This is a genomic window from Pseudomonas sp. Pseusp21 (genome assembly GCF_059492145.1).
In genome coordinates this window covers 4,680,915-4,794,055 of the sequence record NZ_CP168520.1, presented here as the reverse complement: position 1 = coordinate 4,794,055, position 113,141 = coordinate 4,680,915, and the positions used below count along the sequence as shown (strand labels likewise).

111 protein-coding genes and 2 pseudogenes (2 of these 113 cut by a window edge) are annotated in these 113,141 nt (G+C 60.5%); 48 read left to right on the top strand and 65 right to left on the bottom strand.

The window, feature by feature from the left end; translation table 11 throughout:
• On the top strand, positions 1-281 hold the 3' portion of the coding sequence (locus ACEN93_RS21675; RefSeq protein WP_039769411.1) for a DUF2165 family protein. Its footprint begins 229 nt before the window's first position; 281 of the gene's 510 nt are visible here — the last part of the coding sequence; the start codon falls outside the window, past its left edge; its stop codon occupies positions 279-281.
• 28 nt (positions 282-309) lie between these two features.
• Here the strand turns inward: ACEN93_RS21675 and ACEN93_RS21670 are convergent, their stop codons facing one another.
• Positions 310-1,212 carry a DMT family transporter gene (locus ACEN93_RS21670; RefSeq protein WP_103385692.1) on the bottom strand — a complete coding sequence of 301 codons (903 nt, stop codon included), beginning with the start codon at positions 1,210-1,212 and terminating at the stop codon, positions 310-312.
• Positions 1,213-1,351: 139 nt separating this feature from the next.
• Between ACEN93_RS21670 and ACEN93_RS21665 the strand changes: the two genes are divergently transcribed.
• Entirely contained in the window at positions 1,352-2,227 is an 876-nt protein-coding gene (locus ACEN93_RS21665) for a helix-turn-helix domain-containing protein (protein ID WP_039769408.1), read from the top strand.
• Here the strand turns inward: ACEN93_RS21665 and ACEN93_RS21660 are convergent, their stop codons facing one another.
• From ACEN93_RS21660 to ACEN93_RS21635, 6 genes are all read right to left on the bottom strand, one after another.
• The gene (locus ACEN93_RS21660) at positions 2,228-4,657 is read right to left on the bottom strand and encodes a TonB-dependent siderophore receptor (RefSeq protein WP_495610483.1); all 2,430 of its coding nucleotides are present in this window, start codon (positions 4,655-4,657) and stop codon (positions 2,228-2,230) included.
• Positions 4,658-4,761: 104 nt separating this feature from the next.
• Positions 4,762-5,751 (bottom strand): FecR family protein, encoded by a 990-nt coding sequence (locus tag ACEN93_RS21655; RefSeq protein WP_495610482.1) that lies wholly within the window; start codon positions 5,749-5,751, stop codon positions 4,762-4,764.
• Positions 5,748-6,314 carry an RNA polymerase sigma factor gene (locus tag ACEN93_RS21650; protein WP_074691725.1) on the bottom strand — a complete coding sequence of 189 codons (567 nt, stop codon included), beginning with the start codon at positions 6,312-6,314 and terminating at the stop codon, positions 5,748-5,750. The genes ACEN93_RS21655 and ACEN93_RS21650 overlap by 4 nt, the downstream gene beginning before the upstream one ends.
• Before the next feature lies 1 nt (position 6,315).
• Positions 6,316-6,642: a DUF3325 domain-containing protein gene (locus ACEN93_RS21645; RefSeq protein ID WP_074691728.1), complete on the bottom strand. Its 327-nt coding sequence runs from the start codon at positions 6,640-6,642 to the stop codon at positions 6,316-6,318.
• Positions 6,643-8,232 (bottom strand): PepSY-associated TM helix domain-containing protein, encoded by a 1,590-nt coding sequence (locus ACEN93_RS21640; RefSeq protein WP_495610481.1) that lies wholly within the window; start codon positions 8,230-8,232, stop codon positions 6,643-6,645.
• Positions 8,229-8,534 (bottom strand): DUF3649 domain-containing protein, encoded by a 306-nt coding sequence (locus ACEN93_RS21635; RefSeq protein ID WP_039769401.1) that lies wholly within the window; start codon positions 8,532-8,534, stop codon positions 8,229-8,231. Before ACEN93_RS21635 ends, ACEN93_RS21640 begins: the two co-directional genes overlap by 4 nt.
• A 175-nt stretch (positions 8,535-8,709) precedes the next feature.
• On the opposite strand from ACEN93_RS21635, the gene ACEN93_RS21630 reads away from it, so the two are divergent.
• From ACEN93_RS21630 to fecA, 3 genes are all read left to right on the top strand, one after another.
• Positions 8,710-9,198: a sigma-70 family RNA polymerase sigma factor gene (locus tag ACEN93_RS21630; protein ID WP_495611563.1), complete on the top strand. Its 489-nt coding sequence runs from the start codon at positions 8,710-8,712 to the stop codon at positions 9,196-9,198.
• Between the two features lie 8 nt (positions 9,199-9,206).
• A complete protein-coding gene (locus ACEN93_RS21625; RefSeq protein ID WP_414860286.1) occupies positions 9,207-10,124 on the top strand; it encodes a DUF4880 domain-containing protein in 918 nt (305 codons plus the stop codon).
• A gap of 90 nt (positions 10,125-10,214) precedes the next feature.
• Positions 10,215-12,548, top strand: coding sequence for a TonB-dependent Fe(3+) dicitrate receptor FecA (fecA, locus tag ACEN93_RS21620; RefSeq protein WP_495610480.1), 2,334 nt, complete (start codon positions 10,215-10,217; stop codon positions 12,546-12,548).
• Between the two features lie 71 nt (positions 12,549-12,619).
• On the opposite strand, the gene ACEN93_RS21615 is transcribed toward fecA, so the two are convergent.
• Positions 12,620-13,027: an HPF/RaiA family ribosome-associated protein gene (locus ACEN93_RS21615; protein WP_011332524.1), complete on the bottom strand. Its 408-nt coding sequence runs from the start codon at positions 13,025-13,027 to the stop codon at positions 12,620-12,622.
• Positions 13,028-13,227: 200 nt separating this feature from the next.
• A complete protein-coding gene (locus ACEN93_RS21610) occupies positions 13,228-14,175 on the bottom strand; it encodes a LysR substrate-binding domain-containing protein (protein ID WP_011332523.1) in 948 nt (315 codons plus the stop codon).
• Positions 14,176-14,310: 135 nt separating this feature from the next.
• Between ACEN93_RS21610 and ACEN93_RS21605 the strand changes: the two genes are divergently transcribed.
• From ACEN93_RS21605 to ACEN93_RS21595, 3 genes are all read left to right on the top strand, one after another.
• On the top strand, positions 14,311-15,687 hold the full coding sequence (locus ACEN93_RS21605) for an L-serine ammonia-lyase (RefSeq protein ID WP_039769396.1): 1,377 nt from the start codon (positions 14,311-14,313) through the stop codon (positions 15,685-15,687).
• 63 nt (positions 15,688-15,750) lie between these two features.
• A complete protein-coding gene (locus ACEN93_RS21600; RefSeq protein WP_074691742.1) occupies positions 15,751-17,052 on the top strand; it encodes an HAAAP family serine/threonine permease in 1,302 nt (433 codons plus the stop codon).
• A gap of 199 nt (positions 17,053-17,251) precedes the next feature.
• Positions 17,252-17,569 carry a DUF3509 domain-containing protein gene (locus ACEN93_RS21595; protein WP_064382489.1) on the top strand — a complete coding sequence of 106 codons (318 nt, stop codon included), beginning with the start codon at positions 17,252-17,254 and terminating at the stop codon, positions 17,567-17,569.
• Here the strand turns inward: ACEN93_RS21595 and ACEN93_RS21590 are convergent.
• Positions 17,566-18,066: a phosphate-starvation-inducible protein PsiE gene (locus ACEN93_RS21590; RefSeq protein WP_007957255.1), complete on the bottom strand. Its 501-nt coding sequence runs from the start codon at positions 18,064-18,066 to the stop codon at positions 17,566-17,568. The genes ACEN93_RS21595 and ACEN93_RS21590 overlap by 4 nt on opposite strands.
• Before the next feature lie 293 nt (positions 18,067-18,359).
• On the opposite strand from ACEN93_RS21590, the pseudogene ACEN93_RS21585 reads away from it, so the two are divergent.
• Positions 18,360-18,617: pseudogene (locus ACEN93_RS21585) on the top strand (YebG family protein); the annotation flags it as partial.
• Positions 18,618-18,784: 167 nt separating this feature from the next.
• On the opposite strand, the gene ACEN93_RS21580 reads toward ACEN93_RS21585, so the two are convergent.
• A complete protein-coding gene (locus ACEN93_RS21580; protein ID WP_011332519.1) occupies positions 18,785-19,804 on the bottom strand; it encodes a Glu/Leu/Phe/Val dehydrogenase family protein in 1,020 nt (339 codons plus the stop codon).
• A 184-nt stretch (positions 19,805-19,988) separates the two neighbouring features.
• Here ACEN93_RS21580 and ACEN93_RS21575 point away from each other — a divergent pair, with 184 nt between their 5' ends.
• Positions 19,989-20,792 (top strand): SirB1 family protein, encoded by an 804-nt coding sequence (locus ACEN93_RS21575; RefSeq protein WP_134334051.1) that lies wholly within the window; start codon positions 19,989-19,991, stop codon positions 20,790-20,792.
• On the opposite strand, the gene ACEN93_RS21570 is transcribed toward ACEN93_RS21575, so the two are convergent.
• From ACEN93_RS21570 to hmgA, 4 genes are all read right to left on the bottom strand, one after another.
• On the bottom strand, positions 20,716-22,113 hold the full coding sequence (locus ACEN93_RS21570; RefSeq protein WP_414882219.1) for an MFS transporter: 1,398 nt from the start codon (positions 22,111-22,113) through the stop codon (positions 20,716-20,718). The genes ACEN93_RS21575 and ACEN93_RS21570 overlap by 77 nt on opposite strands.
• Before the next feature lie 159 nt (positions 22,114-22,272).
• The gene (gene maiA, locus ACEN93_RS21565) at positions 22,273-22,911 is read right to left on the bottom strand and encodes a maleylacetoacetate isomerase (protein ID WP_039769384.1); all 639 of its coding nucleotides are present in this window, start codon (positions 22,909-22,911) and stop codon (positions 22,273-22,275) included.
• A gap of 12 nt (positions 22,912-22,923) precedes the next feature.
• Positions 22,924-24,228 carry a fumarylacetoacetase gene (gene fahA / locus ACEN93_RS21560; RefSeq protein ID WP_495610479.1) on the bottom strand — a complete coding sequence of 435 codons (1,305 nt, stop codon included), beginning with the start codon at positions 24,226-24,228 and terminating at the stop codon, positions 22,924-22,926.
• Positions 24,229-24,231: 3 nt separating this feature from the next.
• Positions 24,232-25,527 carry a homogentisate 1,2-dioxygenase gene (gene hmgA / locus ACEN93_RS21555; protein ID WP_495610478.1) on the bottom strand — a complete coding sequence of 432 codons (1,296 nt, stop codon included), beginning with the start codon at positions 25,525-25,527 and terminating at the stop codon, positions 24,232-24,234.
• Positions 25,528-25,690: 163 nt separating this feature from the next.
• On the opposite strand from hmgA, the gene ACEN93_RS21550 reads away from it, so the two are divergent.
• Positions 25,691-26,473, top strand: coding sequence for an IclR family transcriptional regulator (locus tag ACEN93_RS21550; RefSeq protein ID WP_074691761.1), 783 nt, complete (start codon positions 25,691-25,693; stop codon positions 26,471-26,473).
• 12 nt (positions 26,474-26,485) lie between these two features.
• Here ACEN93_RS21550 and ACEN93_RS21545 read toward each other — a convergent pair whose 3' ends face one another.
• The 4 genes from ACEN93_RS21545 to ACEN93_RS21530 all read right to left on the bottom strand — a co-directional run bounded on the left by ACEN93_RS21545 (position 26,486) and on the right by ACEN93_RS21530 (position 35,963).
• Positions 26,486-29,935, bottom strand: a complete 3,450-nt coding sequence (locus ACEN93_RS21545; protein ID WP_495610477.1) for a dermonecrotic toxin domain-containing protein — start codon at positions 29,933-29,935, stop codon at positions 26,486-26,488.
• Positions 29,936-30,095: 160 nt separating this feature from the next.
• Complete coding sequence (locus tag ACEN93_RS21540) at positions 30,096-32,639, bottom strand: LuxR C-terminal-related transcriptional regulator (RefSeq protein WP_495610476.1); 2,544 nt, start codon at positions 32,637-32,639, stop codon at positions 30,096-30,098.
• Positions 32,640-32,778: 139 nt separating this feature from the next.
• On the bottom strand, positions 32,779-34,146 hold the full coding sequence (locus ACEN93_RS21535) for a DUF1329 domain-containing protein (protein ID WP_495610475.1): 1,368 nt from the start codon (positions 34,144-34,146) through the stop codon (positions 32,779-32,781).
• A gap of 23 nt (positions 34,147-34,169) precedes the next feature.
• Positions 34,170-35,963, bottom strand: coding sequence for a DUF1302 domain-containing protein (locus ACEN93_RS21530; protein WP_074691771.1), 1,794 nt, complete (start codon positions 35,961-35,963; stop codon positions 34,170-34,172).
• A 655-nt stretch (positions 35,964-36,618) separates the two neighbouring features.
• Between ACEN93_RS21530 and ACEN93_RS21525 the strand changes: the two genes are divergently transcribed.
• Both ACEN93_RS21525 and ACEN93_RS21520 read left to right on the top strand, forming a co-directional pair.
• Entirely contained in the window at positions 36,619-38,760 is a 2,142-nt protein-coding gene (locus ACEN93_RS21525) for an S-type pyocin domain-containing protein (RefSeq protein ID WP_495610474.1), read from the top strand.
• Positions 38,757-39,014, top strand: a complete 258-nt coding sequence (locus tag ACEN93_RS21520; protein ID WP_248743935.1) for a hypothetical protein — start codon at positions 38,757-38,759, stop codon at positions 39,012-39,014. Before ACEN93_RS21525 ends, ACEN93_RS21520 begins: the two co-directional genes overlap by 4 nt.
• Before the next feature lie 44 nt (positions 39,015-39,058).
• Here ACEN93_RS21520 and ACEN93_RS21515 read toward each other — a convergent pair whose 3' ends face one another.
• The 5 genes from ACEN93_RS21515 to ACEN93_RS21495 form a co-directional block, all read right to left on the bottom strand.
• Positions 39,059-39,970 carry an SDR family oxidoreductase gene (locus ACEN93_RS21515; protein ID WP_103385676.1) on the bottom strand — a complete coding sequence of 304 codons (912 nt, stop codon included), beginning with the start codon at positions 39,968-39,970 and terminating at the stop codon, positions 39,059-39,061.
• A 151-nt stretch (positions 39,971-40,121) separates the two neighbouring features.
• Positions 40,122-41,024, bottom strand: a complete 903-nt coding sequence (locus ACEN93_RS21510; RefSeq protein WP_495610473.1) for an alpha/beta fold hydrolase — start codon at positions 41,022-41,024, stop codon at positions 40,122-40,124.
• Positions 41,024-41,806 carry a class II aldolase/adducin family protein gene (locus ACEN93_RS21505; RefSeq protein ID WP_103385674.1) on the bottom strand — a complete coding sequence of 261 codons (783 nt, stop codon included), beginning with the start codon at positions 41,804-41,806 and terminating at the stop codon, positions 41,024-41,026. Before ACEN93_RS21505 ends, ACEN93_RS21510 begins: the two co-directional genes overlap by 1 nt.
• A 132-nt stretch (positions 41,807-41,938) precedes the next feature.
• The gene (locus ACEN93_RS21500) at positions 41,939-42,625 is read right to left on the bottom strand and encodes an LrgB family protein (protein WP_039769357.1); all 687 of its coding nucleotides are present in this window, start codon (positions 42,623-42,625) and stop codon (positions 41,939-41,941) included.
• Entirely contained in the window at positions 42,615-43,001 is a 387-nt protein-coding gene (locus ACEN93_RS21495; RefSeq protein WP_103385673.1) for a CidA/LrgA family protein, read from the bottom strand. Before ACEN93_RS21495 ends, ACEN93_RS21500 begins: the two co-directional genes overlap by 11 nt.
• Positions 43,002-43,096: 95 nt before the next feature.
• Here ACEN93_RS21495 and ACEN93_RS21490 point away from each other — a divergent pair, with 95 nt between their 5' ends.
• Positions 43,097-43,984 carry a LysR family transcriptional regulator gene (locus tag ACEN93_RS21490; protein WP_495610472.1) on the top strand — a complete coding sequence of 296 codons (888 nt, stop codon included), beginning with the start codon at positions 43,097-43,099 and terminating at the stop codon, positions 43,982-43,984.
• Here the strand turns inward: ACEN93_RS21490 and ACEN93_RS21485 are convergent.
• A complete protein-coding gene (locus ACEN93_RS21485) occupies positions 43,974-44,429 on the bottom strand; it encodes a flavodoxin (RefSeq protein ID WP_414882211.1) in 456 nt (151 codons plus the stop codon). The two genes, ACEN93_RS21490 and ACEN93_RS21485, sit on opposite strands and share 11 nt — an antisense overlap.
• Positions 44,430-44,581: 152 nt before the next feature.
• Between ACEN93_RS21485 and ACEN93_RS21480 the strand changes: the two genes are divergently transcribed.
• Both ACEN93_RS21480 and ACEN93_RS21475 read left to right on the top strand, forming a co-directional pair.
• Positions 44,582-45,058, top strand: a complete 477-nt coding sequence (locus ACEN93_RS21480) for a PAS domain-containing protein (protein ID WP_039769349.1) — start codon at positions 44,582-44,584, stop codon at positions 45,056-45,058.
• 54 nt (positions 45,059-45,112) lie between these two features.
• Complete coding sequence (locus tag ACEN93_RS21475; RefSeq protein ID WP_039769347.1) at positions 45,113-45,718, top strand: hypothetical protein; 606 nt, start codon at positions 45,113-45,115, stop codon at positions 45,716-45,718.
• 3 nt (positions 45,719-45,721) lie between these two features.
• On the opposite strand, the gene ACEN93_RS21470 is transcribed toward ACEN93_RS21475, so the two are convergent.
• Positions 45,722-46,681: a MerR family transcriptional regulator gene (locus ACEN93_RS21470; RefSeq protein WP_074691783.1), complete on the bottom strand. Its 960-nt coding sequence runs from the start codon at positions 46,679-46,681 to the stop codon at positions 45,722-45,724.
• Positions 46,682-46,892: 211 nt separating this feature from the next.
• Here ACEN93_RS21470 and ACEN93_RS21465 point away from each other — a divergent pair, with 211 nt between their 5' ends.
• The 7 genes from ACEN93_RS21465 (at position 46,893) to ACEN93_RS21435 (ending at position 51,251) form a co-directional block, all read left to right on the top strand.
• Positions 46,893-47,462, top strand: coding sequence for an antibiotic biosynthesis monooxygenase (locus ACEN93_RS21465; protein WP_011332499.1), 570 nt, complete (start codon positions 46,893-46,895; stop codon positions 47,460-47,462).
• A gap of 56 nt (positions 47,463-47,518) precedes the next feature.
• Positions 47,519-48,229, top strand: a complete 711-nt coding sequence (gene folM / locus ACEN93_RS21460; RefSeq protein WP_039769343.1) for a dihydromonapterin reductase — start codon at positions 47,519-47,521, stop codon at positions 48,227-48,229.
• Positions 48,230-48,252: 23 nt separating this feature from the next.
• On the top strand, positions 48,253-48,813 hold the full coding sequence (gene folE / locus ACEN93_RS21455; protein WP_039769341.1) for a GTP cyclohydrolase I FolE: 561 nt from the start codon (positions 48,253-48,255) through the stop codon (positions 48,811-48,813).
• Entirely contained in the window at positions 48,814-49,185 is a 372-nt protein-coding gene (folX, locus tag ACEN93_RS21450; protein WP_007957207.1) for a dihydroneopterin triphosphate 2'-epimerase, read from the top strand.
• A 100-nt stretch (positions 49,186-49,285) separates the two neighbouring features.
• Complete coding sequence (locus tag ACEN93_RS21445) at positions 49,286-49,582, top strand: DUF1244 domain-containing protein (protein WP_007957206.1); 297 nt, start codon at positions 49,286-49,288, stop codon at positions 49,580-49,582.
• On the top strand, positions 49,575-49,913 hold the full coding sequence (locus ACEN93_RS21440; RefSeq protein WP_039769338.1) for a HopJ type III effector protein: 339 nt from the start codon (positions 49,575-49,577) through the stop codon (positions 49,911-49,913). The genes ACEN93_RS21445 and ACEN93_RS21440 overlap by 8 nt, the downstream gene beginning before the upstream one ends.
• Positions 49,914-50,025: 112 nt before the next feature.
• Positions 50,026-51,251 (top strand): IS3 family transposase gene (locus ACEN93_RS21435; protein WP_428997874.1). Its coding sequence is split into 2 segments (ribosomal slippage): positions 50,026-50,377 and positions 50,377-51,251, totalling 1,227 coding nucleotides; the frame shifts between segments, so codons are not numbered across the junction.
• Between the two features lie 156 nt (positions 51,252-51,407).
• On the opposite strand, the gene trxB is transcribed toward ACEN93_RS21435, so the two are convergent.
• Entirely contained in the window at positions 51,408-52,370 is a 963-nt protein-coding gene (gene trxB / locus ACEN93_RS21430; protein ID WP_039769336.1) for a thioredoxin-disulfide reductase, read from the bottom strand.
• Between the two features lie 310 nt (positions 52,371-52,680).
• Here trxB and cysZ point away from each other — a divergent pair, with 310 nt between their 5' ends.
• Complete coding sequence (cysZ, locus tag ACEN93_RS21425) at positions 52,681-53,436, top strand: sulfate transporter CysZ (protein ID WP_039769335.1); 756 nt, start codon at positions 52,681-52,683, stop codon at positions 53,434-53,436.
• Between the two features lie 24 nt (positions 53,437-53,460).
• Here the strand turns inward: cysZ and ACEN93_RS21420 are convergent, their stop codons facing one another.
• Positions 53,461-54,036 carry a hypothetical protein gene (locus ACEN93_RS21420; protein WP_039769333.1) on the bottom strand — a complete coding sequence of 192 codons (576 nt, stop codon included), beginning with the start codon at positions 54,034-54,036 and terminating at the stop codon, positions 53,461-53,463.
• 113 nt (positions 54,037-54,149) lie between these two features.
• On the opposite strand from ACEN93_RS21420, the gene ACEN93_RS21415 reads away from it, so the two are divergent.
• Positions 54,150-55,370, top strand: coding sequence for a glycosyltransferase family 4 protein (locus ACEN93_RS21415; RefSeq protein WP_495610471.1), 1,221 nt, complete (start codon positions 54,150-54,152; stop codon positions 55,368-55,370).
• Here the strand turns inward: ACEN93_RS21415 and ACEN93_RS21410 are convergent.
• From ACEN93_RS21410 to ACEN93_RS21400, 3 genes are all read right to left on the bottom strand, one after another.
• Positions 55,339-56,442: an NADH:flavin oxidoreductase gene (locus ACEN93_RS21410; RefSeq protein WP_074691792.1), complete on the bottom strand. Its 1,104-nt coding sequence runs from the start codon at positions 56,440-56,442 to the stop codon at positions 55,339-55,341. The genes ACEN93_RS21415 and ACEN93_RS21410 overlap by 32 nt on opposite strands.
• 157 nt (positions 56,443-56,599) lie before the next feature.
• Positions 56,600-57,082: a glutathione peroxidase gene (locus ACEN93_RS21405; protein ID WP_007959082.1), complete on the bottom strand. Its 483-nt coding sequence runs from the start codon at positions 57,080-57,082 to the stop codon at positions 56,600-56,602.
• A gap of 123 nt (positions 57,083-57,205) precedes the next feature.
• Positions 57,206-57,691: an FKBP-type peptidyl-prolyl cis-trans isomerase gene (locus tag ACEN93_RS21400; RefSeq protein ID WP_007959084.1), complete on the bottom strand. Its 486-nt coding sequence runs from the start codon at positions 57,689-57,691 to the stop codon at positions 57,206-57,208.
• Between ACEN93_RS21400 and ACEN93_RS21395 the strand changes: the two genes are divergently transcribed.
• From ACEN93_RS21395 to yihG, 3 genes are read left to right on the top strand one after another with little or no spacing between them, the layout of a single operon-like run.
• Positions 57,660-57,998 carry a DUF3565 domain-containing protein gene (locus ACEN93_RS21395; protein WP_039769326.1) on the top strand — a complete coding sequence of 113 codons (339 nt, stop codon included), beginning with the start codon at positions 57,660-57,662 and terminating at the stop codon, positions 57,996-57,998. The genes ACEN93_RS21400 and ACEN93_RS21395 overlap by 32 nt on opposite strands.
• A 60-nt stretch (positions 57,999-58,058) precedes the next feature.
• Positions 58,059-60,158, top strand: a complete 2,100-nt coding sequence (pta, locus tag ACEN93_RS21390) for a phosphate acetyltransferase (protein ID WP_039769324.1) — start codon at positions 58,059-58,061, stop codon at positions 60,156-60,158.
• A 4-nt stretch (positions 60,159-60,162) separates the two neighbouring features.
• The gene (yihG, locus tag ACEN93_RS21385; RefSeq protein ID WP_414882209.1) at positions 60,163-61,068 is read left to right on the top strand and encodes a 1-acylglycerol-3-phosphate O-acyltransferase, YihG family; all 906 of its coding nucleotides are present in this window, start codon (positions 60,163-60,165) and stop codon (positions 61,066-61,068) included.
• A gap of 164 nt (positions 61,069-61,232) precedes the next feature.
• Here yihG and cysN read toward each other — a convergent pair whose 3' ends face one another.
• From cysN to ACEN93_RS21365, 4 genes are all read right to left on the bottom strand, one after another.
• Positions 61,233-63,131 (bottom strand): sulfate adenylyltransferase subunit CysN, encoded by a 1,899-nt coding sequence (cysN, locus tag ACEN93_RS21380; RefSeq protein ID WP_085666894.1) that lies wholly within the window; start codon positions 63,129-63,131, stop codon positions 61,233-61,235.
• 53 nt (positions 63,132-63,184) lie between these two features.
• On the bottom strand, positions 63,185-63,526 hold the full coding sequence (locus tag ACEN93_RS21375) for a four helix bundle protein (RefSeq protein WP_039769318.1): 342 nt from the start codon (positions 63,524-63,526) through the stop codon (positions 63,185-63,187).
• Positions 63,527-63,630: 104 nt separating this feature from the next.
• Positions 63,631-64,548, bottom strand: a complete 918-nt coding sequence (cysD, locus tag ACEN93_RS21370) for a sulfate adenylyltransferase subunit CysD (protein ID WP_007912374.1) — start codon at positions 64,546-64,548, stop codon at positions 63,631-63,633.
• 135 nt (positions 64,549-64,683) lie between these two features.
• Positions 64,684-65,442, bottom strand: a complete 759-nt coding sequence (locus ACEN93_RS21365) for a Nif3-like dinuclear metal center hexameric protein (RefSeq protein ID WP_011332485.1) — start codon at positions 65,440-65,442, stop codon at positions 64,684-64,686.
• 103 nt (positions 65,443-65,545) lie between these two features.
• Between ACEN93_RS21365 and algW the strand changes: the two genes are divergently transcribed.
• Positions 65,546-66,703: a Do family serine endopeptidase AlgW gene (gene algW / locus ACEN93_RS21360; protein WP_039769316.1), complete on the top strand. Its 1,158-nt coding sequence runs from the start codon at positions 65,546-65,548 to the stop codon at positions 66,701-66,703.
• Positions 66,704-67,469: 766 nt separating this feature from the next.
• On the opposite strand, the pseudogene ACEN93_RS21355 reads toward algW, so the two are convergent.
• Positions 67,470-67,574 (bottom strand): annotated as a pseudogene (locus ACEN93_RS21355) (hypothetical protein); the annotation flags it as partial.
• A gap of 153 nt (positions 67,575-67,727) precedes the next feature.
• Here ACEN93_RS21355 and ACEN93_RS21350 point away from each other — a divergent pair.
• Positions 67,728-68,108 carry a hypothetical protein gene (locus ACEN93_RS21350; protein WP_103385664.1) on the top strand — a complete coding sequence of 127 codons (381 nt, stop codon included), beginning with the start codon at positions 67,728-67,730 and terminating at the stop codon, positions 68,106-68,108.
• 168 nt (positions 68,109-68,276) lie between these two features.
• On the opposite strand, the gene hisC is transcribed toward ACEN93_RS21350, so the two are convergent.
• The 10 genes from hisC to ACEN93_RS21300 form a co-directional block, all read right to left on the bottom strand.
• Entirely contained in the window at positions 68,277-69,329 is a 1,053-nt protein-coding gene (hisC, locus tag ACEN93_RS21345) for a histidinol-phosphate transaminase (protein ID WP_495610470.1), read from the bottom strand.
• A gap of 2 nt (positions 69,330-69,331) precedes the next feature.
• Positions 69,332-70,657 (bottom strand): histidinol dehydrogenase, encoded by a 1,326-nt coding sequence (hisD, locus tag ACEN93_RS21340; RefSeq protein WP_039769310.1) that lies wholly within the window; start codon positions 70,655-70,657, stop codon positions 69,332-69,334.
• A 125-nt stretch (positions 70,658-70,782) separates the two neighbouring features.
• The gene (gene hisG / locus ACEN93_RS21335; protein ID WP_039769308.1) at positions 70,783-71,418 is read right to left on the bottom strand and encodes an ATP phosphoribosyltransferase; all 636 of its coding nucleotides are present in this window, start codon (positions 71,416-71,418) and stop codon (positions 70,783-70,785) included.
• 127 nt (positions 71,419-71,545) lie between these two features.
• On the bottom strand, positions 71,546-72,811 hold the full coding sequence (gene murA, locus ACEN93_RS21330) for a UDP-N-acetylglucosamine 1-carboxyvinyltransferase (RefSeq protein WP_074691804.1): 1,266 nt from the start codon (positions 72,809-72,811) through the stop codon (positions 71,546-71,548).
• 22 nt (positions 72,812-72,833) lie between these two features.
• Positions 72,834-73,073, bottom strand: a complete 240-nt coding sequence (locus ACEN93_RS21325) for a BolA family protein (RefSeq protein ID WP_039769303.1) — start codon at positions 73,071-73,073, stop codon at positions 72,834-72,836.
• A 115-nt stretch (positions 73,074-73,188) separates the two neighbouring features.
• On the bottom strand, positions 73,189-73,494 hold the full coding sequence (locus tag ACEN93_RS21320; RefSeq protein ID WP_039769302.1) for an STAS domain-containing protein: 306 nt from the start codon (positions 73,492-73,494) through the stop codon (positions 73,189-73,191).
• On the bottom strand, positions 73,491-74,141 hold the full coding sequence (locus ACEN93_RS21315) for an MlaC/ttg2D family ABC transporter substrate-binding protein (protein WP_039769300.1): 651 nt from the start codon (positions 74,139-74,141) through the stop codon (positions 73,491-73,493). The genes ACEN93_RS21320 and ACEN93_RS21315 overlap by 4 nt, the downstream gene beginning before the upstream one ends.
• Before the next feature lie 11 nt (positions 74,142-74,152).
• Positions 74,153-74,620, bottom strand: a complete 468-nt coding sequence (gene mlaD / locus ACEN93_RS21310) for an outer membrane lipid asymmetry maintenance protein MlaD (protein ID WP_007953559.1) — start codon at positions 74,618-74,620, stop codon at positions 74,153-74,155.
• A complete protein-coding gene (gene mlaE, locus ACEN93_RS21305) occupies positions 74,620-75,417 on the bottom strand; it encodes a lipid asymmetry maintenance ABC transporter permease subunit MlaE (RefSeq protein WP_007953561.1) in 798 nt (265 codons plus the stop codon). The genes mlaD and mlaE overlap by 1 nt, the downstream gene beginning before the upstream one ends.
• Positions 75,417-76,229, bottom strand: a complete 813-nt coding sequence (locus tag ACEN93_RS21300; protein WP_039769298.1) for an ATP-binding cassette domain-containing protein — start codon at positions 76,227-76,229, stop codon at positions 75,417-75,419. The genes mlaE and ACEN93_RS21300 overlap by 1 nt, the downstream gene beginning before the upstream one ends.
• Before the next feature lie 275 nt (positions 76,230-76,504).
• Between ACEN93_RS21300 and ACEN93_RS21295 the strand changes: the two genes are divergently transcribed.
• The 10 genes from ACEN93_RS21295 to ACEN93_RS21250 all read left to right on the top strand — a co-directional run bounded on the left by ACEN93_RS21295 (position 76,505) and on the right by ACEN93_RS21250 (position 83,532).
• Positions 76,505-77,479: a KpsF/GutQ family sugar-phosphate isomerase gene (locus ACEN93_RS21295; RefSeq protein ID WP_011332477.1), complete on the top strand. Its 975-nt coding sequence runs from the start codon at positions 76,505-76,507 to the stop codon at positions 77,477-77,479.
• Positions 77,480-78,004, top strand: a complete 525-nt coding sequence (locus tag ACEN93_RS21290; RefSeq protein WP_074691813.1) for a KdsC family phosphatase — start codon at positions 77,480-77,482, stop codon at positions 78,002-78,004. It abuts the gene before it with no gap.
• An 8-nt stretch (positions 78,005-78,012) separates the two neighbouring features.
• Positions 78,013-78,585, top strand: a complete 573-nt coding sequence (gene lptC / locus ACEN93_RS21285; protein ID WP_007953568.1) for an LPS export ABC transporter periplasmic protein LptC — start codon at positions 78,013-78,015, stop codon at positions 78,583-78,585.
• Entirely contained in the window at positions 78,572-79,117 is a 546-nt protein-coding gene (lptA, locus tag ACEN93_RS21280) for a lipopolysaccharide transport periplasmic protein LptA (protein ID WP_007953570.1), read from the top strand. The genes lptC and lptA overlap by 14 nt, the downstream gene beginning before the upstream one ends.
• A complete protein-coding gene (gene lptB / locus ACEN93_RS21275; protein ID WP_007953572.1) occupies positions 79,117-79,842 on the top strand; it encodes an LPS export ABC transporter ATP-binding protein in 726 nt (241 codons plus the stop codon). Before lptA ends, lptB begins: the two co-directional genes overlap by 1 nt.
• Before the next feature lie 187 nt (positions 79,843-80,029).
• Complete coding sequence (locus ACEN93_RS21270) at positions 80,030-81,523, top strand: RNA polymerase factor sigma-54 (RefSeq protein WP_011332472.1); 1,494 nt, start codon at positions 80,030-80,032, stop codon at positions 81,521-81,523.
• Between the two features lie 73 nt (positions 81,524-81,596).
• Positions 81,597-81,905, top strand: a complete 309-nt coding sequence (gene hpf / locus ACEN93_RS21265) for a ribosome hibernation-promoting factor, HPF/YfiA family (protein ID WP_011332471.1) — start codon at positions 81,597-81,599, stop codon at positions 81,903-81,905.
• 11 nt (positions 81,906-81,916) lie between these two features.
• Positions 81,917-82,381, top strand: a complete 465-nt coding sequence (gene ptsN / locus ACEN93_RS21260; protein WP_007953580.1) for a PTS IIA-like nitrogen regulatory protein PtsN — start codon at positions 81,917-81,919, stop codon at positions 82,379-82,381.
• Positions 82,382-82,383: 2 nt separating this feature from the next.
• Positions 82,384-83,241 (top strand): RNase adapter RapZ, encoded by an 858-nt coding sequence (gene rapZ, locus ACEN93_RS21255; RefSeq protein ID WP_039769291.1) that lies wholly within the window; start codon positions 82,384-82,386, stop codon positions 83,239-83,241.
• Between the two features lie 15 nt (positions 83,242-83,256).
• A complete protein-coding gene (locus tag ACEN93_RS21250) occupies positions 83,257-83,532 on the top strand; it encodes an HPr family phosphocarrier protein (protein WP_039769289.1) in 276 nt (91 codons plus the stop codon).
• Between the two features lie 37 nt (positions 83,533-83,569).
• Here the strand turns inward: ACEN93_RS21250 and ACEN93_RS21245 are convergent, their stop codons facing one another.
• The 6 genes from ACEN93_RS21245 to pmbA form a co-directional block, all read right to left on the bottom strand.
• The gene (locus ACEN93_RS21245; protein ID WP_074691820.1) at positions 83,570-84,463 is read right to left on the bottom strand and encodes a ZIP family metal transporter; all 894 of its coding nucleotides are present in this window, start codon (positions 84,461-84,463) and stop codon (positions 83,570-83,572) included.
• A 29-nt stretch (positions 84,464-84,492) separates the two neighbouring features.
• The gene (locus ACEN93_RS21240) at positions 84,493-85,104 is read right to left on the bottom strand and encodes a superoxide dismutase (protein WP_039769285.1); all 612 of its coding nucleotides are present in this window, start codon (positions 85,102-85,104) and stop codon (positions 84,493-84,495) included.
• A 1-nt stretch (position 85,105) separates the two neighbouring features.
• A complete protein-coding gene (locus ACEN93_RS21235; RefSeq protein WP_039769283.1) occupies positions 85,106-85,546 on the bottom strand; it encodes a DUF2753 family protein in 441 nt (146 codons plus the stop codon).
• Positions 85,547-85,573: 27 nt separating this feature from the next.
• On the bottom strand, positions 85,574-86,950 hold the full coding sequence (locus ACEN93_RS21230; protein ID WP_103385660.1) for a class II fumarate hydratase: 1,377 nt from the start codon (positions 86,948-86,950) through the stop codon (positions 85,574-85,576).
• Entirely contained in the window at positions 86,931-87,338 is a 408-nt protein-coding gene (locus ACEN93_RS21225; RefSeq protein ID WP_039769279.1) for a hypothetical protein, read from the bottom strand. Before ACEN93_RS21225 ends, ACEN93_RS21230 begins: the two co-directional genes overlap by 20 nt.
• Positions 87,339-87,498: 160 nt before the next feature.
• Entirely contained in the window at positions 87,499-88,845 is a 1,347-nt protein-coding gene (gene pmbA / locus ACEN93_RS21220) for a metalloprotease PmbA (protein ID WP_039769277.1), read from the bottom strand.
• A 108-nt stretch (positions 88,846-88,953) separates the two neighbouring features.
• Here pmbA and yjgA point away from each other — a divergent pair, with 108 nt between their 5' ends.
• A complete protein-coding gene (gene yjgA, locus ACEN93_RS21215) occupies positions 88,954-89,478 on the top strand; it encodes a ribosome biogenesis factor YjgA (RefSeq protein WP_007953598.1) in 525 nt (174 codons plus the stop codon).
• A gap of 51 nt (positions 89,479-89,529) precedes the next feature.
• On the opposite strand, the gene tldD is transcribed toward yjgA, so the two are convergent.
• From tldD to mreB, 8 genes are all read right to left on the bottom strand, one after another.
• A complete protein-coding gene (gene tldD / locus ACEN93_RS21210; protein ID WP_007953601.1) occupies positions 89,530-90,972 on the bottom strand; it encodes a metalloprotease TldD in 1,443 nt (480 codons plus the stop codon).
• Between the two features lie 5 nt (positions 90,973-90,977).
• Positions 90,978-91,838: a carbon-nitrogen hydrolase family protein gene (locus tag ACEN93_RS21205; RefSeq protein ID WP_490843172.1), complete on the bottom strand. Its 861-nt coding sequence runs from the start codon at positions 91,836-91,838 to the stop codon at positions 90,978-90,980.
• 58 nt (positions 91,839-91,896) lie between these two features.
• The gene (locus tag ACEN93_RS21200; protein WP_495610469.1) at positions 91,897-95,700 is read right to left on the bottom strand and encodes a YhdP family protein; all 3,804 of its coding nucleotides are present in this window, start codon (positions 95,698-95,700) and stop codon (positions 91,897-91,899) included.
• 75 nt (positions 95,701-95,775) lie between these two features.
• Positions 95,776-97,233, bottom strand: a complete 1,458-nt coding sequence (gene rng / locus ACEN93_RS21195; protein ID WP_007953605.1) for a ribonuclease G — start codon at positions 97,231-97,233, stop codon at positions 95,776-95,778.
• 57 nt (positions 97,234-97,290) lie between these two features.
• The gene (locus tag ACEN93_RS21190) at positions 97,291-97,887 is read right to left on the bottom strand and encodes a Maf family protein (RefSeq protein ID WP_103385657.1); all 597 of its coding nucleotides are present in this window, start codon (positions 97,885-97,887) and stop codon (positions 97,291-97,293) included.
• A 63-nt stretch (positions 97,888-97,950) separates the two neighbouring features.
• Entirely contained in the window at positions 97,951-98,442 is a 492-nt protein-coding gene (mreD, locus tag ACEN93_RS21185) for a rod shape-determining protein MreD (RefSeq protein ID WP_039769270.1), read from the bottom strand.
• A complete protein-coding gene (gene mreC / locus ACEN93_RS21180; RefSeq protein WP_074691838.1) occupies positions 98,442-99,572 on the bottom strand; it encodes a rod shape-determining protein MreC in 1,131 nt (376 codons plus the stop codon). The genes mreD and mreC overlap by 1 nt, the downstream gene beginning before the upstream one ends.
• A 141-nt stretch (positions 99,573-99,713) precedes the next feature.
• The gene (mreB, locus tag ACEN93_RS21175; protein WP_002555108.1) at positions 99,714-100,751 is read right to left on the bottom strand and encodes a rod shape-determining protein MreB; all 1,038 of its coding nucleotides are present in this window, start codon (positions 100,749-100,751) and stop codon (positions 99,714-99,716) included.
• Positions 100,752-100,962: 211 nt separating this feature from the next.
• Between mreB and gatC the strand changes: the two genes are divergently transcribed.
• The 6 genes from gatC (at position 100,963) to ACEN93_RS21145 (ending at position 106,179) form a co-directional block, all read left to right on the top strand.
• Positions 100,963-101,250 carry an Asp-tRNA(Asn)/Glu-tRNA(Gln) amidotransferase subunit GatC gene (gene gatC / locus ACEN93_RS21170; protein ID WP_007953612.1) on the top strand — a complete coding sequence of 96 codons (288 nt, stop codon included), beginning with the start codon at positions 100,963-100,965 and terminating at the stop codon, positions 101,248-101,250.
• A 16-nt stretch (positions 101,251-101,266) separates the two neighbouring features.
• The gene (gene gatA, locus ACEN93_RS21165; RefSeq protein WP_163974033.1) at positions 101,267-102,718 is read left to right on the top strand and encodes an Asp-tRNA(Asn)/Glu-tRNA(Gln) amidotransferase subunit GatA; all 1,452 of its coding nucleotides are present in this window, start codon (positions 101,267-101,269) and stop codon (positions 102,716-102,718) included.
• Positions 102,719-102,728: 10 nt separating this feature from the next.
• Positions 102,729-104,174, top strand: coding sequence for an Asp-tRNA(Asn)/Glu-tRNA(Gln) amidotransferase subunit GatB (gene gatB / locus ACEN93_RS21160; protein ID WP_039769265.1), 1,446 nt, complete (start codon positions 102,729-102,731; stop codon positions 104,172-104,174).
• Between the two features lie 145 nt (positions 104,175-104,319).
• Positions 104,320-104,694: a septal ring lytic transglycosylase RlpA family protein gene (locus tag ACEN93_RS21155; protein ID WP_039769262.1), complete on the top strand. Its 375-nt coding sequence runs from the start codon at positions 104,320-104,322 to the stop codon at positions 104,692-104,694.
• A gap of 46 nt (positions 104,695-104,740) precedes the next feature.
• Positions 104,741-105,802 carry a calcium/sodium antiporter gene (locus ACEN93_RS21150; RefSeq protein ID WP_039769703.1) on the top strand — a complete coding sequence of 354 codons (1,062 nt, stop codon included), beginning with the start codon at positions 104,741-104,743 and terminating at the stop codon, positions 105,800-105,802.
• Entirely contained in the window at positions 105,799-106,179 is a 381-nt protein-coding gene (locus ACEN93_RS21145) for a carboxymuconolactone decarboxylase family protein (protein ID WP_039769260.1), read from the top strand. Before ACEN93_RS21150 ends, ACEN93_RS21145 begins: the two co-directional genes overlap by 4 nt.
• 9 nt (positions 106,180-106,188) lie before the next feature.
• Here the strand turns inward: ACEN93_RS21145 and ACEN93_RS21140 are convergent, their stop codons facing one another.
• The 5 genes from ACEN93_RS21140 to kdgD form a co-directional block, all read right to left on the bottom strand.
• A complete protein-coding gene (locus tag ACEN93_RS21140) occupies positions 106,189-107,130 on the bottom strand; it encodes an AEC family transporter (protein WP_007953620.1) in 942 nt (313 codons plus the stop codon).
• Positions 107,131-107,314: 184 nt separating this feature from the next.
• Entirely contained in the window at positions 107,315-108,868 is a 1,554-nt protein-coding gene (garD, locus tag ACEN93_RS21135) for a galactarate dehydratase (protein ID WP_085711803.1), read from the bottom strand.
• An 11-nt stretch (positions 108,869-108,879) separates the two neighbouring features.
• Complete coding sequence (locus ACEN93_RS21130) at positions 108,880-110,244, bottom strand: MFS transporter (protein ID WP_039769701.1); 1,365 nt, start codon at positions 110,242-110,244, stop codon at positions 108,880-108,882.
• 99 nt (positions 110,245-110,343) lie between these two features.
• Entirely contained in the window at positions 110,344-111,783 is a 1,440-nt protein-coding gene (locus ACEN93_RS21125) for an aldehyde dehydrogenase family protein (RefSeq protein WP_495610468.1), read from the bottom strand.
• A 61-nt stretch (positions 111,784-111,844) separates the two neighbouring features.
• Complete coding sequence (gene kdgD, locus ACEN93_RS21120) at positions 111,845-112,756, bottom strand: 5-dehydro-4-deoxyglucarate dehydratase (protein WP_007953624.1); 912 nt, start codon at positions 112,754-112,756, stop codon at positions 111,845-111,847.
• A gap of 233 nt (positions 112,757-112,989) precedes the next feature.
• Here kdgD and ACEN93_RS21115 point away from each other — a divergent pair, with 233 nt between their 5' ends.
• Positions 112,990-113,141, top strand: partial view of a phospholipase gene (locus tag ACEN93_RS21115; protein ID WP_495610467.1) — the 5' end (the start) only. It continues 1,147 nt past the right edge of the window; 152 of the gene's 1,299 nt are visible here — the first part of the coding sequence; the start codon lies at positions 112,990-112,992; its stop codon lies off the right edge, out of view.

The window sequence follows — 113,141 nt, the reverse complement described above, 5'->3', positions numbered from 1 at the left end:
TCACGACGGAAGCGATCTACACCGCCTATTGCCTGCTCGGCACTTATTATCTCTATCGCAAAGTCAATGAATCTGCGGCTGTATTTCACGAGGCAAAAAGGTTCTCGATCATTGGCTTGCTGATCGCAATCTTCACCTATTACGTTTGCCTGCAAACCATCGGTGTTGAATGGTTCGACATGGACACTTCACAAGTATGGAATGCGAAAGACTGGGCACGACATATTGTCGACTTCATATTGCCTGTACTGATTTTCATAACATTGAAAAACGAGCGCTGAATAGACAGCGCTCAAAGCCAAATCGATCTCAGGCCAACTTTCCATGCGTGGAAACAACTGCAACTGCGGGTTTACGAAACACCAGCACATTCCCCAGCATCACCAATACCAGCCCCGCCAATGCGGGTGCCGTCCATTGATAGCCTTCGGCAAAGGCCGAAACGTTCAAAGCCACCACCGGGAACAGCACCGTGCAATAGGCGGCGCGCTCCGGCCCCATGCGACCGACCAGCGTCAGGTACGCCGTGAAACCGATCACCGAACCCGGTATCACCAGGTACAGCAGCGCGCCGATGTAGCGCGACGTCCATTCCATCTCGAACGGAATGCCTTTGACCAGACACCACACCGAGAGCATCGCCGCGCCGTAGGCCATGCCCCAGGCATTGGTCGTCAGCGGCTTGAGGCCGGCCTTCTGTTGCAGGCTCGAGAGCATGTTGCCCGCCGAGAAACACAGCGTGCCGCAGAGCGCCAGGCCAAGACCGAGCAAGGTTTGCGGACTGGCGTGATGCCCGGCCAGCTCCGGCCAGAACAACAGGCCCAGGCCCGACAGCCCCAGCGCCCCGCCCATCAGCACATTGCGCGCGATGCGTTGGCCGAAGAACACCCGCGCATTCAGCGCGTTCCACAACGTTGCGGTAGAAAACACCACCGCCACCAGACCGCTGGGGATCCATTGGCTGGCAGTCAGGAAACACATGAAGTTGACGCAGAACAGGCACAACCCCTGCGCCACACAGATCAGATGCCCGCGCCGATTCATCGGTTGCAGGCGACGGCTGAGCAGCAACAGCGCGAACAACACCAGCGCCGCGAGACCGAAGCGATAGACGATCGACACCGGAATCGCCACCACGCCCAGTTGCCATTTAAGGGCAATCCAGGTGGTGCCCCAGATCAGCACAGTTAACAAATACAACGACAGGTTCATGGCAGACACTCCTCGATTGGGTTTCAGTGTCCGCCTGCGCCTTCACCCCTCGCTTGCATAAACTTGCGCTTTTGTCGGCGTGCAGGCTGGCAGCGCAACCTCTACGGAGTAGGATGCAAGGCGTTGAAGAGAACCGACCATGGCCGCCATCGATACCCTGCAAGTCTTTCAAGCCTTGAACAGCTCGCCCAACGCATGCCTTGTGCGCAGCGCCGAGCTGGGGGACGGCCTGTCCGCAGCCTTGTGGACCAACCACCACGACGCCCGCGACTATGACGCGCCGAGCCATCACACGCTCTCCTGCTACATCGCTGGCGGCACCGGCACGTTCCGCCGTGGCGCCCCCGGAAACAAAGGCAGTCCGGACAAGTTGTGCATCCTGCCAGCCGACCACGAGTCGGGGTGGGTGATCAATGGCGACATTCGCCTGGCCCACCTGTATTTCAGCGCCGAACAATTTGCCTTGGGTTGCGTCACGCTGCTGGATCGCGAGCCCCGGGAAATGCAGCTGCGCGAACAGACTTTTCTGGAAGATCCGCAACAGGCCCGACGGTTTCGCCAGTTACTCACTCTCAACTGGAACGAGCCTGGCGAGCGTCTGCTGACCAGCAGCCTGGCCCACGAACTGATCAGCCAAACCTTGTTGAGCCAGGTCGGCGTACGCCACGGCTTGCGTCTCAAGGGCGGGCTGGCGTCGCATCAACGTCGGCAACTGGTGGAGTTCATCGACAGCCAACTGGCCGAGCCGATCAGCCTCGGGCAACTGGCGGGGTTGTGTGCGTTGTCGGAATACCACTTCGCGCGGATGTTCCGGGTGAGCTTCGGACTGCCGCCACATCAGTATGTGCTGGCGCGGCGTTTGAGTCGGGCGCGGGAGTTGTTGCGGGGCACGGCGTTGCCGCTGGGGGAGATTGCCCTGGCGTGCGGATTTGCCAGTGCCAGCCACTTCACCAACCGCTTTCGCCAGGTGCTGGGTGGAACGCCCGGCGAGTATCGCCAGGCGTTTTTGCGCTGATCAGAACTCCAGCGTGCTCGACAACGAAATCTGCCGCGAATCGCCCATCGACACGAAGAAACGGCTCGCCGCCGAGGTGTAGTAGGTACGATCGAACAGGTTCTTCACGTTGAGCTGGAACTTGACCTTCTGCCCCTCGACCCGAGTGTCGTACGTGGCGAACGCATCGGCCACGGTGTAGCTCGGCAGATCGAAATCGTTGACCGCGTTACCCGCTCGTTCGCCGACATACCGCGCACCGGCGCCGACCCGAAGTTGATCACCACCGATCACACTGCCGAAGTCGTAGACCGCCGACAGCGAGCCGGTATTCTTCGCCACGTTTTGCAGCCTGTTGCCTTTGTAGTCCGGATCTTCCGTGACCTCGGCGTCGGTGTAGGCGTAGCTGCCGATCATGCTCCAGCGGTCGCTGAGCTGGCCGGTCAGGTCCACTTCCAGGCCCCGGGAACGCACTTCGCCGGCGGCGCTGTAAATCGTCGTCGGGCCTTCGGAATTGGCCACCAGCACGTTGCGTTTCTTGATATCGAACAGGGCGATGTTGCCGGTAACGCGTCCCGGCATCTCCAGACGTGCGCCCAGCTCCCAGGACTTGGCTTCTTCCGGCGCGATGCTGCCGTCGAGCACGGTGCTGCTGCCGCTGAGCGGGGCGATGGTCGAGTTCGGTTTGAACGACTCGGTGTAGCTGCCGTAGAACGACAACGCGTCGGTGTAGCGATACACCAGACCTGCGCGCGGCACCCACTTCTGACCGTTGCTGTCGGTGTTGGCCTTGAACGGCACGCCTTTGCCGGCGTACTGGTCGTATTCCTGGAAACGCCCGCCGGCCACCAGAATCCACTGGTCGTTGAGGTGGATCGAGTCCTGCAGGAACACCGAATCGCTGCGCAGTTCGTCGGTCTGCGCACTGTCCGCCGGGCTGACGGTGGTGCCTTCGACTTCGCGGCCGTAGACCGGGTTGACGTAGCTGAAGGTGCTCAGGCTTTTCTGGCGGATCAGGTCGGCACGGTAGATCTTGCGGTACTCGTCGTCGACGCCGAACACCAGGTCATGCTGCATGCCCAGCACGTTGACCTTGCCTTCAAGGCTGGCGGTGGTGAAACGGTCGGTGCTGATCGCGCCTTGCGTGCCATCCATGCTGCGGGTCAGGGTGCCTTTTTTGGTGTCGATCGCGGTTACGCGGACTTGGCTGGCGTCGTAGGTTTCGCGGTTCCAGCTGTAGCCGAAATGGGCTTTCCAGTCGTCGTTGAGTTCGTGGTCGGCCTCGAAGTGATAGAGGTCCGAGCGGCCTTCCATGTCGTTGAATTTCTCGTCGAGACGCTCGTTGCGCGAGATGTCCAGCGGATGGTTGGTGCGCGGATCGATCAGGGTTCCACGATCGAACGGGGTCAGGAATTCGCGGTGCTCATAAGCGAACAGCAACTTGGTGCGCTCGCCATACCAGGCCAGCGACGGCGCGATCAGGGTTTCACGGTGGGTGCCGAAATTGCGCCAGTAATCCTCGTCTTCGTGGTCCAGCACCATGCGATACGCGAGGCCGGAATCCCCCAGCGCACCGGTGCTGTCGAACGAGCCGCCGCTGCCATTCTTGCCGTCGCCGTAGGTCGAGCCACGCAGGGTCAGCGCGTTGTACTGGGTCAGTTCAGGCTTCTTGCTGACCATGTTGACCACGCCGCCCGGGTCCTGAATCCCGTAGAGCAGCGAGGCCGGGCCCTTGAGCACTTCGACGCGATCCACGGTGGCGTTCATGCCACGGCCCTGCACCAGCGGCATGCCGTCGCGCATGATCGAGCCGTTGCGGTTGTCGCCGAAACCGCGGGTCATCACCGAATCCTGGGTGCTGCCCAAGGTGTTGCCCTGGGTGATGCCGCTGACGTTGGCCAGTGCATCATCGAGATTGCGCGGTGCCTGATCACGAATGACCTGGGCCGCAATCACGTTGACCGTCTGGGGGATTTCCTGAAGCGAAGCGGAAGAGCGCATCACCGAACTGGTTTCCGGTGGCTGGTAACTCATCGGTTGATCGATGACCGAGGTGATGTTCGTCGCGCCGAGGTTCAACGCGCCTGCGGTCGGTTGCGGTTCGAGCGCCAGGGTATGGCTGTCGGTGCGGCGGAAGGTCAGGCCGGAGCCGGTGAGCAGACGTTGCAGCGCCTGTTCGGCACTCATCTGGCCGTTGATCGCTGGAGCGGTGAGGCCATACGGGGCTTCATCGGTGTAGACCACGCTCTGCCCGGTGACGCGGCTGAAATCGCTCAGTGCCTGAGGCAACGGCTTGGCGGCCAGGGAAAAACTGAACTGCATTTGTGGCTGACTGCTGACGGATTCAGCGGCCAGCGACACGCTCATCGGCAACAGGGCCAATGCCGAAAAACTCAAGGCCGAAACGCCTACCCACTGTTTGACCGAACCCGATTTTGCCCTGGACTTCATTGCTCATGACCTGTGTAGAACCGCAACGGATGCGAATGACTCGCACTTTCTGTCACTACACGAATGGCGTCCGGGTTTACCTCACCACAAAGTTGAAAATATTTTCAGCGCAGGATGATCAGCTTGCCCAACACCTGATGCTGCTCGAATCCCAACACCCCTTGCAGCGAGTTCAGCACCGCTTGCGGATCCTTGCTCGGAAAGCTGCCGCTGACCTTGCGCGCACCCAGTTCGTCGTTGAGCAACACGATCCGTCCGGGGTAATAACGCCGCAGATCCTGCACCACATCGGCCAGTGTCGACTTGTAGTAAGTCAGCCAACCCTGGCGCCAGGCCAGTTGAGCTTCGCTGTCCACCGCGTGGAGTTTTTCTGCAGTGCCGGCGCCGTACGCCACTTGCTGGCCGGCGGTGAGAATCTGCTGCTCGGCATCACGCGCCGCCGTCACGCCGACGCGCCCTGAAAGCACAGTGACTTGTGCGCCATGAGGTTGCAGGCGCACTTCGAACTGCGTGCCCAACACTCGCGCCTGGCCTTTCTCGGCCTCGACCACAAAGGGATCACCCGTGTGAGTCACGCTGAAGAATCCGGCCCCTCGGCGCAATTGCACATGCCGCTCGCCGTGACTGAAATCCACGGCGATGGCGCTGTCGGTGTCCAGTGTCACCTGAGATTGATCGGCGAGTGTCACGGTGCGGATCTCGCCCGGAGCCGACACGTAATCGGCGCCCAGATCATCGATCCAGCGCTGCGGCTGCCAACCGCTGCCGAGGCTGATCATCAGCAGCAGACAGGCCGCCATCGCCAGCGCGCCGGCCCAACGCCGGACCTGCGGACGACGCGGCCGGTCCATCGCATTGAGCAACCCCTGCAACGCCAGCGCGTCTTCATCGGCCAGAGTGCGCGCCGGCCCTTCGCTCAATTCCCACACCACTTGCGCCTGGGCATAGGCCTCGGCGTGGGCCGGATCGGCATGCAGCCATTGACTGAAGGTCAGTTGATCACCGGTGCTCGGGCGGTCATGCAGCAGGCTCAGCCAGGCGAAAGCGGCCTGTTCCTGAGCGGGCGTCGGGATGACGCGGTCGGTGTTGTTCACGGTGCTTTCCCTGGCAGGCGTGGCGCGGGTTCGCGCAGGCTGGCCTTGCAGGCCTCGAGGGCGCGCATCATATGTTTTTCCACGGCGCTTTGGGACAGGCCCATGGCTTTGGCGATCTCGGCGTACTTGCGCCCGTGGATGCGATTGAGCAAAAAGATCTGCCGCGTGCGCTCGGGCAACGCGCGCAACGCCGCTTCGACATGGCGCAAATCGTTGCCCGCTTCGAGCGCCGCTTGCGGTTCGCTGGCGCTGCTGTCCGGCTCGTCCGGTTGCCAGCCTTCGTTGACCCGCACCCGCGCGCCTTCGCTGCGCAAATGATCGATGGCGATATTGCCGGCGCAGCGCAACAGATAAGTGCTGAGTTCTTCGACCTGCACCAGCGGTCGACGCCAGAAACGCAGGAACAGATCCTGCACCAGATCCGCTGCCGTCGCCCGGCAACCGACGCGCCGGCTCACCAGCGCTTCCATCTGCGAACGCTGGGACAGGAACACCTGAAGAAAATGCGCACGGGCGCCGTGGGGTTCGTCGTCGCGGTGCTCGGGAGGATGGCCGATCAGCATGTCAGTTCAAGGCCCATGCAGCGACCGGGCTGGCGAGCAGGCTCAGTCCGGCCATGGTCAAGGCCAGGCGTGGGCGATAGGGCAACAACAGCACCAACGTCAGCGCACTGAGCATCAACACCGCGCACCAGTCGACCAGACCAAAACTCCAGCCCTTCATGGCAACCGCCGCCCACAGCGACAGCCCCAGCAACAGCCAGCCTGCGAGTTTCAAACCTTGCCGACGGCGAGTCGAAGGTTTGTGGCCCAGCAGTTCTTCATGATGCCGAGGCATCGCCAGGCACAGCGCCGTGAATGCGCAATAACAGAGCAACAGCGCCAGCAGCATTCAGTTCGCCCCCTGCTCAACGGTGAGCGACCGGGCGTTTTGGCGGGCTGGCTTTTGCACGCTGACGGTGTGTCCGGCGCGCTGCATTTTCCGGGCGGCCCAGGCGAGAAAGAGGCCGCCGCCCAGACACGTCAGGTCGAAACCGGCCAAAACCCAGTCGCCTTCAGGCACTGTCACGCCGAGGTGATACGGGGAGGTCAAACCGTTAAGAAGCGGAACCGCGATAAACAGTGCAGCCCCCAGCGACAGCTGTTCGACCCAGGCCTTGCGCCCCGGCCGCAACATCGCGTGCACCACGCTCAAGCCCCAGGCGATGAAAAACGCGTTCACTTCCCAATCGGCACGCCCGGCCAGACTCACCGGCAGCACACGATTGGCCCAGAAGAACACGGCGACCGCCGCCACCAGCCCGGCCATGCTGGCAATGTTCAGCACTTGCACCAGCCGCAACTCGAAGGGCATCACACCGGTCCTGGCGTGTTTGAGCTGACGCTTGCCGAGCCAGATCACCAGCCCGGTGCCAATCATCGCCGTGCCCGCCAGACCGCAGATGAAATACAGCCAACGCAACACCGGCCCGGCAAAGTGGCCCATGTGCAAACCGTAGAAACTGCCGGCAACCGCCATCGCCATTGGCTGATCGGGCGTTGTGCCAATGACTTCTCCGCTGACCCCGCTGAAGGTCACGGCGCTGCCGGAAACATTTACCACACGGTCGGAGCCCGCGCGGGATATCACCACCGAGGCATTGGCATCGCCCGGATTGTTCACGCTGATACGCCCGACATGTCCACCCGACCATTGCTCGCTGGCCGCCAGCAACAGGGGCGCCAGCGGTGCCAGTGTCGCCGGTTGATTGGCCCGTTCGGGAATGCTGGATTCGGGAAAAACCTCGTCGTAAAACGCTCGAACGTTGTTGCCGTACGAAGCCAGAATGCTCGCCGGCATCACCATCGACATGAAGATCACTAGACTGCTGTAGGTGATCATCAGATGAAACGGCAACACCAGCACACCCACCGCGTTGTGCCCGTCGAGCCACGAACGCTGGCCCTTGCGCGGGCGGAAGGTGAAGAAGTCCTTGAAGATTTTCTTGTGGGTGATGATCCCGGTGATCAGCGCGACAAACATCACCATCGCGGCGATGGTCGAGAGCCAGCGGCCCCACGGATAAGGCATTTGCAGCTGGAAGTGGAATCGGTAGAAAAACTCGCCGCCCATGCTTTCCCGAGGCTGCACTTCGGCACCGGTTTGCGCGTCGAGGGTCTTGCGGGTGAATGCGCCGCGCTCGCCGGGTTTGGCTGATGTCTGCTGCCAGCCCACGCTCAGCCCGGGATCGCGGGCGTCGGGCAGGCCAATGATCCAGCGCGAAGCGTCGGGGGCGTTTTGTTGCAGATACTGCTGGGCCAGCGTCAGGCTTTTTTCGGCATTCAATGGATGGGCCGTGATCTCCGGCTGCATCCAGTGACTGATTTCGTCTTTGAAATAAGCAAGTGTCCCTGTCAGAAAAATCGCAAACAACAGCCAACCGAAAATCAGCCCGGTCCAGGTGTGCAGCCAGGCCATCGCCTGCCGGAAGCCCTCTTTCATGCCAGACCCAAACCGCGCGCTGCCCCGGAAACGGTCGCCAGAATCACACTCGGCACCAGCAGACCGACCCACGCCGACCACGCCGTGCGACAAGCGAAACACCAGAGCACCGCCACCAGATAGACCAGGAACGAAACGGTCATGCCGGTCACCACCGCCTCGGCGCGGTTCAGCGGCAGCCACAACGTCAGCGTGACACTGGCCAATGCCGCGACCAGATAGCCGCCGAACACCGCCGCGAGCACCCGCGAAGTGACGGCCAGACGATAGGACAGGGGAAGTGTGGCGAGTTTGGCTTTCATGTTTCGACCCTGAAACGGTTAACGCCCGGCCAACACGCCGGACGACAGGCGAGCAATATTAATGATAAATATTCTCATACGCAAAAGAGTCTGATTGCCGGGCATCACCGACAGCCCTACAATGCGAACCATTCTTGTTCTCTAACGCATCCCGCATGCGCCCGGAGTAATGCCGTTGTCGTCCGCCCATCCTGTCGAATTGCTGTATCAGGCCCATCACAGCTGGCTCACCGGCTGGCTGCGGCGCAAACTCGGCTGCCCGGACAGCGCCGCCGATCTCGCTCAGGACACCTTCATCCGGGTGCTGACCGCCCGCGAGCCGCCAGTGATTATCGAACCGCGCGCATTCCTCACCACCCTGGCCAAGCGCGTGCTGTTCAACCATTACCGCCGCCAGGACCTGGAGCGCGCCTACCTCGACACCCTCGCGCAGATGCCGGAGATGGTCGCGCCTTCGGAAGAAGAGAAAGCCATCATCCTGCAAACCCTGATGGAGCTGGATCAGTTGCTTGATGGCCTGCCGCGCGTCGTCAAACGGGCATTTCTGCTGGCGCAGGTCGATGGCCTGACCTATCCGCAGATCGCCGCCGAACTGGGCATTTCCGTGGCCACGGTCAAACGTCATCTGAACAAGGCAGCGATGCGCTGCTACTTCGCCCTGTGAACCCGTCGATGGATTTTTCCGCGCAGGTCGCCGAACAGGCGGTGCACTGGTTGCTGGAAATGCAGCAGGGCCAATTGAGCCCGCGTCAGCAACAAGCCTGGCAACAATGGATCGATGCCCACAGCGAACACCGCCGCGCGTGGGAGCACATTCAACGGGTCAATTCGCGGCTGCGCGGATTGTCATCGCCACTGGCCCACGCCGCACTGAATGCGCCGAAGTCCGGCAGCCGTCGTCAGGCGCTGAAGTTGTTGCTGATTCTCGGCGCCGGTTCGGCGGTCACCTGGGGCATGCGCGAGCACAATCCGTTGCCATCGCTGCTGGCCGATTACCGCAGCCCGATTGGTCAGCGGCGCAAGATCTCGCTCGGCGCCGACGGCCAGTTGCAACTCAACACCGCCAGCGCGGCGGATGTCCGGGGCGATGGTTTGATCCGTCTGCTCGAAGGCGAGATGCTGCTGACCGCCACGCAATCCTTCGAAGTGCAAACCGCCCAAGGCCTGCTGAAAACCCAGGGCGCGCGAATAAACGTACGGCAGTTTGCCGACCGCACGCAGGTTGCACTGTTTGAAGGTCGGGTTGAACTGAACGCGCCAAGTCGCGCGCCGATGCTACTGCCGGTCGCCCGACAACTGAGTTTCAGCACCACCGGCGTCAGCGTGGCAAAACCGCTGGACGCCAACAGCGGCGCCTGGGCCGACGGCATGCTGGTGGCCGCGCACATGCGCCTGGGCGACTTCCTCGACGAACTCGGCCGCTACCGTCGCGGGCAGCTCAATTGCGATGCGAAAGTCGCTGACTTGCTGATCTCCGGGACTTACCCACTGGACGACAGCGAGCGGATTCTCGACCTGCTGGAAATAAGCCTGCCCGTGAAAGTGAAGCGTTTTACTCGCTATTGGGTGACGGTCGAAGCCAAGGTTTGATCAAGCGTAAAAATAAATGAGCCGTTTTTCAGATCTGGCGTGACAGAGAAGGAAAGCCCCCTTGATTCAACCTTCTCAGGACCGTCCTCCATGCACCCCACTCGCCTCACGCCGCTGGCCCGAACCCTGCGCAACCTCGTCCTCGGCGCCAGCCTGAGCTTCAGCGCCCTGCCCCTTGCGCAAGCCGCCGATACCAAGGCTTATCACATCGCCCCGTCGTCGCTGGAAAACGCCCTCAACCAGTTCGGCCGTGAAGCCGGTGTGCTGATCTCGTTCGGCTCGCAAGTCACCAGCGGTGTGCAAAGCCGTGGTCTGGAAGGCAACTACACAGCGGAACAAGGTCTGAACGCGCTGCTCGAAGGCACCGGCCTGCAAGCCCGCGCCGAGGGTGGCAATGCCTTCAGCCTGCAACCTTCGAACGACAGCGCACTGGAGCTGGACACTTCGAAAGTGGTCGGCGACTGGCTGGGTGAGGCCGCGCAGGTCAACGTCTTCGAACATCCCGGTGCCCGTGACGTGATCCGCCGCGAAGAGTTCGAACGCCAGGGCGCGACCCAGGCCCGCGATGTGCTCAACCGCATTCCCGGCGTCAACGCCCCGGAAAACAACGGCACCGGCAGCCACGACATGGCGCTGAACTTCGGCATTCGCGGTCTCAACCCGCGCCTGGCCGCACGTTCGACCGTGTTGATGGACGGCATTCCGGTGCCCTTCGCCCCTTATGGCCAGCCGCAGTTGTCGTTCGCGCCGATCAGCATGGGCAACATGGATGCGGTGGACGTGGTGCGGGGCGGCGGCGCCGTGCGTTACGGCCCGCAGAACGTCGGCGGCGTGGTCAACTTCGTGACCCGGGCGATTCCGGACGAGCCGACCGTCAAGGGCGGTTTCCAGACTGAAACCAGTCCATCGTCCAGCCATGACGGCTTCAAGACCAGCGCCAACCTGCTGGCCGGCGGCACCAATGCCAACGGTCTGGGCGGCGCGTTGCTGTACTCCGGCACTCGCGGAGGCGACTGGCGTGAGCACAGCGATACAGAAATCGACGACCTGATCCTCAAGGGCAAATACCAACTCGACGAGGCCAACAGTTTCAACGCCATGGCCCAGTATTACGAAGGCAAGGCCGACATGCCCGGCGGCCTGAATGTCGCCGATTACGATGCCGATCCGTATCAGTCGACCCGGCCAAAAGACCAGTTCTGGGGCCGTCGCACGATGTTCAATGTCGGCTATCGCTATCAGGAAGACCGCCGCGAATTCACCGCCAATACCTTCTTCACCAAGACCCTGCGCAGCGGTTACCTGGATCAGGGCACGTTCCTGTCGCTGTCGCCGCGCGAGTATTGGGTGCGCGGTCTGGAAACCCGCTTCGCCCAAGGCTTCGACCTCGGCGCCACCAGCCATGAAGTCGGCGTCGGCTATCGCTACATCAACGAAGCCGGCCACGAACTGCGCTATCGCACGCCGATCAGCAGCAACGAATACCCGACCACCAACAGCCGCAATGACCGCGACACTCGCGGCGGCACCGAAGCCAATGCGTTCTTCGTCGATGACCGGATCGACATCGGCAAGTGGACGATCACTCCGGGCGTGCGCTACGAAATGATCGAGTCGCAGCAGACCAACAACCTGACCAACGTCAAATACAAGGGCGACTACAACACCGCGCTGCCGGCGTTGAACGTGCTGTATCACCTGACCGACAGCTGGAATCTGTACGCCAACACCGAAGGCTCCTTCGGCAGCGTGCAATACAGTCAGATGCCCAACCGCGTCAGCAGCGGCGAAGTGAAACCGGAGAAGGCCCGCACCTGGGAAGTCGGCACCCGTTACGACAACGGCGCGCTGCGAGCGGAGATCGGCGCGTTCCTGATCAACTTCGACAACCAGTACGAAAGCAACCAGACCAACGACTCGGTGATCGCCCGTGGCGAAACCCGGCATCAGGGCATCGAGACCAGCGTCAATTACGCTCTCGACGACTTGAGCCCCGCGCTGGCCGGCTTCGATGTCTACGCCACTTACGCCTATGTCGACGCAACCATCCGCGAAGACGGGCCGAACAAGGGCAATCGTGTGCCGTTCTCGTCCAGGCACAAAGGCACGATCGGCGTCGGTTACACCGAAGGGCCGTGGAAACTGAACCTGGACAGCAGCTTCCAGAGCGACCAGTTCGCCGACAACGCCAACACCTCGAAAGAAAGCGCCGACGGCAGCACCGGCAAGATCCCCGGTTACATGCTATTCAGCAGCCGCGCCGGTTATGACTTCGGCCCGCAACTGTCGGACCTGAACGTCGCGGTGGGGGTGAAGAACATCTTCAACACCCAGTACTTCACCCGCTCGTTCGATGACAACAACAAAGGAAAGTATGTCGGTGAGCCACGCACGGTATACGTGCAGACTTCCGTTGCGTTCTGACCCCTGCTGAAAACAGAAAGGGCCTGCAATTGCAGGCCCTTTCTCATTGGGTGGCTTGGAAAATCAGCGCATCAACTGTTGATCGCTGCCTGTTCGTTCTCGTCAAACTCTTCCGCCAACAGCTTGTCATTGGCTTTGCTTGTGAATGGCACCACAGCGGCTCGCGGTTTGCCGCGCAGTTTGCCAAACAGGTGCTCCAGCGCGTGCTCCAGTTTTTCGGCTGCACCATCGATCGCCTGTTCCAGCGAATCGGCTTTGTGGGTGACGGAAATCGGTTGATGGCCTTTTGGCCGCGCTTCCAGTTGGCAGCGCAAATCATGAGGACCTGGTTTGTCACCGTTCTCGTCGCTCAGATGGACTTCGACACGGGTCAGGTCTTCCTCATAACGGTCGAGCGTGCTCTCAATTGTGGTTCGTACCCACTCCTCCAGTCGTTTGCTGCTTTGAATATGGTTGTCGCTGTTGACTTGGATTTGCATAGTTCATCCCTTATTTCAGCTAGCTCGCAAGAGGCCTGGAACAGGATTTCGTGACCTCTTGATTACAACAATCGGCCCGCCGGACGAACATTTCAACCCCTTAAAAAAGATAAATATTCATTCGCAAAAAAAGCCGGACAACCGAGTAAAGCGCTGGTAAGGTCGGGAGTTGGGTCGCCCCGCCACCCCGAAAAATCTGCTCACAATTGGCCATCACCCAACGGGTGCAGGCTGCGAAAAATCCCCGCTTCTTCCACCAGCCAGTCATGCACCGCCCGTACGCCCGGATGGCTCAAGGCCCCCGGCGCATAAAGCAATACATAGCGCTTGTGATTGGGCACCGAAATCCCGAACGGCACGATCAATGTCCCCCGCTCCAGCTCGTCGTTGAGCAGCGTGCGCCGGGCAATCGCCACGCCCATGCCGGCAATCGCCGCTTCGATGGTCAGGTGGTTGCGATTGAACGTGTGCCCGCGCCGCACATCCGCGCCCTCGAAACCGATGGCATTGAGATAAAACTCCCACTCCGCGTATTCATAGCTGCCGCGCCAGGCGGTGATGTCGTGCAGCAGCGGGAAATGCACCAGATCCGCCGGCCCGTGCAGCGGCGGCCGTCCGCGCAGCAGGCCCGGTGCGCACACCGGGAAAATCTGCTCATCGAGCAAGGCTGTGGATAACAGTCCCGGATAACTGCCGTCGTTCAGGTCGATCGCCAGGTCGAAATCTCCTTCATGCAACGGCACGCTGCTGTCCTCGGCCACCAGCCGCAACTGGATGTCCGGATAACGCTGTTGCAGGCGTGGCAGGCGCGGGGTCAGCCATTTGCTGAGGAACGACGGAATCGAGCGCACCCGCAGAATCCCGCTGATCATCCCCGCATCGAGGCGACGCAATTCCGCGTCGATGCTGCCGTAAGCCTCGTTGACCGTGATCGCCAGTCGCTGTCCTTCCGCGCTCAACTCCACGCCCCGCGCACGGCGATGAAACAGGCGAAACCCCAGTCGCTCTTCCAGCTGTCGGATTTGCTGACTCACAGCCCCCGGCGTGATATGCAGTTCCTCGGCACAGCGGGTGAATGACAGGTGCCGCGCGGCACAGGAAAACACCTGCAGCCAGACGTAAGTCTGGGCATGCAATTGACGACTCATGGTTTAGTCCTGCTAAAGGCTTACTTAGGAAGTTTCGTTAGTCACGTTGAAGCGAGGTAGGCAGTATCGCCGACATTGCGCTTGTCCTACAAAAAATGGCAGCGATTCCTACTCCATTGCTTGTAAGGGTTTAGCATGGCTATCAGTGTTTTCGATCTATTCAAAGTCGGCATCGGCCCGTCCAGTTCCCACACCGTCGGCCCGATGCGCGCCGCCGCGACCTTCGCCCAGTCCCTGATCGACCAGCATTTGCTGAACGATGTGCAGCGGGTGGAAATCCGTTTGTACGGCTCGCTTTCGGCCACCGGCGTCGGCCATGCCACTGACCGCGCGACAGTCATGGGTTTGATGGGCGAATGGCCGGACAGCATCGATCCGTCGACCATCGAGCCGCGCATCCAGCACCTGCGCGAGACCGGCCAACTCTCTCTGGCCGGTAAACGCTCGATCACCTTCAACTGGCAGCACGATCTCCTGCTGCTGGACGAGAGCCTGCCCTACCACCCCAACGCCATGTCGCTGACAGCCTTCGGTGCATCCGGCCAACTGTTCGAGCAAACGTACTACTCGGTCGGCGGCGGTTTCATCATCGAAGCGGCCGAAGCCGAATCCGGTGTCGCGCCGGCCGGCGACGTCGAGTTGCCTTACGAATTCTCCAGCGCCGTCGAACTGCTGGCGCTGTGCAAGCAGCACAATCTGCGGGTTTCCGAACTGATGATGGCCAACGAACGGGCCTGGCGCAGCGACGCCGAGATCCGTCAGGGCCTGCTGCACATCTGGTCGGTGATGCGCGAATGCGTCGAGCAAGGCCTGCGTCACGAAGGAATCCTGCCTGGTGGTCTGAATGTTCCCCGCCGCGCTGCGAAATTGCACCGCAGCCTGCTGGAAATCGGCAAGCCGAACGTCATCAGTTCGACCCTGTCGGCGATGGAGTGGGTCAACCTGTTCGCCCTCGCCGTCAACGAAGAAAACGCTGCCGGCGGGCGCATGGTGACCGCGCCGACCAACGGTGCCGCCGGGATCATTCCTGCCGTTCTGCACTACTACATGAAATTCAATCCGGACGCGTCCGACGACGACGTAGTCGCGTTCTTTCTGGGCGCGGCAGCGGTCGGCATCCTGTGCAAGAAAAACGCCTCGATTTCCGGCGCCGAAGTCGGCTGCCAGGGCGAAGTCGGCTCTGCCTGCGCCATGGCCGCTGCGGGTCTGGCCGATGTGCTCGGCGCCACCCCGGAGCAACTGGAAAACGCCGCCGAAATCGGCCTGGAACACAACCTCGGTCTGACCTGCGACCCGGTTGGCGGGCTCGTACAGGTGCCGTGCATCGAGCGCAACGCCATCGCTGCGGTGAAGGCGATCAACGCCACGCAAATGGCCCTGCGCGGCGACGGCAAACACTTCATTTCTCTCGACCGGGTGATCCGCACCATGCGCGATACCGGCGCCGACATGCATGACAAATACAAAGAGACTTCACGGGGCGGCCTGGCCGTGAGCTGGGTGGAGTGCTGAGGAGCACTCCCTGACCGCCCGTAACACGTGAGCCCGAGCAAGAATAATAACGAGGCAAAAACGATGACCGATGTACGCACACCTGCTGCCGAAAATCCCGCTGTAGACCGCACACGCAATAACGAAACCGCCCACAAGGGCTGGAGCAAATTCGACACCACCTGGATGCTCGGTCTGTATGGCACCGCCATCGGCGCCGGCACTTTGTTTCTGCCGATCAACGCCGGTGTCGGCGGCTTCTGGCCGTTGCTGATCCTGGCGGTGCTGGCGTTCCCGATGACCTTCTTCGCGCACCGGGGCCTGACCCGCTTCGTGCTGTCCGGCCGCTCCGGTGACATCACCGAAGTGGTGGAGGAACACTTCGGCATCGGCGCCGGCAAGCTGATCACGCTGCTGTATTTCTTCGCGATCTTCCCGATCCTGCTGGTGTACAGCGTGGCGCTGACCAACACCCTCAGCAGCTTCCTCGAACATCAATTGCACATCGCCCCACCGCCACGCGCGGTGCTGTCGCTGGCGCTGATCCTCGGCTTGATGGCCATCGTCCGCTGCGGTCAGAGCGTGATCGTCAAAGCCATGAGCGTGCTGGTCTATCCGTTCGTCGCCGCGCTGCTGTTGCTCGGCATCAGCCTGATTCCCAACTGGAACGGCGCATTCTTCGCCAGTGCTCAAGAACCGATGGAAATGTCGGTGTTCCTCAAGACCCTGTGGCTGGCGATCCCGGTGATGGTGTTCTCGTTCAACCATTCGCCGATCATTTCCGCGTTCGCGGTTGAGCAGAAACAGCGCTATGGCGAACAGGCCGAACGCAAGAGCAGCGGCATTCTCGCCATGGCTCACGGCATGATGGTGGTGACGGTGATGTTCTTCTGCTTCAGCTGCGTGCTGGCGCTGTCGCCGGCAGACCTGGCAGCGGCCAAGGCGCAGAACATTTCGATCCTGTCGTACCTGGCCAACCACTTCCAGACCCCGGTCATCGCTTACGCTGCGCCGTTGATTGCGCTGGTGGCCATCACCAAATCCTTCCTCGGCCACTACATCGGCGCCAGCGAAGGCTTCCAGGGCATGATCGTCAAAAGCCTGCGCAGTCGTGGCCGGGTGATGTCGGCGAGCTGGCTGAACCGTGCGACCGCACTGTTCATGATCCTCAGCTGCTGGGCCGTGGCGACCTTCAACCCGAGCATCCTCGGCATGATCGAAACCCTCGGCGGGCCGGTGATTGCCTGCCTGCTGTTCCTGATGCCGATGTACGCCATCCGCCGTGTGCCGGCCTTGCGCCAGTATTCGGGCCAGGCGTCCAACGTGTTCGTGGTGTTGATCGGCCTGATTGCACTGTCTGCGATCATCTACTCGGTTCTGCCCTGAAACGGGCCGCAAACGAAGAAGGCGAGCCAGGGGCTCGCCTTCTTTTTGGCCGGTTTCATTGTTCGACAATATTCCCGGCATGTCCCTTGCTACATCGCTGAAGGAGACAGGACCACGGAAAGGCCGATGGTCAGGTTTGGCGAACCAACCCGATCAAGGCCGGTCAACAACTGCACGTTCAATCAGGCGGTGACGCATCATGGACAATCCTTTTCAGATCATTACCGATGCCTTCGCGCCGGACTATCAGATCAACCTGAGCATTCAGGGGCTCGACGGCAGCATCATGCTGACCCTCTCCAAAAGCGGGCGGATCGTCGCCAAACGGATGATCAGCGCCGAACAGCGCAATGACCCCAAGCGCCTCAAACGCCTGGTGCAAAGCATTCAGTTCGGCATTGCCATCGAACAGGGCCACAGCGCCATGGCGGTACTCGACGCCATGACACGCGGCGACGCAATCACCCCGCCACCGCGCGGGGTCAAGCACCAGCCCCGGCCAGCCGCGGGCCTTTAGAGTTCGCCCTTCTCTACTTCCGGGTGTTCACTGGAGCCCGTGCCGATCTTGCGGTGCGGGTTCTCGATCTTCACCGAAGGGAATTGCGACGAGGCGTAACGCACCACCAGGATCGAGAACGCCAGCAGCAGAATCCCGCCGCACAGGTAGATGATGCCCATGTCCGGCGGATTGTGGTGCGAGACGTTGGAGATCAGCAGGCGCGTCAGTGCCGTGATCGCCACGTAGATCAGGAAGCGCACCGGCATGTGGTTGGTCTTGAAGTAAATCCCGACCATCGCCCCCAGTTCCAGATAGATGAACAGCAACAGAATGTCATCGATCTTGATGTGCCCTTCCTCGAGCATGCCGAGAAATTCCATCACCGCCGCCCATGCGGTTACCGCACCAATGGCGAACAGCGCCAGGTAGTGGAAGGTCTCGACGAACAGGTTGCCCAGGGACTCGGCCAGTTGATGCACGTTTTGCCGCAGTTTCTCGGCCCAGTTGATTTTCACGATGAAGGTTCCTTAGCCCGGTTCGAGCGGATGTTGCTTGCTGGACGTGACGGTTATTGCGCACGTACACAGATGCATGCAGAAAAGAGGCCACGCCATCATGGCGAGCCGCCGCGAAACCTGCGCCGTGGCGTTTGGTCGCACCTATGGGTAACCGTCAGGCTGACAAAATCCGAATCCGGTCTACATTGAAAAGCCACTACCCAAAGCGCAGGGATTCGCTTATCCTTTTCGCTGTATATAGATACAGTAGTCGCAAAGACAACTTAATGTGAAGGCATGTGAGGTGGTGAATGGCCGTCGAAGTGGTATACCGCAGCAGCCGAGATCTGGAGCGCTTGTTCATGGATAAAGCCGAAGCTGACCGTCATGACAAAATGCTCGAACTGGCCGAACTGTTGGCCGAAGTGTTGGAAAAAGCCGTTCCTTCGTTGAGCGAGCAGCAAGTGGAAGAAGTCGGGATCTTCATGGCGAAGAACCGCGATGTGTTCGCCCGGGCGTTCAAGAGCCAGCCTGATGCCCTGTCGGAGCTGATCAACGCACCGGCGGCACCGGTTGTGGCGACCGAAACGGCCGAAGTGGCCGAACCGGCAGAAGCGCCAGCCAAACCCGCCAAGGCAGCAAAGGCAGCGAAGTAATCGGCATCTGAATTGAAGCCTCTGAATTGAATAGCCCCTGAGTTGAAAGACTCAGGGGCTTTTTCATGTCCGGACAAACCTCAGCGGTACAACACCTTTTCCGCCAGCTCGTCTGCCACCCGCGCAGGTGAACGCTTTTCTGCCTGGGCGTGGGCGAAGACTTCGGTCAGGCGCGAACTGATCTTCGACAGGTGCGCGGTGATGGTCGTCAGTTCTTCGCCACGATGCTTGAGGGAAACGTAGATCAGCCCGCCGGCATTGATCACGTAATCCGGCGCATACAGGATGCCGCGCCGTTCCAGTTGATCGGCGACGTCCAGGTGCGTCAGCTGATTGTTGGCCGAGCCCGCCACCGCCGAGCAGCGCAACTGGGTGACCGTGTGGCTGTTGAGCACACCGCCCAGGCCGCACGGCGCGAGAATGTCGCACGGCGTACTGAGCAATGCGTCGTTGGCAATCGGGTGTGCGTTGAGCTGTTCCATCGCCAGTTGCACCTTGCCGTGGTCGATGTCACTGACCAGCAGTTCGGCACCGGCAGCGTGCAGCTGTTCAGCGAGGGCATAACCAACATTGCCCAGCCCCTGGATCGCCACGCGCAACCCTTCTAGGTTGTCGCTGCCCAGCCGCGCCATGGCCGTGGCGCGAATTCCGGTGAACACGCCCATCGCCGCATGCGGCGCCGGGTCGCCGGCGGAGGTGGTGCTGGTGACATGCTGGGTCTGCTGGGCAATGCAGTCCATGTCCGCCACCGAAGTGCCGCTGTCGATGGCGGTGATGTAGCGCCCGTCGAGCTGATCGATGCAACGACCGAACGCCTCGAACAGTGCGGCGCGGTTTTCCACATGGGCCGGCCGCACGATCACGGCCACCCCGCCACCCTGGGCGAGACCGGCCAGTGCAGCCTTGTAGCTCATGCCCTGGGCCAGGCGTATGGCGTCCTCGACTGCGGATTCGTCGTTCGGGTAGGCAAGATAACGACACCCGCCCAGGGCTGGCCCGAGGCGACTGTTATGAATGGCAATGACCGCCTTCAATCCGGACACCGGATCAACGCTAAGGTGCAGCGATTCCAGGCGAGTGCTTTGCATGAGAGCGAACATCGGCAGGCTCCCGAATCACTTCTGGTAGACGCCAGTATAGGCTTGCGCCTGAAAATTGCTGAAGCGCGCCGGAATAAGCGCCGCCACTGATCACCGGGTTGTGGCATAACCCGATGGCAGAGCGGCCTGGCACTGGACGAATGGCAAAGACGGGGCTAAAACGAGGCATGCCCCGGAGATTGAGATGAGTCCGCGCCAACGTTTTTTCGAATGTCTGCACCGTTCACCGCCCGCGCTGTTCGAAGCCGCGTTGTGGATGGCCGCCGAACACGACAAACAAGTCGATCCCGAAGCGCTGTTGCAGGAATTCAAGGAACTGCAACAGCGGGTCAGCTATGGCTTGCCGTTGCTGCCGGTCAGCGAACTGGCGCAACCTTTGTTGCGGCGGATGACCGATCTGGGCTTCGCGCAAGATGATTTCATACCGCTGCGTCCACAGGCCGCAATGGTGCACAAAGTCATGCAGACCAAACGCGGCCAGCCGCTGGCGCTGGCATTGATCGCTCTGGAACTGGCCCGTGGCCTGGAGATTCCGCTGGTCGGGGTGAACTTCCCCGGACATTTCCTGCTTAAGGTTCCCGGGGCCGATCACCTGCTCGATCCCTGCGGCGGACGGCGCCTGTATCCGAACGATTGCCGCGAACTGCTGCACCGCCAGTACGGCCACCAGATGAAACTCAGCGCCGACCATCTGCTGACTGCCGAACCGGTGCAGATGCTTCAGCGTCTGTCACGCAACCTGCGCCAGCTGCACCTGACCCACGACGACTTCATCGCGGCACTGATCGATGCCGAGCGCGTGCTCGAACTGGGCAATGCCAGCGCCGCCGACTACCTGGCCCGGGCCAGTCTGTACCAGCGCCTCGATTGCCCGAACGCCGAGCGTTTCGATCTGGAGCACGCGCTATTGCTCAGTGACGACCCGATTCAGCGACTTCGCCTGACGGAACGGCTGGGGCATCTGCCGCCGAACTCAGTCGTCCACTGAGCAGGGTAGTGGCTGGCGAACGCACCTGAATGATCAGCAACGCCGCAATCACCGCCGGAATCGCGCAGAAGAAGAAAATCTGCTCCACCGGAATGTGCATCGCCAACAACAGGCTGCCGAACAGCGGCCCGAGAATCGAGCCGAAGCGCCCTACCCCCAGCGCCCAACCGGTGCCGGTGGCGCGCACGTGTGCCGGATAGAAATTGCTGGCGAACGCATTGAGCGTCAGTTGCCCGCCGATGATGCAGAACCCTGCCGCGAACACACAGGCCACCAGATAGCGCGGGTTATCGTGATTCAGGCCCAGCAGGATCGTGCACACCGCCGCGCCAGCCAGCACACCGGACAGCAGCCTCACCTTGCTTTTCAACCGGTCGGCGAACCACGCCATGCAGATCGCCCCCAGCGTGCCGGCGAACAGGAACATCGACGTCACCAGATTCGCTTCGTTGAGCTTCAGGCCACTTTCCAGCAGCAGCGACGGCAGCCAGCTGATCATGAAATACAACAGGATCAGGCTGACGAAAAACGTGGCCCAGATCAGCAAGGTCGGGCGGGCGTAACCGTTGCGGAACAACTCCACCACGGTCAGTTTGCTGCCCTGCTCGCGTTCGTTCTGCTCAGCCGATGCGGCGGGCGGTTGCCAGTCCGGCAGCATCCGCGCGGTGACCTTGCGCAGGCGCGCATACGGTGGAGCGTCACGCAGCAGCCGAGGCAAGGATTCCGGCAGCATCCACCAGAGAAACGGAAACAACAGCAGCGGCGTGACACCACCGGCAAGGAACACCGCTTGCCAGCCGAAGCGGTCGATAAAACCCGCCGCGACAAAACCACCCGCCGCACCGCCGAATGAAAAGCCGCACGCCGCCAGCGTGACCATCAACGTGCGCAGGCGAGGCGGTGAATATTCCGACATCAAGGCCATGGCGCTGGGCATCGCGCCGCCCATGCCGATGCCGCAGATGAAGCGCGCGATCATCAGGGTATTCAGGGAATCGGCGAACACCATCAGCACGGTGAGGCTGGCGTAGATCAGCACACAGGCGAGCAGAATCCGTCGAACGCCAAAGCGGTCGGCCAGTGGCGTCACAGCAAGGGAGCCGAGGGTCAGCCCCAGCAGGTTGGCACTGAACACCGGGCCGAATGCGGATTTCTCCAGGCCCCAGTCCTGCGCCAGCGCCGGCACCACGTAACCGAGCACCTGGGCGTCATAGCCGTCGGTGACCAGCAGCAAGGCGAGAAGCATCAGGAGCAACCACTGAAAGCGGGACACAGGACGGGCGTCGAGTGCCGCCCGGAAGCTGGCAATCTGGTTGTGCATCGCAAGGTACCTGTTTTGTTTTTATGATTTTTTGGTCACAGCGCATATCGAGAGATCGTTCCCACGCTCCGCGTGGGAATGCATCCCGTGACGCTCCGCGTCACACTGGGCACAGAGCATCCTTGGCAGCACACCCACGCAGAGCGTGGGTGTGCTCAGTTATTTCGGCGTGTCCGGCTGATTCGCCGGATGCGCGACAATGAACGCTGGATGTTCCGCGGCCAGCGCCGCCACCCGACGAATCCGTGGATACGCCTCCAGCGAAACGTTGAACCGCTCGGCCGCGTACAACTGCGGAATCAGGTACACGTCCGCCACGCACGGCCACTCGCCGAAACAGAAGCCGCTGTCGCCGATCAACTGCTCGACCGTCGCCAGCCCCTGACTGATCCAGTGGCCGATCCACTCGGTCACCTGCGGCTCGTCATGCCCCAACCCGCGCAGGCGATTGAGCACGCTGACGTTGTGCAGCGGATGCACGTCGCAGCCGATCACCGCCGCCACGCCGCGCACCTGGGCGCGGGCAACGAGGTCTTCGGGCAGCAACGGCACCTGTGGATAACGTTCTTCCAGGTACTCGATGATCGCCGGCGACTGAATCAGCAGCTTGTCGTCATCAGTGCGCAAGGCCGGCACCCGGCCCTGGGGATTGATCGCCAGGTACGCCGGTTGCCGATGCTCGCCACCGGGCGGTGCGATCAGGTTGACCGGCAACGCCTGGTAGTCGAGTCCCTTGAGTGCCAGCGCGATCCGCACCCGGTACGACGAGGTGGAGCGGTAATAGGTGTAGAGATCCATGAGCCGCTCCTGTCAGCGCGCCGCCAGCACGGTGCCACGGCATTCGCCGAAGCCGATCGAAGCAAAACCTTCGCGGGCGCAGCGGGCGCGCAGGATGATTTCGTCGCCGTCTTCAAGGAATTTGCGCACTTCACCCGACGCCAGTTCAATCGGCTTTTTGCCGCCCTCGGTGATTTCCAGCAGGCTGCCGAACTGACCGTTTTCCGGGCCGGACAAGGTGCCCGAACCGAACAGGTCACCGGCCTGCAACTGGCAACCGTTGACGCTGTGGTGCGCAACCATTTGCGCGACAGTCCAGTACATGTAGCGGGTGTTGCTCAGGGTCAGGCGATGGGCCGGCAGATTCTGCTCGCGCATTTTTTCGGTGAGCAGCAGCACTTCCAGCTCAATGTCGAAACCACCGCCCTCCTGATCGCGTTTGTCGAGCAGGTACGGCAGCGGCTGCGGATCGCCTTGCGGACGCGCCGGTTGCGCGGTGCGGAATGGTGCCAGCGCTTCGGCGGTCACCACCCATGGCGAGACGCTGGTGATGAAGCTCTTGGACAGGAACGGGCCGAGCGGCTGGTATTCCCAGGCCTGGATATCACGGGCCGACCAGTCGTTGAGCAGACAGAAACCGGCGATGTGTTCAGCGGCGTCACCAATGGCGATCGGCTCGCCCATCTCGTTGCCCTGACCGATCCAGATCCCCAGTTCCAGCTCATAGTCCAGCCGTGCGCACGGGCCGAAGGTCGGCTCGGTCGCACCGGCTGGCAGGGTCTGGCCTTTCGGGCGGCGCACGTCGGCACCGGAGGCGCGCACGGTGGAGGCACGACCGTGGTAGCCGATCGGCACGTGTTTGTAGTTCGGCAGCAACGGGTTGTCCGGACGGAACAGTTTGCCGACGTTCTGCGCGTGTTCGATGCCGACGTAGAAGTCGGTGTAGTCACTGATGCGCGCCGGCAGGTGCAGTTGGCAATCGGCGGCCAGTGGCAGCAGTTTTGCGCCCTGGGCTTCAATGTTGCCGCGATGAGTGCTGCCCTCGCTGAACAGTTCCAGCAGACGTTCGCGCAAGGCAACGCGGGCGTCGCGGCCGAGTTCGAAGAACGCGTTCAACTGACCGCCGCGCATGGCTTCGACGGCACTGCGCGCGACGCCGTCGAACAGACCGGCCTCCAGCGCCACTTGCAGATCGAAGATGTGTTCGCCAATCGCCACGCCCGCGCGCGGTGCCGAGCCGTCGATGCTGAACACGCCCAGCGGCAGGTTCTGCAGCGGGAATTCGGTGTGGCCGTTGGCCGAAGCGACCCAACTGCGGGTGATGGAATTCTGAGTCATGGGTTATCTCCGGGTCGGGTCGAACGTGGCGGGCAGCGTGGCCCAGCAGGCGTCGTAAGTGGATTGCAATTGCGGGCAGTCGAGGGCGAAACGGCTTGGGCGCAGCACCTGGCTGGTCTCGAACATGAAGGCCATGGTGTTGTCGATCTTCGCCGGTTTGAGGTCCGCGTTGATGGCTTTGGTGCAGGTCTCGCCGTCCGGGCCGTGGGCGCTCATGCAGCTGTGCAGCGATGCACCGCCGGGCACGAAACCTTCGGCCTTGGCGTCGTACTCGCCCTGGATCAGGCCCATGAATTCGTTCATCAGGTTGCGGTGGAACCACGGCGGACGGAAGGTGTTCTCGGCCACCATCCAGCGCGGCGGGAAGATCACGAAGTCGAGGTTGGCCAGACCGTGGACGCTGGTCGGCGAGGTCAGCACGGTGAAGATCGACGGATCCGGGTGATCGAAACTGACGGTGCCGATGGTGTTGAAGCGGCGCAGGTCATATTTGTACGGCACGTTGTTGCCGTGCCAGGCGACAACGTTCAGCGGCGAGTGATTGAGTTCGGTGCCCCACAACTGGCCGAGGAATTTTTGCACCAGCGTAGTCGGCTGTTGCAGGTTTTCGTAGGCGGCGACCGGGGTCAGGAAATCCCGCGGATTGGCCAGACCGTTGCTGCCGATCGGCCCCAGATCCGGCAGGCGCAGTGGCGCGCCATGGTTCTCGGCGACGTAACCGCGCGCTTGCGGGTCAAGCAGTTCGACACGGAATTTCAAACCCCGTGGCAACACGGCGATTTCCAGCGGCGCCACGTCCAGCACACCCAGTTCGGTGGCGATGCGCAGGCGACCCAGTTGCGGCACCAGCAGCAGCTCGCCGTCGGCGTTGAAGAAAACGCGCTCCATCGAACGGTTGGCGCAGTAGTGATAGATGCTGATGCCGGCCGTTTTTTCGGCCGCGGAGTTGGCCGCGATGCTGACCAGACCGTCGATGAAATCGGTCGGTTCGGTCGGGATGTCCAGCGGGTTCCAGCGCAGGCGATTGGGGGTGACTTCGCCCAACGGGCCGCCCGCCAGTTGCCGCTCCAGTTTGACGAATGCCGGGTGATTGGCCGACGGCTGGATCCGGTACATCCAGGTGCGCCGCGCTTCGCTGCGGGTCATGGTGAACGCGGTGCCGGAGAACAGTTCGGTGTACAGACCGTACGGGGCTTTCTGCGGGGAGTTCTGGCCGACGGGCAGTGCGCCGGGCAACGCTTCAGAGCTGAATTCGTTGCCAAAACCGGACTGGTAAGCCAGGGCTGAATCGAGGTTCATGGAGCCTCCTGAACAGGGAGTCGGCATGGCCGGACGCTCTGGATCGGAGGTCTTGGCACGCCGGGGTTATTTTTATCGTAACTCAATTACGCATAACGTAATTTGCTCGCTATCGAGCGTCAAGCTATAAAGACGCCCATTCGTTCCGGGACACGGCAGCACCATGGAAAAAACCAGCGACAGCAACGGCAAACAGAAAGTCCGCTCCGCCGAAGTCGGTACCGACATCCTCAAGGCTCTGGCCGAGTTGTCGCCGTCCACTTCGCTGTCGCGTCTGGCCGAACATGTGCAGATGCCGGCGAGCAAGGTTCACCGTTATCTGCAGGCCTTGATTGCCTCGGGCTTTGCCGAACAGAACACCGCCACCAACCACTACGGTCTCGGCCGTGAAGCGTTGCGGGTGGGTCTGGCCGCTCTCAACAGTATGGACGTGCTGAAAGTCGCCGCCCTGCCGCTGGCCGAACTGCGCGACGAACTCAACGAAACCTGTTTCCTGGCGGTGTGGGGCAATCAGGGCGCGACCGTGGTGCACATCGAACCGGCGGTGCGCGCGGTGACGGTGGTGACGCAACTGGGCTCGGTGTTGCCGCTACTCAGTTCCTCCACCGGCCTGGTGTTCGGCGCTTACCTGCCGCACCGGGAAACCGACGAATTGCGAGAGCAGGAAATCGCCGTCGGCGGCCATCCGCTGGCGGACGAAAAAGCTTATGAGGCATTGTGCGAACAGATCCGCGAACGCGGTCTGCATCATGTCCACGGCTTGCTGATGCCCGGCGTCGATGCCCTGTCGGCTCCGGTGTTCAACGCCCCCGGCCAGGTCGCTGCGGTATTGACCATCGTCGGCCCGACATCGTTGTTCCACGCCGACGAAAACGGCCCGGCGGCGCAGCGGTTATTGGCTGCGACGCGGGCCGTGAGTTGGCGGATGGGTTATCAGCCAGATTGACGAGGCAAGGGGTCAGCCGATGATTCGGGTTTTACTGTCCGCGATCACGTAGGGAGAAGCCACGGCGGTGACATATCCAATCCCCACCGGCACCCCGGTCACGGTCGACACGATCTCGGAAATATCCTTGACTCGCGACAGCAGCCCCACTGCCGAAACAGATCCGCCAACGCCTGCCACAATTCCCACATACAAGAGAATGGAGCTTCTCCACGCCGAGGCGAGATGGTTCTTGCCGGCTTTGTCATCTCCCAGACTGTAGGCAACGATGCCCTGGACGATCGAACGTGTGATGCGCACGATGCTGCTCACCAATCCCACCGGCGGGACAAACAGCGAGACGATATCCACCGCAAGCTCGGTGATCACCATGACCGTGTTCCAGAATCGCTCGGCAGGTGTGGTGGTTTGATAGTCAACGTCGCTGAGCACACGGGAAATCATGCTGTCGAATTCGAACTTGAAATGGGTCACGGCATAACTGTTGTCCAACGCAGGGACAGGGAGAGCGCCTGAAGCATTTTGGCAGCGAATGACAAAGTTCTGTACGACACCCCTGTGTTCGAGCCTGGTCAGTGCAATGACGTGATTTCCCAGGTCGGCGTCCTTGAGCCCCAGTGTCAAGGATTCGAGCGGGCGGAAACTCAGCCCGTCCGGAGCCTTCGGAATATAGGCCAGCAGCTGCAGCTTCCCTGCCACCCGGCGTCCAAACGTATAAGCGCCCTCGATGCGTCGCCCTTCAAGAACCAGCGTGTAGATACCCTCCTGCGGGGTAGTGCCCGGCTTGAACGGTTCCACTTGATGAGGACGGTCATGATCGAGCCCGTCGACCAGTCCCGCCAGCCAATTGAACTGTTCGGAGGACAGAGAGCCCTGCATCTTCTGAGTCAATGCGGCCCTGAGCATTTCGTTCTGCTTGAGCTTGCAGAACAGTTTCGCCTTGAGATCCAGCGACGGGCCGTTGGCAAAGCGGTCGACCAGATGCCACTCATACATCATGCCCGGCCGCAAACCGATCAACGATTTGACGACCGTCGCATTCAGATTTCCCAGTGAAGAACCATCCCTGGAGACGAATGCCACCTGATCATCACCAGGCCAAAGCTGCCATTGAATGAAGAGCTGGGTAAGCGTCATCCAGTCCTGCCCTTTCACCTTGACATTAACGCGATCAGGATCGATCAAGGGGTGGTTCGGGTCAGAACGACGCAGGTGACTGTTCAACCGTTCCATCACCTGGTCTCGCGAATAAGAAACCAGCGTGGGGATATTCAGCTCGTCTTTCGACAGTTCGTAGAGCGCCTTGAAATCCGTGTTCACTCGGGTAAGCATCTCGCGATCCCGCGACGCCGCATTCCTGTACCAGACGGGCGTGGCCACCTGTTCCTCAGCGATTTCCCAATCGATGATTTCATGGATGGCCCCCATCAGTGGCCCTTCACCGTGCCCCCGAGTCCACTCGACCAGGGTGACTCCACCCCACCACCTCGGTTCAAACACAGGGCCTGGCTCGACATAAGAAAGCTCGTCTTTCACGAAAGCTGCGCGATCCTTGCTGAAAGCCTGAGCGGTCAGGAATTCACGATCACGTGGCTCGAAACCCCAGGAGATGAACTGTCGTTTCAATCCGGTCAGATCGGAGAATTCGTACCATTGCTGCCCGGTCGGGGCACCTGGCGCATACAGCACATGTAACTGGAGGTCTGGCGCAGCCCCCCTTGCACGAAACGCAATCATGTCCTTGAACGGCTTGTAGTATTGACGAAACGCAACGCCAAACGCTTCGACTCCCGGATCGCCATGCAGATACCGCTGCACCATATTCTGCCCTTGCGGGCCGATGTGTTTTTGCAGGACGGCGGCGAAGTGGCTGAGCGCAATTTCCTGCCCCAGGACTTCGCGCATGGCTTCGCGAATCCGTGCCTGTGCGAAACGCTGATTGCGTTGATTGGCATATTGCAAACGCAGATCAAACTGGCGGATGGCGAGTTCGATACTCGAAGCCGTCAGTCGAGGATTGGTGTGAAAGGCTTCGAGCTTGATCGTGTAGGGAGCCGCCGTGTCATGCACGCCGTACATGAACAACTGAGTCAGGGTTTTACGCTCGACATGTTCAATACGCCGAGTGCCCATACGCAAAGAATATTCCACTGTTACCCAGACAGTATCAGGGTCCACTCGCCGGGTATCGCCCGCGCTGATGTGGGTTTCGACAACTCCGCGCACGTAGTCCTGAAAAGAAGATACTCCCCCCAGGGCCTCATGCAGGCTCACCTGCCCCCTGAGCAGTTCCTTTTCCAGAGAAGCGAATACTTCCTGATGGTTGGCGGTGGCATCTTTCAACCATTGCGGCCGGGCGTTTCGGTTCATCAGGGCCAGTAGTCTCGCGACCCGCCCCCGGGCAGCGTCGATGACTGCCTGCTGCTGAAGGGTGCTCTCGACCGAACGCACGAGAGCAGGCCGATCCCCGCCCGGCGCCTGTAACCGGCGAAGATGGTAAGCAACGTCGCGCTGTTGTTTTTCAAGAAGCTGGGCGGTGAGAGTCTGGAAGATTTCGCCTTGAATGTTCAGGTAACGGATATCCGGAACGCTGCCGAGCTGCTCGGCATCTTCCTGTGAAAGGCTCCCGAGCAGTTGTGCCCGGGTTTCTGCATTGCCCAGGCGTTGCTGCAACGCTTGATGCATCAAGGTGGGTGTGCGGAATGTTTCCAGGCCGTTCACGGAAGTGTAGAGGACAACCCATTCGTCATCGTCCAGAACCAGTTCGGGGATAGAGCGCCCCGAAAGGTACGTGACAAAGCAGCCGGCGAGCGTTGCGAATCGACCGTTTTCCAGTTGCAGTGAAAGACTGTAGGCCGGAGTCAAAGATGTGCCCTTGATGAAAACGGCATAGCTTTCCTCTACCTCCGGCCGAACGCCTTGCATCTGCACCGTCGCGCCCAATTCCTGCCAGAACAGCGCTGCATAGGCATCCTGCAACTGACGACTGCGCGAAGCCAGCTCACGCCCCAGGCCGTCCTTCCCCGAAGATGCAGCCCAGTATTGCGCCAGCAAAGGCGTGTACTTCTGCGCCAGCGATCCGAGCACATTACCGATCAACGAACCGACGGCTACTACATCCAGCCCTTCAATCCGGTCCTCTTCATCCGTGGAGTCAGGCCAATCGTAGACGCCGTACAGACTGGCGTCATAGACGGGCGCATTGCCGGACACCAGGCACTGCATGAACACGTCCATCAACAACCCGGTCGGTTGTGGATTCGCAATCTCTGAATGCTGGGCGGCAATGTAAGTTTTGCTGATATAAATATTCGGTGATAACTGTTGAAGTTCCTTTAACACCAAATCCTGCAAAAGCGATTTGAACGACGGTAGTGCACCCAGCAAACCTTTCAGGTCGTACCTGCGCTTATTGATTTCACTCAGATGTTTTTCCGCCGATAACCTTCCAACTGCATTCATGATAAAACTCCGTTATTACACAGGATAACCAGACGACAAAACATCGTCCAAGCCGTGCAAACAACTTAACCGGAGCAAAACCAATAAAAAACCCACCGTCCTTTGCAAGACATTTAACAGATCAAACTTAAAAAAAACCAACATACTGATTAACTGACGATTAACAACACAAACCCAGCATTCTCGCGCGCGCCACGGCATGCGTCCGGCGTTCGACGCCCAACTTTGCATGAATTCGCCGGACATGAGTTTTAACGGTATGCAACGAGATGAACAACTTATCCGCTATTTGTTGATTGGAACTTCCCGCCGCAATCAACCCCAACACTTGCGATTCTCTCAGGCTTAATGAATTTTCATTATCACTACCATCAAGAAATGGATGTTCGGGGGACTCAGGGCGAATATCCGAAGCAGCTTCGTCAAACTTCATGACCAGACGCTGCAAGTTGAACTGACAGGCCAGCTTGCGGCCCCTGTCGAAATACTGTCGGGCAGATTCCCGATCATTGAGAATCGACGCCACCTCGCTCATTGCCAGCCACTGCTCGGCTTCCAGAACGATCATCCGGCAAGACTGAGCCTGCTCGAGCAAGGACTGCAGCCGCGCCTGCGGCTGGTGCGCCTGCTTCAAGCGGGTCTCGGCCAGAATCAGCAAATACTCGATACGCGGGATCAGCTCCAGCGTCGCCGGCGGCGCCTGCCGTCCACGCGGGCCACGATAGTGCCTGAGCACTCGACTCAACGCTTCACGAGCCAGTTCGGGTCGTCCCTGTTGCAGCCAGAACTCACTGCTGACCTGCAACAGAACACCGCGATAAACCGTGTCTGGAATCTGCCGCTGCTGCATCAAACGTTCGGCATCGCGCAGGTGCATGAATGCTTGCGAATAATCACCCTGATCAGCGGCCAGTTGCGCCTGACCGAGAAAACCGTACAGCACGCGCTTGTCAAAGCTGCGCAAGCAGTCGTCGAGCCCCTGCTGAAAGAGCTCGGCAGCCCGTATTGATTGCCCCATGCTCAGCGCCAGTCGCCCCCGGCGCAAGGCGATACGGCCCAACAACGGCGTCGGTCGCTCGATGGAGGACTCAAGCATTTCGCAAAGATTGGCCAGCAACTCTTCGGCGCGAGCCGACGCGCCCCGTTGCTCCAGCAGTTGGGCGTGATCAAGCTCCAGCAACGCCTCGAACAGCAATGAGCCCTCGGCCCGTGCCAGGCACAGCGCTTCACGATTGATCGAATGAGCCAGCTCCAGATCACCGCACAGCAACGCTTGCTGAGTGCAGCCCGACAGGCACAGCAGACGGGCCGTCCAGGCCTGCGGCGAAAGATCGTTCAAGGCTTGCTCGAAATGCTCGCGCGCCTCGTCCATATGCCCCTGCAAATGCAACAGCCATCCTTGCTGAGCCTGCCAGCGCGCGATCAATTGCCGTTGCTGACCCGCCGACGGTGGCGGTAGAAAACGCGACAGTTGTCCGATGCATTCCGCCGCCTGGGTAAATCGTCCGGCGAACAGCAACGCCGCCGTGATCAGACCGACCAGTTGCGCCGAGCCCAGCAGCAGTTCCTCGCCGCGTTGCTCGTACAGGCGCAGTAACAACACGACTGTCTGTTCCTCGAACAAATGCTCGAAACTGAAGTGTTGCAGCAGGCTCACCGCCACCTCGTATTCTTCGGCCAGCAGCGCCTGTTCAAAGGCGCATTTCCAATGCTGTCCGGCAGCGAACCACTGACAGGCCCGACGATGCCAGGAACGTCCGGCGGGCCAGGGCTCATCGCGCATCAAGCGCGACAGCGCAGCGCACACCTGCAACCAGTCCGGCGACCCTTGCCAGGGTTCGATAAAACACCCAAGCGTTTGCAGCGTGCGCATCCACTGCGCGCCTTCGCCTGCACCGAACAGGTGATCGCACAGGCTGGCGTTGAACCGCGGCAGATGCGCCAACACCCGCCAGGCCTCGGCCAGTTCCGGGCTCAATCCACTGAACAGTTCGTGTTGCAGATAATCCAGCAGAGTGTCCATGCGTTGCTGCGGCAAGGTCTTTTGCGACCAGTCGCATTTTTGCATCAACAGCATTCGCACCCCGGCGCACCAGCCGCCGCTGCGCTGATGAATGCGAGCAGCCACTTGATCGGCCTGGACGGACGGCAGGTGCCGCAACAATTGCGCGATCTCGCCGCGACTCAACGCCAGCGCCGCGCATTCGCACTCGTACAAGGCGTCATCGAGCAACAGGCGCGGCCAGTTGCATTGCGGGCGTCGACGCGTGCCGATCCACCAGGTGACGGCGGGGCCGGCAAGCGCCAGCATCCGGTCGAGCAGTGCATCCAGCGCCGGCTCTTCAACACGACAGTAATCGTCGAGAAACACCCAGACCGGCGAGGATCGGCGCGCCAGCTCATGCAGCAGCGACGACTCATCCGCCTTGGCCAGCCCCAATGCCTGCGCCAGTCGCTCGCAAAATGCCGCAACACTCATCGACATGCCCGCCAACGGCAGCCAGCACACCGTACATTCGACGGGCGCCTGCAACAGGCATTCGGTGAATAACGTGCTCTTGCCACTGCCGGCCGGTGCGCAGATCAGCCGGACCCTTGCCGCAGATTCGAGCAGTGATGCAGTCAGACGCGGACGTGGAAGATGATGAGCCGAGAGTCTGGGCAAGAATCCCGGACGATCCGGAGCGTGGGTCATGGCGGTCATCGGGTACGCCTTTTTATCGTTGTACGCTCACCCTAGCCCTCTCCCTGCTGCTTGTTGACGAGTATTCAGTACGCTGATTGGCGCCCATAAAAAAGGCGACCGTGCGGTCGCCTTTTTGTCTGCCCCTGTATCGAGACCCTTACCGTACGCCCTCCGAACGCAAGGCCGACGGGGTGTAATCGGCGGCCTTGGCTTCGAAGCCGAATTCGAAGCTGTGCTTCTCTTCGTTCTTCATCCCCAGGGCAATGTAACGGCCGGCGATGATGTCGTAGAGCGCTTCGAGGGTGTAGGCCTGGGCCTGGTGATCGTAGTAGTACTGCGCGTGTCCTTCAGCCACTCGCCACAGTTGCCCGCGACCGTCGTAGTGATCGGCCAGCGCCACTTGCCAGCTGTCCTCGTCGATGTACATGTGGCGCTTGGCGTAGATGTGCCGTTCGTTCGGTTTGACTGTGCCGACCACTTCCCAGACCCGGTGCAGTTCATAGCGGGTCAGGTCCTGGTTGATGTGCCCGGCCTTGACGATGTCGTCGTACTTGAGGCTCGGCGAGTCGAGCTTGTAGCTGTTGTACGGAATGTACATTTCCTTCTTGCCGATCAGTTTCCAGTCGTAGCGGTCCGGCGCGCCGGAGAACATGTCGAAGTTGTCCGAGGTGCGCAGGCCGTCGGCAGCGGTGCCCGGCCCGTCATAGGCAACCTGCGGCGCACGACGGACCCGGCGCTGACCGGCGTTGTAGATCCACGCCAGACGCGGTTCCTTCACCTGATCGAGGGTTTCGTGCACCAGCAGCACGTTACCGGCCAGGCGCGCCGGGGCCGTCACCGACTGCTTGAAGAAGGTCAGGACGTTGGCGGCTTTTTCCGGATCGAGATCCTTCATCAGTTGCGGCACGGCGATCTCTTCTTCGAAGCGGATCGGCGTGTAGCTGCCGTTGGTTTGCGGCGTCACCTGCGTGATGATCCGCCGCAGGTTGCCGCCGTGATAACGGGTGATGTGGTTCCACAACACCTCGACGCCATTTTTGGGAATGGGGAACGCGTAGTAGCGGTTACCGGTGAAATTGGCCAGGCCGTTGCCGTCGTTGATGCTGGTGACGTTGAGTGCGCTGCGTTTGGCCGACTCGTAGATTTCCGGCGGTGCGGCCACGGTGCGATGGGTCGGGTAGACCGGGATCCTGTAGGTTTCCGGGTAGCGCTTGAACATCGCCACCTGGCCGTCGGACAGCTTGTCCTTGTACTTGTCGACGTTGGCGGCAGTAATCGTGAACAACGGTTTTTCGCTGGCAAACGGGTCAGCCAGAAAACCCTTGCTGTCGACTGCTCCGGCGTTTTTCGGGATACCGCCGGTCCAGGCCGGAATCGAGCCGTCGGCGTTGCCGGCCTTCTCGGCGCCCAGCGGTGTCAGGCTGGTGCCGAGCTTGTTGGCTTCGTCCGGCGACACCGCCGCGATCACGTTGGCGGCCAGCAGGCTCAGGGCCAGGACACCGCATTGCAGAATCATCTTGCGCATTGCATTCATCCTTCTCGGGCAGATCAGAAGTTCACACCGAAGCTCAGGGCCACGAAGTCACGGTCTTCGAGGGTGTTGTAGTCACCACCGAAAAAGTCGGTGTAACTGAGGCTCGCGGTATAGGTGTTGCGATAGTCGGCATCGACTCCGACGCTGACAGCCTTGGCGCCTTCGTTGAACAGACCGTTGGGGCCATAGCCGGCGACGTCGTGGGACCAGGACAGGTTGGGCTTGAGGTTGATCCCGCCGATCACGTTGGCGTAATCGAGGATCGCCCGGGCGCGATAGCCCCAGGAGGTGGAAGTAACGAAACCGTCGGTATCCCCCCCGAAACCATACTGGCCGTAGACCGAGTCACGCCCATAACGCAGCTTGCTGCGCGACTCCAGTCCGCCAACCCGCACCACCGCCGCTTCACCGACCAGGGTCAGGCGCTGCGCCCCCCAGACCTGATCGATAAAGTGCGTCAGCGTGCTCTGGATCTGCGTCACTTCCTTGCGTCGGTAACCCTTGTTGTCGGCCCCCGGCGAGGTGACCAGCGGCGACGCGGCACCGCCGGCAATCGGATTGACCAGCGCCAGGGTCAGGTCGTTGGTGTTGACCTGCACCGGCGCATTGGGCCGATAGCTGATCTCGCCGGTCCAGGCGGTGCCGGTCGGCAACGTGGTGGAGAAACTCGCGCCGTACAGGCGAATGTCTTCCGGGTATTCGAGGTAGTACTGGCCGCGCCCGAGCATCACGCTTTGCGCCAGTCCCGAACCGCTGCCGGGCGCCAGGCGGTTGGCGATCCCGACCATGCCCGGCAATGACGCCAGGGTCGACAGACCGGCGGTACTGGTGCCGACGGTCGGCGTGCGGCTGTGGTAGTTCATGAAGTAAAGGCCGTACTCGGTGTCGTCGCCGAGCCAGCGCAGCGCCGTACCCCACTGCCCGGAATCCCGCGCATCGCGGTCGCCGCCACGGGGCACAATCACCCCTTCGCGGGTCACCTGAATCGGCTGGCCGAAGGCTGCCGCCAGCGGCGCCAACGGGGCGATCGCCGGGCTGCCGACGGTGTAGCCGTTGTTGCAACCGTCCGCTGCCACATCGACGCCGAAAAACGTCCCGCAGTTGTCGAGGACGGTCTGATCCCATTCCAGTTGATAGAAGCCCTCGACCGTCAGTTGGTCGGTGAGCCCCTGAGAGGCGAACAGCATGTTCACCGGAATCAGCCCCTCCTTGATCTCCGCACCCGGCCGCCGGAACGCCGAGACGTCGATCGGGTTGATGCTGTTGATCGAGTTGCCGATGAAGGTGCTTTCGCCCCAGCTCACCACCTGTTTGCCGGCGCGCACGGTGCCCGGCAAATCGGCGATGGAGTAGTTGTGATAAACGAACGCGTCAAGAATCTGCGCGCCGGACGACTTCGCGCCTTCCTTGCGTCCCTTGTCACTGATCTGTTTGAACTCGCGGTCTTCGTCCTTGAGTTCGAAGTCGTACCAGTACTTGCCGCGCACAAACACACCGGTGTCGCCGTACTTCAGTTCGAGGTCGTGGATGCCTTTGAAGATCTTGGAAAAGGTCTCACCCTTCTTGAAGTTCAAACGCCCGTCATCACCGGTGGAAGACTGGCCCGTGCCGCCGTTGACCGTACCGACCAGCGACTTGTCGGCATCGCGCATGCCCCAGCTCGCTCCGACCGACAGCGACGAATCGAAGGTGCCTTCGATTTCCCCGATATTGAAAGCGACCGCTTGCGCCTGGGCACAGCAACCCAAAGCCACAGCAGCGGCGAGCGCCTGCGGCGTGAAGATGGCGCGCATTGTTGTTTTTGTCATGCGTCTTCCCCGGTGAGTGACAGAAGGCCCCACCCTACTGCCGCGCCACGGCGAGGATAAGCGCACCAAGGAGGTATTCACGCTGTCGCTCGAAAGGATGAATCCCCGCCTGCGACAAGGGTTTGCGCCCGCCATGAACAGGCTGGATGGACCACTATCAACGCAGCGGATAATGACCACCCCAGTGCGCGCCACTGTTACACGCCCCGCAACAGTGCATGTCCGGAATCGCTATTTTTCCCTGAGGCGCCAGCCCTTATTCTGTGCCGGCTTTCACCGCAGACCGCGAGAAAGCACGAAGTCCCCGACCGAGTCGTCGGCAACCGATTTCTGATGGCGCGAAGCGTTTTTCGATCCATCGCCCCGGTGTTCACTGACGTTGATTTGTAGCTCCTTGATCCAACGTCTTACCTTGGCCGCTGCGTTTGCAGCGGCCTTTTTTATGGGCGTTTAAAAAATGTGGGTGGCGGATTGCAAAGATCCTCCGATTACTGCGTCAGACATTTCCTTGAGTCCCGAACGAATCCCTTCTGCATTAACAGCAACCCGCGAAAACCCTTTCCACACAACGCCCTGTTACTTACGGGCTTCTCGGATTTGATCACCGCCGTTGCGAGGTAACCTGAAACACCTCAACCATTCGCCGGTGACACGGATGTCATCGCCCCCCTGGGCATTTTTCGGGCGAATGAAAACGCACATTCAAAAGGACATGAATATGCCAAAACCTCCACCGTTAGAGCTGGACGCATTACATATCCGGGAGTTCGCCCCGGATGATTACGAGCCATTCAAAGAAACCAATGTGGGTTATTCCTACAGCGGCACATTCGGCCCTGCCGGTGCCAATTCGCAAACGCGTCAATTGATGCATGAAACACAACTTGCCGTTGAACAGGAATTCAACGCAAAAGCCGCCTCGATCCCACAATCCATCGAAGTGGAACTGGCGACCATCAGACTGGAAGGCCCGACGAACCCTCTGCCACCCGCGGCGGCATTGGCTCGCGAAGTGGGCGTCAGGAACACGCTGATTCAACGCAAGAGCGCAGAGTTTCAAAGACAGACCGCCATCGCCAACCGCTTTTATGGCAGCGATCCGCTGGGGAAAACCTTCAAGGATTACCTGGATCAGGCATCTGCCCTTCGACGAGCGCACGGCGCGGGGGTCAAGAGCAGAGCGTTATGGAGTGAATCGTTTCGGGCCGCCCACGAAGCCCGGCTGCTGGGCCAGACATTGGCGCTTCTCAACCAGCAACAGGTCGGCGTGCTCAACTGGCTGGCCACCGTGCAAGCACAGGATCAGGCGGCTGCGGCAGAGGCGCAGCGGCAGGCCGCGGAACGTGCCCGAATTGCGGCGGAGCAACAACGCCAGCGAGATATTGCCGAAGCAGCGCGCCGGGAGCAGGAGGAAATACGTGCACGCGAACAGGCTCGACTGGCCGCATTGGCGGAGAAACAACGTCGGGATGCCGAACAGGCTCGACTGGCGGCCGAGACCGCGCGCCTGAACGCTGAGGCTGAAGCTCGGGAGAAAGAGCGGGTGGCTGCGTTGAAGATCGCCCAGGCCGAAGCACAAGCCAAAGCTGAAACAGCGGCGCTGGCGCTTGCGGCAGAACAGGCTCGGTTACAGGAGGAGAGGAAGCATGTCTTCCCGGCTTCCGGAGCAATGGCCAGCAACGGCCCTGCCGTTTCTTTCGCTTCGACAGCGGTCAACCTCAGCCCGGCCAACTCGGCGGGAATACTCAATGCATTACGTACCGCAACAGCGACCCTGACAGCGACGGGCACGGCGCTGTTCGGCAGTCCGGTATTGATGGGGTTCGCGGCGCTGTTGATGCCTTCAAATCTGGGCAACGGCGAGCGTTTTTCCATGAGTGTTCCTTTCGCCGAGTTGTCGTCCGAGCCGGCAGAGACGCTCCGGGAAATCGCCGATCGACAGGGTACGCTGGAGATGCAAGCCGGGCTCGGCGTCAGGCGACTCGGTGCAGGTATGCAAGTGTTCGTCGCTACGAGCGATGACTTCCATATTCGCTCAAGTGTGCTGGTCCTGAATGCCGCCTACGATCTGCTCAACGACGTATACAAGGTCGCGCTATCGGACTCGCCCACCGACTACTTGACCTGGACACCCGCTATCTCGCCGGGTGACGCCTCGACCGCCTCGCCAATAGTGGATACCGATTCTCCCGCTTACTCCGGGGTATCCATCGTGCCGGTTGAAGGACGGCTGGATTTGAATCCGATACTGGTGGAAGGCTGGGATCGATTCATCATCGTGTTTCCGGCTGATTCGGGGATTGAACCGCTGTATGTGGTTTTCAGCAGTCCTTATGAGGGGGCCGATGTCGAAGGAATGTATAGCGGGCGCGATTTCAATCCGGATAGAGCTGGCGGAGAAATTCAGAAGCTGGATTGGAATCCGATGAAGACTTCAGAGGACGGATTGAAGCTCGTCAAACTGCATACAGCCCGGCTTCCAAGGTCCGCAGCGAACGAGGTAATGATTGATCGACTCGAAAAAATAATCAGAGGGGAGTTAGATATAACCGACACGGACAAGCGCTACTACTCTCACGAAATCAGAGAGCTTGAGCGTTTCCGAGCACTGGGGATCAGCGATACCGAAGGCCCCGGTACAAATACACCAATCTGGAACAATGCGCATACGGCCACCTTGGAAGACTTTCAATTAAAGGATGACCCTACCCTGCTTTACACCGCTGAGGCATTAGCTGCTGACAATGACCAACAGGAACGTGAGTTCCGAGAGTTCTTAAAGGAGATGTGGAAGTGAACACCATTGAACAGATTGTATTAAATGAACCACTCGACGACATCGTCACTGTATTCGCGCTATTCAAAGCCCATCCACATCTGGACATGATGATCTCGCGTTTTAATCCTGAATCCATCAGGCATGGGGAACTTCAAAGGTCTTATGCCAAACTCTTTGAAGAGGGAATATTGGCAACCGGCGAGAAAGGATTGGCCAAGAAAGGCCCGAACTGGTCCCCTCCAAAGTTCATGACCGAAAACAGATACACCTGATCAGCAAATCAGCCACCAGGCTCCCGCCTGGTGGCCACTTCAAGCTACAACGAATACTTCTGCAAATTCCCCATCATCTCCTTCAGCGCCTCAATGTTGTCCTTCGGATGCGCCGCCCCTTCGAAATCACAGATCTGCTGCCAGTGCGCCGCGACATCTTCCGGGGAAAATCCGACGCGAGGATCGAACCCGGCACCAAGGCTGCGTTCCCAACGCACCTTGCCCATCCAGCCGCCGCCGACTTCGAACAGGCCCGAGGTTTCCTGGCACTGCTCGCTGGCCAGGTACACCACCAACGGGCTGACCAGCTCCGGCTTGAGTTGTTCGAACACTTGCGGCGGGATCAGGCCTTCAGTCATGCGCGTACCGCCGGTGGGGGCAATGGCGTTGACCAGGATGTTGTTCTTGCGACCTTCGATGGCCAGGGTGCGGGTCAGGCCGTAGAGACCGAGTTTGGCCATGCCGTAGTTGGACTGGCCGAAGTTGCCGTAGATGCCCGAAGTCGATGCGGTGAAAATCACTCGCCCATAGTTCTGCTCACGCATGTGTGGCCACGCGGCGCGGGTCACCTTGTAGGCGCCTTCGACGTGGACGCGGTAGACCAGATCCCAGTCGGCGTCTTCCATTTTGTGGAAGGATTTGTCACGCAGGATCCCGGCGTTGTTGACCACCACATCGACGCGGCCAAACACATCGAGGGCGTTCTGCACCAGTTTGTCGCCGTCGGTGACCGAGTCATGGTTGGCTTCGGCGATGCCGCCGGCCTCGCGGATTTCCGCCACCACGCGATCAGCGGCCGAAGCGTTGGCGCCTTCACCCTGGGTCGAGCCGCCGAGGTCGTTGACCAGCACTTTGGCGCCCTGTTTGGCGAACAGCAAAGCGTGAGCGCGTCCCAGGCCACCACCGGCACCGGTGACGATCACGACTTTATCTTCGAAACGCACAGAATCATTCATCGGGGCAACTCCAGCAGACCTGAGGGACAGTGTCCCTGAGTGTCAGGCACAGGGCGTGCGGTCACAACGAACACGGCTGAGGCTGAATGGTGCGCGATAAGGCTGGGGGATGATGAAACGTGCCGAGGCGTCAGGCGCCTCGGGCACCAAGTCAGGAGCACGCCACCTTGCGCGGTGGCAACACGAAGTGATCGCGAAATTCGAGGTAGTGCTTGAGCACCTGCACCGGCGCTTCGCTTTGCGGGTAATGGCCGATGCCCGGCAACAGCACGGTGTCGGCGTCGGGGATCAGCTCGCGATAACGCTCGACCATGTGCGCCCCGGAGATCGGATCGACTTCGCCATCGATCACCCGCAGCGGCACCTCGCCACGCTGCATCGCCGCGACCCAGCGATCACGCTGAACGCGGCGCTCGGGAATGTAGTGAATCAGCTTGTGCATGACGCGTTGCCCGCGATTGCATTCGATCAGGCTCCAGAAATCATCCATTTCGCTTTCGCTGGGCCGGGTGTCCGGGCCGAAAATCTGCTGGAAGCTCTTGACCAGCGCATCACGGGAGAAGGCCCGACCGATCATCCAGCCCAGAGGGCTGAGCAGCAGTTTTTGCGCCAGCAGCGGTCGATGGGTTTCCGGGAACAGACCACCGTTGAGAAACACGCAACTGGCGACCTCGATCAGATCTTCGTAATGCCGGGCCAGCAACTCCTGGGCAACACTGTCACCGTAGTCGTGGGCCAGAATGTGCACCGGTTGTTCGACCGACAGATGCGCCAGCAAGGCCTGTTGCAGATCGGCCTGTTCCAGCAGGCTATAGGTGTGATTGAGCGGTTTGGCCGAGTCGCCGAAGCCGAGCATGTCGCAGGCAATCACCCGGTAGCGCTGGGACAGCGGCTGCCACAGGTAATGCCAGTCCCAACTGGCCGTCGGAAAGCCATGGATCAGCAGCAGCGGTTCGCCCTGCCCGGCCGTCCAGTAACGGATCGGCTGACCACGGAAGACAAACGTCTGGCCGCGTTTGCGCCAGACACTCAGAGGGATCTCGGCGAGAGGCATTAGAGTCTATACCCCGGGTCTTGTTTATCGAGTTTGCGCAGCAGCGCCGGCCAGGCCAGCGCGCCACCCATGCCTTGAGCACTTTTGGTGACGCCGGCAATCATCGCTTTGGCGCCTGCCAGAATCTGCGGTTCGATGGCGATCAGTTCGGCACCGCCGGTCTGCGCCATGACCTGAATGTCGCACGCACGCTGAAAGGTGAACATCATCAGGAACGTGTCGGCGATGGTGCCGCCACAGGTCAGCAGACCGTGATTGTGCAGCATCAGGAAATTGCTGTCGCCCAGATCCGCCTGCAACCGCGCTTTCTCTTCATGGTTGAGCGCCACACCTTCGTAGGCGTGAAAGGCCAGGCTCGACAACACGAACAGCGATTGCTGACTGATCGGCAACACGCCCTGCTTCTGCGCCGACACCGCAACACCGGAAGCGGTGTGGGTGTGCAGCACGCAGGCCACGTCGTGCCGCACTTCGTGCACGGCGCTGTGGATGGTGTAGCCGGCGGGATTGATTTCGTATGGGCTGTCCATGAGTTTGTTACCGGCCTGGTCGACCTTCACCAGACTCGAGGCGGTGATCTCATGGAACATCAGGCCGAACGGGTTGATCAGGAAATCTTCGGTGCCGGGCACCTTGGCGGAAATGTGGGTGAAGATCAGATCGTCCCAGCCATGCAGCGCGACCAGACGATAACAGGCGGCCAGATCGACCCGGGCCTGCCATTCCGCGGCACTGACCTGGTCTTTGACACTCACGGACGAAGGGACGGGGGCTACGCTCACTGTATGCACCTCTGCGTTCTTATTGTTTTTGCGTGTGTCAGCAGTCTAGTCAGCCCCGGACCGTCGCGTAGTTGCATTGGCAGCCAGCTTGATGACTGAACGAGTCAGCGACGCAAACAGCTTGGATCCATGTCAAAGCAACGACGCCAACAAAGGCGCGGCGAACAGATTGAGCAGCCCCGTCAGCACCATCACCAGCCCCGCCACCGAGCCCTCTTCACCGCCCACTTCATGGGCGCGACTGACGCCCGCGCCATGAGCCCCCACGGCAAACAACGCTCCACGAGCCAAGGCACTGCGCAACGGCAGCCACTTGAGCAGCACACCGCCGAGCATGGCGCCGATCACCCCGGTGAACATCACGAACACCGCTGTCAGCTCAGGCACGCCACCGAGGTCCTGCGCCAGCGGCATGGCGAACGGTGTGGTGATCGAGCGCGGCACCAGCGACAGCGTCACCGAACTGTCCAGCGCCAGCGCTTTCGCCAGGCCGAACGAGGTGGCGATCGACGCAGCGCTGCCGGCCAGAATGCCCAGCAGCAACGCCGACCAATGCCGCACCAGCAGGCGTCGCTGTTGCCAGATGGGCACCGCAAACGCCACGGTGACCGGCCCGAGCACCAGCATCAGCCAATGGGTGTTGCTCGAATATTCGGCATAAGCGGTGTGCAGCGGCACGGCAAGCGCCAGCAGCAACGCGGGGACCAGAATCAGTGGCGACAGCACGTAACGTCCGGTCCGCCGATACAGCCAGCGACTGAACAGATAAGCCAGCAAGGTGAACGCCAGCCAGAACATCGGCATCAGCTCAAGCTTCATGGGACCGCCTCAGGCGCACGGCCAGCTCCACGGTGAACGCGGTCACCAGCATCACCATCAGCGTACTGGCTGCGATCACCAACAAAATCCGCCAGCCGTCATCGCGCAGCAACGCGCCGTAATCCAGCAGGCTCATCAGCGCCGGAATGAAGAACAGCAGCATCTCGGCCATCAACAAGCCTGCGCCCATTTGCAGCGCCGCCGGTTTGACCCAGCCGAACGCAAAACCCAGCAGCAACAGCGCCATGCCGATCACGCCGCCGGGAATCGGCCAGGCCAGCCACGCTGCGATCTGGCAGCCGAGCAGGTAAAGAGCAAGCAGCACGGCCAGTTCGGCCAGCAGGCGAGAGAGGTATTTGACGGTTGAGACTTTCATCGGTGAGCTCCTTTCGGATGCCTATCTTACGAAGCTGACTGCCATCTCCGAAGCGAATTGTTAGACTCAAAGCCATTCCAATCTGGAATCAGGCCATGGAATTCAAACAACTCAGAAGTTTCGTCGAAGTCATGCATCAGGGCGGTTTCACTCAAGCTGCAAAAAACCTGCACATCAGTCAGTCCGCTGTGAGCAAGCAAATCGCCCAGCTCGAACAGAGCCTCGGCACGCCTTTGCTTGAACGACTCGGCTCGCAGATACGCCTGACCGCCGCCGGCAGCGTGGTGCTGCACCGGGCCGAAGGCATGCTGCGGTTGCGCGATGAATTGCTCAGCGAACTGGATGACCTCAGTCATCTCGCGCGCGGCGAGTTACGTCTCGGGTTGCCATTGCTCGGTAGCGATGCGTTGTTTGCCGGGCTGTTCGCCGAGTACCGACGGCGCTACCCGAACATCAGCGTGCAGTTGCTTGAAGGCGGCAGTCGCAACATCGAACAGGCGGTGCTCAGCGGGGAGCTGGAGTTGGGTGGCAGTCTGCTGCCGAAGGATCCGCAATTCGACTTTCAGCCATTCTGCGATGAACCGCTGGATGCGCTGCTGCCTGTGGATCACCCACTGGCGGCAAAAGGTGAAATCGGTCTGGAGGAGCTGGCAGATACGCCGTTTCTTTTGTATCAGCGCAGTTTCGTGCTCAACGATCGTTTGCTCCAGGCGTGCCAGCAAATGGGCTTCACCCCGAAGGAAGGCGGGCGCAGCGGGCAGGCGGATTTTCTCGCGGCGCTGGTCGCCGCCGGACAAGGCGTGGTGTTGCTGCCCAGCGTGGTGGCGCGCGGTCTGGTGCGGCCAGGCGTGGTGCGCCTGGCCCTGAATGCGCCAGACTACTTGCGCTGGGATATCGCTTTCATCTGGCGCCGGGGTGCCTACCTGTCGAAGGCTGCACAGGCCTGGCTGGCGCTGCTGCGTGAGCGCGGGATCACCCCTTGAGGATGGCGATCAACTGTTCCAGCCAAGGCTCGGCGTCGGATTCCGGGGTAACGCTTTCGCTGGCGTCAATGCGCAGCATGTCCTGCACTTCGCGCACACCCAGCTCGCCGAACAATTCGCGCAATTGCTCGCCGCCGCCGCAGAAAGTGTCGCCGTAGCTGGCGTCGCCCAGTGCGATTACCCCGCCGGGCAAACCACGCCAGGCTGCCGGCAGTTGATCACGAATGGCCGAATACAACGGTTGCAGGTTGTCCGGCAGTTCGCCCATGCCGGTGGTCGAGGTCACGCCGAGCAAGGCTTCAGGGCCAAACGCCTGGAGATCGGCGAGGCTGGCGCGCGAGTTGTAGAAGGTTTCAAAACCGGCGGCGTTCAACAGGCTCTGAGCGTGGCGAGCGACTTCTTCGGCCGTGCCGTACACCGAGCCGGAGAGGATGGCGACTTTCATCAATCTGATCCTGAAACTGAAAAAAGAGCGGCGATAGTAACAGCCAGCGACGCCATGATGCGATTGGCTCTCGATAAGGGCTGCCGGCCAGTAGACAGCGCTGGACGATCTTCTAGAATGCCAGCCACTGACAACCTTGAAAGGATTCAAAGATGATCAATGCCAGCCTGCTGCAAATGGTGATCAACGCGTCGAACGACGGGATTGTGGTAGCAGAAAAAGAAGGCGATCAGGACAACATCCTGATCTACGTGAATCCGGCTTTCGAAAAACTGACCGGCTACACCAGCGAAGAAATTCTCTATCAGGACTGCCGTTTCCTGCAGGCCGGGGATCGCGACCAGGCCAGTCTGGAACTGATTCGCGATGTTTTGAAAAACGGTGGTTCATGCCGGGAAATCCTGCGCAATTACCGCAAGGATGGCACTCCCTTCTGGAACGAACTGTCTCTTTCGACGGTAAAAAATGCCGACGACGGGCAGACCTACTTTGTCGGCGTACAAAAGGACGTTACGGTTCAGGTCAAGGCGCAGCAGCGGGTGGCGCAACTGGAAGCCCAGGTTGCGGCACTGGAAGCAGAAATTGCTGCCTTGAAAGCGACGAACGGCGTAAACAAAACAGCGAACTAATTGTCATTAACTACAATCACCAATGACTTTGTAATTATTCATTTCGAGTTAGCCATGCAGCGTGACGCCCTCCTGACCCAGGATGAGCTGGATTTCATCCAGACCATGCAACACAACCCGCAACTCAATGTGCGGGATGCGACGTCGAGCCTGCTGGTCAACGGTGGTTCGCAGATCCGTGATCTGCTCACGCGCCTGGCGGCCCATGAGCAAGTCACCATCCAGGCCAACTTCGAAAATCAGCAGATGACCTTCCCGCTGCATCTGGTGGAAGACGAGTTCCACGCCCTGCATCTGCGTCTTGGGGTGCCGAGCATCTATGAAGACGGGCCGATGGTGCGTCCATGGCGCCTGACCCTGGAAGAGCCGGTGGCACTGGAAAATGCCAAGGGCCAACCGGGCACGCTGTGGGTTCACGAGGTTTCGCACAAGGGTGTGCTGCTGGAAGTGCGCAACAAGACCAAGCCGCCGAAGCATTTTGCGTTGTGGTTCAGCCCGTCGGGCTACGAGCGGATTGCCCTGCGCGGGACCTTCGAGCGGGAAACCGAAAGCGGCTTTTATGCTTACGAGCTAAGCCAGAGCGATGCCGACGAAACCGAGCGCCTGCGCCAGTTCATCCTGCAACAGCATCGTTTGACCCACCCTGCCCTGCACACCTGATTCTCAGGTATCCAGCGTCCCCGCCAGAAACTGATTCATGCGCTGGCGCATGGTCGATCCTTCATTGCCCAGACAGCCGACCGATGATCCCGCCAGGCTGTCCTGCGCCAGGTCGGCAGCATCCCCCGCCAGCATCAACTGACAATCAAGACTCAACGCCAGACGATTCAGCCGACGCGGCAACTCGGGTGCCGGGGCGTGATTGGAAAACAGCACCAGCGCCTCGGGCTTGATCTTCTCGCACACCAGCGTCAGCTCATCGAACGGTTGACCGGTGGTTAGCACACGAACCCCCGCGTCATTGCCGCTGAGAAACAGCGCTGCCACCAACAACTCAAGCTCGCGGCACTGACCGGCCAGCGCGCTGACGATCACCTTGCGCGGCTGCGTGCCCCGCAGCACGACGATGCGCTGCAGCACCTTCGCCCGTAGAAAACCATCGAAGAACAGCCACTCACTGGTTTGTCCGAACGCATCCTGACGCTGCAGCATTTGCAGCCACAGCGGCATCAGGATGTCCTGAAACACCACGGGCAGAGCATAGGAGGAGAAAATCTGACCGTAGACGCGATCAAGCAACTGATCGTCGAACGAACTGACTGCCTGCCGGACCTGTTCCTGCCACTGGAGATAGTCCGCCTGCACCAGATCATCGGGAATGAAGTGGGCCAGCACTTTCATTGGCTCGGTCTTGGCCAGGATCTTGCCGACCTTGCTCACCGAAACGCCCCGATCGATCCAGTCGACGATGCTGCGAACGCGCTCGATATCGGTCATCGAATACAGACGATGCCCACTTTCGGTGCGTGTCGGCTGGATCAAACCATAGCGGCGCTCCCACGCGCGCAGCGTGACCGGGTTCACGCCGGTCAGACGCGCCACCTCGCGGATCGGGAACAACTCCTCGCGCTCCAGCGCAACAGGCGCCTGCAAAGCAGGGCGAACGTCTGTGATCACAGGCATTGGTGCGGACACGTCCTTGTTGGCAAAGTTGGATCCATTCTACTCCTGATGCCCTATGAGGGTTCAAGCAATCAAATGGGACGAAAGTCTCTGGTTCGACACGAAAATGAGGAATAATCCTTGCTTGTCAAAAAACGCAGCCCTCTACCCCGGCGCTGCGTCAGGCGAAACTCCTACCCGGAGCGACGCACCTGCAATACGGAGATACACAATGTCTACTTCCCCCGTGACGCTGATGGTAGCGCGTCGTGTCGCCAATGGTCGTTATCAGGACCTGATCGCCTGGTTGCGAGAAGGCGAACAACTGGCCACCGACTTCCCCGGTTATCTCGGCTCCGGCGTACTGGCACCGCCTCCCGGCGACGATGAATTCCAGATCATTTTCCGCTTCGTCGACGAACAGACCCTGCACGCCTGGGAACACTCGGCATCGCGCACTGCATGGCTGGCCCGTGGCAGCGATCTGTTTGCCCACCCGACGGAACATCGGGTCAGCGGGATCGAAGGCTGGTTCGGTGCTGCCGGTCATCGCCCGCCGCGCTGGAAACAGGCCGTGGCGATCTGGCTGGCGTTCTTCCCGGTGTCGCTGCTGTTCAACTTCGTGCTGGGCCCGCTGCTCGCTGAAATGAGCCTGTTGCCGAGAGTCTTCATCAGCACGCTGTGTCTGACCCCGTTGATGGTCTATTTCTTCATTCCGCTGTCGACCCGCCTGCTGGCCGGCTGGCTCAACCCGGCGCCTGCACGCCCGCTGCCTGCCGCCCCCTCCACACAAAATCGCTGAAGCCGTCGCTCGCGTCGCTGTTATAGTTTTTGCTCTGACTTCGACGCGAGCCGTACATGACTTCCTCCACAGCTCCCTTCCTCATCACCGGCGCCGGCCAGCGGGTTGGCCTGCATTGTGCGCAGCGTCTGCTGGAAGACGGCCATCGGGTGATCTTTACCTACCGCAGCGAACGACCGGGGGTGAAGACGTTGCGGGATCTGGGCGCCCTCGGGTTGCATGCGGATTTTTCCAGTGAAGCTTCGATCCTCGCGTTCATCACCGAACTGAAGACTCACACCGACAGCCTGCGCGCCATCGTGCACAACGCCTCGGAGTGGCTGGCGGAAACCGACGACGGCGAAGCCGAAGCCTTCAGCCGCATGTTCAACATTCATATGCTGGCGCCCTACCTGATCAACCTGCATTGCGCCGAACTGCTGCAACGTTCGAGCCCTGCCGACATCATCCACATCAGCGATGACGTCACGCGCAAGGGCAGCAGCAAACACATCGGCTATTGCGCCAGCAAGGCCGGACTCGACAGTCTCACGTTGTCCTTCGCTGCGCGCTACGCGCCGTCAATCAAGGTCAACGGCATCGCGCCAGCCCTGCTATTGTTCAATCCCGACGACGACGCGGCGTACCGCGCCAAGGCGCTGGCCAAGTCCGCGCTGGGCATCGAACCCGGCAGCGAAGTGATTTATCAGAGCCTGCGTTATCTGCTCGACAACCCGTATGTCACCGGCACGACCCTGACCGTCAACGGCGGGCGGCACGTCAAGTAAAACGCCCCCCGCGAGGATGCTCCATGACCCGTTCCCTGCCCGAGAATTACCGCGAGATCCTGATCGGCCTGGGTGAAAACCCTGACCGCGAAGGACTGCTCGACACACCGGTGCGGGCGGCCAAGGCCATGCAGTATCTGTGTCACGGCTACGAACAGAGCGTTGAAGAGATCGTCAATGGCGCGTTGTTTGCCTCCGACACCGACGAAATGATTATCGTCGCCGACATCGAGCTCTATTCGTTGTGCGAACATCACCTGCTGCCCTTCATCGGTAAGGCCCATGTGGCTTATATTCCGACGGGCAAGGTGCTGGGGCTGTCGAAGATCGCACGGCTGGTGGACATGTTCGCCCGCCGCCTGCAGATCCAGGAAAACCTCACCCGCCAGATCGCCGAGGCGGTCCGGCAAGTCACCGATGCCGCCGGTGTCGCGGTGGTCATCGAAGCCCGGCACATGTGCATGATGATGCGCGGTGTCGAGAAACAGAATTCGACCATGAACACCTCGGTCATGCTCGGCGCCTTCCGCGAGTCGAGCAACACCCGCCAGGAGTTCCTGCAATTGATTGGACGGAGCAAGTAAATGCCACAACTTCAACCGGGAATGGCGCGCATCCGGGTCAAGGATCTGCGCCTGCGCACCTTTATCGGGATCAACGAGGACGAAATCCTCAACAAGCAGGATGTGCTGATCAACCTGACCATCCTGTATGCCGCGCAGGAAGCGGTGCGTGACAACGACATCGACCACGCGCTGAACTACCGCACCATCACCAAGGCGATCATCGCCCACGTGGAAGGCAACCGCTTCGCGCTGCTCGAACGCCTGACCCAGGAGCTGCTGGATCTGGTGATGGCCAACGAGTCGGTGCTGTATGCCGAGGTTGAAGTCGACAAGCCGCATGCCTTGCGTTTTGCCGAGTCGGTGTCGATCACCCTCGCCGCCAGCCGCTAAGCTTCAAGCCTTGAGCTTCAAGCGGTAAGCTAGGGGCACCCACCATCCAGAATCTTGCAGCTTGGAGCTTGCCGCTCTCAGCTGTCTGAAAGAGACTTCCATGACCGAACAACAACGCCTCGAACTCGAAGCCGCCGCCTTCCGCCGGCTGGTCGCCCACCTGGACAGCCGCAAGGACGTGCAGAACATTGACCTGATGAATCTCGCCGGGTTCTGCCGCAACTGCCTGTCCAAGTGGTACAAGGCCGAGGCCGACGAGCGCCGGATCGAGGTCAGCCTCGACGATGCCCGTGAAGTGGTTTACGGCATGCCGTACGCCGACTGGAAAGCCCAATATCAGCAAGAAGCCAGCGCCGAACAGCAAGCGGCGTTTGCCAAAGGAAAACCCAATGAGTGATCTGAACACCCTGCGCGCCAGCCTCAAGAGCGGCGAACACGTTTTTGCCGACACCCTGTCCTTCATCGCCGCCGGTTACGACTACCAGCCGCAGGCGTTCAACAACGGTGGCGTGGAAAACGCCGCCGGGCAGAACGAAGGTTCGTGCAAGACTTTGGGTCTGGCGCTGCTGGAAGGCTTGAGCGATGAAGAAGCGCTGCTGGCATTCGGCGAACACTACCGTTCGGTCGTGGCAACGCCTGAAGGCAGCGATCACGGCAATATCCGTGCGCTGATCCAGCACGGTCTGACGGGCGTGAAATTCGAAGCGCAACCGCTGACCCGCCGCTGATTCCGAGCGAATCGCAGGCATGAAAAAACCGGCCAATTGGCCGGTTTTTTTCGTCAGATTGTCTCGTCCTGAATAAGGTTTACACCTTCTGGCTTCTTATCAGGAGGGTGCAATGGATTCGGGCGCAAAACGCAGTCAACGCGATTACACGCTGACTTTTAAATTGTCGGTTGTCGACCAAGTCGAAAAAGGCGAGTTGAGTTATAAAGAGGCTCAACGGCGCTACGGAATTCAGGGTCGGTCGACGGTGTTGGTTTGGTTACGCAAGCATGGTCGGCAAGACTGGAGCCAAGGCGCCTCCATTCGTTCCCAAAGGAACCGACCGATGGACGAGCCCACTTTGCCCTTAACTCCCGAGCAGAGAATCAAAGAGCTTGAGGAGCAGTTGGCGCTGGCGAATCAGAAAGCCAAGTTTTTTGAAGACGTGGTGGACGTACTGAAGAACGACTACGGCGTTTCTGTCGTAAAAAAGCGGCCCGGCAAGTCGTTGCGCAGACCCAAACCCTGAGTGTCAGCAGGGCTTGCCAGTTTATGGGGATCAGTCGCCAAGCCTTTTACAAACGTAATCGCGTCTATCGGGCTCGTATCGAGCAAGATCAGAAACTCATCCAGTTTGTGCAGACAATCCGAGTACGCCAACCCTGCATTGGCGCCCGCAAATTGCACTCGTTGATGCACGCGGAGCGTGAGAAACAGGAGCTGCATGTCGGCCGCGATCGGTTATTGGCGGTCTTGCGTGATTACCGCCAACTGGTCCGCAGGAAGCGGGCTTATCACAAAACGACCGACAGTCATCATCACTTCCGCTGCCATCCCAATCTGCTCAAACCAGGCCCGTCGCAAGTTGTCGCTACCGGTCCGGAACAGGTCTGGGTGGCCGATATCACTTATCTGTCCACCAAGCGTGACGATCCGGTTTATTTGAGTCTGGTGACGGATGCCTTCTCGAGAAAAATAGTCGGCTATCACGTGCATAGCAGCTTACATGCCGACTCGGTGGCTCAAGCCTTGCGCATGGCTTTGAAGACGCGTCGAACATGCCAGAAACTGGTTCATCACTCAGATCGAGGTGTGCAGTACTGCTCGGCGCTTTATCAAAAGCTCCATGCCAAGCATGGCATCACGTGCTCAATGACTGATGGCTACGACTGCTACCAAAACGCCCTGGCAGAGCGGGTCAACGGCATCTTGAAGACAGAGCTCTTGCTCCACCGGCCGACAGACTTGGCGCAAGCAGAACAAATGGTGCGGGAGGCGATCTTGATCTACAACCAGGAGCGCCCGCACCTGTCCTTAAAATACAAAACGCCCGATGCGGTGCATCGGGCGTTAGGGTGAAACAGGTGTAAACCTATTTCAGGACTAGACAGATCGTTCCCACGCTCTGCGTGGGAATGCAGCCGGGGACGCTCCGCGTCCCAAGGACGCATAGCGTCCAGATGAGGCATTCCCACGCAGAGCGTGGGAACGATCATTGTCGTGTTGTCTGCGATCTTAGAACGAAGCGTTCTGCAGACCGTCCAGGTAACGCTCGGTGTCCAGTGCCGCCATACAGCCAGCGCCGGCCGAGGTGATGGCCTGACGGTAAACGTGGTCGGCCACGTCGCCGGCAGCGAAGATGCCTTCGACGCTGGTCGCGGTGGCGTTGCCTTCACGGCCGCCCTGAACGACGAGGTAACCGTCCTTCAGCTCCAGCTGACCTTCGAACAGCGAGGTGTTCGGGGTGTGGCCGATCGCGATGAACACGCCGTCGACCTTGATTTCGTCGAAGCTGCCGTCGTTGTTCTTCAGACGTGCACCGGTCACGCCCATGTTGTCGCCCAGCACTTCGTCCAGGGTCGCGTTCAGTTTCAGCTCGATCTTGCCTTCGGCCACACGGGCGTTGAGCTTGTCGATCAGGATCTTCTCGGCGCGGAAGGTTTCGCGACGGTGGATCAGGGTGACCTTGCTGGCGATGTTGGCCAGGTACAGGGCTTCTTCGACAGCGGTGTTGCCGCCACCGACAACGGCCACCGGCTTGTTGCGATAGAAGAAACCGTCGCAGGTCGCGCAGGCCGAAACGCCTTTACCCATGAACGCCTCTTCCGACGGCAGGCCCAGGTAACGAGCGCTGGCGCCGGTAGCAATGATCAGCGCGTCGCAGGTGTAGGTGCCGCTGTCGCCGGTCAGGCTGTATGGCTTGGAAGCGAAGTCCACAGCATTGATGTGATCGAAGACGATCTCGGTTTCAAAACGCTCGGCGTGCTCACGCATGCGCTCCATCAGCACCGGGCCGGTCAGACCATGGACGTCGCCCGGCCAGTTGTCGACTTCGGTGGTGGTGGTCAGTTGACCGCCGGCCTGCATGCCGGTGATCAGCAGCGGCTTGAGGTTGGCGCGGGCAGCGTAGACGGCAGCGCTGTAACCGGCAGGGCCGGAACCGAGGATGATCACTCGCGAATGACGGACTTCAGACATGAACCTGCTCCTGTTGACCGGCCAAGACACCTGGCCGGACGCCGGACTGCCGGCGGGAATAAAAAAGGACTGTGGATAACCTTGGGGAAGGCGTGAGCTCGACAGTCCTGTAAAAAGTTGGGTGCAGCGTATCGAGGGGGGCAAGATTAAGGAAATACGGTTTAACAATCCAGCTCATAGGTGGTCTCTATGCCGACACACTGACGAGATGGACGTCTTTGTTACAGTGAATGTCGATCCCGCTGCCGCGCTTTCACAGGTTCTGCAAAGTCGGTAAGGTCGGCGCGTTTTCCCTTGCTCGGAGCACCTTATGCCCGCCCCTGTTCTGTCCGGCCCGCAATACCTGCGCGAAGGCCTCAAACTGGTATTGAGCCCGGGCCTGCGCCTGTTCGTGCTGCTGCCGCTGGCCATCAACCTGGTGCTGTTCGTCGGATTGATCTATCTGGCCGGTCACCAATTCAGCCTGTGGGTCGACACGCTGATGCCGTCGCTGCCCGAATGGCTGAGCTTTCTCAGTTACATCCTGTGGCCGCTGTTCGTGGTGCTGGTGGCGTTGATGGTGTTCTTCACCTTCACCATGCTGGCCAACGTGATCGCCGCCCCATTCAACGGTTTCCTCGCGGAAAAGGTTGAAGTGGTGGTACGCGGTACCGACGACTTTCCGGCCTTCAGCTGGGGTGAACTGATCGCGATGATCCCGCGTACCCTGGCCCGGGAAATGCGCAAACTCGGTTACTTCCTGCCCCGGGCGATCGGCCTGTTCATCCTCTCGTTCATCCCGGTGGTGAACATCGTCGCCGCACCGCTGTGGCTGCTGTTCGGGGTGTGGATGATGGCAATCCAGTACATAGACTACCCGGCGGACAACCACAAGCTCGGCTGGAACGAGATGCTCGCCTGGCTGCGGCAGAAACGCTGGCAGAGCATGAGCTTCGGCGCAATCGTCTATCTGGTGTTGCTGATTCCGGTGGTCAACATCCTGATGATGCCGGCCGCCGTGGCGGGCGCTACGTTGTTCTGGGTGCGCGAGCGCGGGGCCGAGGCGCTGGTTCAGGAAAAAGCCTGAACCCCGCCTCGGGTTCGTATCGTTTCAGCGAAAAATGACCCACAAGCCCAACAGCACCATCGCCCATAACAAAAGACCTGGCACGATGATCAGGAAGTTCCAGACGTTGAGGCGATTGTTGCTCTGGCCTTCAGGGTCATTGGCGGCCAGGTTGATCAGACGCTGGCCTTCACTGGCCACATAGGCTCTGACAGGCAACAGGGCTACAGCATATGCCGCCAGATAAGCCAGGTTCTCGAATTGACCGGATAGCTTTTCGAGTACCGCAGCAGCCAGAGTCAATACAACAAAGACTGTCGCCCACTGTTCAAGGTCCCAATCTGACTTGCGCCCGCTGTCGTGGATCGCCTTGTCGGCCTGGCGGAAAAGCCTGTGGACGAAGAAGATGTAAAACAGTCCTCGCGCCAGCGGCCACGATTCTTCCTGGGTCCGCTGCTTGTACAGACTCCAGTTCTTGTAAGACCAGTAGTAGAAGTACAAACCGAAACTGAGCACCGACAGCAAAATGAACTTCCAGCGGGCGACCACGTAAAACCCGCTCGCTTGTACATCCTCGCTCAACAGATTCGCCTCGGGCGGCGCATAAGCATTTTCAGTCATGACTCTCTCCCTGATTGAAGTATTCGAAAGGCTAACGACCGCCCCCGCTAAATGTTGAGGCCCTGCCAAAAAAGCCTGTCATCAATCCATCATCAACCCGACACAATGACGACATGGCCTCAGCCGACACTGAGGCCATGACGACAGCTCTACATATCACCCTCATCAGCGAAACTTTCCCACCGGAAATCAACGGCGTGGCCAATACCCTTGGCCGCTTGTGCGACGGCTTGCGCGCACGCGGGCATCGGGTGGAACTGGTGCGACCGCGTCAGGCCGACGATCCGCAGCGAAGTGAAGATGACTCGCTGCTGCTGTGCCGAGGCTGGCCGTTGCCGGGTTATCCGGGGCTGCAATGGGGGCAGTCGTCGATGCACAAACTGCTGCGACGCTGGACGCGCCAGCGCCCGGACGTGCTCTATATCGCCACCGAAGGCCCGCTCGGGCTGTCGGCACTGCGCGCGGCACGCCGACTCGGTATTGCCGTGGTCAGCGGCTTTCACACTAATTTCCAGCAATACACCCACCAATATGGGCTGGGCTTGCTGACGCGCTTGCTCACCCACTATCTGCGCTGGTTTCACAATCGTTCGGCCCTGACGCTGGTGCCGAGCGTCAGCCAGCGCCTGGAACTGGAGCGCCGGCACTTCGAGCGCCTGGCGCTGCTGTCGCGAGGTGTCGACAGTCAGTTGTTTCACCCGGCCAAGCGCCTGAATGCCTTGCGTGAGCAATGGGGTCTTGGCGAGCAGGACATTGCGGTCATTCACGTAGGACGCCTGGCACCAGAGAAGAATCTGGGCCTGCTCAAGCGCAGTTTCGAAAAGCTCGCCGGCACTTATCCACAACGCAATCTGAAGCTGATCGTGGTCGGCGACGGGCCGCAACGAATGGCACTGGAAAAGGAACTGCCCGAGGCGATTTTCTGCGGCTCGCAACGTGGCGAAGCACTGGCGGCGCACTATGCGTCGGGGGATGTGTTTCTGTTTCCGAGCCTGACCGAAACCTTTGGCAACGTCGTGCTGGAAGCACTGGCCTCAGGCCTTGGGGTGGTGGCTTACGATCAGGCCGCGGCGGCCCAGCACATTCGCCATGGCTACAACGGCGTGCTGGCGATGCCCGGGGATGAAGAGGCGTTCTGCGAGGCAGCGGCGTGGCTGCTGGAGGAAGACGAAAGGTTGCGCTGCGTGCGCCTGAACGCACGCCAACACGCCAGCCGCCAGGGTTGGGCGGCTATCGTCGAACAATTTGAAAACCATTTGCTGGGGGCTTGCCGCGACCTGCGCGACAAGCCTCCCACAACGATCAAACCAGCGTCATCAACGCCTCACGGCTGAACGGCAGAATGTCCTGCTCGCGGCCTTCGCGCACTTTCAGCGCCCAGTCCGGATCCACCAGCAGCGCACGCCCCACTGCCACCAGATCGAACTCGTCGTTGTTCAGACGCTCCAGCAGTTTTTCCAGACTGGCCGGTTGCGCGACCTTGTCGGTGTTGACCATGAACTGCAGGAACTCGCCGTCGAGGCCGACGCTGCCGACGGTGATGGTCGGTTTGCCGGTCAGCTTGCGTGTCCAGCCAGCCAGGTTCAGGTCGGAACCGTCGAATTCCGGCTCCCAGAAACGGCGCGTCGAGCAGTGGAAAATGTCCACGCCGGCGTCGGACAACGGCTTGAGGAACTCGCCCAGCGCTTCGGCGGTTTGCACCAGACGCGCGGTGTAGTCCTGCTGTTTCCACTGCGAGAAGCGGAAGATGATCGGGAAGCCTTCGCCCACCGCCTCACGTACGGCCTGAATCAGCTCGATGGCGAAACGCGAACGGTTGGCCAGGCTGCCACCGTATTCGTCGGTGCGCTGGTTGCTGCCCTCCCAGAAGAACTGGTCGATCAGGTAACCGTGGGCGCCGTGGATTTCCACGCCGTCCATGCCGATGCTCTGGGCATCTTTCGCCGCTTGGGCGAAGGCGGCGATCACGTCCTGAATGTCCTGTTTGGTCATGCCGTGTACGACGACCTGACCATCCTTTAGTTTTTCCGACGGGCCGTAACCCGGCACGCTCGCGTCAGGTTCGGTGCCCAGTCGGCGCACATTGCCGACGTGCCACAGTTGCGGAACGATCTTGCCGCCTTCGGCGTGAACCGCTTCCACGACTTTTTTCCAACCGGCCAGCGCGGCTTCACCGTAGAAGTGCGGCACGTTCGGGTAACCGTTGGAAGCCTGATGGCCGACGGTAGTGCCTTCGGTGATGATCAGACCGACGCCGGCCGCCGCGCGGCGACGGTAGTACTCGATCACTTTGGAATTGGGGACGCCACCCGGGGAAAACGAACGGGTCATCGGTGCCATGACCACGCGGGTCGGCAGTTCGAGGGCACCGAGCTGGAACGGTTTGAACAGGGCTTGCACGGGCATGGGAGGCTCCACGAAAAGTTGATCGACGGGCATGCGATTCATATGACGGCGATAATATGTTTAGTTCCACCCAGCCGATAGCACTATTGATCTGAATGATTAAGGGTCAAAAGGCAGGCGAAAAAAATCGCAGCTCGATGGCTGCGATTTTTGTGCTTCAGCTCAGGGCTTTTTCAATCGCCGTGATCACCGAAGGATCATCCGGCGCCGTGCGCGGCGAGAATCGCGCCAGCACCCGACCGTCCTTGCCGAGCAGGAATTTCTCGAAATTCCAGGTGATGTCACCGGGAAACTCCGCGCCCTCGCCCGCCAGCAGACGGTACAGCTGATGGCGGTCGTGACCGTTGACTTCGAGCTTTTTCGACAATGGAAAACTCACGCCATAGTTGAGGCTGCAGAATTCCTGGATCTCCTGCTCACTGCCCGGTTCCTGGCCGGCAAACTGGTTGCACGGCAGGCCCAGCACACTGAAGCCTTTGCCTTTGTATTGCTGATAAAGGTTTTCCAGTGCCGCGTACTGTGGGGTCAAGCCGCATTTGGAGGCGACGTTGACCACCAGCACGACTTGGCCCTTGAAGGGTGCCAGCGGTAGCTCCTGGCCATCCAGGGCTGTCAACTTAAGGTCGTGAAAAGCACTCATGACGAACTCCAGATTCCCGTTTTCTACTCGAAACAGCCACTTGGCGAGACCACCAAGGACAGCCGCGGACTAAAAAGGCGCCCTCGGGCGCCTCTCCAGTACTCGAAAGCTTAGCGCAGAAAATCAGTGGTGATGGCCACCTTCGCCATGGACGTGACCATGAGCGATTTCTTCCTGGCTGGCATCACGGATGGCAACGACCTTCACTTTGAAGTTCAGGCGCTGACCGGCCAGCGGGTGGTTGCCGTCGACAGTGACGTCGTCGCCGTCCAGGTCACGAATGGTGACGATCTGCATCTGGCCGTCCGGCGCCGAAGCGTGGAACTGCATGCCGACTTCCAGCTCGTCAACGCCTTCGAACATGCTGCGGCTCAGGGTGCTGACCAGTTCGGCGGCGTATTCGCCGTAGGCATCTTCCGGCTCGACGGAAACGTCCAGCTCGTTGCCGACTTCTTTACCTTCCAGGGCTTTTTCCAGGCCCGGGATGATGTTGCCTGCGCCATGCAGGTAGACCAGCGGAGCGCCGCCGGCGGAGCTGTCGATGACCTCACCAGCGTCGTTGGTCAGGGTATAGTCGATGGAGACAGCCTTATTGGCGGCGATCAGCATGGGGCGAGACCTTTTGCATAAGAATGAAGAACGGACAAGTCTAAACAAGGATTTGCCCGAAAGCGAACAGAACCCGGACAGACGGGACGGATTGGCGCCCGTGACGGTCAGCGGATTCCATCAGGATGAGGACGGCCACTGGGTCGCCGAGCTCTCCTGCGGCCACACCCAGCACCTGCGCCACCTCCCGCCCTGGCAGTCCCGGGCGTGGGTGCTGGACGCCGCGCAACGTATTGAAAAAATAGGCCAACCCTTTGCTTGCGGTTGGTGCGCACAAGGCTCGGTTAGCGATAACCTTGGCGACTGAATTGCGGCAGATCGGCACACAGAGACGATCGCCATTGCCATGCACCCTTAGAGAATCCGCATGCAAACTTTTTTTATCGCGCCCACCGACTTTGGTGTGGGTCTGACCTCCATCAGCCTCGGGCTGGTGCGTACGCTGGAACGGGCCGGGCTGAAAGTCGGCTTCTTCAAACCGATCGCCCAGCCGCATCCGGGCGACACCGGCCCTGAGCGCTCCACCGAGCTGGTGGCCCGCACCCACGGCCTGAAACCGCCGCAGCCACTGGGCCTGGCCCACGTCGAGCGGATGCTCGGCGACGGCCAGCTCGACGAGTTGCTCGAAGAAATCATCACCCTCTACCAGCAGGCCGCCATCGGCAAAGACGTGCTGGTCGTCGAAGGCATGGTGCCGACCCGCAGCGCCAGCTACGCCGCGCGGGTCAACCTGCACCTGGCCAAGAGCCTGGATGCCGAGGTGATTCTGGTCTCGGCCCCGGAAAACGAAGTGCTGACCGAGCTGTCCGGCCGCGTCGAGTTGCAGGCGCAGTTGTTCGGTGGGCCGAAAGACCCGAAAGTCCTCGGCGTGATCCTCAACAAGGTCAAGACCGACGAAAGCATGGACGCCTTCGCCGCGCGTCTGAAAGAGCATTCGCCATTGCTGCGCACGGGGGATTTCCGTCTGCTCGGCTGCATTCCGTTCCAGCCTGAACTCAACGCCCCGCGCACCCGCGACGTCGCCGACCTGATGGGCGCCCAGGTGCTCAACGCCGGCGACTACGAAACCCGGCGCATGACCAAGACCATCATTTGCGCGCGCACCATGCGCAACACCGTGGATCTGCTCAAGCCCGGCGTGCTGGTGGTGACCCCCGGCGATCGCGACGACATCATCCTCGCCGTCAGCCTCGCGGCCATCAACGGCGTACCGCTGGCCGGCCTGCTGCTGACCAGCGACACCCTGCCCGATCCGCGCATCATGGACCTGTGCCGTGGCGCGTTGCAGGCTGGCTTGCCGGTGCTGTCGGTGAGCACCGGCTCCTACGACACCGCCAACCTGCTCAACGGCCTGAACAAGGAAATCCCCGTCGATGACCGCGAACGTGCGGAGATCATTACCGACTTCGTCGCCAGTCACCTCGATGCCAACTGGCTGCACCAGCGCTGTGGCACGCCACGGGAAATGCGCCTGTCGCCGGCGGTGTTCCGCTATCAATTGATTCAACGCGCGCAGGCCGCCAACAAACGCATCGTCCTGCCCGAAGGCAGCGAGCCGTTCACCGTGCAGGCGGCGGCGATCTGTCAGGAGCGCGGGATTGCCCGTTGCGTGCTGCTGGCCAAACCGGCGGACGTCGAAGCCGTCGCCCGGGCCCAGGGCATCGTGTTGCCGCCGGGGCTGGAAATTCTCGATCCGGACCTGATCCGTGAGCGCTACGTCGAACCGATGGTCGCCCTGCGCAAGAGCAAAAGCCTCAACGCGCCGATGGCCGAGCAGCAATTGGAAGACACCGTGGTGATCGGCACCATGATGCTGGCGCTGGATGAAGTCGACGGGCTGGTTTCCGGCGTCATCAACACCACCGCCAACACCATCCGCCCGGCCTTGCAGTTGATCAAGACGGCGCCGGGCTGCACGCTGGTGTCGTCGGTGTTCTTCATGCTGTTTCCCGAAGAAGTACTGGTCTACGGCGACTGCGTGATGAACCCGCACCCGAGCGCCAGCGAACTGGCGGAGATCGCCCTGCAAAGCGCCGACTCGGCCGCCGCCTTCGGCATCACCCCGCGCGTGGCGATGATCAGCTACTCCAGCGGCGAATCCGCCACCGGCGAAGAAGTCGAGAAAGTCCGCGAAGCCACCCTGCTCGCCCACGAACAACAGCACTCGCTGCTGATCGACGGGCCGTTGCAGTACGACGCCGCCGCCAACGAAACCGTGGCCCGGCAACTGGCGCCGAACAGCCAGGTGGCCGGTCGCGCCACGGTGTTCGTGTTCCCCGACCTGAACACCGGCAACACCACCCACAAAGCCGTGCAGCGCAGCGCCGATTGCGTGAGCCTCGGCCCGATGCTGCAAGGCCTGCGCAAACCGGTGAACGATCTGCCGCGCGGCGCGCAGGTCGATGACATCGTCTACACCATCGCCCTGACCGCGATTCAGGCTGCCAACCGACCTCTGGATATCTGACCCGATGCTGGCTTTTCTCCCTGCCACCCTGCGCGGCGTAATCGCCGCGCTGCTGCTGGCGCTGAACACGATTCTGCTGTGCTCGTTCCTGTTTCTCGTGGCACTGATCAAAGTGCTGCCGTTCGACCTCGCACGCCGCGCCTCACGCTGGCTGATGAGCCACACCCACGAAGCCTGGATCAGCAACAACAAAGGCTGGATGAACCTGGTGCGCCGCACCCGCTGGCACCTCAGCGGTCTGCAAGGTCTGGACTACCAGCACTCGTACCTGATCACCAGCAACCACCAGAGCTGGGTCGACATCCTGGTGCTGCAATACGTGCTCAACCGACGCATCCAGCCGTTGAAGTTCTTTCTCAAGCAGGAACTGATCTGGGTCCCGGTCATCGGCCTGGCGTGGTGGACACTGGGCTTCCCGTTCATGAAGCGCTATTCAAAAGCCTATCTGGAAAAACACCCGGAAAAGAAAGGCAAAGACCTCGAAACCACCCGCAAGACCTGCGCGAAATTCCGCGACAATCCGGTAGGCATCTTCAACTTCGTCGAGGGCACACGCTTTACCGAAGGCAAGCATGCGCAGCAGCAATCACCGTTCAAATACCTGCTCAAGCCCAAGGCCGGCGGCATCGCATTCGTGCTGGATGCGATGGGCGAACAGCTGGAATCGATCGTCAACGTCACCATCCACTACCCGGGCGGACGCCCTGGCTTCTGGGATCTGTTGTGCGGCAACGTCCGAGACGTAGTGGTGCACTTCGAAGAACTGAAAATCCCACCGCAGTTCATCGGCAAAAACTACGACCAGGACGGCGAATACCGCCTGCAATTCCAGGGCTGGATCAACCAGCTTTGGCAAGACAAGGATGCGTTGCTCGAACAGATGCACCGCGAATATCCGGATCGCCGCTAATCGATCGTTCGCACCTTGAGGCACTGATCGTTCCCACGCTCTGCGTCCCTGTCGAAGCGGACGCGGAGCGTCCAATGAGGCATTCCCACGCAGAGCGTGGGAACGATCTATAAAAAACCCGCAGACAATCACTTGTCTGCGGGTTTTCTTTTTGCAGCGAACGCTTAAATCGCGCCACGCTTGCGCAGCAGATCCAGCACCTGCTTGACGCTTTCATCCAGCGACAGCGACTGGGTGTCGATCACCAGATCAGCATCCAGCGGCACATCATACGGGAAGGATTCGCCCGGAATGTTGTCGCCACCCGCAGCATACAGACCTTGCGGATCACGCTCGGCGCAAACAGTCGGCGAGGCCTGGACATAGACCGTCAGCAGACGCTCCTTGCCAATCAGATCCTTCGCCTGTTCACGGCCTTCGGCGCTCGGCGCGACGAACGCCGCAAGCGTCAGCAGACCCGCTTCGTTGAACTGACGCGCCACATGCGCGGCACGACGCCAGTTCTCGGTGCGACCGGCGCGATCCTGCGGCAGACCTTTGTTGAGGTCATGACGCAGATTCTGACCATCCAGCACAAACACCGCACGACCCAGATCGAACAGCTTGCGCTCGACCGCGTACGCCAAGGTGCTCTTGCCAGCGCCCGACAAGCCGCTGAACAACACAGTGGCCGGTTGCTGACCGAAACGCTGAGCACGTTCTTCGGTCGCTACATGGGCCAGTTTGCCGTGATGCGTAGCCGTACCGTGGGTCACCGGCTGGGCGACGATCATGCCGGCGCCGACGGTGCCGTTGGTCAAACGGTCGATGACGATGAACGCGCCGGTGGTGCGGTTGCTGTCGTAACCGTCGAGGGCGATCGGCGCGTCGAGCGCGATCTTCACCTTGCCGATTTCGTTGAGCTGCAACGCGCTCGCCGGGCCCTCTTCGAGGGTGTTGACGTCGACCTTGTTGACGATGCTGGCGATGGAGCCCGGCACGTAACTGGTGGCGCGCTTGATGTCGTATTTCTTGCCCGGCAGCATCGGCTCTTCAGCCATCCATACCAGCATCGCTTCGAAGCTGTCGGTCACTGGCGGAACGTTGTCGGCGTGTACCAGCAGGTCGCCACGGGAGATATCGATCTCGTCTTCCATGGTCAGCGTCACGGCCTGGCCAGGGCCGGCGTGTTCCAGTTCACCTTCGAAAGTGACGATGGATTTCACGCGGCTGCTCTTGCCCGACGGCAGCACCACGACTTCGTCGCCCTTCTTGACGATGCCGCTGGCCAGGGTGCCGGCGAAACCGCGGAAGTTCAGGTTCGGACGGTTGACGTACTGCACCGGGAAACGCAGATCGGTGAAGTTGCGGTCGCCCGCCACTTCCACGGTCTCGAGGATTTCCATCAGCGACTGGCCGGTGTACCACGGCGAGCGCTCGGACTTGTTCACCACGTTGTCGCCCTTCAGAGCGGACATCGGCACGAAGTGCATGCTGGTCGGCTTCATCTTCAAGCCTTCGGCGAACTTCAGGTAGTCGGCCTTGATCGACTCGAACACGCCCTGATCGAAGCCCTTGAGGTCCATCTTGTTGATGGCAACAACGATGTGCTTGATGCCCAGCAGGGATGCGATAAAGCTGTGGCGGCGGGTCTGGGTCTGCACGCCGTAACGGGCGTCGACCAGGATGATCGCCAGGTCACAGGTGGACGCACCGGTGGCCATGTTGCGGGTGTACTGCTCATGGCCGGGGGTGTCGGCGATGATGAATTTGCGCTTGGCGGTGGAGAAATAGCGGTAGGCGACATCGATGGTGATGCCCTGCTCGCGCTCGGCCTGCAGGCCGTCGACCAGCAATGCCAGGTCGATGTCGTCACCGGTGGTGCCGACTTTCTTCGAGTCGCGGGTGATGGCTTCGAGGTGATCTTCGTAGATCATCTTCGAGTCGTGCAGCAGGCGCCCGATCAGGGTGCTCTTGCCGTCATCGACGTTACCGCAGGTCAAAAAGCGCAGCAGCTCTTTACGTTCGTGCTGGCCCAGGTAGGCGAGGATGTCCTCGCTGATCAAATCAGATGCGTGGCTCATTGCATTCAAGCTCCGAGCTGTAAGCTTCAAGCGGCAAGCTTGTCGGCGTACAGCTAGTCAGAAATTTTGTTAATCAACCCGCCCAGCATTCGAGAAAGCTCGCGAGTTTCCATAATCCAGTTTTCAGCCAGCGGGTCTGCGATATATGCAATGTCTCGAGCAATAAGGACCTGGGTTCGCAACTCCCCACAAGAGCCTTTCGCAACCCAAAGAAAATGAATTTTTTCTCTGGTACTACGACGCTCCATGCCCTCGGCGATATTGGAAGGCACTGAAAGTGCTGAGCGGGTGATTTGGTCCTTGAATCCAAAATCCCCACATCGTGCGAACTCTCTGTAGATCCCCACTGCCAGACACTTGCTTCGCTGCCAAACAACCAGCTTCTCGAAATCCATTACGAGCCATCCGATTCCGGCTCACAGCAACCGTCTGCAAGCACCAAACTGCAAAGTTACGCATACCGCCTTTAACTTGCAGCTTGCGGCTTGTAACTCGAAGCTTAAAAGTACCCCTGACGTTTCTTGTCTTCCATCGAGCCTGCGCCATCGTGGTCGATGACCCGGCCCTGGCGCTCGGAAGTTCGCGTCAGGAGCATTTCCTGAATGATGTCCGTCAGGCTTTCGGCCTCGGACTCCACCGCGCCCGTCAACGGGTAGCAGCCAAGGGTACGGAAACGCACTTTCTTTTTGACGATGCGCGCCTTGTCCTCATCGGACAGGTGCTCGAGGATGCGCTCGTCGTCGATCATGATCAGCGTGCCGTTCTTTTCGATCACTTCGCGTTCGGCGGCAAAGTACAGCGGTACGATCGGGATGCCTTCGAGGTAGATGTACTGCCAGATGTCCAGCTCGGTCCAGTTCGACAGCGGGAATACACGAATGGATTCGCCCTTGTTGACCTTGCCGTTGTAGACGTTCCACAGCTCGGGACGCTGGTTCTTCGGGTCCCAGCGGTGTTTGCTGTCACGGAACGAGTAGACGCGCTCCTTGGCGCGGGACTTCTCTTCATCGCGACGGGCACCGCCGAAAGCGGCGTCGAAACCATGCTTGTCGAGTGCCTGCTTCAGGCCCTCGGTCTTCATGATGTCGGTGTGCTTGGCGCTGCCGTGGGTGAACGGGTTGATGTTCTGCGCCACGCCATCGGGGTTGATGTGAGTGATGAGGTCCAGACCAAGCTCTTCGACCATCTTGTCGCGGAACTTGTACATTTCCTGGAATTTCCAGCGGGTGTCGACGTGCATCACCGGAAACGGCAGTTTGCCCGGGAAGAACGCCTTGCGTGCCAGATGCAGCATCACGGCGGAGTCTTTACCGATGGAGTACAGCATCACCGGGTTGTCGAACTCGGCGGCCACCTCGCGGATGATGTGGATGCTTTCCGCCTCCAGCTGTTTCAGATGCGTCAGTTTGTCGACCATGGCTACTCACGAAAGCTTTCTTATGAACGGCCAGCGGGCCGTGTTCGAGCGGGGAATCCTAGCACAGCGACCCCTTCTAATCAGGACGCCAACTAGATCGAAAGGGTATATGAATATGCCTGCCTGTTCGGGCGCTCAGATCGGATTCGGGCAATCGATAAAGATGTGCTCCAGCGCAAAACGTTTCGCCAGATAATCGCCCAGCGCCTGCACGCCATAGCGTTCGGTGGCGTGGTGGCCGGCGGCGATGAAGCTGATGTCGTTTTCCCGGGCGCTGTGGAACGTCTGCTCGGAGGCTTCGCCGCTGAGGAACAGATCGACGCCGGCAGCGATGGCGTTGTCGATGTAGCCCTGACCGCCGCCGGTGCACCAGCCAACACGGCGGATCATCGCACTGCCTTCGACCAGCAGCGGCTCACGGCCCATGACTTCCTGCACTTTGCGAGCGAAGTCACGCGGAGTCATCGGCTCGCTCAGTGAACCGACCAGACCGACGATCTTCAGGTTGTCCGGATCCAGCGGCCCTTCGACGGTGATGTCCAGCTGACGGGCCAGTTGCACGTTATTGCCGACGTCCGGGTGCAGATCCAGCGGCAGGTGATAACCGAGCAGGCTGATGTCGTGCTTGAGCAGCGTCTTCAGACGGCGCTGCTTCATGCCGGTGATGCACGGGTTCTCGCCCTTCCAGAAATAACCGTGATGCACCAGCACCAGATCGGCTTCGGCTTCGACGGCGGCATCGAGCAACGCCTGGCTGGCGGTGACGCCGCTGACAATGCGCATCACCTGCGGACGGCCCTCGACCTGCAGCCCGTTGGGGCAATAATCGGCAATTTTCGCACTGCCGAGGTAACGGTCGGCTTCTTCGACCAGGGTGCTCAGGGCGACGGCCATGAAAGACTCCTAAATATCCCGTTCAGAGGCACGCGCGGCCTCGTATAATGCGCGACATTATGGGCGGTCTGACCCCGCCTGCAACTTTTCCAGGACGTGCTTAATGCTCAAGGCGCTGCGTTTTTTCGGCTGGCCGCTGTTGGCCGGCGTGCTTATCGCTCTGTTGATTATTCAGCGTTACCCGCAGTGGGTCGGGCTTCCGAGCCTCGACGTCAACCTGCAACAGGCCCCGCAGACTACCAGCGTGCAGCAGGGGCCGGTGTCCTATGCCGACGCGGTGAGCATCGCCGCGCCGTCGGTGGTGAATCTCTACACCACCAAAGTCATCAACAAGCCGAGCCATCCGCTGTTCGAGGATCCGCAGTTCCGCCGTTTCTTCGGTGACAATTCACCGAAGCAGAAGCGCATGGAATCGAGCCTCGGCTCCGGCGTAATCATGAGCCCGGAAGGCTACATCCTGACCAACAACCACGTCACCAGCGGCGCCGACCAGATCGTCGTGGCGCTCAAGGACGGTCGCGAAACCCTGGCCCGAGTGATCGGCAGCGATCCGGAAACCGACCTCGCAGTCCTGAAGATCGACCTGAAAACCCTGCCGTCGATCACCGTCGGCCGCTCCGACAACATCCGCATCGGCGACGTCGCACTGGCCATCGGCAACCCGTTCGGCGTCGGCCAGACCGTGACCATGGGCATCATCAGCGCCACCGGCCGTAATCAGCTGGGCCTGAACAACTACGAAGACTTCATCCAGACCGACGCGGCGATCAACCCGGGCAACTCCGGCGGCGCACTGGTCGACGCCAACGGCAACCTCACCGGCATCAACACCGCGATTTTCTCCAAGTCCGGCGGCTCCCAGGGCATCGGTTTTGCGATCCCGGTGAAACTGGCGATGGAAGTGATGAAATCGATCATCGAGCACGGCCAGGTGATTCGCGGCTGGCTCGGCATCGAAGTACAACCGCTGACTCAGGAACTGGCCGAGTCGTTTGGCCTGTCCGGGCGTCCGGGAATCGTCGTGGCGGGGATTTTCCGCGACGGCCCGGCCCAGAAGGCCGGCCTGCAACTGGGTGACGTGATCCTGAGCATCGACGGCGAACCGGCCGGTGATGGCCGCAAGTCGATGAACCAGGTGGCGCGGATCAAGCCGACCGACAAGGTCACGATTCAGGTGATGCGCAATGGCAAGGAGTTGAAGCTGACTGCCGAGATCGGCCTGCGTCCGCCGCCGGCACCGATGAAGGAAAAAGAAGAGTAAGACTCGCCCCAAATGGCTATGAAAGCGGGGGCGTTCGCGCCGCCCCCTCACCCAGACATGCAATGTGTCTGAATGTCCTTTGATTGCGTTCGCGATAACTTTCCAAACCAATGAATCTAGCTCACCTGTCAGATATGACAGGTGAGCTCGGTTCGTCTGTCTATTAATGTTGAGCTTCCGCAACTCGGCCACAGAGAGTTGAGTTTGATCCCATCAACTTCGTTTCTGAAAGGAAGAACCATGACAACTCAACAACCGTACGATTTCAAAAAAACTACCAGACAGCAAGGATGAACCAAGCTTCGACATCGGAGAGGCCAACATCGAATGGCAGGGTAAAAGGCTTACGTCGAAAATTGTTTTCTTCAATAGCGGCTTGATGACCGCAAATTACATAAAAACCGGCTGACGGCTCACCCGAGGGGGGGGGACAGACAATGATGTCTTTGTCGTTAGCCTGCTTGCCAAAACACAATATAACTTTCAACAGTTTTACGAACGCGGCGTCACAGACCATCATTTTGGCTGGGCTTTAAAGTACGAAAATAAACTGCACTATCCTAGAACCGGCTCGACCACCGGAACATTCTCAACTGGTTACAGAAGTATTGACGCAACCATTGAAATGATTTCCGAGAGCGGCGATGTTGCAAAAATTACATTCAAAGCCCAAAAACGTCTCGAATAAGTCTGTTCAAGAACAGAGCCATGACCGCTGATCCGCACAGTCCCCGCCGACGAGGCGGGCACTGTGCTTATTCAACAATCACAAATCGCCAAGCCCATCGATCAACGCCTGATTCTGCTCCGGCGTACCGATCGAGATCCGCAGGAACTGGGCAATCCGCTCCTGCTTGAAGTGGCGCACGACTCCCTCTGATTGAGTGCAGAATTATCGCAAAAAGTTCTAAAAACCTATCATTTATGACAGTAGCTAACCGAATCACATGAAACTAGCATCACCAGTGCAACAAGTTTATTAAACGCCTCTTAAAAAACAGCTCCTTACAAAGGAATGAAAATCATGGCTTCGGTTAAACAAGTCGGCCACTTTACTGTGCGAATTGAGGGCGGCTCGCCCATAGATTTCAACAATGTAGAGCGGCATGAATTTTCGGAAAACAACGGCGGTTATCTAGCAGGAACAAACAACGGAGAAGCTATTTTCATCGGGTATGCCCAAAGCGCGAAGCCGAATACAGAGTCCACCTACCTCTACACGGATGATTTCGAGAACAAACCCCACATCAATTGGACTTTGGACTATGGCAGCAAGCGTTATAGTGCAGTAACAGGACGAGTGACCGTAAAGTTCTCCCACAACCTGGAGGCCTCCGGATCATTTGATTTTACCGATGGGAGTGGCAAAAAAATCGAAGGAAAATTTGAAATCAAGTGGAATTAGCGCAGTAAATCAGAAAGAGACTTTGCATCAATCTGATTGATACAACGCCTACCCTTCAGATCTAATCAGTACCCGCAAAGCACTGACAAAAAAAAGAAAATATAATTCTTAAAGAGGATTCCATGTTTATCCCTGCAACACGGAATCCTCTGCATTTTCTATAAAAATTTAGAGGTCGCCCAGACCGTCGATCAACGCCTGATTCTGCTCCGGCGTGCCGATCGAGATCCGCAGGAACTGGGCAATCCGTTCCTGCTTGAAGTGACGCACGATCACGCCCTGCTCACGCAGTTTGGCCGCCAGCCCTGCCGCATCGTGTTGCGGATGCCGGGCGAAGATGAAGTTGGCCGCTGACGGCAGCACTTCAAAGCCCTTGGCCTGCAACTGGGTAACCATCCATTCGCGACTCTCGATAACCAGTGCGCAGGTCTTGTCGAAGTATTCGCGATCCTCGAACGCCGCCGCCGCGCCGACGTTGGCCATACGATCGATCGGGTAGGAGTTGAAGCTGTTCTTGATCCGCTCCAGCGCCTCGATCAGGTCCGGATGGCCGACCGCCAGACCGACCCGTAGGCCCGCCAGCGAACGGGACTTGGACAGGGTCTGGGTCACCAGCAGGTTCGGATAACGGTCGACCAGGCTGATCGCGGTTTCGCCGCCGAAGTCGATATAGGCCTCGTCGACCACCACCACGGAATCCGGGTTGGCCTTGAGAATCTGCTCGACCGCTTCCAGCGCCAGCAGGCAACCGGTTGGTGCGTTCGGATTAGGGAAGATGATCCCGCCGTTCGGCTTGGCGTAGTCCGCCGGGTTGATCTGGAACTGCGCGTCCAGCGGCACCGAATCGAACTTGACGCCGTAAAGGCCGCAGTACACCGGATAGAAGCTGTAGCTGATGTCCGGGAACAGGATCGGCTGATCGTGTTGCAGCAGACCGTGGAAGATGTGCGCCAGCACTTCATCCGAACCGTTGCCGAGGAACACCTGATTGCTTTGTACGCCGTAGTACTTGGCGACGGCGTTTTTCAGCAGATCGCTGTTCGGGTCCGGGTACAGGCGCAGGTTGTCGTTGAGTTCGGTCTGCATCGCCGCCAGGGCTTTGGGCGACGGGCCGTACGGGTTTTCGTTGGTGTTGAGCTTGACCAGACGGGTCAGCTTCGGCTGCTCGCCAGGCACGTAAGGCACCAGATCCTTGACGAACGGGCTCCAGAATTTACTCATGTTCAGTTCCCCTTCACTTCGTCTTTGATGCGGTATTCGGCGCTGCGCGCGTGGGCGCTCAGCGATTCGCCACGGGCCAGGATCGAGGCGGTCTTGCCAAGTTCCGAAGCACCGTCTTCGGAGCAGAAGATGATCGACGAGCGTTTCTGGAAGTCATACACGCCCAGCGGCGAGGAGAAACGCGCGGTGCCGGAGGTCGGCAGCACGTGGTTCGGACCCGCGCAGTAGTCGCCCAGCGCCTCGGAGGTGTGGCGGCCCATGAAGATCGCGCCGGCGTGGCGGATCTGCGGCAGCCAGGCCTGCGGGTCGGCGACCGACAGCTCAAGGTGTTCCGGGGCGATGCGGTTGGCGACTTCGATGGCCTGGGTCATGTCACGCACGTGGATCAGGGCACCACGGCCGTTGATCGAGGTTTCGATGATGGTTGCGCGATCCATGGTCGGCAGCAGCTTGTCGATGCTCGCGGCGACCTTGTCGAGGAACTCGGCGTCCGGGCTGACCAGGATCGCCTGGGCGTCTTCGTCGTGCTCGGCCTGGGAGAACAGGTCCATGGCGATCCAGTCCGGGTCGGTCTGGCCGTCGCATACCACGAGGATTTCCGACGGGCCGGCGATCATGTCGATACCGACCTGACCGAATACGTGACGCTTGGCCGTGGCAACATAGATGTTGCCCGGACCGACGACCTTGTCCACCTGCGGCACGCTTTCGGTGCCATAGGCCAATGCGGCAACGGCTTGCGCGCCGCCGATAGTGAACACCCGATCAACGCCGGCGATGCATGCCGCCGCCAGCACCAGCTCGTTGACTTCGCCGCGCGGGGTCGGCACCACCATGACCACTTCGGTCACGCCGGCGACCTTGGCCGGAATCGCGTTCATCAACACCGAGGACGGGTACGACGCCTTGCCGCCCGGCACGTACAGACCGGCGCGATCCAGTGGCGTGACCTTCTGACCCAGCACGGTGCCGTCGGCTTCGGTGTAGCTCCAGGAGTCCTGCTTCTGTTTTTCGTGATAGCTGCGCACGCGGGCGGCGGCTTTTTCCAGCGCTTCGCGTTGCGGCACGGTGATGCGGGTCAGGGCCAGTTCCAGACGCTCGCGCGGCAGGATCAGGTCCGCCATCGAAGCGACTTCGAGGCCGTCGAATTTCTGGGTGAACTCGACCAGTGCCGCGTCACCGCGCTCGCGCACAGCCTTGATGATGTCCAGCACTCGCTGATTGACCGAGTCGTCAGACACACTTTCCCAGCTCAGCAGATGATCCAGATGATGCGCGAAATCCGGGTCAGCAGCGTTGAGTCGGCGAATTGCAGTCGGTGCGGTCATAGCGAGAGCCTCATAGGAATGGCAAAAACTCAGGCGCCCTAACTTAGCAGTCGTTTCCGCTTGGGCACCTGAGATTCTGGCTATGAGGCGGATAGACGGGCGCGACTTAACGTCGCGCAGGTACATCAGCCGCGGTGTCGAGACTCCACTGCCTTGCGCAGGGTGTCGATCAACGCCTGGATTCGGGCGTGTTGCATTTTCATCGAAGCTTTATTGACTACCAGACGCGAGCTGATCGTGGCGATCAGTTCCTGGGGTTCCAGGCCGTTGGCGCGCAGGGTGTTGCCGGTGTCGACCACGTCGATGATCTTGTCGGCCAGACCGATCAGTGGCGCCAGCTCCATCGAGCCATACAGCTTGATGATGTCGACCTGACGGCCCTGCTCGGCGTAGTAACGCTTGGCGACGTTGACGAATTTGGTGGCGACGCGCAGGCGCCCCTTGGGCTCGGCCGCGCCGACCTTGCCGGCGGTCATCAGCTTGCACTGGGCAATCTGCAGATCCAGCGGCTCGTACAGGCCCTGACCGGTGTATTCCATCAGCACGTCTTTACCGGCAACGCCGAGGTCGGCCGCGCCATGCTCGACATAGGTCGGCACGTCGGTGGCCCGCACGATCAACAGGCGAACGTCTTCCTGGGTCGTGGGGATGATCAGCTTGCGGCTCTTGTCCGGATTCTCGGTCGGCACGATGCCCGCTTCGGCGAGAAGCGGCAGGGTGTCGTCAAGGATGCGGCCCTTGGACAGTGCGATGGTCAACATGGGAAACGTCAGTCCTTATCAAGGTACTCATGCCCGGTCGCAATCGGCGCCGGACATACATCGAGGGCGTTGCCACCCCCGATCAAAACGAATTCAACGGACACTTCCCTGTGTCCAGATGCAGCGATTAGCCCGGAACGCGACGGATCCTGGCGCCCAGCATCTGCAGTTTTTCCTCGATGCACTCGTAACCACGGTCGATGTGGTAGATGCGGTCGATCAGGGTATCGCCTTCAGCCATCAGGGCCGAGATCACGAGGCTTGCCGAAGCCCGTAGGTCGGTAGCCATGACCGGCGCGCCCTTGAGGATTTCGGTGCCGGTGACGATGGCCGTGTTGCCTTCGACCTGGATCTTGGCGCCCATGCGGTGCAGTTCGTACACGTGCATGAAGCGGTTTTCGAAAATCGTCTCGATCACGGCACCGGTGCCTTCGGCAATGGCGTTGAGCGAAATGAACTGCGCCTGCATGTCGGTCGGGAACGCCGGGTACGGCGCAGTGCGCACGTTGACCGCTTTCGGGCGCTTGCCGTGCATGTTCAGCTCGATCCAGTCTTCACCACAGGTGATTTCTGCGCCGGCTTCACGGAGTTTTTCCAGAACGGCTTCGAGGATGGTCGGATCGGTGTCCTTGACCTTCACACGGCCACCGGTAACCGCAGCGGCCACCAGGTAGGTGCCGGTTTCGATTCGGTCAGGCATGACCTTGTAGAAAGCCGACCCCAGACGCTCGACGCCGTCGATGGTGATGGTGTCGGTGCCGGCACCGGATACCTTGGCGCCCATGGCGTTGAGGAAGTTCGCCAGGTCGACCACTTCAGGTTCGCGAGCGGCGTTCTGCAACACGCTGCGGCCCTTGGCCAGAGCGGCAGCCATCATGATGTTTTCGGTACCGGTCACACTGACGGTATCGAAGAAGAAATGCGCGCCGCGCAGGCCGCCCTCAGGCGCCTTGGCCTTGATGTAGCCGCCTTCGACGTCGATGACCGCGCCCATGGCTTCCAGACCACGGATGTGCAGGTCGACCGGACGCGAACCGATGGCGCAACCGCCAGGCAGTGCAACTTCGGCTTCACCGAAGCGCGCAACCATCGGGCCAAGCACCAGGATCGACGCACGCATGGTTTTCACCAGTTCGTACGGAGCGATCAGGGTCTTGATGGTGCGCGGGTCGATTTCGACGCTGAGCTTCTCGTCGATCACAGGCTCGATGCCCATGCGACCGAACAGCTCGATCATGGTGGTGATGTCGTGCAGGTGCGGCAGGTTGCCGACGGTAACCGGGCCATCGCACAGCAGGGTGGCGGCCAGGATCGGCAGGGCGGAGTTCTTCGCCCCGGAGATGCGGATCTCGCCATCAAGACGAGCGCCACCGGTAATAATCAATTTATCCATAAGAATCTCGACGCCCTAGGGCTCAGGTGCGCTCGGCCCAGGCCGCGCTGCTGAAAAATTTCATAGTGACCGCGTGGATGCTGCCATCGGCGATCCAAGGGTTCAAATGGGCATAGATGCTTTGCTGACGCTTGACCGGGCTCAACGCCGCCAGTTCATCACTAATCACGTTCAGCTGAAAGTTGCAGCCTTCGCCTTCAACTTCCACCAGCGTTCCTGGCAGCTTTCCTTCAAGGAAGCTCTTCACTTCTACGGCCTGCATGCTCAACCTCAATCGGCGCCCTGTGCGCACGGGTCGGACATCATACAAAAAAGCCCCGCGCCTGCGAACCCCGCTGCGCAGGACTCTGACGGGGGGCTTCTCTATTGATGCGGGTTCAGGGTTGCGCCAACAGCTCGGTCAGTTCGCTGACCTGAGCAATTTCGCGCATGTCTTCAGGCATTCCGCGGATGCTGACCGCCTTGCCGGCGGCCTTTGCATCGCGAATGAAGCACAGCAGCAGCGACAGACCGACGCTGCTGGACTTCTCCACCGCCGAGCAATCGATCACCAATGCCGGGGCGGTGCACGACTTGATCAGCGCCCGGCCCTGCTCGCGCAGGTCAGGGCCGGTGCGGTAATCCAGCACACCGCTGAGCTGCAGCTCGCTGGCTTCGTCCAGACGAATGGCCGACTCGGTCATTGGGCAGGCTTCTCGTTCTGCTCGGCCGACTGCTTGGCCTTGGCGACTTCCCCGGCCCAGCCGTTGATGGTCTTGTCCAGATCGTTGCCATTGCGTTGCATCGCGTCGGCGAACTGGTCACGGAACAGCTTGCCGATGTTGATGCCGTTGATGATCACATTGCGCAGTTTCCACTCGCCGTTGATCTTCTCCAGGGTGTACTGCACAGGGTAGATCGCGCCATTGTTGCCTTTGACGGTCATGCCGACACTGGTGCGGTCACCCGATTCATCCTTGGGCGCATCGACGGTAATGCCCTGATTGTTGTACTCAAGCAAGGCGTTGCCGTAGAACTGGAACAGACCGCGCTTGAAGTTTTCCTCGAAGGTCTTCATCTGCGCCGGGGTTGCCTTGCGCGAATACTTGACCGTCATGATGCTCTTGGAAATACCTTCGGCATCGACCACAGGGCCGACGATGGTGTTCAGCGCCGTATAGAAATCCTGCGGATCCTGCTTGTACTTCTCTTTATTGGCCGCCAGGTCGGCGAGCATCCGGTTCGTGGTGTCCTGAACCAGATCGTGCGCCGATTGTGCCGCCACGGCGTTAGCCACCAGCGGCAGTGCCGCAAGCAACACCAACAGGCCACGTCGCAAGGTAGAGATCATTCAAAAGCTCCTCATTTGGCGTCTTTGCTAACGGTATTGAGCAGGAATTTACCGATCAGGTCTTCCAGTACCAGAGACGACTGCGTGTCGTGGATGGTTCCACCATCCTTGAGGCGGGTGTCTTCGCCGCCCACGCTGATACCGATGTACTTCTCGCCCAGCAGACCCGCTGTCAGGATAGATGCTGTGGAGTCGGTCGGCAGATTGTCGACGCTTTTGTCCACTTGCAGGGTTACCCGACCGGTGAAGCTGTCGCGGTCCAGATCGATCGCGGTGACCTTGCCGATGGTCACACCCGCCATGGTCACTTTGGCTCTGACCGTCAAACCGGCGATATTGTCGAAATACGCGTAAAGCTTGTAGGTATCGGTGGTCGAAGTCGGAGACAGGCCACTGACCCGCAGGGCCAGCAGCAACAAAGCCAGGATCCCTGCCAGCAGGAACAGGCCGACACCGATTTCCAGGGTGCGGTTTTGCATCAGAAATCTCCAAACATCAAAGCAGTCAGAATAAAGTCCAGGCCGAGTACTGCCAGCGAGGCGTAAACCACGGTCTTGGTGGTGGCACGGCTGATCCCCTCGGAAGTGGGTTCGCAGTCATAGCCTTGAAATACGGCGATCCAGGTGACGACAAAAGCGAATACTGCACTTTTGATGATGCCGTTGAGCACATCGTCACCGAAGCTCACGCTGTTCTGCATGTTCGACCAGTAGGAACCTTCGTAGACACCCAGCCAGTCAACGGCGACCCACGAACCGCCCCAGATGCCGACCACGCTGAAGATCATCGCCAGCACCGGCAGGGAAATGAAGCCGGCCCACAGACGCGGGGCAATGATGTACTTGAGCGGGTCGACCCCGATCATTTCCAGGCTGGACAGCTGTTCGGTGGATTTCATGTTGCCGATTTCCGCCGTCAGCGCCGAACCGGCACGACCGGCGAACAACAGCGCGGTCACCACCGGCCCCAGCTCACGCAGCAGGGTCAGCGCCACCATCTGGCCGACGGCCTGCTCCGAACCGTAACTCGACAGAATGTTGAAGCCCTGCAGCGCCAGTACCATGCCGATGAAAATCCCGGACACCACGATGATCACCAGCGACATCACGCCGACGGAATGCAGCTGCTTGACCAGCAGGCCAAACCCGCCGCCGATGCCGCCTCGCCCGAGCAGGGCATGAAACAGGAACAGGGTCGAACGCCCGAACACTGCGACGCTGTCGATTCCGGCGAGGCCGAAACGACGCACACGCTCCATTAATGTAATTCTGCGCATCAGCGGCGCTTCCCCAGAAGATCTGCGCGGTAATCCGGCGCTGGAAAGTGATACGGCACCGGGCCGTCGGGTTCCCCGGTCATGAACTGGCGGATACGCGGATCGTCCGAGCCCATCAGTTCGTCCGGCGTGCCCTGCCCCAATACCTGGCCATCACCGACCACATAGATGTAGTCAGCAATGCTCGCGGTTTCGGCGAGGTCGTGGGACACCACGATGCTGGTGATTCCAAGCGCATCGTTGAGCAGACGGATCAGGCGAACCAGCACACCCATGGCGATCGGATCCTGGCCGACGAACGGTTCGTCGTACATGAGGATCTGCGGATCGAGGGCGATGGCCCGGGCCAGGGCGACCCGGCGCTTCATGCCGCCGGAAAGCTCGTCAGGCATCAGCTCGATCGCACCGCGCAACCCTACTGCCTGCAATTTGAGCAGCACGATGTCGCGGATCATCTCGTCCGGCAGATCGGTATGAACGCGCAGCGGGAAGGCGACGTTCTCGAACACGTCGAGATCGGTGAACAGCGCACCGCTCTGAAACAGCACGCCCATGTGCTTGCGCGCATCGAACAGATCGCTGCGCGACAGCTTCGGCAGGTTCTGGCCGTTGACCCAGACCTCGCCCTTGGATGGCCGCAACTGGGCGCCCATCAGGCGCAACAGTGTGGTCTTGCCACACCCGGAAGGCCCCATGATGCCGGTGACCTTGCCGCGCGGGATGCGGATATCGACGTTATTGAAAATGCTCCGCGCACCGCGCTTGAAGGAGACTCCCTTCAGCTCGACCGCGTAGGCGTTATCGGCACTCATCTAAACTCCTTGCGATGCAGCCTCTCACTCGGACGCCTGGCTTTCTGAGGAAAGCCCCTACATCCCGGGCAGGCCGAACTGGCGGCGAACTATATCACTGCAAAGGGCAAGCGCCCAAGGCCTGCACCGGCCCGCATTCTGCGAGTTGAAGGGCTTGACGCCTTATTTGCAGAGATTTGGTAACGAGGAATGACAAAGCACGACGAACTTGCGTGAGGCTTTTCAACATAACCGCTATAATCGCCGCCTTTTCATCGGGCTATACGATTTCTGACATGAGCCAAACCAGCGACCTGATTCAATCGGCACAACGCACCATCCGCCTCGAAGTGGAAGCCGTACAAGGCTTGTTGCCCCATATCGACGCCGATTTCGTACGCGCTTGCGAGATGATTCTGGCCAGCAAGGGCCGTGTTGTCGTGGTCGGCATGGGCAAGTCCGGGCACATCGGCAACAAGATTGCCGCGACCCTGGCCAGCACCGGCACCCCGGCGTTTTTCGTACACCCGGCCGAGGCCAGTCACGGCGATATGGGCATGATCACCCGTGACGACGTGATCCTGGCCCTGTCGAACTCCGGCTCCACCAACGAAATCGTCACCCTGCTGCCACTGATCAAGCGCCTGGGCATCCAGCTGATCAGCGTCACCGGCAACCCGCAGTCGCCGCTGGCCAAAGCGGCAGAGGTCAATCTCAACGTGCACGTCGAGCACGAAGCCTGCCCATTGAACCTTGCGCCAACCTCCTCGACCACCGCCGCATTGGTCATGGGCGACGCCCTGGCCGTGGCACTGCTGGAAGCGCGCGGTTTCACCGCCGAAGACTTCGCCTTTTCCCACCCGGGCGGTGCATTGGGCCGACGCCTGCTGCTGAAAGTGGAAAATGTCATGCACGCCGGTCAGGAGCTGCCACAGGTACAGCGCGGCACCCTGCTCAAGGACGCGCTGATGGAAATGACTCGCAAGGGTCTGGGCATGACCGTCATTCTTGAAGCGGACGGCAAACTGGCCGGGATCTTCACTGACGGCGACCTTCGTCGCACCCTGGATCGCAGCATCGATATCCACAGCGCCACCATCGACCAGGTGATGACCGTGCACGGCAAGACCGCCCGCGCCGAGATGCTCGCGGCCGAAGCCCTGAAAATCATGGAAGACCACCGAATCAACGCGCTGGTTGTCGTAGATGAAGAGGATCGCCCGATCGGCGCCTTCAACCTCTCCGATCTGCTGCGCGCAGGAGTGATGTAAATGAGCACCGATCTGCTGCAACGCGGCAAGGCCATCAAACTGGCGGTTTTCGACGTCGACGGCGTCCTCACCGACGGGCGCCTGTACTTCCTTGAAGACGGAAGTGAATTCAAGACCTTCAACACGCTCGATGGCCAGGGCATCAAGATGCTGATGAACGCCGGCGTACAGACCGCCATCATCAGCGGTCGCAAGACTCCGGTGGTCGAGCGTCGAGCAAAAAATCTGGGCATCCCGCACCTGTTTCAGGGTCGCGAAGACAAACTGGTCGTTCTCGACGGTCTTCTGGAGCAACTGGGCCTAAGCTATGAACAAGTCGCCTATCTCGGTGACGACCTGCCCGACCTGCCGGTGATCCGTCGCGTGGGGCTGGGCATGGCCGTGGCCAACGCAGCAGCCTTCGTGCGCGAACACGCTCACGGCGTCACCCACGCCCGTGGCGGCGAAGGTGCCGCCCGCGAATTCTGCGAACTGATCCTGCGCGCCCAAGGCAGCCTCGACGCCGCCAACAATGCGTATCTGTGAGTCCAACCATGTTTAGCAAAAAGTTTCGCAACATCCTGCTGTTCGGTTGCATCGCGGCGATTTTCGGTGCGGTCGGCTACTGGAACATCAGCCCGGAACGCTTCCTCGACAAACCGCCGGTTTCGGCAGAGGAAAGCCCGATCGACTGGTACGCGACCAATACGCACACGATCCAGTACCTCGAAGACGGCAAAGTGCAGTACGAAATGACGTCCGACAAGGCCGAGCACGTCAAGGCAACCGACATTACACTGGTCACCAAGCCCGATCTGAACATGTTCCGTGGCACCGACTTCCCGTGGCACGTGACCAGCGAACGCGGTGAAGTGAACTCCGGTGGCACCGAGGTCGAGCTGATCGACTCGGTACGCGTCAAACGCACCGACGAAAAGAACCGCGACACCCTGATCACCTCCACTCGCATGACGGTGTTCCCGCAGCAGCAATATGCGCAGACCCAGCAACCCGTTAGAATCGACGGCGCTGGCGGTGTATCGACTGGCGTAGGAATGAAAGCGTATTTGAAGGAAAGCAGGATACACCTGCTATCGAACGTAAGAGGACAGTATGAGGCTCGTTAAAACCCTCCCTATTTTGCTCAGTCTGGGCGCAGCACTGGGAAGCGTGAGCGCCTGGGCTCTGCCGAACGATCAAGAGCAGCCAATCCGTATTCAGGCCGACGATGCCCAGCTGGACGACAAGAACGGCGTTGCTACCTATAAAGGTGACGTAATCATCACTCAGGGTTCGATGATCGTCAAAGGCAACACCGTGACCATGACCCGTGCGCCTAACGGCGACATCGACGTCGTGACTTCGGTGGGCAACCTCGCCTACTTCGAACAGTTGCAGACTGCTGGCGACACCAAACCCGTTCAGGGCTGGGGTGTGACCATTCAGTATCACGCTGCGCAAAACCGCGTTGTATTGATCGACAAGGCAAAAGTCGTCGACAAGGACAACAACACCACTCAGGGCGAGAAAATCGTCTATGACACGGTGAAGAAACTGGCCAGCGCCGGTCGAGCCACTGGCAGCAAGGTCACCGAAGCGCGTCCGCGCATCGACATGGTGATCCAGCCGAAGAAGAAAACCGACGAGAAAACCCAGTAATGGCAACTCTGAAAGCTCAGCACCTGGCCAAGGCCTATAAAAGCCGCCAGGTCGTGCGCGACGTCAGCCTGTCGATCGACAGCGGTCAGATCGTCGGCCTGCTCGGCCCGAACGGCGCCGGCAAGACCACCTGCTTCTACATGATCGTCGGCCTGGTCCAGGCCGATCAGGGTCGCGTATTGATCGACGATCTGGACGTCAGCCATCAGCCGATGCACGGTCGCGCCAAGGCCGGTATCGGCTATCTGCCGCAAGAAGCGTCGATCTTCCGCAAACTGTCGGTAGCCGACAACATCATGGCCATCCTTGAGACCCGTCAGGAGCTCGACAAGGCCGGTCGTCGCAAGGAGTTGGAAAGCCTGCTGCAGGAATTCCATATCAGCCACATCCGCGACAACCTCGGCATGAGCCTGTCCGGTGGTGAGCGCCGTCGCGTGGAAATCGCCCGCGCACTGGCCACGGCACCGAAGTTCATCCTGCTCGACGAACCGTTCGCCGGTGTCGACCCGATCTCGGTCGGCGACATCAAGCAGATCATCCACCACCTCAAGGCCAAGGGTATCGGTGTATTGATCACCGACCACAACGTCCGTGAGACGCTGGATATCTGCGAAACCGCCTACATCGTCAATGACGGCCAGTTGATCGCCGAGGGCGACTCCGCGACCATCCTCGCCAACGATCTGGTGAAGGAAGTCTATCTGGGTCACGAGTTCCGCCTGTAAGCGCGACAGCATCCGACCAGCCGTCCGGGTGCTGTAACGTTGAAGCGCCTTTTTTCTACGCTTTTATTGTTACAGCGCTCTAGGCAAACACGACAGTTTCAGGCATATAATTTGCTTAAGTTTGGCGCTCCGGCGCCCTGTAGTGGATGGCGCATAGCGCCGGCGAATAAGGTGTTAAGCCCCTGCCATGAAACCATCGCTAGTCTTGAGAATGGGCCAGCAGCTGACGATGACACCGCAGCTGCAACAGGCCATCCGCCTGCTCCAATTGTCGACCCTGGATCTGCAACAGGAAATCCAGGAGGCTCTGGAATCCAATCCGATGCTCGAACGCCAGGAAGACGGCGACGACTTCGACAACTCCGATCCCATGGCCGACAACGCCGAACAGAAGCCCAACACCGAGATCCAGGAACCCTCCTATCAGGAGACCGCGCCGACAGTCGATAACCTCGAAGACGGCGAATGGAACGAGCGAATCCCCAACGAACTGCCCGTCGACACCGCCTGGGAAGACGTCTACCAGACCAGCGCCAGCAGCCTGCCGAGCAGCGACGATGACGAGTGGGACTTCACCACCCGCACCTCCGCCGGCGAGAGCCTGCAAAGCCACCTGCTGTGGCAGTTGAACCTGGCACCGATGTCCGACACCGATCGCCTGATCGCTGTCACCCTGATCGATTGCATCAACAATCAGGGCTACCTGGACGAAACCCTCGAAGAAATCCTCGACGCCTTTGATCCGGAACTCGACATCGAGCTGGACGAGATCGAAGCCGTCCTGCACCGCATCCAGCAATTCGAACCGGCCGGCATCGGCGCACGCAACCTGGGCGAATGCCTGCTGCTGCAATTGCGCCAGCTGTCGGCCAAGACCCCTTGGCTGGCCGAAGCCAAGCGCCTGGTCACCGATTACATCGACTTGCTCGGCAGCCGCGACTACAGCCAGTTGATGCGCCGCATGAAGCTCAAGGAAGACGAGCTGCGTCAGGTCATCGAACTGGTGCAGAGCCTCAACCCGCGCCCCGGTTCGCAGATCGAATCCACTGAAGCCGAATACGTGGTGCCTGACGTCATCGTGCGCAAGGACAACGAGCGCTGGCTGGTCGAGCTGAACCAGGAGTCGGTGCCGCGCCTGCGGGTCAACGCCCAGTACGCCGGTTTCGTGCGCCGCGCCGACACCAGCGCCGACAACACCTTCATGCGCAATCAGTTGCAGGAAGCCCGCTGGTTCATCAAGAGCCTGCAAAGCCGCAACGAAACCCTGATGAAAGTGGCCACCCAGATCGTCGAGCATCAGCGCGGCTTTCTGGAGTATGGCGACGAAGCCATGAAGCCGTTGGTCCTGCATGACATCGCGGAAGCGGTAGGCATGCACGAGTCGACGATTTCCCGCGTAACCACGCAAAAATTCATGCATACCCCACGGGGCATATATGAGCTGAAATACTTTTTCTCCAGCCATGTGAGCACCTCCGAGGGCGGTGAATGCTCGTCCACGGCGATCCGCGCGATCATCAAGAAACTGGTTGCCGCGGAAAATCAGAAAAAGCCGTTGAGTGACAGCAAGATCGCTGGTTTACTGGAGGCACAAGGCATTCAGGTGGCTCGCCGCACGGTCGCCAAGTACCGCGAATCCCTCGGGATCGCGCCTTCGAGCGAACGCAAGCGGTTGATGTAAGCCACGTTACAGCGTTCCAGTGGCAGGCTCTTCGGCCTGCCGCTTTATGCACTGGCAACGAAGGAGAAGCTGTATGCAAGTCAACATCAGTGGACACCAACTGGAAGTTACCCAGCCTCTGCGCGAGTACATCGAGCTCAAGCTCAAGAAGCTCGAAGGGCATTTCGACAAGATCACCAACGTGCAAGTCACGATGTGCGTCGAAAAACTGAAGCAGAAAATCGAAGCCACGCTGCATATTCCCGGCAATGAGGTCGTCGCAAACGCGGAACATACCGATATGTACGCTGCGATCGACGCGCTGACCGACAAGCTTGATAAACAACTCAAAAAGCATAAGGAAAAGACCCAGAGCCTGCTTCAGGGCGCTACCGGTCGATAACCCCCACCCCCATGATCCGACTTGAAAGTATCCTGACCCCCGGCCGTTCCCTGGTGAACGTGCCGGGCGGCAGTAAAAAGAAAGCCCTGGAACAAATTGCCAACCTGATCGCCCGGGAAGTTCCGGATCTGGAGATGCAAGATGTATTCGAGGCATTGATTGCCCGTGAAAAACTGGGCTCCACCGGTTTTGGCAACGGCATCGCCATTCCCCACTGCCGCCTCAAGGGCTGCGAAGCGCCGATCAGTGCGCTGATGCACCTTGATGCCCCTATCGATTTCGACGCTATCGACGGCGCGCCCGTGGACCTGCTCTTCGTCCTGCTGGTGCCGGAAGCCGCCACCGATGCGCACCTGGAGCTGTTACGCCAGATCGCCAGCATGCTCGACCGCAAGGACGTGCGCGACAGACTGCGTAGCGCGCCTAGCAACGAAGCCTTGTACCAGGTTGTACTGGAAGAACAGAACAGGCCGTAACCATGCGCTTGATCATTGTCAGTGGCCGTTCCGGCTCGGGTAAAAGTACCGCCCTGGATGTCCTTGAGGACAACGGTTACTACTGCATCGATAACCTGCCGGCAGGTCTTCTGCCGGATCTGGCCGAACGTGCGCTGGTTCATACCGAAATGCTCCAGCCCCTGGTGGCCGTCTCGATCGACGCCCGCAACCTGCCGAGTCATCTGTCACGTTTTCCAGAGTTGCTCGAGGAAGTGCGCAGCCGGCATATCCAGTGCGATGTCCTGTACCTCGACGCCGATGACGAAACGTTGCTCAAACGCTTTTCGGAAACTCGTCGTCGTCACCCGCTCAGCAACGCCAACCGCTCGCTGGCCGAAGCCATCGACGACGAAACCGCCCTGCTGGGCCCGATTGCCGATCTGGCCGATCTGAAGGTCAATACCACCAATCTGAACCTCTACCAACTGCGCGATACCATCAAGCTGCGACTGTTGAACCAGCCGGAGCCGGGGACCGCGTTTCTGGTGGAGTCCTTCGGTTTCAAACGCGGCATGCCGGTGGATGCGGATCTGGTGTTCGATGTTCGCTGCCTGCCGAACCCGTACTGGAAACCGGAACTGCGAGCGCAATCCGGTCTCGATCAGCCGGTCGCCGAGTATCTGGCGGCGCAGCCGGAGGTCGAGGAGATGTACCAGGACATTTATACGTATCTGAACAAATGGTTGCCGCGCTTTGCGGCGAGCAACCGCGCTTACGTCACCATTGCCATCGGCTGCACCGGCGGGCATCACCGTTCCGTTTACCTGACCGAACGTCTTGGCCAGGCGCTGCAGAAGACCCTGAAGAACGTCCAGGTTCGCCACCGCGACCTCAGCTAAAGGATTCACAACGCGATGCCTGCTCGGGAAATAGAAATCATCAACAAGCTGGGCCTGCACGCCCGCGCATCGGCAAAATTCGTCGGAGTGGCGGGCCAGTTTCCCGATTGCACGATCAGAGTGGGCCGCACACCGGACACCACGGTTGACGGTAAAAGCATCATGGCGATGATGATGCTCGCTGCGGGCAAGGGCACCAAAATCCACCTGAGTACCGAAGGTCACCAGGAACAGGAAGCCATGGACGCGCTGGTGACACTGATCAACAACTACTTCGACGAAGGCGGTTGAAACGCCTGAGGCGAAGTAGCCCGCTCCCTCCCCCGGTTCATCCCAACGCCGTATCCATCACCATCATCAGACAGAAGCCGATCAGCAATCCCAGACTGGCCAGCTTCTCGTGACCATTGCGTCGCGACTCGGGGATGACCTCGTGAGTCACCACCAGCAGCATGGCACCAGCCGCCAGCGCCAACCCCAAGGGCAGCAACAGTTCGGCAAGACTGACCAGCCACGCACAGAGCAGCGCAAATACCGGTTCGACCAGACCTGACGCTGCGCCAATCAAAAACGCCTTGACCCGCGACATCCCGGCGCCGGCCAGCACCAGTGCAATCACCAGCCCTTCCGGCACATCCTGCAAGGCAATGCCCATCGCCAGACTTTCTGCGTCAGGCATTCCACCGCCCGCCGAGACACCGACCGCCATGCCTTCCGGGATGTTATGGGCAATGATGGCGAACACGAACAACCAGATCCGTGGCGGAATCACCGGATGTTCGACGGTGCCGATGAGCATTTCCGGCGAGGCCCCCGACACACGGCGATCAACCAGATACAGACCGAACGCCCCGAGCATGATGCCGAAGCAAATCAGGCCGCTGGCGCCCCATGGGCTCAGTCCCAGACTTTCGGCGGCGGCGATTCCCGGCACGATCAGTGAAAACGCGGTCGCCGCCAGCATTACACCGGCGCCAAAACCCAACAGCGTATCGCCCAGCGCCTGGGGCATGTTGCGGATTACCAGCACCGGAACAGCCCCCAGCGCGGTGCCGAGGGCGCAAATCGCGCCGCCCTGCAATGCCCGCGACAACCTCGGCTCCAGATTCAGCCAATCGAGTCCGTGTGCGACCAACAGGGACATGCCCGCCAACAGCAGCAGCGAACCGATTGCGTAACGAAACATACGCCCACTTCCGATCGCCAGTGTTTCAGTGCCCATAGTCAGCCTTGGATTGTTTTTATAGGGACTTAAACCATCGCGGCCTGATAGCGCGCAGCAACTTGCGGCCAGTTGATCACGTTGTAGAACGCGCTGATGTATTCCGGCCGACGGTTCTGATAACGCAGGTAGTACGCGTGTTCCCACACGTCGAGCCCGAGAATCGGCGTGTTGCCGTTCATCAGCGGGCTGTCCTGGTTGCCGCTGCTTTCCACCACCAGTTTCTTGTCGGGCGTGACGCTGAGCCACGCCCAGCCACTGCCGAAACGGGTCAACGCGGCTTTGGTGAAGGCGTCCTTGAAGCTGTCGAGGCCACCCAGCTGCTCATCGATCGCCCTGGCCAGCGCACCGTCCGGTTTGCCACCGCCGTTGGGCACCATCACTTCCCAGAACAGCGAATGGTTGGCATGACCGCCGCCCTGGTTGATCACCGCCGCGCGGAGCTTTTCCGGCAGTTGCTGGACGCTGGCGACCAGCTTCTCCACCGGCCATTCCGCGAATTCGGTGCCCTCGACCGCAGCGTTCAGGTTGTTGATGTAAGTCTGATGATGCTTGGTGTAGTGGATCTCCATGGTTTGCGCATCGATGTGCGGCTCCAGTGCGTCGTAGGCGTAAGGCAAGGCTGGCAGGGTAAAAGCCATTTCAGTGGACTCCATGGTGATGTGGGGCAGGCACTCGGCGCGCGTTGCCGGTATCCGAGTGCAGCAAACGCTGGGTGCGCGGGTATTCGCCGTGTTCGCTGATGAAATTGAGCAGCTCGACGTAGGTTTTGCTGCTCTGGCGAAGGGCCGCTTCACGCAGGGCCGGACGCAGGCGCTCGTCCTGCATGGTCTGCAACAGCCGTTGATGAATCGCGCACAGATACTCGGCGCTCTCCTCCGGCTGATTCAGGCGCAGGTGCAGATCGGCAAGGTTGTGATGGGAGATGACGCAAGCCGCCACCGCTTCGTCGGCATCGGCCCAGCGCTCGAACAACACCTGCGCCAAAGCCAATGCTTGCAGGTAGGCCTCGCGGGCATCGATCAGCTCGCCCAGGATGAAGCAGCGATTGGCCCGTTCGATCGTGCGTTTCCAGTGCTCCATGGTGAACCTCCAAAGCGGTTGCGGTGCTTACACGCCACCGGCGGTGAGTTTCTCGGGATTGAGCAACTCTTCCAGCTGGCTGCGCGACAGGTCGGTGTGTTCCAGCGCAACGTCGATCACCGCGCGACCCTGCTTGTAGGCCTGCTTGGCAATCTCGGCAGCTTTCTGGTAACCGATGATCGGGTTGAGCGCGGTCACCAGAATCGGGTTGCGCGACAGCGCTTCCTTGAGGCGCGACTCGTTGACCTTGAAGGTGGCGATGGCCTTGTCACCCAGCAAACGGCTGGAGTTGGCCAGCAACTCAATGCTGCTCAGCAGATTCTGGGCAATGATAGGCAGCATCACGTTCAGCTCGAAATTGCCTGATTGACCGGCGATGGTGATCACCGAGTCATTGCCGATCACTTGCGCAGCTACCATGGCGGTGGCTTCCGGAATCACCGGATTGACCTTGCCTGGCATGATCGATGAGCCCGGCTGCAGGCCCTCAAGCTCGATTTCACCGAGCCCGGCGAGCGGGCCGGAGTTCATCCAGCGCAGGTCGTTGGCGACTTTCATCAGGGACACGGCGGTGGCCTTGAGCTGGCCCGAGACGGCCACGGCAGTGTCCTGCGAGCCGATCAGGGCGAACAGATTCTTGCCAGGGGTGAACTGGACATTGGTCAACTGGCTGAGCTGGCGGCTGAACCGCGCAGCAAATTCCGGATGCGCATTGATCCCGGTACCGACCGCTGTACCGCCCTGAGCCAAGGATTGCAGGCTTGGCAGCAAATCCTGCAGGTGACCGATATTGGCCTTGAGCTGCTGCGCCCAACCGTTGAGCACCTGGCTCATGCGCACCGGCATGGCATCCATCAAGTGAGTTCGGCCGGTCTTGACGTGATGATGGACCTGTTCGGCCTTGCGTTCGATCACTTGCACCAGGTGCAGCAGTGCCGGCAGCAGTTGTTCGTGCAGGGCCAGCGCGGCGCTGACGTGGATAGTGGTAGGAATGATGTCGTTGCTGCTCTGCCCACAGTTGACGTGGTCGTTGGCGTTCACCGGTTCGTCGAGCAAGCGGCTGGCCAGGGTGGCAATCACTTCATTGGCGTTCATATTGGAGCTGGTGCCGGAACCGGTCTGGAAGATGTCCACCGGGAAATGCCGCATGAAGTCGCCTTCCAGCAACCCTTGGGCGGCATCGCTGATTGCCTTGCCCTGGGCGGCGCTGAGCTGGTTGAGTTCAACGTTGGCGCGCGCGGCGGCCGCTTTCGCCAGAATCAGGGCGCGGATGAACTGGGTCGGCATCGGCTTGCCGCTGATCGGGAAGTTATCCACTGCGCGCTGGGTCTGCGCGCCGTAGAGAGCGTCCACCGGCACCTGCAGTTCGCCCATGCTGTCGCGCTCAATACGTGTCTTGGTCATCTGAAAATCCTTGCACCAGTTCTATGAGAGGAATCGAGGGAAGCAACTCGCAGGTCGCCAATTGCCAGGTGTAGCTTTGCCAGCGCTTGAGCCGGCACTTGCACAGCGAGAGGCGCTCCATTTCACGCAAGGGGCGCCAGGCTTGATCGAGACACAGGCTGCGCCAGTGCCACGGCAGCGCGATATCGGTGGCCGTGTCGAGCAGCAGACGGAAGGAGGTTTCAGCGATCATCCAGGGCGAAGTCGCCGTGCAGCAGGCCAGATACCGGCCTTCGGCCAGGTAGTGTTCGATCAGTCGTGGCTCGTCGGGATCCATCGCGCAACGGATCCGGCGACTCATCCAGCGCCAGCTTTCGAGATACGGCTGCTCGTGCAAGGCAGAACTCATGATTCTGGGCCCATCCGATAATGAGATTTATTATTAGATGATAATGAGAACCAAAACAAGAGCGGCTTTTTTTGCTGCGTTCACCAACCCGACAAATTTGCGAACACAAAAAGGCGCGCCACCCAATCGGGTGGCGCGCCTTTTGTGTACCTGTCTGGGCTTAGCTGCCCGCGACAGTCATCTTCTCGATCAACACCGAACCGGTGCGAATATTGCTGCGCAGTTCCAGATCGTTACCCACCGCGACGATCTGCTTGAACATGTCCCGCATGTTGCCGGCGATGGTCACTTCTTGCACCGCGAACTGGATTTCACCGTTCTCGACCCAGAAACCTGCCGCACCGCGCGAGTAATCACCGGTCACCATGTTCAGACCATGGCCCATCAGTTCGGTGACCAGCAGGCCACGACCCATGCGCCGCAGCAAGGCAGCCTGGTCTTCATCGCCATGGGTGACGAACAGGTTATGCACACCGCCCGCGTTGGCGGTGCTCGGCATGCCGAGTTTGCGACCGGAGTATGTGCCCAGGATGTACGACACCAGTTCGCCCTTTTCGACGAACGGTTTGGCATAGGTCGCCAGGCCGTCGCCGTCATACGACGCACTGCCCATGGCACGCATCAGATGCGGACGCTCGTCGATGGTCAGCCATTCCGGGAACAGCTTCTGCCCCAAAGTGCCTTCGAGGAACGACGATTTGCGGTACAGACTGCCGCCGGAAATCGCCGACAGGAAGCTGCCGAACAACCCACCCGCCAGTTCCGCCGAAAACAATACAGGCACTTCGCAGGTCGGCACCGGGCGCGCACCCAGACGGCTAGCCGCACGCTGTGCCGCGCGCTGGCCAATGCTCACCGGATCCGCCAGCAAACTGCCCTGGCGGTTCACGTCATACCAGTAATCGCGCTGCATCTGGCCATCGGCCTCGGCGATCATCACGCAGCTCAGGCTGTGCCGGGTCGAAGCGTAACCGCCGATGAAACCATGGCTGTTGCCATACACGCGGCAGCCCTGATGAGTGCTCAACGTGGTGCCATCGGCATTCTTGATGCGCGCATCGGCGTCGAACGCGGCTGCTTCACAAAGCAACGCCTTCTCGATGGCCTGCTCCGGCGTGATGTCCCATTGGTGGAACAGGTCGAAATCCTGAATATCCCTGGCCATCAGCGCCGCATCGGCCAACCCCGAGGCTTCGTCTTCCGACGTGTGTTTGGCAATCGCCAGCGCGGCGGCGACAGTCTCGCGAATCGCATCCGGCCCGGTGGCAGACGTGCTGGCAGAGCCCTTGCGCTGGCCGACATATAACGTGATGCCAAAACCCTGATCGCGGTTGAACTCGACCGTTTCGACTTCACGTTGACGCACCGACGTCGACAGGCCCTGCTCCAGCGACACCGCCACTTCACAGGCACTGGCACCCTGACGCTTGGCTTCGGCGATGATCTGCTCGACCTGTTCCTGCAGTGCCGGCAATGCCTGTGGGCCGACGCTTTCAACTGCACTCATGCTCATCTCCACTCAAATTCTGCTTTCGGCTGGGGCCTTCGAGCGACCGGGCCGGACAAGCGGCCCCCGACTGGTTATCATGGCGGCGTTTCTTTGCGGACTGCCACCATGGTTGATTCTTACGACGACTCCCTCGATACGGGAGAAAAAAGCAAATCCCAGGTCAAACGCGAGCTGCATGCTCTGGTTGACCTTGGCGAGCGCCTTACAACGCTCAAGCCCGACTTGCAGGCAAAACTGCCATTGACCGACGCTTTGCGCCGGGCCCTGGCCGATGCGCCCAAGCACACCGCGAACATCGCGCGTAAACGGCATTTGCAGTTCATCGGCAAACTGATGCGCGATCAGGACACTGACGCGATTCTCACTCTGCTCGATCAACTCGATGCCTCTACCCGTCAGTACAACGAGCGTTTTCACAACCTCGAACGCTGGCGTGACCGCCTGATCGCCGGTGACGATGCCGTGCTGGAGAAATTCGTCGTCGATTACCCGGACGCCGACCGCCAGCAACTGCGTTCCCTGATCCGTCAGGCCCAGCACGAGGTTGCGCAAAACAAACCTCCTGCCTCGAGCCGCAAGATCTTCAAGTACATCCGTGAGCTGGACGAGACTCAACGCGGTCTGCGTTGATATTCGCCACCGGGTGGCCGCACCGCGCGCCACCCGAAGCTCCATTCCTTCTTATGCGCCCGTGCCACCCACGGTGATCGCATCGATTTTCAGGGTCGGCTGACCCACGCCCACCGGCACTGACTGCCCGTCCTTGCCGCAGGTCCCCACACCGCTATCCAGCGCCAGATCGTTACCGACCATCGACACCCGGCTCATCGCTTCCGGGCCGTTGCCGATCAACGTTGCGCCTTTGACTGGCGCGGTAATCTTGCCGTCTTCGATCAGGTAAGCCTCGCTGGTGGAGAACACGAACTTGCCGCTGGTGATGTCGACCTGACCGCCGCCGAGGTTGGCGCAGTAGATGCCCTTCTTCACCGAGGCGATGATTTCCGCCGGATCGCTCTGGCCGCCGAGCATGTAGGTGTTGGTCATCCGTGGCATCGGCAGGTGTGCGTAGGATTCGCGACGACCATTGCCGGTGCGGGCCACGCCCATCAGCCGCGCATTGAGCTTGTCCTGCATGTAGCCCTTGAGTACGCCGTTTTCGATCAGCGTGGTGCACTCGGTCGGGGTGCCTTCGTCGTCGACGCTCAGGGAGCCGCGACGACCGCTCAGAGTGCCGTCATCGACGATGGTGCAAAGTTTCGAGGCAACCATTTCGCCCATGCGTCCGCTGTAGGCTGAACTGCCCTTGCGGTTGAAATCGCCTTCCAGGCCGTGGCCGACCGCTTCGTGCAGCAGCACGCCGGACCAACCCGAACCCAGAACCACCGGCAAGGTGCCGGCCGGTGCCGGAATCGCTTCCAGGTTCACCAGCGCCTGACGCAGCGCTTCACGGGCATAACCCATGGCGCGGTCTTCAGCGAGGAAATAACGGTAGTCGGTACGCCCGCCGCCGCCATGGCCGCCACGCTCGCGACGGCCGTTCTGCTCGACGATCACGCTGACGTTGAAACGCACCAGCGGACGCACGTCGGCAGCCAGGCCACCGTCGGTCGAGGCAACCAGAATCCGTTCCCAGACCCCGGCCATGCTTACGCTGACCTGTTGGATACGCGGATCGAGGGCGCGGGTCGCTACGTCGATTCGCTTGAGCAGTTCGACTTTTTCAGCGCGGCTCAGGACTTCCAGCGGATTATCGGGCGCGTACAACTGGGCGACGTCCTGGGTGCTGAACGCCTGTACCGTGCCGTTCTGCCCGGCGCGGGAAATCGAACGGGCCGCACGGGCCGCTGCGCCGAGGGCTTCGAGGGTGATCGCGTTGCTGTAGGCGAAACCGGTTTTCTCACCGGACTGCGCACGTACGCCAACACCCTGGTCGAGGTTGAAACTGCCTTCCTTGACGATGCCGTCTTCCAGCGACCAGGACTCGGAAATCTGCCCCTGGAAATACAGGTCGGCCGCATCGATGCCTGGACCCGCCAGATCACCGAGCACGCCTTGCAGGCTCTCGATCGTCACGCCGCCGGGCGCCAACAGGTGATCACTGACTGAGGACAACAACTCGCTCATAGGTTTTACGCCTTAAATTCGTGTTCTGAAGCAGGTCGCTGTGCGCCCTGCGAAAAAAACCGCCGATGACCGGTCACCGGCATTCGCGCCCGGATGGACACTTGTTCATTGCTGTCGCGCTCGGCCAGCAACACGGCTTCGCCTTGTTCCTGCTGCGCCAGCACGCGGCCCCACGGGTCGACAATCGCCCCGTGGCCAAAGGTTTCCCGCGGCCCCGGATGCGTTCCGCCCTGGGCTGCCGCCAGCACGTAGCACTGGGTTTCAATGGCCCGCGCGCGGATCAGTACATCCCAGTGCGCCGCCCCCGTCACCGCAGTGAAGGCCGACGGTGCGGTAATCAGTTCAGCCCCGGCAGCGCGCAGTTCACTGTACAGCTCCGGGAAGCGCAGGTCGTAGCACACCGTCAGGCCCAATCGCCCGACCGGCGTGTCCGCGACCACCACGCCACTGCCATAAGCATAGTCATCGGATTCGCGGTAACGGCCGCGATTGTCCGCTACGTCGACATCGAACAGGTGCAACTTGTCATAGCGTGCAACGATTTCGCCCTGATCGTTCACCAAAAGCGAGCAGGCATGGGACTTGGCCTCGGGCTGCCCCACCGGCGGCAACGGCAAGGTGCCGGCCACAATCCATAACCTGAGGTCGCGGGCGGTCTGTTTCAACCACGGCAGGATCGGGCCTTCGCCAAGCGCTTCGGCGCGGCCGATATCGGCGATGTCGCGACGGCCCATGGCCGCGAAGTTTTCCGGCAGCACCGCCAGCTTCGCACCGGCACTGGCAGCCTGTTCGAGCAAACGTCGGGCATCGCGCAGATTGGCCAGCACATCGCTCTGGCTGACCATTTGAATCACCGCTAAAGACATGGCGCACTCCGCAAGAGGTATGCGGCCATGCTACTCCATCGGTTCAGGGGCTGGCTGTTCAAAAAGGCTTGTCGAAGGTGATTTTCGGCTCTTTCAACGGGCCTTTCACGGTGTATTTGACGCTGGCGAACCGCGCCACGCGATCGCCGATCAGCTTGTCGATCAGGAACAACGCACCGCCGACGGCCGGCGCGCCGACAATCAGCGCGGCAATCGGCAGGTTGTTGGTCACAGGCAAAGTCACCAGCAATTTGGCATCCACCTTGTCGCCCACCAGATCCAGCGTGCCGTCCAGTTCCAGGTTGCTCGAAGGACCGGTCAACTTGATCGGCTCTTTCGTCACATAAACGCCATTGGTCGCCACCAGCAATCCCTTGACCCGGTCATAGCTCAAGCCTTTACCGAACAGGTCGGAGAAGTCGAGACGCAAACGCCGGCCAATCGAGTTGAAGTTGAGCAGACCGAACACGCGCAATGCCTGAGCGCCGCCCTCCACTTCAACAAACTGGCCTTTGTTGAGGGACGCATCGAGGGTGCCGGAGAAGCGCTTGGTCGCCAGCCACGCCGGCGAGCCCGGCCAGCGGCCATCGACATCCATGTGGAATTCTTCGCTGGTCACACTCGGCGCAAAACCCCAGCCCTTGAGCACATCGGCGAGGTTCTTGCCGCCGATCCGCCCCTTGTACCAACTGGTCGTGGCACCGGGGGTTCCTTCCCAGCCGCCGCTGCCCTGCAGGAGGATGCCCTTGAGGCCCAGATCGAGGTTGTTCAGGGCGATGCCCTTGGCGGTCGGCCGAATCTTGAGTGACCAGCCACCGACCAAGTCCTGGCCCTGGAACAATTGATTGATGGTGATATCCAGCGCCGGGATCTTGCTCGGATCGACGGAAGCCAGCGGGTCCGGCGCGTTCTCGTCGGCCTGCACCGTCGGGTCCGGCGCTGGCAATCGCACGTATTGCAGGTTCACCGCAATCGGCGCGCCCTTGGCGTCAGGAATGCCCGCCGTGCCTTTGGCCTGCTGGCTGTCGAGGGCCAGCGCCCAGGCACCGGGCTTGCGATTCACCTGCACGGCTGCCTGATCCAGGGTGGTGCCGAAGGCGGTGAGTTTGCCGATCTTGAAATCTGCGCTGCTGAGCAACTGTTTGGCGTTGCCGCCTGGATCCTGGCCGGCGTATTTGTCCAGCAGATCCTGCCACGGCTTTACGTCCAGCTCCGACAACACGCCACGCACCCGCAGGCCTTTGCTGCCCGGCAACACCGCTTCGCCAGCGCCGAGGAACAGCTCACCCCGACCATCGGCAAAGTTGCCCGGTGGCGCGGCGAAGGTGAAGTTGGCCAGTTGATCGTAATTGACCCAGTAACGCCGCTCCTGTCCCTGCAAGGTCATGCGGAACACCGTGTCACGCCCGGCATCGGCGGCCATGCCGAACGGCGCCGGCAGATCCACCGCCACGCCCTTCAGACTGGAACTGACCATCAATTGGCTGTCAGCGCCGTCCAGATTCACTTGCAACTGATATGGGATGGTCCCGGACACCGGCAATGGCTGAGTCACGCCCAGCCAGTCGGTGAGTTTCTTGACCTCGACCTGCCCTGACGCCGCGATCCGGGTCTTGAGATTGCCGGGGGCACCGTCGGCGAAGATCTGCGCGGTCACCGGCTTGTCAAAAGCCCGGGCACTGATGTTCTGTCCGCTCAGCCCTTTTGCGCTGTCGAAGCGGAAGTCGCCCTTGAGCTGGCTCAATTCAAGCTTCGGCTCCGCCAGCTTCAAGCGCGCATTGGCGGTTTTGAAGTCGACGAGAATTTTCGGCTGATCGCCCTTGGCCAATGGCACATCGAGTTTGAGCTTGCCTTGCAGGTCACCCTCGCCTTCCCAGCCGGCAAAAGTATCGGCGGTGCCAATCGGCGCCTCCTGAAGAATCTTCAGGCCATCGCCCAGCCCGCCAGCAAAGCTGCCGTCGAGGAACATGTGGCTGTGCTCGCCGCTCGGCACATGGGGAATATTGACGAAGACGTCGCCGACCTGGGTATCGAGCAACTGGCCCTTGCTGGCGAGAATGCGCACGCCGCTGTCTTCGATGAACACATCACCGTTGACCTTGCTCACGTGCGGCCAGCCCGGCTGGAAAGCCAGCTCGGCGTCGTGCACCTTGAAGAACAGACTGATGCTGCGATCCGCTTCCCCGGCGTTCTTGTTCAGCGAGCCTTGATACTGGAAGAACCCCTGATCCACCGCGCCCTTGAGAATCGCCGTACGCAGCCATTCGTCGAGGGCCGGGCTCAGGACTTGCGGCAGGTACTTGGCGGTGTAGCGACCGTCGCCATCCACCAGACCGACCCGTAGATCCATGTAGTCTTCCTGGCTGTGATCGAAATGCAGGCGGATCAGGAAGTCGCCGGCGATCTTGCCTTCCTCGCCGAGCACCTTCAGGTACGGCGCGATCAGGGTGAAACCTTCTTTATCGAGCTTCCAGGTCAACCGGGCGTTGGCCTGAATGTATTGCCACGGCTTGGCGAAAATCGGATCGAGGTGCAGGACGAAATCCTTGCTGTCCATGCGCAGTTCGCCCCCGCCGAGATTGCCGGTAAGACTGCCGCTGACATTCCGTGCGGCCGGAGCGCCGTGATAGGCGTCGAACCCGACTTGATCAAGGTTGGCGGCGAAGCCGAATTTGCTGTCGTCGGTGGCGTTCGGCCGGAAATCCAGCAGCACGTTACGCAGACCGCCGGTTACTTTCAGGCGCTCGACCACGGTGGCGACGCCTTGGGGCAAAGGTCCGAGGGCATTGAGCAAAGGTGTGATCGGCGTCAGGTCGAGCCGGTCAGCCTGCAGATGCCAGAGTTCTTCGTTCTTGTCGGTGGCGGCAGTCTGTTTGATCTGGACATGGGATTCCCAGCGGGTTTCGCCGAAATTCATCGCCAGCGAATCAAGCGTGACAATGGCTCCCTCGGAACCGCGCTGGAAATAGCCATTGAGCGCCAGATTGTTGATCTGGATCGGCTTGCGTTCAGCGTAGGCGCCGGTCAGTTGCGGCGCATTGAGACGGACCGCAGCACTCTGCAACGCCCCCTCGCGCCAGTTGACCCACAGCTCGCCACCGGCCTTGATCTCGGAGAAATTCCATTGTTGGGTCAGGCGCTCAGGCAGCCACTTCGACCAGTCGCTCTGCGGCAGGCTGGCATAACCGTCCACTTCGCTGTTCTGCCACTGATTCGGACGAAGTCGCGTGCGCAGGCTCAGCGCCACAGGCTGACCGTCGGGCAGGGTCAGGCGCGCATCGAGGCGTTGGCGGCTGGACCCGGTCTTCAGATTGAGGCCGACATAAGTGAGGGTCAGCGGCGCCTGCTCCAGCGGCTGCAACGTCACCTGACTGTCGAGCACCGACAGTTGCTGAATCATTTGCATGCGGTTGAACAGTTGCTCGGGATCCATGGGCTGGTCCTGCTGCACCGGCAAGCCTTCCAGCGCCCACTTTCCGTCTTCGCCTTCCTTGAGGCTGATCTTCAGACCATTGAGTTCCAAATGGGCGATGCGCACTTCGCGGGCCAGCAGACTGGCCCACAGATCCGGCACTGCGCGCACCCGATCCAGGCGCAGGGCATTGGCGCCGCTGCCGACCATCACGTCGTGGGCCAGCAGGATCGGGGCAAACCCGCTCCAGTTGCCTTCCAGCTCGCCGATCTGCAGCGGCATGCCCAATGCGGCACTGGCCTTGTCTTCGATATCGGTGCGGTATTCGGCCACCAGTGGCGTGAGTTCCCGGCCGAGACTGACGTACAACGCCATCAATACCAGAACCAACGCGCACAGGCCCAGACCCCAGCGGGTCAGTGCGGCCAAAATGCGTGTCAGACGTTCCATGTCAGTTGGCTCCCATGGCAAAAATACTGCAAAAAGCTGAGGCCAGCCGTTTCAGGAAAAAGGTGATGCAGGGGTTCAGAGCAGCACCACGTCATATTGTTCCTGGGAATACATGGTTTCCACCTGGAAGCGTATGGTGCGCCCGATGAAACCTTCAAGTTCGGCCACGTTACCGGACTCTTCATCGAGCAGCCGGTCGACGACTTTCTGGTTCGCCAGCACCCGATAACCCTCGGCCTGATAGGCCCGGGCTTCGCGCAGGATCTCGCGGAAAATCTCGTAGCAAATGGTTTCCGGAGTTTTCAGCTTGCCCCGGCCCTGACAGCTGCTGCACGGTTCGCACAACACTTGCTCAAGGCTTTCACGGGTGCGCTTGCGCGTCATCTGCACCAGGCCCAACTCGGTAATGCCGATGATGTTGGTCTTGGCGTGATCGCGCTCCAGTTGTTTCTCCAGGGTACGCAGCACCTGGCGCTGGTGCTCTTCGTCTTCCATGTCAATGAAGTCGATGATGATGATCCCGCCCAGATTGCGCAGGCGCATCTGCCGGGCAATCGCGGTCGCGGCTTCGAGGTTGGTCTTGAAGATGGTTTCTTCAAGATTGCGATGACCGACGAACGCCCCGGTGTTCACATCGATGGTGGTCATGGCTTCCGCTGGATCGATGACCAGATAACCGCCGGACTTCAGCGGCACCTTCCGTTCCAGGGCTTTCTGGATTTCGTCTTCGACGCCGTACAGGTCGAAGATCGGCCGTTCACCCGGGTAGTGCTCCAGACGATCGGCGATTTCTGGCATCAGTTCGGCGACGAACTGCGTGGTTTTCTGGAAGGTTTCCCGGGAATCGATGCGGATCTTCTCGATCTTCGGGCTGACCAGGTCGCGCAGGGTGCGCAGCGCCAGGCCGAGGTCTTCGTAGATCACACTCGGTGCGCCGATGGTCTTGATCTGTTCGTTGATCTGATCCCACAAGCGGCGCAAGTAGCGGATGTCCATCAGGATCTCATCGGCCCCGGCACCTTCGGCGGCGGTACGCAAAATGAAGCCGCCGGCCTCCTTGATGCCTTCTTTGGCCACGCAGTCGCTTACCACCTGCTTGAGTCGTTCGCGCTCGGCTTCGTCTTCGATCTTCAGGGAAATGCCGACGTGGGCCGTGCGCGGCATGTACACCAGATAACGCGACGGGATCGACAGTTGCGTGGTCAGCCGCGCACCTTTGGAACCGATCGGATCCTTGGTGACTTGCACCACCAGGCTCTGGCCTTCGTGTACAAGCGCACTGATGCTTTCCACCGCAGGACCTTCGCGCAGGGAAATTTCCGAGGCGTGAATGAAGGCTGCGCGATCCAGGCCGATGTCGACGAACGCCGCCTGCATGCCCGGCAGAACCCGCACCACCTTGCCTTTATAGATGTTGCCGACGATCCCGCGTTTTTGCGTACGCTCGACGTGCACTTCTTGCAGCACACCGTTTTCGACCACCGCCACGCGCGATTCCATCGGCGTGATGTTGATCAGAATCTCTTCACTCATGGCAGGGTCTCGTTCAGGCATGTTCACGATAATGGCTGCATCTTGTCCGTTCGACGCTCATTGCGCGTTCAGGGTTTGCCAACAGGGTATGCCGAAATGGCCAAGCAGTTCTGCGCTTTCGCACACCGGCAAGCCGACGACCGCCGAGTAACTGCCATTGAGGCCGGCGACGAACACCGCGCCAAGCCCCTGAATGCCGTAGCCACCCGCCTTGTCCCGGGGCTCGCCGCTGGCCCAGTAGGCGACGGCTTCTTCGCGGCTGATCGGGCGGAACCGCACCCGACTGCGCACCACCCGCGACTCGCAGCACTCGCCGTCGAGCACGGCAATCGCCGTCAGCACTTCATGCTCCTTGCCGGACAACATCATCAGCATGGCGCATGCATCGGCTTCGTCCACCGGTTTGCCAAGAATTTTGCCGTCCAGCACCACGGCGGTGTCGGCGCCCAGTACGCAAAACGCTACGTCGCAGACGACGGTGCGCCGTCCGGCCTCTGCCTTGCCGCGCGCCAGGCGCTCGACGTAGGCCGATGGGGATTCATTGGCGAGAGGGGTTTCATCGATATCCGCGCTGATGGCGGTAAACGGGATGCCGATCTGCGTGAGCAACTCACGCCGACGCGGCGATCCTGAGGCGAGGTAAAGCGGCTTCATCCAAACATCTCCCTGTTGAGTGCCCTGCCTCATGGCACCGGTGGGGGCCCATGCCTGACCGAATCAGTTGATTTTGTAGCGCCGGCGCAATCCACGCAAAGCGAAGCTGACCCATGGCCAGAGCAAGGCACTGACCAGTGCCGGCAGGACCAGCGCAAGGGTCGGCTGACGGTTGCCGGTCAAGGCACTGAGCCAAAGCTGTACGAGCTGGGCGAGGCCGAAGATCACCAGAATCACCAGGCTCTGCTGCCACATCGGGAACATTCGCAGGCGTTGCTGCAATGACAGCACCAGGAACGTGATCAGTGTCAGGATCAATGCATTCTGACCGAGCAGATCGCCTTGCAGCACGTCTTCGGCCAGCCCCAGGCAGAAAGCCGTGACCATGCCGACCGTATGCGGCAGGTACAAAGCCCAGAAGGCCAGGAGCAAAGCCAGCCACAGCGGGCGCAGGATTTCCATGAAAATCGGCAATGGCGACACGCTGAGCAGTATGCCGACGATAAACGTCAGCCAGACGATCCAGCCGTTACGCGATGCGGTAGCTCCGACCATTATTCTTGCCTCCCGGTGGTCGCCGGCGCAGTGACAGGCGGTTTGGCTGCTGGTCGAGCAGCGGGCTGATTCGCCGGTGGCTTGCTGACCGCGGGTGTGGCTGCAGGCGGTTTGCTCGCAGCGGGTTTGGCCGGCGTGGTGTCGGCGGCAGGCGTAGCCGGCGCTGTCGTCGTGGCAGGGGTTGCGGCTGCGGCTGCGGCAGGCGGGGTGACGATTTTCGGCACCGTGGCCGGAACCACCGGACCGCCACCAAAGGCATCGAGGTTTTCCTGAGCCTGCGCGGCATCGTTGGCACGTTCTTCGGCGGTGCGGTTGTCACTGAATACCAGCAGAAGGTAACGGCTGCGGTTCAATGCGGCGGTCGGTACGGCGCGAACAATGGCGAATGGCTGGCCGGAATCGTGGATCACTTCCTTGACCGTCGCCACCGGATAACCGGCCGGGAAACGCTGACCGAGGCCCGAACTGACCAGCAGATCACCTTCCTTGATATCGGCGGTGTCCGCTACGTGACGCAGTTCCAGACGCTCAGGGTTACCGGTCCCACTGGCAATCGCCCGCAGACCGTTACGGTTCACCTGCACAGGAATGCTGTGGGTCGAGTCGGTCAGCAGCAACACACGGGAGGTGTACGGCATCAGTTCGACCACCTGCCCCATCAGGCCGCGAGCATCGAGCACCGGCTGACCGAGCACCACGCCATCACGCTCGCCTTTGTTGATGATGATGCGATGGGTGAAGGGGTTGGGATCCATGCCGATCAGCTCGGCCACTTCGACCTTCTCGTTGACCAGCGCGGAGGAATTGAGCAACTCGCGCAGACGGACGTTCTGCTCGGTGAGGGCGGCAAGCTTCTGCATGCGACCCTGCAACAGCAGGTTCTCCGACTTGAGTTTTTCATTTTCGGCGACGAGCTCGGTGCGACTGCCGAACTGGCTGGCGATACCTTCCCACAACCGTCCGGGCAGGTCAGTAATCCAGTAGGCGTCCATCAGCACCAGCGAGGCCTGGCTGCGTACGGGTTTAAGCAGGCTGAAGCGCGCGTCAACGACCATCAGCGCGACCGACAGTACGGCCAGCACCAACAAGCGCACGCCCAGTGAGGGGCCCTTGGCGAAAAGCGGTTTAATAAGCCGCTCCTCCCAGGCAAATGTTCTGTTTATTCATACGGCATCAAACCGGCCTGGATGAAGACTGACAGAAGATAAACGCCAACAGGCAGCACTGCAAAGTGCTGCCTGCGCGCTCACCCACGTATTGCACCCGGCGACTTATTCGCTGGAGAGCAGGTCCATGGTGTGCTTGTCCATCATTTCCAGTGCACGGCCACCACCGCGAGCGACGCAGGTCAACGGATCTTCGGCAACGATCACCGGCAGACCGGTTTCCTGGGCCAGCAGCTTGTCGAGGTCACGCAGCAGCGCGCCACCACCGGTCAGCACCAGGCCACGCTCGGCGATGTCGGAAGCCAGTTCCGGCGGCGATTGCTCCAGGGCGCTTTTCACGGCCTGAACGATGGTTGCCAGGGACTCTTGCAGAGCTTCCAGCACTTCGTTGGAGTTCAGGGTGAATGCGCGTGGAACGCCTTCGGCCAGGTTGCGACCGCGAACGTCGACTTCGCGAACTTCACCGCCCGGATAGGCCGTGCCGATTTCCTGCTTGATGCGCTCGGCGGTGGATTCGCCGATCAGGCTGCCGTAGTTGCGGCGCACGTAGGTGATGATCGCTTCGTCGAAGCGATCGCCGCCAACGCGTACGGATTCGGCATAGACCACACCGTTCAGGGAGATCAGCGCGATTTCGGTGGTACCACCACCGATATCCACGACCATCGAGCCGCGAGCTTCTTCAACCGGCAGGCCGGCACCGATCGCAGCGGCCATCGGCTCTTCGATCAGGAACACTTCACGGGCACCGGCACCAAGGGCCGATTCACGGATGGCACGACGCTCAACCTGGGTGGACTTGCATGGAACGCAGATCAGCACACGAGGGCTGGGCTGCAGAAAGCTGTTTTCGTGAACCTTGTTGATAAAGTATTGCAGCATCTTTTCGCAGACGCTGAAGTCGGCGATCACGCCGTCCTTCATCGGACGAATGGCAGCAATGTTGCCCGGCGTACGGCCGAGCATGCGCTTGGCCTCGGTGCCGACAGCGACGACACTTTTCTGGTTACCGTGTGTCCGAATGGCCACAACCGATGGCTCATTCAGGACGATACCGCGCTCGCGCACGTAAATAAGGGTGTTGGCAGTGCCCAGGTCAATGGAAAGATCGCTGGAAAACATGCCACGCAGTTTCTTGAACATGGGAAAGGGACCCTAGGCAACGCGTGGGTAAAAAAGTGCGGCAAACTCTAACAACGACAGGGATTTTGGGCAAGGCGCCAATATGTTAAATTGGCCGCTTTTCTGTGCACCAAGCCCCACAATCGCGGCCTTATGACCGTAGAAGTGCGGTAGTGTTCCGACAATCTAACACACGGACGCCGTCCGTCCTGTTTTCCACTGGAGAAACCCGATGGCGCTAGAACGCTCCGACGTGGAAAAAATCGCTCATCTGGCCAGCCTTGGCCTGAATGACGCCGATCTTCCACACATCACTTCGGCCCTCAACAGCATTCTCGGGCTGGTTGACGAAATGCAGGCGGTCAATACCGACGGTATCGAGCCGCTGGCCCACCCGCTGGAAGCCAGTCAGCGCCTGCGCGCCGACGTCGTGACCGAAAGCAATAACCGCGAGGCTTATCAGTCCATCGCACCAGCGGTCGAAAACGGCCTGTACCTGGTTCCGAAAGTCATCGACTAAAGGGAAAGAGCCTGCAATGCATCAATTGACTCTGGCCGAGATCGCCCGCGGTCTCGCCGATAAAAAGTTTTCCTCCGAAGAGCTGACCAAAGTCCTGCTGGCACGCATTACCCAGCTCGACCCGCAGCTCAACAGTTTCATCAGCCTCACCGAAGAGCTGGCCCTCGAGCAGGCGAAAGCCGCCGACGTGCGCCGGGCCAATGGTGAGAGCGGCACCCTGCTCGGCGCGCCGATCGCCCATAAAGACCTGTTCTGCACCCAGGGCATCCGCACCAGCTGCGGCTCGAAGATGCTCGACAACTTCAAGGCCCCGTACGACGCCACCGTGGTGTCGAAGCTGGCCGCCGCCGGCACCGTGACCCTGGGCAAGACCAACATGGACGAATTCGCCATGGGTTCGGCCAACGAGTCGAGCTGGTACGGCGCGGTGAAAAACCCGTGGAACCTGGAACACGTGCCGGGCGGTTCGTCCGGCGGTTCGGCTGCCGCGGTTGCCGCTCGTCTGTTGCCTGCCGCAACGGCCACCGACACCGGCGGTTCGATCCGTCAGCCAGCTGCATTCACCAACCTCACCGGCCTGAAACCGACCTATGGTCGTGTTTCGCGCTGGGGCATGATCGCTTACGCCTCCAGCCTCGATCAGGGCGGCCCTCTGGCGCGCACTGCCGAAGACTGCGCGATTTTGTTGCAAGGTATGGCCGGGTTCGATCCGAACGACTCCACCAGCATCGATGAGCCAGTGCCGGACTACGCCGCTGGCCTGAATGGTTCGCTGCAAGGCCTGCGCATCGGTGTGCCGAAGGAGTACTTCGGTGCAGGTCTCGACCCGCGCATCGCCGACCTGATCCAGAACAGCATCAAAGAGCTGCAGAAGCTCGGTGCCGTGATCAAGGAAATCAGCCTGCCGAACATGCAGCACGCGATCCCTGCGTACTACGTGATCGCCCCGGCAGAAGCCTCCTCCAACCTGTCGCGTTTCGACGGCGTGCGCTTCGGCCACCGCTGCGCAGACCCGAAGAACCTGGAAGACCTGTACAAGCGCTCCCGTGGCGAAGGTTTCGGGCCTGAAGTGCAGCGCCGGATCATGGTCGGTGCCTACGCGCTGTCCGCCGGTTACTACGACGCCTACTACCTGAAAGCGCAGAAGATCCGTCGCCTGGTGAAGAACGACTTCATGACTGCCTTTAATGAAGTCGACATCATCCTCGGCCCGACCACGCCAAACCCGGCCTGGAAACTCGGTGCCAAGAACAGCGACCCGGTCGCTGCCTACCTGGAAGACGTCTACACCATCACCGCCAACCTCGCGGGCCTGCCGGGCCTGTCGATGCCGGCCGGTTTCGTCGACGGTCTGCCGGTCGGCGTGCAACTGCTCGCTCCGTATTTCCAGGAAGGCCGCTTGCTCAACGTTGCGCACCAGTATCAGTTGAACACTGACTGGCACACTCGCACCCCAACCGGCTTCTGAGGAGACACACATGCAATGGGAAGTCGTGATCGGGCTGGAGATTCACACCCAGCTCACCACCCGGTCGAAAATCTTTTCCGGTAGTTCCACCCAGTTCGGTTCCGAGCCGAACACCCAGGCCAGCCTGATCGACCTGGGCATGCCCGGCGTGCTGCCGGTGCTCAACCAGGAAGCGGTGCGCATGGCGGTGATGTTCGGTCTGGCGATTGACGCCGAGATCGGCCAGCACAACGTGTTCGCCCGTAAAAACTACTTCTACCCGGATCTGCCGAAGGGCTACCAGATCAGCCAGATGGAGTTGCCGATCGTCGGCAAGGGCCACCTGGACATCGCCCTGGAAGACGGCACGGTCAAACGCGTCGGTATCACCCGTGCGCACCTGGAAGAAGACGCCGGCAAGAGCCTGCACGAAGAATTCAGCGGTGCCACCGGCATCGACCTGAACCGTGCGGGCACGCCGCTGCTGGAAATCGTGTCCGAGCCGGACATGCGCAGCGCCAAGGAAGCGGTGGCCTACGTCAAGGCGATCCACGCGCTGGTGCGTTACCTGGGCATCTGCGACGGCAACATGGCCGAGGGCTCGCTGCGTTGCGACTGCAACGTGTCGGTACGTCCGAAAGGCCAGGTCGAGTTCGGCACCCGCTGCGAGATCAAGAACGTCAACTCGTTCCGCTTCATCGAGAAAGCGATCAACTCCGAGATCCAGCGTCAGATCGACCTGATCGAAGACGGCGGCAAAGTGATCCAGCAGACCCGTCTGTACGATCCGAACAAGGACGAAACCCGTCCGATGCGCAGCAAAGAGGAAGCCAACGACTACCGTTACTTCCCCGATCCGGACCTGCTGCCGGTGGTCATCGAGGACTCGTTCCTCAACGACGTGCGCGCCACTCTGCCGGAGCTGCCACCGCAGAAACGCGAGCGCTTCCAGAGTGCCTTCGGTCTGTCGGCCTACGACGCCAACGTGTTGGCCACCAGCCGTGAGCAGGCGGACTACTTCGAGAAAGTCGCGAGCATCGGCGGCGACGCCAAACTGGCGGCGAACTGGGTGATGGTCGAGTTGGGCAGCCTGCTCAACAAGCAGAACCTGGACATCGAGGATTCGCCGGTTTCCGCCGAGCAACTGGGCGGCATGCTGCAGCGCATCAAGGACAACACCATCTCCGGCAAGATCGCCAAGGTGGTGTTCGAAGCGATGGCCAACGGCGAAGGCAGCGCAGACGAGATCATCGAAAAGCGCGGCCTGAAGCAGGTTACCGACACTGGCGCGATCTCGGCGGTGCTGGACGAAATGCTCGCGGCCAACGCCGAGCAGGTCGAACAATACCGCGCGGCAGACGAAGCCAAGCGCGGCAAGATGTTCGGCTTCTTCGTCGGTCAGGCCATGAAAGCCTCCAAGGGCAAGGCCAACCCGCAGCAAGTGAACGAACTGCTGAAAAGCAAGCTCGAAGGCTGACGATGGCCCCGCGCCTGAGGATCGTTCCCACGCTCTGCGTGGGAATGCCGCCTCGGACGCTCCGCGTCCATTGCGGTGTGACGCAGAGCGTCACGGGGTGCATTCCCACGCCGGAGCGTGGGAACGATCACTTGGGAGCTTATGAATGAAACGTCTGCTCGGCGCCTGCGCCCTGCTCTCTTTGCTGGCCGGTTGCGCCAGCACCGACACCATCGACCCGCACGGTTACGACCAGACCGGCGTCGCCTCCTATTACGGAGCCAAACACCACGGTAAACGTACCGCCAGCGGCGAAGCGTTCAACCAGAATTCCCTGACCGCCGCCCACCGCCAGTTGCCGTTCGGCACTCGGGTGAAGGTCACCAACCTGAAAAACGATGAATCCGTCGTGGTCCGCATCAACGACCGTGGCCCGCACACCCGTGGCCGCCTGATCGATGTTTCACGTGCGGCGGCCGAACAGCTCGGTATGCTGCGCAGTGGAACCGCCCGGGTTCGGGTGCAGGCCCTCGACGACTGATGGAGCGTCCACCATTTTCGGACTGACCGACTTGCCGCTGATCAGCGTGATCGAATTGCTCAGCGGGCTGTTCCTGCTGATCGCCGGCGCCGAGCTGATGGTGCGCGCCGCCGTGCGCCTGGCCGCGCGCCTGCATGTACGACCACTGATTATCGGCCTGACCATCGTCGCCCTCGGCAGCAGCGCCCCGCAAATGGCGGTCAGCCTGCAAGCCGTGCAGGCGCACACGCCGGACATCGCGGTCAGCAGCGTGATCGGCAGCAGCATTTTCAACATTCTTGTCACCCTCGGCCTGTCAGCGCTGATCATTCCGCTACGGGTGTCGCGGCAACTGGTACGCCTCGACATCCCGTTGATGATCGGCGCCAGCCTGCTGGTATTCGTGCTGGCGTGGAATGAAGAACTCGGGCGCTTCGACGGCATTCTGTTGCTCGGTGCCCTGGCGCTTTACCTCGGATTGTTGCTGCGCCAGTCGCGGCATTCGACCCGCCCGCATTCCGATCAACCCCACGATCCGCAAGCCCCGTGGTTCACCAGCCTGCTGATGATTGTCGGCGGCCTGGGCATGCTGGTGTTCGCCGGACACTTGCTGCTGGGGGCGGCCGTGGTCGTCGCCACTGACCTGGGATTCTCCGAACGGGTGATTGGTCTGACCGTGGTCGCGGTCGGCACTTCGCTGCCGGAACTCGCCACCTCGCTGATCGCCGCGCTGCGCGGTCAGCGGGACATCGCCGTGGGCAACGTGATTGGTGCCAACCTGTTCAACCTGCTTGGGGTGCTGGGCCTCACCGCTTTGATCGCGCCGACACCGCTGTCGGTCTCGCCCAATGCGCTGGATTTCGACCTGCCGGTAATGCTCGGCGTCGCGTTGCTATGCCTGCCGGTGTTCTATTCCGGCTACCGCGTGACCCGCGCCGAAGGTCTGCTGCTGCTCGGCTTGTACCTGGCGTACGGGCTGCACGTGGTGTCGTTCACCACCGGCATGCCACTGGCCGGCAAGCTCGAGCGATTGATGCTGTTTTATGTGCTGCCGACGCTGCTGGCGTTTCTGTTTTTCACGTCCGTGCGCGCCTGGCGCCGCCAACACCACAAGAGGGATGTGCCATGACCGAATCGAAGAAATCCGGGGTTGAAGTCCGCCGCCAGGTAATGGGCGACGCGTTTGTCGATCGCGCGCTGGGAAACGCCACCGAGTTCACTCAACCCTTGCAGGACTTCGTCAACGAACACGCCTGGGGCGGCGTGTGGAATCGCGAAGGTCTGCCGCTGAAAACCCGCAGCCTGATCACCCTCGCCGCGCTGACCGCGCTGAAGTGCCCGCAAGAGTTGAAAGGTCACGTGCGCGGCGCGTTGAACAACGGCTGCACCGTTGAAGAGATCCGCGAAGCGCTGTTGCATTGCGCGGTTTATGCCGGCGTGCCGGCGGCGATCGATGCGTTCCGCGCGGCGCAGGAAGTGATCGACAGTTACCAGAAGCCTGAGTAATCGCCGGCCTCAGATCCACCCGCCCCACTGCAAAAAGAAAATCCCGATGTTGGTGGTGATCGCCGCCATCAGCGTGGTGAGCACGATGATCGCCGCCGCCAGTTCATGATTGCCCTGGGCCGCACGGGCCATGACAAAACTGGCGGCGGCGGTCGGGCTGCCGAAGTACAGAAACAGAATCCCCAGTTCCGCCCCGCGAAAGCCCCACAGCCATGCACCCAGCGTGGCGATCACCGGCAGGCCGACCATCTTCACCAGACTCGAACTGAGCGCCATGTTGCCGCTCTTGCGCAGCGCCGCCAGCGACAGCGTGCCGCCAATGCAGATCAGCGCCAGCGGCAGCGTGGTCTGCGCCAGGTACTGGCCGGAGGTTTCCAGCCAGCCCGGCAGACCGATCTTGAAATAAGCGAACGGCGCCGCCGCGATCACGCTGATGATCAACGGATTGCTGACCACGCTTTTGCAGATGCTCCACGGGTCCGACTTGATCACCGGGCTGTAGACCGCCAGCACGATGGTCGACAGGGTGTTGTAGAACAGGATCACCAGCGCCGCGAGAATCGCTCCGAGGGAAATTCCGTAGTCGCCATACATGCTCGCCGCCAGCGCCAGGCCGATCACCCCGTTGTTGCCGCGAAACGCGCCTTGGGTGTAGATGCCACGATCTTCACGCGGACAACGGAAAATCGCCCAGCCCCAGGCCACGGCAAAACTGACCAGCGTGGCGAGGGCGAAATAGATCAGCAGCGCCGGTTGCAGCGCGGCGTGCAGGTCGGCGTGCAGGATGCCGAGAAACAGCAGCGCCGGCATGGTGACGTTGAACACCAGCGACGAAGCGGTGTGGATAAAGTTGTCGTTGATCCAGTCGATGCGCTTGAGCAGCACACCGAGAAACAGCATGGCAAACACCGGCGCGGTGATGTTCAGGGTTTCGAGGAAGATAGCCAGCATGCCGGGGAGCCTTGGAGGTGAGCGTCGTTAGGGGGCTAATGATAAGCCACTTTCACCCTGATCGTTCCCACGCTCTGCGTGGTAACGTCTCCTGTGACGCTCCGCGTCACGCTGTTGGGACGCGGAGCGTCCCGGGCTGCATTCCCACGCGGAGCGTGGGAACGATCCACACCCCTCAAGCAGATCAAGTAATCGGCGCCGGATTGAACAACGTAATGTCGTTATGCAGCTTGTGCTTCTCCGCCCACGTCTGCTGCTTGCCGCTCGCCACATCCAGGTAGTAGTGGAACAACTCCCAGCCCAACTCCTCGATGGACGCGCGTCCGGTAGCAATCCGCCCGGCATCGATATCGATCAGATCCGGCCAACGCTGCGCCAGCTCCGTACGGGTCGAAACCTTCACCACCGGCGCCATGGCCAGACCATAAGGCGTGCCACGCCCGGTAGTGAACACATGCAGATTCATCCCCGCCGCCAGTTGCAAGGTGCCGCAGACAAAATCGCTCGCCGGCGTCGCACAGAAAATCAGGCCCTTCTGCTTGAAGCGCTCCCCAGGGCCGAGCACACCGCTGATCGCGCTGCTGCCGGACTTCACGATCGAGCCCAGCGACTTTTCGACGATGTTCGACAACCCGCCCTTCTTGTTGCCCGGGGTGGTGTTGGCGCTGCGATCCGCTTCACCCTTGGCCAGATAGCGGTCGTACCAGTCCATCTCGCGCACCAGTTCCTCGGCAACGGTTTTGCTCTGCGCCCGTGAGGTCAGCAGGTAGATCGCATCGCGCACTTCGGTGACTTCGGAAAACATCACCGTCGCCCCCGCCCGCAGCAGTAAGTCCGAGGCATAACCGAGCGCCGGGTTGGCGGTGATGCCGGAAAACGCATCGCTGCCGCCGCACTGCATGCCGAGGATCAGCTCGGACGCCGGCACGGTTTCCCGGCGGCGCTGGTCGAGTTTCTTCAAGCGGACTTCGGCCAGTTCCATGATCTGCTCGATCATCTCGGTGAAACCGTGACTGGAGTCCTGCAAGCGATACAACCATGGCTCGCTCAGATCTACAGAAGCGTCGTCCTCGTGCATCACCTGCCCGGCCTGCAATTTCTCGCATCCCAGGCTGATCACCAGCGCTTCGCCACCGAGATTCGGGTTGCGCGCCAGATTGCGCACGGTGCGGATCGGGATGTAGGCGTCGGTGGCCGTGATGGCCACGCCGCAACCATAACTGTGGGTCAGCGCCACCACGTCATCAACGTGCGGGTACTTGGGCAACAGTTCGTCCTTGATGCGTTTTACCGCGTGATCCAGCACCCCGGTGACGCATTGCACGGTGGTGGTGATCCCGAGGATGTTGCGCGTGCCGACGGTACCGTCGGCGTTGCGATATCCCTCGAACGTGAAGCCTTCCAGGGGCGCCTGGGCGTCCGGCACTTCGGTGGACAGCGGCAGGCTGTCCAGCGGTGGCGCGGTCGGCATGCGCAGTTGATCTTCCTTGACCCAACTGCCACGGGGAATCGGCTGCAACGCGTAGCCAATGATCTGGCCGTAGCGAATCACCGTGCCGCCCTCGGGGATATCCACGAGGCTGACCTTGTGACTCTGCGGCACGAAATCCACCGTCACCAGGCCATCGGCAAATGCGGTGCCGGCCGGCACGCCCTGGTCGTTGACCACTACCACTACGTTGTCCCGCTCGTGCAGGCGGATGTAGCGCGGCGAGTCGGAATGTTCAATCAACTGCATGACGCCGCTCCTCAGGAATGCGCTTGAGACAATTTGCCGGTGGCTTCGGAACCGCCCTGGGTTGGCGGCTCTTTAAGGACCACACGTTTGATCGGGCCGACGATCACCAGGTAGCTGAACACCGCCACGAGTGCGTTGGCACCGACGAACACCAGCGCCCATTTGAACGAGCCGGTGGAACTGATGATGTAACCGATGACGATCGGAGTGGTGATCGAGGCGATGTTGCCGAAGGTGTTGAACAGGCCACCGCTCAGACCGGCGATCTGTTTCGGCGAGGTGTCGGACACCACCGCCCAGCCCAGCGCGCCCACGCCTTTGCCGAAGAATGCCAGGGCCATGAAGCCGACCACCATCCATTCAACGTCGACATAGTTGCACGCCACGATGCTGCTCGAAACCAGCAGACCGGCAATGATCGGCGCCTTGCGGGCAAAGGTCAGCGAATGGCCCTTGCGCAGCAGGTAATCGGAAATCACCCCGCCGAGGACGCCGCCGATAAAGCCGCAGATCGCCGGCAACGAGGCAATGAAACCGGCCTTGAGGATGGTCATGCCGCGTTCCTGCACCAGGTACACCGGGAACCAGGTCAGGAAGAAATAGGTGATGCCGTTGATGCAGTACTGGCCCAAATAAACGCCGAGCATCATGCGATTGGTCAGCAACTGGCGGATGTAATCCCACTTCGGACCGTCTGCCTTTTTGCCTTGTTTCTGGTCCATGTCGACCATGCCGCCGTTGTCGGCGATGAACTTCACTTCCGCTTCGTTGGCCATCGGGTGTTGGCGCGGGCTGTGGATAACCTTGAGCCAGACCAGCGAGAACACGATGCCGAGCAGGCCCATGACGATGAACACGTGCTCCCAGCCAAAGGAGAACACGATCCAGCCCATCAGCGGCGCGAACAACACGGTGGCAAAGTATTGCGCCGAGTTGAAGATCGCCGAAGCGGTGCCGCGTTCGGCAGTCGGGAACCAGGCCGCCACAATGCGTGCGTTGCCGGGGAACGATGGCGCCTCGGCCAGACCCACCAGGAAGCGCAGCATGAACAGCGCGACGATGGCCGTGGACATGCCGAACTCACCGACGAAGCCTTGCAGCACGGTGAACAGCGACCAGGTGAAAATGCTCAGGGCATAGACTTTTTTCGAGCCGAAGCGATCGAGCAGCCAGCCGCCGGGAATTTGCCCGGCCACGTAGGCCCAACCGAAAGCAGAGAAGATGTAGCCGAGGGTGACCGCGTCGATGCCGAGGTCTTTTTGCAAACTGGAACCGGCGATCGCGATGGTGGCGCGGTCGGCGTAGTTGATCGTGGTCACCAGAAACAGCATGAGCAGGATCAAATAGCGGACGTGAGTCGGCTTGGACGATTGCATGTAGATGTACTCCCACTGATTATTTTTATGCGGGTAAAACATTCTTTGGTCTTGTGCCGCGCAGGGCCTCAGGCGAAGGCCCGGCGCGGGTGCAGCGATTTACGAACCGATGTAGCTGGTCTTCACGACCGTGTAGAACTCTTGCGCATAGCGGCCTTGCTCACGTGAGCCATAGGATGAACCCTTACGGCCACCGAACGGAACGTGATAATCGACACCGGCGGTCGGCAGGTTGACCATCACCATCCCGGCCTGGGAATGACGCTTGAAATGGTTGGCGTACTTCAGCGACGTGGTGGCGATACCCGCCGACAGACCGAATTCGGTGTCGTTGGCCATGGCCAGTGCAGCCTCGTAATCGGCCACGCGAACGATGTTGGCCACCGGGCCGAAGATCTCTTCGCGGCTGATGCGCATCGACGCTTCGCTGTCGGCAAACAGGGTCGGCGCAAGGAAGTAACCCTCGGTGTCGCAGGTCACCAGAGCACCGCCGCTGACCAGACGCGCACCTTCGGACTGACCGATGTCGATGTACTTCATGTCCTGTTCAAGCTGCGCTTGCGAAACCACCGGACCGATATCGGTGCCGGCCTTCAGCGCGTGGCCGACCTTGATCGACTTCATGCGCTCGGCCATGGCTTCGACGAACTTGTCATGAATCCCGGCAGTGACGATCAGTCGGCTCGAAGCCGTGCAACGCTGGCCGGTGGAGTAGAACGCGCTCTGCACCGACAACTCGACCGCCTGCTTGAGGTCGGCGTCGTCGAGAATGATCTGCGGGTTCTTGCCGCCCATCTCCAACTGAACCTTGGCTTGACGCGACACGCAGTTGACGGCGATCTGACGGCCCACACTGACGGAGCCGGTGAAGCTGATGCCGTCGACTTTCGGGCTGTTGACCAACGCTTCGCCAACCACGCGGCCGCTGCCCATCACCAGGTTGAACACGCCGGCCGGGAAGCCTGCGCGGGAGATGATCTCGGCCAGGGCCCAGGCGCAACCCGGCACCAGATCCGCCGGTTTCAACACCACGCAGTTGCCATAGGCCAGGGCCGGGGCGATTTTCCACGACGGGATGGCAATCGGGAAGTTCCACGGGGTGATCAGGCCGACCACGCCGAGGGCTTCGCGGGTGACTTCAACGTTGACGCCCGGGCGCACCGACGGCACGTAGTCGCCGGACAGGCGCAGGCACTCGCCAGCGAAGAACTTGAAGATGTTGCCGGCGCGGGTCACTTCGCCGATGGCTTCGGGCAGGGTCTTGCCCTCTTCCCGGGCCAGCAGGGTGCCGAGCTCTTCGCGGCGGGCGAGGATTTCAGTACCGACTTTGTCCAGCGAATCGTGACGGGCCTGAATGCCCGAAGTCGACCACGCCGGGAACGCGGCGCGCGCGGCGTCGATGGCGGCGTTGACCTGAGCCAGGTCAGCCTTGGCGTAATCGCCGATGGTGTCGCTCAGCTCGGACGGATTGATGTTCGCCGAGTAATCGTTGCCGGCGACCCATTCACCGTTGATGTAGTTGTCATAGCGCTTGGTCACGAATCATTCTCCTGACGCAAAAGGCCGCTGATCGCTCAGCGGCCTTGTTTATAGAGTTGTGTTACTGCGCACCTTGCTTGTCGATCAGCGCGGCGAGCATTTCGTACTCTTCGCGGGTCAGGTCGGTCAGCGGCGCCCGCACCGGGCCTGCGTCATAGCCGGCGATCTTGGCGCCTGCCTTGACGATGCTCACGGCGTAACCGGCCTTGCGGTTGCGGATGTCCAGGTACGGCAGGAAGAAGTCGTCGATGATCTTGCCGACAGTGGCGTGATCTTCGCGGGCAATCGCGTGGTAGAAGTCCATCGCGGTTTTCGGGATGAAGTTGAACACCGCCGACGAGTAGACCGGCACGCCCAGGGCCTTGTAGGCCGCGGCGTAGACTTCGGCGGTCGGCAGACCACCGAGGTAGCTGAAGCGATCGCCGAGGCGACGACGGATCGACACCATCAGTTCGATATCGCCCAGACCGTCCTTGTAACCGATCAGGTTCGGGCAGCGCTCGGCCAGGCGTTCCAGCAGCGGCGCGGTCAGGCGGCAGACGTTGCGGTTGTAGACCACCACGCCGATGTTGACCGATTTGCACACCGCTTCAACGTGGGCGGCGACGCCGTCCTGGCTGGCTTCGGTCAGGTAGTGCGGCAGCAGCAACAGACCTTTGGCGCCCAGACGCTCGGCTTCCTGAGCGTATTCGATGGCCTGACGGGTCGAACCACCGACACCGGCGAGGATCGGCACGCTGCTGGCGCAGGTGTCGACGGCAGTCTTGATGATTTCCGAGTATTCGCTGGCGGCCAGGGAGAAGAATTCACCGGTGCCACCGGCGGCGAACAGGGCTGAAGCACCGTACGGGGCCAGCCATTCCAGGCGTTTGATGTAGCCAGCGCGGTTGAAATCGCCCTGAGCATTGAAATCGGTCACCGGGAACGAGAGCAGGCCGGCGGAGAGGATGGACTTCAGTTCTTGTGGATTCATTATTCGAACACCCTGGTAGCAACGTTTTTTTGTGAGTGGACCGTTCAGCCTTCGCCGAAGTTGTAGGTCATCGTACAACTTAAAATATAACCGTCAACTGCATTTCATCGTTGCAGGGCATTTTTTGTCGGACAAGATTTTTTTGACGTAGGAAATTTCTCGACTAGGCTGATTTTAACTGTATATACGTACAGTCAAATACAACCTGCCGACGACATATCAAGGAGAAAGAAATGTCCGGTCTACAAACAAAATGCCCCGAAAAGCCTGCACCGGTCATCGCCCGTTTTGATGACTTGTTTACCCCCGGCGGCATCGCCTTCAATGCCGAGAACCCGCACTTGCTGTTGCACATCGCCGACTCGCACAGCGATGTCGAACCCGC

Bases quoted from the DNA above. Each gene is read 5' to 3' on its own strand.
- ACEN93_RS21465 (WP_011332499.1), top strand. From the start codon at position 46,893: ATGTCTACTTCCCCCGTGACGCTGATGGTAGCGCGTCGTGTCGCCAAT.
- ACEN93_RS21550 (WP_074691761.1), top strand. From the start codon at position 25,691: ATGGAAAAAACCAGCGACAGCAACGGCAAACAGAAAGTCCGCTCCGCC.
- ACEN93_RS21300 (WP_039769298.1), bottom strand. From the start codon at position 76,229: ATGAGTGCCGATAACGCCTACGCGGTCGAGCTGAAGGGAGTCTCCTTC.
- mreB (WP_002555108.1), bottom strand. From the start codon at position 100,751: ATGTTCAAGAAACTGCGTGGCATGTTTTCCAGCGATCTTTCCATTGAC.
- ACEN93_RS21485 (WP_414882211.1), bottom strand. From the start codon at position 44,429: ATGAAAGTCGCCATCCTCTCCGGCTCGGTGTACGGCACGGCCGAAGAA.
- ACEN93_RS21570 (WP_414882219.1), bottom strand. From the start codon at position 22,113: ATGCACAACCAGATTGCCAGCTTCCGGGCGGCACTCGACGCCCGTCCT.
- hisC (WP_495610470.1), bottom strand. From the start codon at position 69,329: ATGAGTAAATTCTGGAGCCCGTTCGTCAAGGATCTGGTGCCTTACGTG.
- folM (WP_039769343.1), top strand. From the start codon at position 47,519: ATGACTTCCTCCACAGCTCCCTTCCTCATCACCGGCGCCGGCCAGCGG.
- ACEN93_RS21270 (WP_011332472.1), top strand. From the start codon at position 80,030: ATGAAACCATCGCTAGTCTTGAGAATGGGCCAGCAGCTGACGATGACA.
- algW (WP_039769316.1), top strand. From the start codon at position 65,546: ATGCTCAAGGCGCTGCGTTTTTTCGGCTGGCCGCTGTTGGCCGGCGTG.
- ACEN93_RS21250 (WP_039769289.1), top strand. From the start codon at position 83,257: ATGCCTGCTCGGGAAATAGAAATCATCAACAAGCTGGGCCTGCACGCC.
- ACEN93_RS21665 (WP_039769408.1), top strand. From the start codon at position 1,352: ATGGCCGCCATCGATACCCTGCAAGTCTTTCAAGCCTTGAACAGCTCG.
- pmbA (WP_039769277.1), bottom strand. From the start codon at position 88,845: ATGAGTGCAGTTGAAAGCGTCGGCCCACAGGCATTGCCGGCACTGCAG.
- ACEN93_RS21200 (WP_495610469.1), bottom strand. From the start codon at position 95,700: ATGGAACGTCTGACACGCATTTTGGCCGCACTGACCCGCTGGGGTCTG.
- ACEN93_RS21670 (WP_103385692.1), bottom strand. From the start codon at position 1,212: ATGAACCTGTCGTTGTATTTGTTAACTGTGCTGATCTGGGGCACCACC.
- folX (WP_007957207.1), top strand. From the start codon at position 48,814: ATGCCACAACTTCAACCGGGAATGGCGCGCATCCGGGTCAAGGATCTG.
- ACEN93_RS21480 (WP_039769349.1), top strand. From the start codon at position 44,582: ATGATCAATGCCAGCCTGCTGCAAATGGTGATCAACGCGTCGAACGAC.
- ACEN93_RS21540 (WP_495610476.1), bottom strand. From the start codon at position 32,639: ATGACCGCCATGACCCACGCTCCGGATCGTCCGGGATTCTTGCCCAGA.
- tldD (WP_007953601.1), bottom strand. From the start codon at position 90,972: ATGAGCGAGTTGTTGTCCTCAGTCAGTGATCACCTGTTGGCGCCCGGC.
- ACEN93_RS21400 (WP_007959084.1), bottom strand. From the start codon at position 57,691: ATGCTGATCGCCGCCAATAAGGCTGTCTCCATCGACTATACCCTGACC.
- ACEN93_RS21500 (WP_039769357.1), bottom strand. From the start codon at position 42,625: ATGAAGCTTGAGCTGATGCCGATGTTCTGGCTGGCGTTCACCTTGCTG.
- ACEN93_RS21235 (WP_039769283.1), bottom strand. From the start codon at position 85,546: ATGGAGCACTGGAAACGCACGATCGAACGGGCCAATCGCTGCTTCATC.
- ACEN93_RS21515 (WP_103385676.1), bottom strand. From the start codon at position 39,970: ATGAATGATTCTGTGCGTTTCGAAGATAAAGTCGTGATCGTCACCGGT.
- ACEN93_RS21325 (WP_039769303.1), bottom strand. From the start codon at position 73,073: ATGCAGGCCGTAGAAGTGAAGAGCTTCCTTGAAGGAAAGCTGCCAGGA.
- ACEN93_RS21415 (WP_495610471.1), top strand. From the start codon at position 54,150: ATGGCCTCAGCCGACACTGAGGCCATGACGACAGCTCTACATATCACC.
- maiA (WP_039769384.1), bottom strand. From the start codon at position 22,911: ATGGATCTCTACACCTATTACCGCTCCACCTCGTCGTACCGGGTGCGG.
- rapZ (WP_039769291.1), top strand. From the start codon at position 82,384: ATGCGCTTGATCATTGTCAGTGGCCGTTCCGGCTCGGGTAAAAGTACC.
- mlaE (WP_007953561.1), bottom strand. From the start codon at position 75,417: ATGCGCAGAATTACATTAATGGAGCGTGTGCGTCGTTTCGGCCTCGCC.
- ACEN93_RS21350 (WP_103385664.1), top strand. From the start codon at position 67,728: ATGGCTTCGGTTAAACAAGTCGGCCACTTTACTGTGCGAATTGAGGGC.
- ACEN93_RS21190 (WP_103385657.1), bottom strand. From the start codon at position 97,887: ATGAAGCCGCTTTACCTCGCCTCAGGATCGCCGCGTCGGCGTGAGTTG.
- ACEN93_RS21405 (WP_007959082.1), bottom strand. From the start codon at position 57,082: ATGAGTGCTTTTCACGACCTTAAGTTGACAGCCCTGGATGGCCAGGAG.
- ACEN93_RS21595 (WP_064382489.1), top strand. From the start codon at position 17,252: ATGGACAATCCTTTTCAGATCATTACCGATGCCTTCGCGCCGGACTAT.
- ACEN93_RS21475 (WP_039769347.1), top strand. From the start codon at position 45,113: ATGCAGCGTGACGCCCTCCTGACCCAGGATGAGCTGGATTTCATCCAG.
- fecA (WP_495610480.1), top strand. From the start codon at position 10,215: ATGCACCCCACTCGCCTCACGCCGCTGGCCCGAACCCTGCGCAACCTC.
- cysD (WP_007912374.1), bottom strand. From the start codon at position 64,548: ATGGTCGACAAACTGACGCATCTGAAACAGCTGGAGGCGGAAAGCATC.
- ACEN93_RS21545 (WP_495610477.1), bottom strand. From the start codon at position 29,935: ATGAATGCAGTTGGAAGGTTATCGGCGGAAAAACATCTGAGTGAAATC.
- ACEN93_RS21420 (WP_039769333.1), bottom strand. From the start codon at position 54,036: ATGACTGAAAATGCTTATGCGCCGCCCGAGGCGAATCTGTTGAGCGAG.
- mlaD (WP_007953559.1), bottom strand. From the start codon at position 74,620: ATGCAAAACCGCACCCTGGAAATCGGTGTCGGCCTGTTCCTGCTGGCA.
- hisG (WP_039769308.1), bottom strand. From the start codon at position 71,418: ATGTTGACCATCGCACTGTCCAAGGGCCGCATCCTTGACGACACCCTG.
- ACEN93_RS21240 (WP_039769285.1), bottom strand. From the start codon at position 85,104: ATGGCTTTTACCCTGCCAGCCTTGCCTTACGCCTACGACGCACTGGAG.
- pta (WP_039769324.1), top strand. From the start codon at position 58,059: ATGCAAACTTTTTTTATCGCGCCCACCGACTTTGGTGTGGGTCTGACC.
- gatB (WP_039769265.1), top strand. From the start codon at position 102,729: ATGCAATGGGAAGTCGTGATCGGGCTGGAGATTCACACCCAGCTCACC.
- ACEN93_RS21640 (WP_495610481.1), bottom strand. From the start codon at position 8,232: ATGAAAGAGGGCTTCCGGCAGGCGATGGCCTGGCTGCACACCTGGACC.
- ACEN93_RS21395 (WP_039769326.1), top strand. From the start codon at position 57,660: ATGGAGACAGCCTTATTGGCGGCGATCAGCATGGGGCGAGACCTTTTG.
- lptC (WP_007953568.1), top strand. From the start codon at position 78,013: ATGTTTAGCAAAAAGTTTCGCAACATCCTGCTGTTCGGTTGCATCGCG.
- ACEN93_RS21145 (WP_039769260.1), top strand. From the start codon at position 105,799: ATGACCGAATCGAAGAAATCCGGGGTTGAAGTCCGCCGCCAGGTAATG.
- ACEN93_RS21140 (WP_007953620.1), bottom strand. From the start codon at position 107,130: ATGCTGGCTATCTTCCTCGAAACCCTGAACATCACCGCGCCGGTGTTT.
- ACEN93_RS21130 (WP_039769701.1), bottom strand. From the start codon at position 110,244: ATGCAATCGTCCAAGCCGACTCACGTCCGCTATTTGATCCTGCTCATG.
- ACEN93_RS21205 (WP_490843172.1), bottom strand. From the start codon at position 91,838: ATGTCTTTAGCGGTGATTCAAATGGTCAGCCAGAGCGATGTGCTGGCC.
- hmgA (WP_495610478.1), bottom strand. From the start codon at position 25,527: ATGAACCTCGATTCAGCCCTGGCTTACCAGTCCGGTTTTGGCAACGAA.
- ACEN93_RS21410 (WP_074691792.1), bottom strand. From the start codon at position 56,442: ATGCCCGTGCAAGCCCTGTTCAAACCGTTCCAGCTCGGTGCCCTCGAA.
- ACEN93_RS21530 (WP_074691771.1), bottom strand. From the start codon at position 35,963: ATGACAAAAACAACAATGCGCGCCATCTTCACGCCGCAGGCGCTCGCC.
- gatA (WP_163974033.1), top strand. From the start codon at position 101,267: ATGCATCAATTGACTCTGGCCGAGATCGCCCGCGGTCTCGCCGATAAA.
- ACEN93_RS21155 (WP_039769262.1), top strand. From the start codon at position 104,320: ATGAAACGTCTGCTCGGCGCCTGCGCCCTGCTCTCTTTGCTGGCCGGT.
- ACEN93_RS21610 (WP_011332523.1), bottom strand. From the start codon at position 14,175: ATGAGTCGTCAATTGCATGCCCAGACTTACGTCTGGCTGCAGGTGTTT.
- ACEN93_RS21295 (WP_011332477.1), top strand. From the start codon at position 76,505: ATGAGCCAAACCAGCGACCTGATTCAATCGGCACAACGCACCATCCGC.
- ACEN93_RS21625 (WP_414860286.1), top strand. From the start codon at position 9,207: ATGGATTTTTCCGCGCAGGTCGCCGAACAGGCGGTGCACTGGTTGCTG.
- ACEN93_RS21660 (WP_495610483.1), bottom strand. From the start codon at position 4,657: ATGAAGTCCAGGGCAAAATCGGGTTCGGTCAAACAGTGGGTAGGCGTT.
- kdgD (WP_007953624.1), bottom strand. From the start codon at position 112,756: ATGAATCCACAAGAACTGAAGTCCATCCTCTCCGCCGGCCTGCTCTCG.
- mreD (WP_039769270.1), bottom strand. From the start codon at position 98,442: ATGGTCGGAGCTACCGCATCGCGTAACGGCTGGATCGTCTGGCTGACG.
- lptB (WP_007953572.1), top strand. From the start codon at position 79,117: ATGGCAACTCTGAAAGCTCAGCACCTGGCCAAGGCCTATAAAAGCCGC.
- ACEN93_RS21290 (WP_074691813.1), top strand. From the start codon at position 77,480: ATGAGCACCGATCTGCTGCAACGCGGCAAGGCCATCAAACTGGCGGTT.
- ptsN (WP_007953580.1), top strand. From the start codon at position 81,917: ATGATCCGACTTGAAAGTATCCTGACCCCCGGCCGTTCCCTGGTGAAC.
- ACEN93_RS21645 (WP_074691728.1), bottom strand. From the start codon at position 6,642: ATGCTGCTGGCGCTGTTGCTCTGTTATTGCGCATTCACGGCGCTGTGC.
- ACEN93_RS21635 (WP_039769401.1), bottom strand. From the start codon at position 8,534: ATGAAAGCCAAACTCGCCACACTTCCCCTGTCCTATCGTCTGGCCGTC.
- ACEN93_RS21245 (WP_074691820.1), bottom strand. From the start codon at position 84,463: ATGGGCACTGAAACACTGGCGATCGGAAGTGGGCGTATGTTTCGTTAC.
- hisD (WP_039769310.1), bottom strand. From the start codon at position 70,657: ATGACCGCACCGACTGCAATTCGCCGACTCAACGCTGCTGACCCGGAT.
- ACEN93_RS21600 (WP_074691742.1), top strand. From the start codon at position 15,751: ATGACCGATGTACGCACACCTGCTGCCGAAAATCCCGCTGTAGACCGC.
- fahA (WP_495610479.1), bottom strand. From the start codon at position 24,228: ATGACTCAGAATTCCATCACCCGCAGTTGGGTCGCTTCGGCCAACGGC.
- ACEN93_RS21445 (WP_007957206.1), top strand. From the start codon at position 49,286: ATGACCGAACAACAACGCCTCGAACTCGAAGCCGCCGCCTTCCGCCGG.
- ACEN93_RS21605 (WP_039769396.1), top strand. From the start codon at position 14,311: ATGGCTATCAGTGTTTTCGATCTATTCAAAGTCGGCATCGGCCCGTCC.
- ACEN93_RS21580 (WP_011332519.1), bottom strand. From the start codon at position 19,804: ATGTTCGCTCTCATGCAAAGCACTCGCCTGGAATCGCTGCACCTTAGC.
- ACEN93_RS21495 (WP_103385673.1), bottom strand. From the start codon at position 43,001: ATGAAAGTCTCAACCGTCAAATACCTCTCTCGCCTGCTGGCCGAACTG.
- murA (WP_074691804.1), bottom strand. From the start codon at position 72,811: ATGGATAAATTGATTATTACCGGTGGCGCTCGTCTTGATGGCGAGATC.
- ACEN93_RS21510 (WP_495610473.1), bottom strand. From the start codon at position 41,024: ATGCCTCTCGCCGAGATCCCTCTGAGTGTCTGGCGCAAACGCGGCCAG.
- lptA (WP_007953570.1), top strand. From the start codon at position 78,572: ATGAGGCTCGTTAAAACCCTCCCTATTTTGCTCAGTCTGGGCGCAGCA.
- gatC (WP_007953612.1), top strand. From the start codon at position 100,963: ATGGCGCTAGAACGCTCCGACGTGGAAAAAATCGCTCATCTGGCCAGC.
- ACEN93_RS21365 (WP_011332485.1), bottom strand. From the start codon at position 65,442: ATGGCCGTCGCCCTGAGCACCCTGGTCGAAGAAGCCGACCGTTACCTC.
- ACEN93_RS21490 (WP_495610472.1), top strand. From the start codon at position 43,097: ATGGAATTCAAACAACTCAGAAGTTTCGTCGAAGTCATGCATCAGGGC.
- ACEN93_RS21315 (WP_039769300.1), bottom strand. From the start codon at position 74,141: ATGATCTCTACCTTGCGACGTGGCCTGTTGGTGTTGCTTGCGGCACTG.
- ACEN93_RS21230 (WP_103385660.1), bottom strand. From the start codon at position 86,950: ATGACCAAGACACGTATTGAGCGCGACAGCATGGGCGAACTGCAGGTG.
- ACEN93_RS21535 (WP_495610475.1), bottom strand. From the start codon at position 34,146: ATGCGCAAGATGATTCTGCAATGCGGTGTCCTGGCCCTGAGCCTGCTG.
- folE (WP_039769341.1), top strand. From the start codon at position 48,253: ATGACCCGTTCCCTGCCCGAGAATTACCGCGAGATCCTGATCGGCCTG.
- ACEN93_RS21320 (WP_039769302.1), bottom strand. From the start codon at position 73,494: ATGACCGAGTCGGCCATTCGTCTGGACGAAGCCAGCGAGCTGCAGCTC.
- ACEN93_RS21375 (WP_039769318.1), bottom strand. From the start codon at position 63,526: ATGGATTTCGAGAAGCTGGTTGTTTGGCAGCGAAGCAAGTGTCTGGCA.
- yjgA (WP_007953598.1), top strand. From the start codon at position 88,954: ATGGTTGATTCTTACGACGACTCCCTCGATACGGGAGAAAAAAGCAAA.
- rng (WP_007953605.1), bottom strand. From the start codon at position 97,233: ATGAGTGAAGAGATTCTGATCAACATCACGCCGATGGAATCGCGCGTG.
- cysN (WP_085666894.1), bottom strand. From the start codon at position 63,131: ATGAGCCACGCATCTGATTTGATCAGCGAGGACATCCTCGCCTACCTG.
- ACEN93_RS21440 (WP_039769338.1), top strand. From the start codon at position 49,575: ATGAGTGATCTGAACACCCTGCGCGCCAGCCTCAAGAGCGGCGAACAC.
- ACEN93_RS21470 (WP_074691783.1), bottom strand. From the start codon at position 46,681: ATGCCTGTGATCACAGACGTTCGCCCTGCTTTGCAGGCGCCTGTTGCG.
- ACEN93_RS21225 (WP_039769279.1), bottom strand. From the start codon at position 87,338: ATGAGTTCTGCCTTGCACGAGCAGCCGTATCTCGAAAGCTGGCGCTGG.
- garD (WP_085711803.1), bottom strand. From the start codon at position 108,868: ATGCAGTTGATTGAACATTCCGACTCGCCGCGCTACATCCGCCTGCAC.
- ACEN93_RS21575 (WP_134334051.1), top strand. From the start codon at position 19,989: ATGAGTCCGCGCCAACGTTTTTTCGAATGTCTGCACCGTTCACCGCCC.
- ACEN93_RS21525 (WP_495610474.1), top strand. From the start codon at position 36,619: ATGTCATCGCCCCCCTGGGCATTTTTCGGGCGAATGAAAACGCACATT.
- hpf (WP_011332471.1), top strand. From the start codon at position 81,597: ATGCAAGTCAACATCAGTGGACACCAACTGGAAGTTACCCAGCCTCTG.
- ACEN93_RS21650 (WP_074691725.1), bottom strand. From the start codon at position 6,314: ATGCTGATCGGCCATCCTCCCGAGCACCGCGACGACGAACCCCACGGC.
- cysZ (WP_039769335.1), top strand. From the start codon at position 52,681: ATGCCCGCCCCTGTTCTGTCCGGCCCGCAATACCTGCGCGAAGGCCTC.
- yihG (WP_414882209.1), top strand. From the start codon at position 60,163: ATGCTGGCTTTTCTCCCTGCCACCCTGCGCGGCGTAATCGCCGCGCTG.
- trxB (WP_039769336.1), bottom strand. From the start codon at position 52,370: ATGTCTGAAGTCCGTCATTCGCGAGTGATCATCCTCGGTTCCGGCCCT.
- ACEN93_RS21615 (WP_011332524.1), bottom strand. From the start codon at position 13,027: ATGCAAATCCAAGTCAACAGCGACAACCATATTCAAAGCAGCAAACGA.